Source organism: Bacillus sp. FJAT-28004 (assembly GCF_001280845.1).
Lineage (GTDB): Bacteria > Bacillota > Bacilli > Paenibacillales > Paenibacillaceae > Pristimantibacillus.
Genome location: NZ_LGHP01000001.1, coordinates 2022618 through 2137960, shown reverse-complemented (window position 1 = coordinate 2137960; position 115343 = coordinate 2022618). Strand labels below are relative to the sequence as shown.

The 115343-nt window shown below is 43.4% G+C and carries 97 protein-coding genes and 6 pseudogenes (1 of these 103 only partly in view); 23 read left to right on the top strand and 80 right to left on the bottom strand.

Features of this window, described 5'->3' with window-relative positions; genetic code table 11:
• From AC787_RS09055 to AC787_RS09035, 6 genes and pseudogenes are all read right to left on the bottom strand, one after another.
• Positions 1–671 carry the beginning of a hypothetical protein gene (locus tag AC787_RS09055; RefSeq protein WP_054024473.1) on the bottom strand. 1783 nt of this gene lie to the left of the window's left edge, so the window shows 671 of its 2454 coding nt (coding positions 1–671); the start codon lies at positions 669–671; its stop codon lies beyond the left edge, outside the window.
• 55 nt (positions 672–726) lie between these two features.
• Positions 727–873, bottom strand: a pseudogene (locus tag AC787_RS33740) (ABC transporter permease subunit); the annotation flags it as partial.
• A 645-nt stretch (positions 874–1518) separates the two neighbouring features.
• Entirely contained in the window at positions 1519–1902 is a 384-nt protein-coding gene (locus AC787_RS09050; RefSeq protein ID WP_200930706.1) for a VOC family protein, read from the bottom strand.
• Between the two features lie 522 nt (positions 1903–2424).
• Positions 2425–3165: an S-layer homology domain-containing protein gene (locus AC787_RS09045; RefSeq protein ID WP_063847504.1), complete on the bottom strand. Its 741-nt coding sequence runs from the start codon at positions 3163–3165 to the stop codon at positions 2425–2427.
• Between the two features lie 458 nt (positions 3166–3623).
• On the bottom strand, positions 3624–4244 hold the full coding sequence (locus AC787_RS09040) for a hypothetical protein (protein ID WP_054024472.1): 621 nt from the start codon (positions 4242–4244) through the stop codon (positions 3624–3626).
• 54 nt (positions 4245–4298) lie between these two features.
• On the bottom strand, positions 4299–4670 hold the full coding sequence (locus tag AC787_RS09035) for a glyoxalase superfamily protein (protein WP_235560935.1): 372 nt from the start codon (positions 4668–4670) through the stop codon (positions 4299–4301).
• Between the two features lie 632 nt (positions 4671–5302).
• Here AC787_RS09035 and AC787_RS09030 point away from each other — a divergent pair.
• The 3 genes from AC787_RS09030 (at position 5303) to AC787_RS09020 (ending at position 6425) form a co-directional block, all read left to right on the top strand.
• Positions 5303–5548 (top strand): hypothetical protein, encoded by a 246-nt coding sequence (locus AC787_RS09030; protein ID WP_054024471.1) that lies wholly within the window; start codon positions 5303–5305, stop codon positions 5546–5548.
• A 294-nt stretch (positions 5549–5842) separates the two neighbouring features.
• Positions 5843–6127 carry a hypothetical protein gene (locus AC787_RS09025; protein WP_054024470.1) on the top strand — a complete coding sequence of 95 codons (285 nt, stop codon included), beginning with the start codon at positions 5843–5845 and terminating at the stop codon, positions 6125–6127.
• Positions 6108–6425, top strand: coding sequence for a hypothetical protein (locus tag AC787_RS09020; protein ID WP_235560934.1), 318 nt, complete (start codon positions 6108–6110; stop codon positions 6423–6425). Before AC787_RS09025 ends, AC787_RS09020 begins: the two co-directional genes overlap by 20 nt.
• 238 nt (positions 6426–6663) lie before the next feature.
• Here the strand turns inward: AC787_RS09020 and AC787_RS09015 are convergent, their stop codons facing one another.
• From AC787_RS09015 to AC787_RS09005, 3 genes and pseudogenes are all read right to left on the bottom strand, one after another.
• Complete coding sequence (locus AC787_RS09015) at positions 6664–6903, bottom strand: hypothetical protein (protein ID WP_054024468.1); 240 nt, start codon at positions 6901–6903, stop codon at positions 6664–6666.
• Positions 6904–6945: 42 nt separating this feature from the next.
• Positions 6946–7608: a nucleotidyltransferase domain-containing protein gene (locus AC787_RS09010; RefSeq protein ID WP_054024467.1), complete on the bottom strand. Its 663-nt coding sequence runs from the start codon at positions 7606–7608 to the stop codon at positions 6946–6948.
• 157 nt (positions 7609–7765) lie between these two features.
• A pseudogene (locus AC787_RS09005) lies at positions 7766–8050 on the bottom strand (penicillin-binding transpeptidase domain-containing protein); the annotation flags it as partial.
• 330 nt (positions 8051–8380) lie between these two features.
• Here AC787_RS09005 and AC787_RS09000 point away from each other — a divergent pair.
• The gene (locus AC787_RS09000; protein ID WP_054024465.1) at positions 8381–8797 is read left to right on the top strand and encodes a hypothetical protein; all 417 of its coding nucleotides are present in this window, start codon (positions 8381–8383) and stop codon (positions 8795–8797) included.
• Between the two features lie 146 nt (positions 8798–8943).
• Here the strand turns inward: AC787_RS09000 and AC787_RS08995 are convergent, their stop codons facing one another.
• Together AC787_RS08995 and AC787_RS08990 are read right to left on the bottom strand one after the other, a co-directional pair.
• Complete coding sequence (locus AC787_RS08995) at positions 8944–9447, bottom strand: GNAT family N-acetyltransferase (protein WP_054024464.1); 504 nt, start codon at positions 9445–9447, stop codon at positions 8944–8946.
• 190 nt (positions 9448–9637) lie between these two features.
• Positions 9638–10126 (bottom strand): NUDIX hydrolase, encoded by a 489-nt coding sequence (locus tag AC787_RS08990; RefSeq protein ID WP_054024463.1) that lies wholly within the window; start codon positions 10124–10126, stop codon positions 9638–9640.
• Positions 10127–10376: 250 nt separating this feature from the next.
• Between AC787_RS08990 and AC787_RS08985 the strand changes: the two genes are divergently transcribed.
• The 4 genes from AC787_RS08985 (at position 10377) to AC787_RS08975 (ending at position 11964) form a co-directional block, all read left to right on the top strand.
• A complete protein-coding gene (locus AC787_RS08985) occupies positions 10377–10715 on the top strand; it encodes a YrdB family protein (protein ID WP_054024462.1) in 339 nt (112 codons plus the stop codon).
• A gap of 45 nt (positions 10716–10760) precedes the next feature.
• Entirely contained in the window at positions 10761–11267 is a 507-nt protein-coding gene (locus tag AC787_RS08980) for a metallophosphoesterase family protein (RefSeq protein ID WP_054024461.1), read from the top strand.
• Positions 11268–11439: 172 nt separating this feature from the next.
• The gene (locus AC787_RS35045) at positions 11440–11571 is read left to right on the top strand and encodes a hypothetical protein (RefSeq protein ID WP_268760162.1); all 132 of its coding nucleotides are present in this window, start codon (positions 11440–11442) and stop codon (positions 11569–11571) included.
• 6 nt (positions 11572–11577) lie between these two features.
• Positions 11578–11964, top strand: coding sequence for a hypothetical protein (locus tag AC787_RS08975; RefSeq protein ID WP_054024460.1), 387 nt, complete (start codon positions 11578–11580; stop codon positions 11962–11964).
• A 379-nt stretch (positions 11965–12343) separates the two neighbouring features.
• Here AC787_RS08975 and AC787_RS08970 read toward each other — a convergent pair whose 3' ends face one another.
• The 4 genes from AC787_RS08970 to AC787_RS08955 form a co-directional block, all read right to left on the bottom strand.
• A complete protein-coding gene (locus tag AC787_RS08970; RefSeq protein ID WP_054024459.1) occupies positions 12344–13243 on the bottom strand; it encodes an aminoglycoside phosphotransferase family protein in 900 nt (299 codons plus the stop codon).
• 139 nt (positions 13244–13382) lie between these two features.
• A complete protein-coding gene (locus tag AC787_RS08965; protein ID WP_054024458.1) occupies positions 13383–13742 on the bottom strand; it encodes a hypothetical protein in 360 nt (119 codons plus the stop codon).
• 183 nt (positions 13743–13925) lie between these two features.
• Entirely contained in the window at positions 13926–14468 is a 543-nt protein-coding gene (locus AC787_RS08960; protein ID WP_054024457.1) for a GrpB family protein, read from the bottom strand.
• Between the two features lie 573 nt (positions 14469–15041).
• The gene (locus AC787_RS08955) at positions 15042–16139 is read right to left on the bottom strand and encodes an alpha/beta hydrolase (protein WP_054026987.1); all 1098 of its coding nucleotides are present in this window, start codon (positions 16137–16139) and stop codon (positions 15042–15044) included.
• A 242-nt stretch (positions 16140–16381) separates the two neighbouring features.
• Between AC787_RS08955 and AC787_RS08950 the strand changes: the two genes are divergently transcribed.
• Positions 16382–17161: an IclR family transcriptional regulator gene (locus AC787_RS08950; protein ID WP_054024456.1), complete on the top strand. Its 780-nt coding sequence runs from the start codon at positions 16382–16384 to the stop codon at positions 17159–17161.
• Between the two features lie 61 nt (positions 17162–17222).
• Here AC787_RS08950 and AC787_RS08945 read toward each other — a convergent pair whose 3' ends face one another.
• The 3 genes from AC787_RS08945 to AC787_RS08935 form a co-directional block, all read right to left on the bottom strand.
• A complete protein-coding gene (locus AC787_RS08945; protein ID WP_054024455.1) occupies positions 17223–17570 on the bottom strand; it encodes a c-type cytochrome in 348 nt (115 codons plus the stop codon).
• A 318-nt stretch (positions 17571–17888) separates the two neighbouring features.
• The gene (locus AC787_RS08940; protein ID WP_054024454.1) at positions 17889–18731 is read right to left on the bottom strand and encodes a sugar phosphate isomerase/epimerase family protein; all 843 of its coding nucleotides are present in this window, start codon (positions 18729–18731) and stop codon (positions 17889–17891) included.
• A 77-nt stretch (positions 18732–18808) separates the two neighbouring features.
• Entirely contained in the window at positions 18809–19666 is an 858-nt protein-coding gene (locus AC787_RS08935; protein WP_054024453.1) for a sugar phosphate isomerase/epimerase family protein, read from the bottom strand.
• Positions 19667–19928: 262 nt separating this feature from the next.
• Between AC787_RS08935 and AC787_RS08930 the strand changes: the two genes are divergently transcribed.
• A complete protein-coding gene (locus AC787_RS08930; protein ID WP_054024452.1) occupies positions 19929–21755 on the top strand; it encodes an APC family permease in 1827 nt (608 codons plus the stop codon).
• A 107-nt stretch (positions 21756–21862) separates the two neighbouring features.
• Here AC787_RS08930 and AC787_RS08925 read toward each other — a convergent pair whose 3' ends face one another.
• From AC787_RS08925 to AC787_RS08905, 4 genes are all read right to left on the bottom strand, one after another.
• A complete protein-coding gene (locus tag AC787_RS08925) occupies positions 21863–22162 on the bottom strand; it encodes a hypothetical protein (RefSeq protein ID WP_054024451.1) in 300 nt (99 codons plus the stop codon).
• Positions 22163–22474: 312 nt separating this feature from the next.
• On the bottom strand, positions 22475–23443 hold the full coding sequence (locus tag AC787_RS08920) for an NAD(P)-dependent alcohol dehydrogenase (RefSeq protein ID WP_054024450.1): 969 nt from the start codon (positions 23441–23443) through the stop codon (positions 22475–22477).
• Between the two features lie 426 nt (positions 23444–23869).
• Positions 23870–26584, bottom strand: coding sequence for a LuxR C-terminal-related transcriptional regulator (locus tag AC787_RS08910; RefSeq protein ID WP_054024448.1), 2715 nt, complete (start codon positions 26582–26584; stop codon positions 23870–23872).
• Between the two features lie 148 nt (positions 26585–26732).
• Positions 26733–27260: an NUDIX hydrolase gene (locus tag AC787_RS08905; protein WP_235560933.1), complete on the bottom strand. Its 528-nt coding sequence runs from the start codon at positions 27258–27260 to the stop codon at positions 26733–26735.
• A gap of 294 nt (positions 27261–27554) precedes the next feature.
• Between AC787_RS08905 and AC787_RS08900 the strand changes: the two genes are divergently transcribed.
• From AC787_RS08900 to AC787_RS08890, 3 genes are all read left to right on the top strand, one after another.
• Positions 27555–27764 carry a hypothetical protein gene (locus AC787_RS08900; protein WP_053371871.1) on the top strand — a complete coding sequence of 70 codons (210 nt, stop codon included), beginning with the start codon at positions 27555–27557 and terminating at the stop codon, positions 27762–27764.
• Between the two features lie 304 nt (positions 27765–28068).
• Positions 28069–29286, top strand: coding sequence for an ATP-binding protein (locus tag AC787_RS08895; RefSeq protein WP_321166145.1), 1218 nt, complete (start codon positions 28069–28071; stop codon positions 29284–29286).
• A 436-nt stretch (positions 29287–29722) separates the two neighbouring features.
• Complete coding sequence (locus tag AC787_RS08890) at positions 29723–30634, top strand: ROK family protein (protein WP_321166111.1); 912 nt, start codon at positions 29723–29725, stop codon at positions 30632–30634.
• 28 nt (positions 30635–30662) lie between these two features.
• Here AC787_RS08890 and AC787_RS08885 read toward each other — a convergent pair whose 3' ends face one another.
• The 6 genes from AC787_RS08885 to AC787_RS08860 all read right to left on the bottom strand — a co-directional run bounded on the left by AC787_RS08885 (position 30663) and on the right by AC787_RS08860 (position 38428).
• Positions 30663–31199 (bottom strand): chromate transporter, encoded by a 537-nt coding sequence (locus AC787_RS08885; RefSeq protein WP_321166110.1) that lies wholly within the window; start codon positions 31197–31199, stop codon positions 30663–30665.
• Positions 31200–31210: 11 nt separating this feature from the next.
• Positions 31211–31876 carry a chromate transporter gene (locus AC787_RS08880; protein ID WP_063847502.1) on the bottom strand — a complete coding sequence of 222 codons (666 nt, stop codon included), beginning with the start codon at positions 31874–31876 and terminating at the stop codon, positions 31211–31213.
• Positions 31877–32138: 262 nt separating this feature from the next.
• Positions 32139–32954: a serine/threonine-protein kinase gene (locus tag AC787_RS08875; RefSeq protein ID WP_054024444.1), complete on the bottom strand. Its 816-nt coding sequence runs from the start codon at positions 32952–32954 to the stop codon at positions 32139–32141.
• 575 nt (positions 32955–33529) lie between these two features.
• Positions 33530–35662: a GMC family oxidoreductase gene (locus AC787_RS08870; RefSeq protein WP_054024443.1), complete on the bottom strand. Its 2133-nt coding sequence runs from the start codon at positions 35660–35662 to the stop codon at positions 33530–33532.
• A 359-nt stretch (positions 35663–36021) separates the two neighbouring features.
• Complete coding sequence (gene spoIIP, locus AC787_RS08865) at positions 36022–37272, bottom strand: stage II sporulation protein P (protein ID WP_054024442.1); 1251 nt, start codon at positions 37270–37272, stop codon at positions 36022–36024.
• A gap of 331 nt (positions 37273–37603) precedes the next feature.
• Positions 37604–38428 carry a phytanoyl-CoA dioxygenase family protein gene (locus AC787_RS08860; protein WP_054024441.1) on the bottom strand — a complete coding sequence of 275 codons (825 nt, stop codon included), beginning with the start codon at positions 38426–38428 and terminating at the stop codon, positions 37604–37606.
• Positions 38429–38602: 174 nt separating this feature from the next.
• On the opposite strand from AC787_RS08860, the gene AC787_RS08855 reads away from it, so the two are divergent.
• On the top strand, positions 38603–39406 hold the full coding sequence (locus tag AC787_RS08855; protein ID WP_054024440.1) for an AraC family transcriptional regulator: 804 nt from the start codon (positions 38603–38605) through the stop codon (positions 39404–39406).
• Positions 39407–39443: 37 nt separating this feature from the next.
• On the opposite strand, the gene AC787_RS08850 is transcribed toward AC787_RS08855, so the two are convergent.
• From AC787_RS08850 to AC787_RS08700, 31 genes and pseudogenes are all read right to left on the bottom strand, one after another.
• A complete protein-coding gene (locus AC787_RS08850) occupies positions 39444–40220 on the bottom strand; it encodes a DUF817 domain-containing protein (protein WP_082360680.1) in 777 nt (258 codons plus the stop codon).
• A 360-nt stretch (positions 40221–40580) separates the two neighbouring features.
• Positions 40581–41057, bottom strand: coding sequence for a GNAT family N-acetyltransferase (locus AC787_RS08845; RefSeq protein WP_054024439.1), 477 nt, complete (start codon positions 41055–41057; stop codon positions 40581–40583).
• A 419-nt stretch (positions 41058–41476) separates the two neighbouring features.
• A pseudogene (locus tag AC787_RS08840) lies at positions 41477–42140 on the bottom strand (CatB-related O-acetyltransferase).
• A 537-nt stretch (positions 42141–42677) separates the two neighbouring features.
• A complete protein-coding gene (locus tag AC787_RS08835) occupies positions 42678–43175 on the bottom strand; it encodes a hypothetical protein (RefSeq protein ID WP_054024438.1) in 498 nt (165 codons plus the stop codon).
• 15 nt (positions 43176–43190) lie between these two features.
• Entirely contained in the window at positions 43191–45404 is a 2214-nt protein-coding gene (locus AC787_RS08830) for a PrsW family glutamic-type intramembrane protease (protein WP_235560932.1), read from the bottom strand.
• Between the two features lie 802 nt (positions 45405–46206).
• Positions 46207–46380, bottom strand: a complete 174-nt coding sequence (locus tag AC787_RS34720; RefSeq protein ID WP_235560931.1) for a hypothetical protein — start codon at positions 46378–46380, stop codon at positions 46207–46209.
• A 654-nt stretch (positions 46381–47034) separates the two neighbouring features.
• Entirely contained in the window at positions 47035–47496 is a 462-nt protein-coding gene (locus AC787_RS08825; protein WP_054024437.1) for a hypothetical protein, read from the bottom strand.
• Between the two features lie 412 nt (positions 47497–47908).
• Positions 47909–48721: a 5-deoxy-glucuronate isomerase gene (gene iolB, locus AC787_RS08820; protein WP_054024436.1), complete on the bottom strand. Its 813-nt coding sequence runs from the start codon at positions 48719–48721 to the stop codon at positions 47909–47911.
• A gap of 93 nt (positions 48722–48814) precedes the next feature.
• Entirely contained in the window at positions 48815–50266 is a 1452-nt protein-coding gene (locus tag AC787_RS08815) for a CoA-acylating methylmalonate-semialdehyde dehydrogenase (protein ID WP_414730975.1), read from the bottom strand.
• 30 nt (positions 50267–50296) lie between these two features.
• A complete protein-coding gene (gene iolC / locus AC787_RS08810; RefSeq protein ID WP_054024434.1) occupies positions 50297–51292 on the bottom strand; it encodes a 5-dehydro-2-deoxygluconokinase in 996 nt (331 codons plus the stop codon).
• A gap of 19 nt (positions 51293–51311) precedes the next feature.
• The gene (gene iolD / locus AC787_RS08805) at positions 51312–53177 is read right to left on the bottom strand and encodes a 3D-(3,5/4)-trihydroxycyclohexane-1,2-dione acylhydrolase (decyclizing) (protein ID WP_054024433.1); all 1866 of its coding nucleotides are present in this window, start codon (positions 53175–53177) and stop codon (positions 51312–51314) included.
• Between the two features lie 76 nt (positions 53178–53253).
• Positions 53254–54009, bottom strand: coding sequence for a sugar phosphate isomerase/epimerase family protein (locus AC787_RS08800; RefSeq protein WP_235560930.1), 756 nt, complete (start codon positions 54007–54009; stop codon positions 53254–53256).
• On the bottom strand, positions 54006–54947 hold the full coding sequence (locus AC787_RS08795; protein ID WP_054024432.1) for an aldo/keto reductase: 942 nt from the start codon (positions 54945–54947) through the stop codon (positions 54006–54008). The genes AC787_RS08800 and AC787_RS08795 overlap by 4 nt, the downstream gene beginning before the upstream one ends.
• Before the next feature lie 295 nt (positions 54948–55242).
• Positions 55243–61878 (bottom strand): LamG-like jellyroll fold domain-containing protein, encoded by a 6636-nt coding sequence (locus AC787_RS08790; protein WP_054024431.1) that lies wholly within the window; start codon positions 61876–61878, stop codon positions 55243–55245.
• Between the two features lie 113 nt (positions 61879–61991).
• Positions 61992–63461, bottom strand: coding sequence for a M17 family metallopeptidase (locus tag AC787_RS08785; RefSeq protein WP_054024430.1), 1470 nt, complete (start codon positions 63459–63461; stop codon positions 61992–61994).
• Between the two features lie 13 nt (positions 63462–63474).
• The gene (locus AC787_RS08780; protein WP_054024429.1) at positions 63475–64098 is read right to left on the bottom strand and encodes a glycosyl hydrolase-related protein; all 624 of its coding nucleotides are present in this window, start codon (positions 64096–64098) and stop codon (positions 63475–63477) included.
• Positions 64099–64120: 22 nt separating this feature from the next.
• Entirely contained in the window at positions 64121–64384 is a 264-nt protein-coding gene (locus AC787_RS08775; protein WP_054024428.1) for a hypothetical protein, read from the bottom strand.
• Positions 64350–64682 carry a hypothetical protein gene (locus AC787_RS08770; protein ID WP_054024427.1) on the bottom strand — a complete coding sequence of 111 codons (333 nt, stop codon included), beginning with the start codon at positions 64680–64682 and terminating at the stop codon, positions 64350–64352. Before AC787_RS08770 ends, AC787_RS08775 begins: the two co-directional genes overlap by 35 nt.
• A gap of 144 nt (positions 64683–64826) precedes the next feature.
• Positions 64827–65783, bottom strand: a complete 957-nt coding sequence (locus AC787_RS08765) for a carbohydrate kinase family protein (RefSeq protein ID WP_054024426.1) — start codon at positions 65781–65783, stop codon at positions 64827–64829.
• A 52-nt stretch (positions 65784–65835) separates the two neighbouring features.
• On the bottom strand, positions 65836–66846 hold the full coding sequence (locus AC787_RS08760; protein WP_054024425.1) for a LacI family DNA-binding transcriptional regulator: 1011 nt from the start codon (positions 66844–66846) through the stop codon (positions 65836–65838).
• Positions 66847–66972: 126 nt separating this feature from the next.
• Positions 66973–67860 carry a metallophosphoesterase family protein gene (locus AC787_RS08755; RefSeq protein ID WP_152970606.1) on the bottom strand — a complete coding sequence of 296 codons (888 nt, stop codon included), beginning with the start codon at positions 67858–67860 and terminating at the stop codon, positions 66973–66975.
• A gap of 28 nt (positions 67861–67888) precedes the next feature.
• Positions 67889–68776, bottom strand: coding sequence for a phosphoesterase (locus AC787_RS08750; RefSeq protein WP_054024424.1), 888 nt, complete (start codon positions 68774–68776; stop codon positions 67889–67891).
• 28 nt (positions 68777–68804) lie between these two features.
• Positions 68805–69713 (bottom strand): carbohydrate ABC transporter permease, encoded by a 909-nt coding sequence (locus AC787_RS08745; protein WP_054024423.1) that lies wholly within the window; start codon positions 69711–69713, stop codon positions 68805–68807.
• A gap of 76 nt (positions 69714–69789) precedes the next feature.
• Positions 69790–71526 carry an extracellular solute-binding protein gene (locus AC787_RS08740; RefSeq protein WP_054024422.1) on the bottom strand — a complete coding sequence of 579 codons (1737 nt, stop codon included), beginning with the start codon at positions 71524–71526 and terminating at the stop codon, positions 69790–69792.
• 120 nt (positions 71527–71646) lie between these two features.
• Positions 71647–72594 carry an ABC transporter permease gene (locus AC787_RS08735; protein ID WP_054026981.1) on the bottom strand — a complete coding sequence of 316 codons (948 nt, stop codon included), beginning with the start codon at positions 72592–72594 and terminating at the stop codon, positions 71647–71649.
• 368 nt (positions 72595–72962) lie between these two features.
• Entirely contained in the window at positions 72963–73685 is a 723-nt protein-coding gene (locus AC787_RS08730) for a glycerophosphodiester phosphodiesterase (protein WP_054024421.1), read from the bottom strand.
• A gap of 44 nt (positions 73686–73729) precedes the next feature.
• Entirely contained in the window at positions 73730–74458 is a 729-nt protein-coding gene (locus AC787_RS08725) for an MgtC/SapB family protein (RefSeq protein ID WP_054024420.1), read from the bottom strand.
• A 734-nt stretch (positions 74459–75192) separates the two neighbouring features.
• Positions 75193–77229: a GxGYxYP domain-containing protein gene (locus tag AC787_RS08715; RefSeq protein ID WP_054024418.1), complete on the bottom strand. Its 2037-nt coding sequence runs from the start codon at positions 77227–77229 to the stop codon at positions 75193–75195.
• Between the two features lie 631 nt (positions 77230–77860).
• Entirely contained in the window at positions 77861–79000 is a 1140-nt protein-coding gene (locus AC787_RS08710; protein WP_054024417.1) for a Ger(x)C family spore germination protein, read from the bottom strand.
• The gene (locus AC787_RS08705; RefSeq protein ID WP_054024416.1) at positions 78997–80445 is read right to left on the bottom strand and encodes a spore germination protein; all 1449 of its coding nucleotides are present in this window, start codon (positions 80443–80445) and stop codon (positions 78997–78999) included. Before AC787_RS08705 ends, AC787_RS08710 begins: the two co-directional genes overlap by 4 nt.
• Positions 80446–80450: 5 nt before the next feature.
• Positions 80451–81545, bottom strand: a complete 1095-nt coding sequence (locus AC787_RS08700; RefSeq protein WP_054024415.1) for a GerAB/ArcD/ProY family transporter — start codon at positions 81543–81545, stop codon at positions 80451–80453.
• Positions 81546–81653: 108 nt separating this feature from the next.
• On the opposite strand from AC787_RS08700, the gene AC787_RS08695 reads away from it, so the two are divergent.
• Complete coding sequence (locus AC787_RS08695; protein ID WP_054024414.1) at positions 81654–81863, top strand: hypothetical protein; 210 nt, start codon at positions 81654–81656, stop codon at positions 81861–81863.
• 449 nt (positions 81864–82312) lie between these two features.
• Positions 82313–82654 (top strand): hypothetical protein, encoded by a 342-nt coding sequence (locus AC787_RS08690; protein ID WP_054024413.1) that lies wholly within the window; start codon positions 82313–82315, stop codon positions 82652–82654.
• A 223-nt stretch (positions 82655–82877) separates the two neighbouring features.
• Here AC787_RS08690 and AC787_RS08685 read toward each other — a convergent pair whose 3' ends face one another.
• Complete coding sequence (locus AC787_RS08685; protein ID WP_054024412.1) at positions 82878–83093, bottom strand: hypothetical protein; 216 nt, start codon at positions 83091–83093, stop codon at positions 82878–82880.
• 532 nt (positions 83094–83625) lie between these two features.
• Between AC787_RS08685 and AC787_RS34710 the strand changes: the two are divergent.
• Positions 83626–83842, top strand: a pseudogene (locus tag AC787_RS34710) (ribonuclease J); the annotation flags it as partial.
• Positions 83843–84009: 167 nt separating this feature from the next.
• Positions 84010–84099, top strand: coding sequence for a sporulation protein YjcZ (gene yjcZ, locus AC787_RS35040; RefSeq protein ID WP_152970605.1), 90 nt, complete (start codon positions 84010–84012; stop codon positions 84097–84099).
• 447 nt (positions 84100–84546) lie between these two features.
• Here yjcZ (AC787_RS35040) and AC787_RS08680 read toward each other — a convergent pair whose 3' ends face one another.
• Positions 84547–84777, bottom strand: a complete 231-nt coding sequence (locus AC787_RS08680) for a hypothetical protein (RefSeq protein ID WP_063847500.1) — start codon at positions 84775–84777, stop codon at positions 84547–84549.
• Positions 84778–84955: 178 nt separating this feature from the next.
• Here AC787_RS08680 and yjcZ (AC787_RS35035) point away from each other — a divergent pair, with 178 nt between their 5' ends.
• Positions 84956–85045, top strand: coding sequence for a sporulation protein YjcZ (gene yjcZ / locus AC787_RS35035; protein WP_152970604.1), 90 nt, complete (start codon positions 84956–84958; stop codon positions 85043–85045).
• A gap of 1421 nt (positions 85046–86466) precedes the next feature.
• The gene (locus AC787_RS08675; protein WP_054024411.1) at positions 86467–86847 is read left to right on the top strand and encodes a winged helix-turn-helix transcriptional regulator; all 381 of its coding nucleotides are present in this window, start codon (positions 86467–86469) and stop codon (positions 86845–86847) included.
• A 48-nt stretch (positions 86848–86895) separates the two neighbouring features.
• Here AC787_RS08675 and AC787_RS08670 read toward each other — a convergent pair whose 3' ends face one another.
• The 13 genes and pseudogenes from AC787_RS08670 to AC787_RS34705 all read right to left on the bottom strand — a co-directional run.
• Complete coding sequence (locus tag AC787_RS08670; protein ID WP_414730974.1) at positions 86896–88014, bottom strand: SDR family oxidoreductase; 1119 nt, start codon at positions 88012–88014, stop codon at positions 86896–86898.
• A 494-nt stretch (positions 88015–88508) separates the two neighbouring features.
• Positions 88509–88739: pseudogene (locus tag AC787_RS33135) on the bottom strand (transposase); the annotation flags it as partial.
• Positions 88740–88869: 130 nt separating this feature from the next.
• The gene (locus AC787_RS08665; protein WP_054026979.1) at positions 88870–91125 is read right to left on the bottom strand and encodes a beta-glucosidase; all 2256 of its coding nucleotides are present in this window, start codon (positions 91123–91125) and stop codon (positions 88870–88872) included.
• Between the two features lie 48 nt (positions 91126–91173).
• Positions 91174–93687 carry a glycoside hydrolase family 3 N-terminal domain-containing protein gene (locus AC787_RS08660; protein WP_082360679.1) on the bottom strand — a complete coding sequence of 838 codons (2514 nt, stop codon included), beginning with the start codon at positions 93685–93687 and terminating at the stop codon, positions 91174–91176.
• Positions 93688–93712: 25 nt separating this feature from the next.
• Complete coding sequence (locus tag AC787_RS08655) at positions 93713–95992, bottom strand: beta-glucosidase (protein WP_054024410.1); 2280 nt, start codon at positions 95990–95992, stop codon at positions 93713–93715.
• Positions 95993–96033: 41 nt separating this feature from the next.
• Positions 96034–97017: a formylglycine-generating enzyme family protein gene (locus AC787_RS08650; RefSeq protein ID WP_054024409.1), complete on the bottom strand. Its 984-nt coding sequence runs from the start codon at positions 97015–97017 to the stop codon at positions 96034–96036.
• Positions 97018–97055: 38 nt separating this feature from the next.
• Positions 97056–98516: a sulfatase gene (locus AC787_RS08645; protein WP_054024408.1), complete on the bottom strand. Its 1461-nt coding sequence runs from the start codon at positions 98514–98516 to the stop codon at positions 97056–97058.
• Positions 98517–98531: 15 nt separating this feature from the next.
• The gene (locus tag AC787_RS08640; RefSeq protein WP_054024407.1) at positions 98532–100370 is read right to left on the bottom strand and encodes a sensor histidine kinase; all 1839 of its coding nucleotides are present in this window, start codon (positions 100368–100370) and stop codon (positions 98532–98534) included.
• 4 nt (positions 100371–100374) lie between these two features.
• Positions 100375–101388: a response regulator transcription factor gene (locus tag AC787_RS08635; protein ID WP_054024406.1), complete on the bottom strand. Its 1014-nt coding sequence runs from the start codon at positions 101386–101388 to the stop codon at positions 100375–100377.
• 114 nt (positions 101389–101502) lie between these two features.
• Positions 101503–102372 carry a carbohydrate ABC transporter permease gene (locus AC787_RS08630; protein ID WP_054024405.1) on the bottom strand — a complete coding sequence of 290 codons (870 nt, stop codon included), beginning with the start codon at positions 102370–102372 and terminating at the stop codon, positions 101503–101505.
• Position 102373: 1 nt separating this feature from the next.
• Positions 102374–103279: an ABC transporter permease subunit gene (locus AC787_RS08625; protein WP_054026977.1), complete on the bottom strand. Its 906-nt coding sequence runs from the start codon at positions 103277–103279 to the stop codon at positions 102374–102376.
• A 227-nt stretch (positions 103280–103506) separates the two neighbouring features.
• Positions 103507–105039 (bottom strand): extracellular solute-binding protein, encoded by a 1533-nt coding sequence (locus AC787_RS08620; protein ID WP_054024404.1) that lies wholly within the window; start codon positions 105037–105039, stop codon positions 103507–103509.
• Positions 105040–105412: 373 nt separating this feature from the next.
• Positions 105413–105564: pseudogene (locus AC787_RS34705) on the bottom strand (tyrosine recombinase XerS); the annotation flags it as partial.
• Between the two features lie 178 nt (positions 105565–105742).
• Here AC787_RS34705 and AC787_RS08615 point away from each other — a divergent pair.
• Positions 105743–105970 (top strand): DUF5110 domain-containing protein, encoded by a 228-nt coding sequence (locus AC787_RS08615; RefSeq protein ID WP_054024403.1) that lies wholly within the window; start codon positions 105743–105745, stop codon positions 105968–105970.
• Positions 105971–106058: 88 nt separating this feature from the next.
• Here the strand turns inward: AC787_RS08615 and AC787_RS08610 are convergent, their stop codons facing one another.
• The 5 genes from AC787_RS08610 to AC787_RS08590 form a co-directional block, all read right to left on the bottom strand.
• Positions 106059–106892, bottom strand: a complete 834-nt coding sequence (locus AC787_RS08610) for a carbohydrate ABC transporter permease (RefSeq protein ID WP_054024402.1) — start codon at positions 106890–106892, stop codon at positions 106059–106061.
• Between the two features lie 24 nt (positions 106893–106916).
• Entirely contained in the window at positions 106917–107795 is an 879-nt protein-coding gene (locus tag AC787_RS08605) for a carbohydrate ABC transporter permease (protein WP_054026976.1), read from the bottom strand.
• A gap of 163 nt (positions 107796–107958) precedes the next feature.
• Positions 107959–109299: an ABC transporter substrate-binding protein gene (locus AC787_RS08600; protein WP_054024401.1), complete on the bottom strand. Its 1341-nt coding sequence runs from the start codon at positions 109297–109299 to the stop codon at positions 107959–107961.
• Positions 109300–109437: 138 nt separating this feature from the next.
• Positions 109438–110994: a response regulator gene (locus tag AC787_RS08595; protein WP_054024400.1), complete on the bottom strand. Its 1557-nt coding sequence runs from the start codon at positions 110992–110994 to the stop codon at positions 109438–109440.
• Positions 110972–112744: a sensor histidine kinase gene (locus AC787_RS08590; RefSeq protein ID WP_054024399.1), complete on the bottom strand. Its 1773-nt coding sequence runs from the start codon at positions 112742–112744 to the stop codon at positions 110972–110974. The genes AC787_RS08595 and AC787_RS08590 overlap by 23 nt, the downstream gene beginning before the upstream one ends.
• A 364-nt stretch (positions 112745–113108) precedes the next feature.
• Between AC787_RS08590 and AC787_RS35190 the strand changes: the two genes are divergently transcribed.
• Positions 113109–113330: a transposase gene (locus tag AC787_RS35190; RefSeq protein ID WP_321166144.1), complete on the top strand. Its 222-nt coding sequence runs from the start codon at positions 113109–113111 to the stop codon at positions 113328–113330.
• Positions 113327–113521, top strand: coding sequence for a transposase (locus AC787_RS35185; protein WP_321166143.1), 195 nt, complete (start codon positions 113327–113329; stop codon positions 113519–113521). Before AC787_RS35190 ends, AC787_RS35185 begins: the two co-directional genes overlap by 4 nt.
• Before the next feature lie 268 nt (positions 113522–113789).
• Here the strand turns inward: AC787_RS35185 and AC787_RS08580 are convergent, their stop codons facing one another.
• Entirely contained in the window at positions 113790–115028 is a 1239-nt protein-coding gene (locus AC787_RS08580; protein WP_054024397.1) for a TolB family protein, read from the bottom strand.
• Between the last annotated feature and the right edge of the window lie 315 nt (positions 115029–115343).

The following is a 115343-nucleotide window of genomic DNA, read 5'->3' as shown; positions in this document are numbered from 1 at the left end:
TCGAACGTAATGCCCTTGGTCGTATCGAATTCATCCTTAATCGTATAAGAGCCTCCGATACCAGGAATTAGTCCCAAATCGTTGCCGAAGACGTAATGCTCCCCGTTCCATGTCAGAAGCCTTTCGCCATTTGGCATCTCCCACCAGAAAGGCTGCTGTTTCTTCCAGAGTGGATACATCGAATGATGAGTATGAATGCATGTGATCATGTTTTGAATGCCAGCATTGAGCAGCACCTCGCCATACCCCCAGCTAAAACCCGTAATATCGGCTGTCATGGCAGACTTCACCGGCATTCCGATCGACTCACCGTAAGCGCGGACACGGCCGATCATCGATTCAAGCAGATCTTTGCCGATCAACTCGCTCATATTGAGATAGGTGCCTGAAAGTCCGATATCTCCGCGCCTTACCGCTTCAGCAAACTCCGATTTTTCCTGCTCAGTAGCCTTTTCGAGGAACGCCTCAATCGGCCAAAACGTTTCGCAGACCCATTTAAATCCATTCCATTCCGGGCGACGGCCAGCCTGAATTTCGCGTAAGATATGGAGTGCTTGCCGTATAAAATCGACGTGATATTGCTTTATCTTCTCTTGTCGCTCCGTATACCCCACATCGGTATGCGAGTGATGAATCGCGTAAATTGTCCAAGGTTTAGTTCCAGTCTTCATTTGAAATCTCTCCTTCAATTATTCTTTTACCCCGCCTAAAACCATGCCCTTCACGAATCGAAGGCATCGACAGCGGCATAAATATGCGCCAAAGCGTAGTCCAGTGTGTCGCACCGTCGACAAATGCCGCCTCTTCCAGATCTTTGGGCAGCCCTCTAAAAAAATTCAATAATAAAACGACATTAAATACAGGAACTGGTGAGATGGATGGACAGATCCTGCATACACTAGTTTTATTGTTTCATTTTACAAACGGAATCGTTTCAGGTCTTTGAAAGATAAAGTCTTATTTTTGCAGATTTCGGACAACTAGTTGATATTTACTTTCATTTTTTTAATCCCTACTCCTTTACGCTTCCGATCACAAGACTTTTGACGAAATATTTTTGAGCCTGCCAAATTGTGCCGGATATAACGCTGAACTTGACTCACAGCATCCATCTCCTGATATCCTTGAAATATAAACAAAGCCACTCCCGAATTTATAGGAGCAGCTGCTTATTGTTTACGTATAATGACCGCGCGGTTCTTTACCGCTCCAACGTTCGTCGACCTTTTTCAAGGAAGAGTGATATAAGTGTCAGAGGCCGATGTCATCGCGACTGTGTCATATTAATCATCAATTCATTTTTTCGTATGTATTAACTCTTATACCGCAGCCTATGGCAGACAGGTCAATTCATAAGCAATAAAAAAAGCCACCTGGAAGGGTGGCTTCCACTCAAAAAGAGAGCAAAAGTATAGATAAGAGTGGAGAGTCCTGTTCCTGTAGCTTTTAAGTGTTATATACATTTATATCTTTCTATTTCATATTAGCAAGCGATGACTCCGCCTACAAAATGTACTTTCATGGATTGATTTGAATAACTCCCCACATGTTTCCATTTATATCTATAAATTTAAGAACCCAACCAAACCCTTCATTTTGGTAGAAAGTAATCTCAATACCTAAAGATTTCAAGTTATCATGCAATTTATGTATCTGTTCTGTGTTAAAAAGTAATACTGGCATTAGTTGACCATTATAAGAAAAGTTCGCATTTGTAATTTCCTTTGTTTCCCACAACATTAACATAGGGCCCTCTGGCAAAGTTAAAAATGCATGATGATTTTCTTCTGAATTTCCATCTAATTGAAAACCAAGGTTATTTATGTACCAATGAATTGATTCCTTCAAATCTTTTACTGGAATTTGCATATGTTCTAATTTTTTGAGAATAATTTCTCCCATTCAAAACACTCCATTCATAGGATTTTATCTCTTCGTGGTTTCGTCTAACGTTTCATCTACGAACTTAGAAAAATGTTCCATCCCTAGGGTATTCGTGAAGTCATTTAACTATCCTGCCTTATCGTATTGGCACGCTCTTTTTTCAGTATAACATCATGGGCTTTCTCCATTAAGTTTTAAATATTGAAAAGCTATTAGCTAGAATAGCTCAACAAGTCTGCCATTTTGCCGGCAGCCTCGTCCTAGTATTAAGTTATATTGTCCTTATAGGGCAACAATTTTTAACCTTCTTGATATTAACCAACTTAACACCCTTGCATTCAATAAACCTGTGATTGAATTATTTGATATCCTTACGTTCTTGCTTCGATTTCAAGTTTATTTACCCGACTATTTGACCTTTGATTTCTGCAATCTATGTGACATATTGAAGTAAAAAAATAGGAAACCGTTCCCTTTTAATCCGGAAGACGATCGCCTATTGATCTGGAAATATGCAACTGTTTAGTTAATACAATGTAATTATTTTGTTCCTGGTATTTGTGGACTTGTTGACCATGGTGATCTTTTAGCGTTAGTATCTGACGCCGGATCAGGCTGTGGCGTTGGTGCAGGATGTGCATTAATGTATTCTAGTGCATTGTAGATTTGTACCGCCGCTTCTGCACGAGAGATTTCGGCTTTAGGATGGAAGTTCCCTTGTTCATCTAGTTGCACAACATGATAAGCAAGTGCGCGTTGGATGGATCCTTCATAATCAATGTTTAGATCCGTGTTATCGTTAATCTGGGCGGGAACGAGTTTGATCTGTGGAAGATTGCTGTGCGCTTCAATCGTGCTAATAAGCTGGTGAGTGAACTCTTCACGCGTCCATTTCTTGTTTGGATCTAAATCTACCGGCAGTACGACTCCATTAACACTTGCTGTTATTAAAGCATTCGCATACCACGCATCGTTGTCTGCGTTTTTGAAATAATCCGTCGCTTTAGGTTCTACAAGGAATCTTACTAGATCTAGATTCAGATTCACGGCCTTAACAATAAGTTGAATGCCTTGTGCCGCTGTGACGGTATCATTAGGGGCAAATAATTCGCCAGAAATACCATGGACTAAGCCTTGTTCTTGTAAAGCAATAATTTTATCCTTTGCCGCGACATTAGTTAAATCCGAAAAAGGGGTGATAGCTGCATAGCTTTGTCCTGCAAAGGATAACGTTAATGCGGTTACCGTGGAAAGAGTAATCATTTTGAATTTTGTTTTCATTTCTTTCACCTCGTAGAGTTATTGGTTTGTGTTTTTGGGTTTTTACTTTTAATTCAGCCTGTCTTGAGTAGACTCTTGCATTTTTTGATCGTTGCTCGGATTAACCGGGCTTTCTCATGATTCACCTGATGCCTCCCTTTCACTAGTAATACAATCGAGGAGCCCATTATTTTTCACATTGCAAAAAAAAAGTTTTGGACAACAGCTTATAAACGGAACACTGCGCTTCCTATCCGTATATGTTCGTCTACCAAAACGGCAACTGTCCACGCCCTGAAGCAAACAGCAAGCCCCTTGGAGGCCAAGGGGCTAGTTAGCAAGCGAATGAAGTCCCTTTGCTTTTCCTCCGACATGTCCCAAATTCATTTGCCATTCGGTTTGACCTTAGTGATACAAATTAAAATGCTAATTTCCACGCTATCCTGCCTGTTAGTTGAACCATCCACTGAACTGAACATCTACGCTTGGGTAAAAGGGATGAAGATATTTAATAACTTGTTCAATTGATGGTACTGGTCCCGTTCAATAAGTACGACTAATATTTCATTACCGGTATCCGCGAAGAAGAATCTTTTACTGCTACCGCTCACAGCAAGCAATTCAGAAAAGATCGTGAAGATTTCGAGGCTCAGCCAATCGCCCTGCACGGAAAGTGAATAGTGAAAGTTCGCGCCGTTAGCTTTAAAGGCGATCCACACCTCACCGGCTTCAATATCCACGTAATCCTGAATATCGGTAACACTTATTGCCGGCTCAACCATAACCGCAATCCGTTTTAAGCCTTGAACATAATCCCCGTGATCCTCGATACATTCGCGATCGAAGCACCAAACGTCGTTAGTCGGGTATAGATAACTGTTAATTTCTACGCTGTCTCGTTCCCTCCCCATACTCATTAGGAGATGAATGTAAGGGCGTTCCTCATAATCTCTGATATTGAAATCTAGTATGTCCCTGATTTCTATATTCCTGTGAAGCGTAATGCCTACTCTACCCAAATTTGTGAGCTGCTCTTCAATCGAAATACGGACTTGCGGAGGCTTAGAAAATTTGTGTTTTCGCTTAAAAAAACTAAACATGCCTTTAATGATTCCCCCTCTTTGCAGATCATAATTCACACCTGTAGTTGAAACTCATGATAATCTGACCCATTGATTTCCATCGGGAACTACGACTGTCATCATACGAAGACCTTCGATTTGCACATGTGGCGGCTCTATACTACCAATCTTTTTGCTCATTAAGCTATCAACATTTGGAACGAATAAATGGATCAAACCGCCAACCTGGCAGTCCCCGTTGCGCTCAGTTAAATACATTGTCATATCATTCTTTGTTATCTGAACGAAAATCGGAAAATGCGTTTCAAATCGATATTCCCGGTCGACTATAAGGTTCATTTCCTCCACATAGAATTCCTTACTTCTTGAATAGTCTGTTATGCGGAACGCTGGAGTCACGGATTGTATATTGAACCTTCCTGATTGTGAGTTAATCCAATTCATTTCAATCTACAAACTTAATTATCCTGCCAGATAGCTCAACGAAGCTGCCATTTCATGTCGGCAGCCTCGTCCTGGTGATTGTTAAGCTAAAGTCTCCATTAATTTAGCACCTAATATTCTAATAAGGATAACGGTTTGGAGAAATACTCATTATGGATTACAGAGGAGGTGAACTATAAAATGAGCACTAAATCCAAACCCTCTAAAAACAACCCAAAGCATAGCCCATCACGATCAAACGACCCGAACGATCAAGGAAGATCTAGAGTACAAAATAATTCGAAGTAAAGCTGTTGGGATAGGACAAGTTGAAGAGCAATTGAAGCAGTAGGCAAATGCAACGGATACCATCCAAGGTGGAAGTAAAACGGATCGTGGAATTGCTAAAGTGGAAAACAGTGATGCACATACCTCGTTAGATAGGAGTATCGATAGTAAAGAACGAGGGGTTTAGTGAACTGCAGGCTGCCGATCTATCGGCAGCCTTGTTATAACAATCTGCTGACGAATACACACTTCCCCACCTGGATTCCAATAGCCTTCTGCTTTTTAAATTAAATCAAATCTTCCCTTGATCATGCAAATTACACAAATGGATAAAGAGGCATGAGACTTTAGGAGGCTAAATCATCATGGATACATTTAATGATACCGAAGACCGTAAAGACGGGGTTAATAAGGATGTTTATGGGGTTCTTAGGGAGGAGACGGAAGTTGATTCCGACGTTAATGAGGACCGCAATCGGGAACAGCAATTGGACGACTCTTTTCAGGAGTGGTATCGCAATATCGAGTATTGGGTTCAGCAAAAAGATGATTTGACCCAGGTGCCGAAGTCCAACGTCTTTGATGATTTACCTGATATAGACACCGAATAAATGTACGATGAATGTGAAAAAGGAAGATGGTTTTTGTGTTATGGGACCAAGTTCTTATGATATGGAACTTGATCCCAAATTTCTCTTAAGCTTATTTATTATTCTCTGACTTGTAATTAGGATTCGCTGATTTAAACCTCGCCGCATCCATTCCATCTATTATGTTCATCTTTATACCTCCTTTGGTTACTGTTATTGTCTCCTTATTTAATTGCAAAATGGGTTCCAAATACTGTTGCGACAGCAATAAATGTTCTGCTTTTGGGTATCATAAGCCCAAGGTGGTGTATCAGAATGTGGATTATAAAGACCGAACATAAAAGAGATGCAGACGGCGGAATTGTAGCGCTAGAACTCGAAACAGAAGATAAGCGTTTTGATGTAAATATTAGATGGGATGGCTGCGCTGAGATCCATGTATATTCAATTACGGAGGGAAATCGTGAAATCAATGACACCTTCCATACATGTGATTTAAAGGGAATTATCGATGTATTGCAGTCACTCAACAGCGTATGTAAAGATTACTTTGGTGAAGGAAGCTATTGGGAGGACACTCATGATGTTGAATTTGTCTGAACTCGGAAATCTTCACGCCGATATCCAAGCCGTTCACGAGATTGTCCGAACACTAAAGGTTATAATCGATGGTAAAGAAATTGAAATTGATATTCTCAGAAATCAGAATGACCATTATTTTTATGAGCTAAGCCATTATTATAAAGACGCGGATAAAACCGATCCTCACGATCCATCGGAAAATAGATATTCATCTGTTGAAGAAGCGGCACGAGGAGCACTCCGCTGCGCTACGATGTTTTACCGGAGTACGGATGAAGGTGGAGCTTGGGTGAGAAATGAGTCTTTCACTCCATAGAAAAATACAGCTGCCGAATATCACGAGACACCATAATAGGTGTCTTATTTACGCGTCAGGACGCAAACAGGCTATTTTGAATTCGTTCATACGCATTCCTATTTTTCAGTTGTACGTCCGCAAACTGCTCCTTGCTCAACTGTAGTTTCTCGTTAGGAGGGGTGCTACGCGACCCCCTTTCGTCGGTGTTTCAACTATCGTAATAAAATCAGCAAAGATCGAGATTCAAAGATCAACTTTATTGGTTCTCATACAATTCCATTGTCTTGATGGTTGTGCCGAGTGAGGTTAATCGATACAGACCAAAAACAACTGGATTAGCTTGTACCAATCCTTCACGCAAAAGGTCTTTTAGTAACTGATTTACGTCAGATGGATTCTCCGATGCATTTGGAAGCTGACCAGAAATCTGCACCGGTGACTGCCATTCTGTGGTTAATGCCAATAATACCGATTGTTGAAGTAGAGTCAAGTTCATGCTTTTATCCTCCTTTTAATATTGTTACGCTATATTTACCCATTAGATCAGCCTTTGTAACCAGGCGTGTCCGCTAGGATATTCCTTTTCAAGGGATTGGCTTAGCCATTGTTTTTGCTCTGCTCTAAGAACCGGTATGGAAAGGATAAGGTCTTGATTATGATCAATTGCATCAGAACCTTCTAAGTAACTCGATTTGTAAAAAAGTACAATTTCAGGGGCTAAATATGGTACTTCATTTGAAGCTAGTATTGCTTTATTTAGCTGGCGTTTAATATTTGCTTCCCCAGGTATATAAAAAAATTCATCATCACGCTTGTTGAAAAGAAGCTCTACATAAGTAAAATCATTTTGCTCCTTCTTTTCCAGTCCGAATCGATACCTGCCTTCTCCAATGGGATCTAAACTAACTCGACACTCATTTGTTGTGAAACAAAACAAATTTCGCTTTTCAAAAGATCTCTCGTGTCCTTCAACCAACTCACGAACTACTCCACCACCACATGCTTCGAACACCCTCCAGCCCGAACTTAACATTAATTCAATAATTGAATTTCTATCTTCCCAAAATACAGCAATATCTAAGTCTTTATGAACTCTAGTTTTTTTACCTAGAAATAAATCAATTGCTGTACCACCGCAAATAGACCAATCAAACCCACGATTATTAAACAATTTACGAGCTTGCGAAATTATTTTTTCCACAGTATTCAACTCCCCGAAAAGCTATCGTCAGTTTCTGCTAGTTTGATTTTACAATATATGGGGTGTTGTTGCTATATTGATGTATTAACGTAAACTGTCCGATAGCCTAAGGCAGTTCGAAGCTTGCGCTCGAACATGCCTTTTGGAATTATCGTACTTATTCATTCGTATCATTCGTACCTTTCACAGCGACAGCAGCATCCGTCGTCGCGGCCTGCTTCTTCTTAGGCTTACCTGTCAAACCTACTTCCACATCGTATGCATCAAAAATTTGCCGGGCGATAGGCGATGCACCATAACCCCCAAAGCCGCCATCCGGTACAATGACTGCTACTGCGAGCTTGGGATTTTCTGTAGGTGCATAAGCAATGAAGACGGCATTTTCCGCTGTGCGCTTCGCCACGTCCTGCTCCGATGTACCCGTCTTCCGTCTGTAGGTATAATCAACGCCTTTAAAGCCTTCTGATGTTTGTTTCTATCATTTGATCATTCTTTGCGAAGTTTTCATATTCGAGGTATCCGTAAAGTTAATTAAACTATCCTCTCGTAAAAGCAATGAAAAAGCAGCCGTTCGAGTTAGTCGGCTGCCTCATGTGCTTATTCACCTATCGTCTCCCGTTAATTGAATAACACACCGAAATCCAGAAATGAGTTACTTCTTTATCACTTGCATAGTGACTAAAAAAAGCTCCTTCTAACGAACAGTATTATATAGAACCAGAATGGTAACAGCTCTTTATAAAACTATCCCGTTATTAGGAGGGAAAAATCTATGACTATCCAACTCGCTGAACGTATTAATCACTCAGCTCAAAATAATCAAAATATAATTTCTATTATGTCCGAAATGATCGCAACTATGGAGAATGACGCCAAACTCAAAAAAGAAATTCTTTTTAAAGTTGATGAAATCAGTATGGAGATTTCCAAAAAAGACAAACTCTGTTATGACGTAGTGAATGCTACTCGTAATAACGGTGACTATTACAAAGCTAAGATGGTATGGAAACAATTTAGAAATAGAGTAGAGCATGCTCTTGGAGAGCTGAATAAGCGAATTCAATGGACAAGATACCCTGACGAGTGGAGCGAGACATATGAACTCCTAAAGCGTCGAGCAGCTTTACATGATGATGAGGTGGAAAGATTAGACAGGCAAGAGTTATTGAGCGTATCACATAACATTTAGATTCTCTCCAAAATTGGCTGCAGTTTTGTCATCAACACTTATAATACCACATATTGGAACTGTCCTGCCCGTTAGCTTAACCGAAGAGAGGAGCAGCTGCCGCAGCAAACTGCTCCTTATTTGTACAACTATCACTTCCCGTTAGTTCAATCACTGACATTATGATTTTCGTTTGAAAATGTTTGTATAGGACCATCCCAATCATCTTCTCTAACCTCTTGGAATTTGTTATTTGTATAGCTTTCAATTACCTTTCTCCAAAATATTTGAGATGGTTTATTAGTCTCTATTTGAGCAACTTTCCAAATGCCACTGAATCGATTAAATATTTCATTAGAAGCGATTAGACCTACTCCAAGTTTTCTATATTTTTTCATTATAAAAAACTCAGCCTCCGAGTAAATTGTTTGGCCATGATCATTTGTTCCCATCATTCTTACTAGCGCAAATCCAGCTAGTTTTCCATGTACACGTATAAAAAATGGATGTCTACCTTCCTCTGTCCAATAATGATCCAGATACATATAGTCATATAAGCCATTTTCATTTACATCTTCAGGGTCAAACTCACTAAAATCATATTTATAAAGCTCTAGGAGATTTCTTAAAGTCGATTTTTGATCATATTCGATCTTTTGAATAGTTACCATTCGTTTTTCCCCATTTCCACTCACGTCAGAGTTCGGTAACATTTAGACTGATTCCACATTTTGTTAAACTATCCTGCCCGTTAGTTTAATACAAAGAGCAGGCTACCGTAGAGCCTGCTCAACAATATGCGTTATTCAATTATCGTTCCTCATTAGTTCAAAGATTTTTAAAACACGAGCCCTCGTACAACTAAACACGCCTTTGAAGCTTGACATTACATTCTGACGTTGTTGCGGTGATGTATTCCATATAATTCACAGAGCCGTTAAAGTTCAAATAAGCTTCATAACGCATGCGGATTGCGGGTAAAGTAATCAAATCCAGAACATTTTCCTTTGGAACCCACCTGCACTCGCTCGTTTCATCAGAAGTAGCTAACTCTCCACCCACCGCTTTGCACACGAAATCAAACATGACCTTCGTAGGAACATCAGTCACACCGTCATACCACTTATGGATCGCTGTATTCGAAACAACACTAATTAAATGGCTAACAGTGGCGTCTATTCCACTTTCCTCTTTGATTTCACGAATCACGCCATCAATCAGGTTTTCTCCAACTTCAGTTATCCCACCAGGATACACCCAACCATCGTCATGGGCTTTTACTAATAGGATATTTCCATTTCCATCTTCTACAATTCCGCCTGCCGATACAATATGTGTCGGAAACGCCATTTTACGACCTCCTAATACGGTAAAGTTGTATATTTATTCCACATGATTCCTGTACTTTCCTGCTTTCTTGAATTTATATGCTTGAAGGTACTCACGAGTTCAGTCTCTCATTACCCGGAATGAATAACACATAGGATAACTTACGAAGTCACTGAAGAATACAAGAATATTTTCATACCCCTTGCCAAAACTAACGACATTAGTTAAACTAAAACTAATGATATTAGTTTTTTCGTGAGGGGGAACAAAGTTGATCATATTTCAATCTATCGTGCTATTAATCTTATTTTTAATTGAGTTAGCCGCTCTCTTTTCATTAGGATATTGGGGTTTCCATTTTAATCGCGGTTGGATCGTCAGATTCGCGCTGGGAATTGGAGCACCACTTGTCATTGCGGTGTTCTGGGGACTCTTCGTAGCACCCAAAGCAACCTACCCCGTTACTATTCCTGTTCGTCACCTGCTTCAGATAGCAGTTTTCTCTTTGGCTAGTTTAGCACTTTACGCATCTGGACAGAAAACAATAGCAGTCGGTTTTTTCATTGTTGCATTGGTAGTTGTCTTATTGGTCTATTTAATGAAAATATGAAATACGAATGAAGAATATGAAGAAAAAGAATCGAGGTCGGTGAGGATGAAAATCGTCGTCGTATCTGATACGCATATGCCCAGAATGAACAAGAAACTGCCGGATCGATTGCTTCGCGAGCTAAAAACGGCAAAAGCTATCATTCATGCAGGGGATTGGACGAACCTTTCCGTGTATGAGGCTTTGGTAGCATTCGCCCCGATCTACGGTGTCGCAGGTAATAATGATAGAGCAGACATTATCCGCAAGTTTGGATTGCAGAGGCAATTAGAGTTCGAGGGTGTAAGAATGGGTATCGTTCACGGACATGGTGATGGGAAAAGAATAAATACGGAAGCACGTGCGTTAGAAGCCTTCAAGAATGTTCATTTAGATGTGCTGATCTATGGCCATTCCCATATTCCAGTACTTAAGCGGACTGGTGGCCTGCTGGTATTTAATCCAGGGTCACCTACTGATAAGAGGAGGCAGCCCATGTATTCGTTCGGCATATTGCAACTTGCTGCTGGAAGAGTATCTGCCAAGCATATATTTTACAATGACAAATCGTAGGATTAACCGTTTTTTCCGACAACTACCGTGCAGCGTAGTATTAAAATGTCAAACTTTAAAAAAATGCTTCCCTAAATTAATGTTAAAACCATTTGTATGGCTATTGTCGTACTTAAAGCTTGACGTGCGCGAACTTGGATGTCTACAATCGGAATGAAGGAGCGATAGGGAAATGTTGGTAAAAATAGAACGTGAAGTTTTTGATAGGATGGATGACGGCGCTTTAATTTCTGCCTGCTTTAAACCGCTCATCCAGACATACAAGGAAGTAAGCAGCAGAGGCGGCGATTTGGCCGATTTTTAACGCAAGATGACCTCCGGCCAGCAGGCTTTATTTATTTTTCACACCTATTACAGCCATGTTATAGAGTCGGTACAGGAATTATACTGGTGGAGCGCCTTTTTTCTAGCTCAGAATGCGAGATGGGTTGCGCTTAAAGAGAAGATGCGCGAGCTTGGGGATCTCAAATTCGTTTCATTTTTGCAAGACGTTGAAGGTATGCTCCACACCCGCAATCATCCCATTCTTCTGACCGATCTACCTAGTCTATCCCGTAATGATCTGGATTCGGACACCGAGCTTCGCGTTTTCTTCCAGTCTGCATATGAGCGGCTAACCCAAGTTACCGTAGGAACAATTGAGCTCTTAACTGCATCGATACGCAATTCACCAGACTTCTTCGTGAAGTGGAGCTAGATCGTATAAAACCGCCCTAAACAGGTCGATCTTCTATTAAATATGCTTGATATTATCGACTCATGACTAGCCTACGAGAGCAACAGCGACGGCAAATGAAATATCGTTCACCATAGCGCTTATCCCTCGGTACACTGACGAAGATTGGGTTACACAACTGGCTGGATCAAACATTAGCGATGTCATATTGTTGGACTAATCTGCCCGTTAGCTTAATAAAATGAGCAGGCCACCGCAGCGCCTGCTCATCCATATGTATTATTCAACTATACGAATACAATACATTTGTGTTCTCTTAAATCATGTACCAATCATTTAACACAAACTCCAAGTCGGTAATTTTTATAAATCAAAAATCATAGTCTCTGTTAAACGAAAACTAAAAAATTTTTTGTATTTTCTCTGATGCGTAGTCATCTACTATTATATTTATAATTTTAAATGATTCTTCTGCCACTGCTTTTCTAGTATTTTTATTACCATTGTAGGTTATTAAAGCCTTCCATAAAGCCCATCCTCTTGCTCTGTTCCAAGTTCCTTCATCCATATTTAATACACTTTTGAATATCTTTCTACTCTTTTCATCAAAAAACGTCCATGCCATTGCAGCATCACAAGCAGGATCACCTACGCCCAATATCCCGAAATCAATGACTGCACTGAGATTTCCGTCTTGAATCAATATGTTTCCTGGTGCTATATCACCATGAACCCAAACCGGTTCAGATTCCCATTTAGAATCAAGTGCCAATTCCCAAATTTCATTCAATACCTGTTCATTAAAAGCATCTTTATTATTCTCAATTGCGTATCTCGACTCTTCATCGTATACAGCTATAGATCCGCCTCTATAAAAATTATGCTCCCCTGCTAAAGGACCTTCACTAGCATCAATAGATTGTAATTCCATTAAAAAAGATCCCAAGTCTCTTGCAAATTGATTAAGATCATTTAAATTTTTTCGAGACAAAGTCTCTCCTTCCAACCATTTATAGATTGACCATGGCCATGGAAATTTTTCACTAGGATTCCCCTTAGCTAATGGTGTGGAAATGGGTAAAGAAAGTTTTTTTGATAACATTGGTAGCCACATTTGCTCTTTTTCCACTTGAGGAACATAGCATGCTGCGCTTGGTAATCTTACACTCATATGTTCGCCTAAATGAAACGTTCTATTGTCATTCCCACTAACTTTTACAGGTCTGATATCTAAATCAGACCATTTTGGAAATTGTTCATTTATTAATCCTACTACTATATCGACAGTTATATTTTTCATTAATTACCACTCCAACCAACCGAAATTTTATTAGAATACGAAATACAACTTCTATTTTACCGCTTAAAAGTTTTATTGCGTAAGGTAAATAACAGGTATTTCTTGTTTGTTCAACTATAGGTACCCGTTAGTTCAATAATTAAAAAAATCCAAGAATGTCCATATTATTATCTACAGTTATTATTTTTTCTGTGTATATACAATTTGAAATAAAATGAGGAAGTGAGTTAAGGTTATATTTTTTATTCCACTCTAAGAGGATTTTAATACCTTCCAGAGTCTCCCGCTTTTTACTTGGGACGGCTCCAGATCTACGTTCTTCGTATCTCATCCATATTCTTTCTTCTTGAACTGATAGGGGAGGCATAAGTACAATAATCTTATCCGCAACTGAAAAACTTGGCTCTATCCAACCTCTATAAACGCCTTCAATGATCCATGAATCCTGATTAACAATTTCTCTGAGCTTTTGATCTCTCTGTTCCTCTGGTGCTTTCACTCCATACTCATCCGCTTTATTGTCCCAAAAAATATCATCTAAATCGTAATGAATAATATTGAGCTTTTTACTTAGTAATTTTGAAATATAGGATTTTCCACTTCCCGCCCCGCCAATTATATGTATCCTAATACAAATCCCCCCGATTGTATATTAAGTTGAACGATTCTTCTCATCTTAAGTTTATTTTATAATATTCTTGATTACAGTTGGTGCGAATCCTAAACTGTCCAAAATTGAATTTATAAACTCCGTTTTTTCATCAGAATACAATAGTCTATCTGTTTGGTGTTTCTGGGAGAGTTTCACTTTCAACTCTTGATATTCGTTTAGTGCTGCGTCATTTTTCAATAAATAGTCTCTAAATGCAAGTAGCTTTTCTAGATACAAACTGCCTGTTTGGAACATGTGAATTTGATGAGTTCTTGGCTCACCCTTACTGAAATAATGTCTGCCCGGTAGTATGTTTGTTCCCCTATAAGCATATCCAAGTCTCTCTAAGCCGTGGACACATTGACTCCCAAGTTGAAATTCTTTTAATTCAATTCCAATATCAATAATAGGTTTCGCGGATAAGTTTTTCACAGCCGTACTGCCTATATGGTGGACTGCCAAGATAAGTTCGCCAAGTTCATTTTCTATTTGTGTTTTCTCCCATATAAATTCCTTCTCCCACTCTGCCGTCCAAGCCATAAGAAAGACTTTACCTTTGGGTAATCCTAGCACTCATATCACCTCTGCATCAAATTAATAATTCTATAATTCCAAATTGGTTGAGCATAACTGCCCGTTAGCTTAACAAAGAAAGGGAGCGGTTGATATAGTAAACTGCTTCAAAAAAATCATATCTGAATTACTTTGTTAGCGGTCTTACTTTTCATTAGACATTTTTTCAATAATTCTTTGTAGAGAAATATGAATTGCACGTAAGTAACTTACTATACAGATTAATCCTACAGTTAAAATAACTATGAGCATCTCCATTTCGTCCCTCCTCCTTAAGAAGTTATATGTTGTTTCGAAATAATGCTAGTTATTATTCCAGAAATGAAAAAAAACATAAAAACAGGAAAAAGAAAAGATTAAAACTCCATCTTTAGAAATATACCTATCAAGCTCTATTCTCATTCTAAATAAAATCAACTTGATACTTACACCGCAGCCATGCAAACAGGTCAATTCATGAGCAATTAAAAAAGCCACCTGGAAGGGTGGCTTTCACTCAAAAAGAGTGCAAAAGTATAGATAGGAGTGGAGAGTCCTATCCAAATCCTATAGCTTTTTGATTGGTCTCGTTATTCATGATTCAAACAATTCTTTTAACCCTTTTGCGATTTCATTCATACAGTCTTCCGCTTGCGGGTAAAGCCCGATTTTGTCCATAAAAGCATGGTCTACACCGTTGTATCTGATCATCTTTGTTTTGACTCCTGATCTGATTAATCTTCGGGCATATGCCTCGCCTTCCAATCTCAGATAATCATATTCCGCCTCAACAATAAGTGTTGCTGGCAAGCCGCTTAAATCTTCCGCTAGCAGAGGAGATACATAAGGCTCTGTAACCTTCGTTTTACCTTGCAGATAAATATTCTCAAGACTAGTTGCGCTCCCTAATGCTCGTATGATTCCCTGAATGAGTTCATGGTTATTGTTAACGGTATACTCTTCCATATTCCATTCGAAATCATCGGTAGGAATGCCGCTCATGTTGACCGTAGGGTAGAGCAAAGCCTGGTATTTAATCATCCCGGTTCCTAAATCCCTATCCATCAGTGAGCATACTGCTGATAAATTACCGCCAGCACTATCGCCTGCCACCCCGATTTGTTCAGGGTTCACATTGATTTCAGCTGCGTGCTCATATACCCATTTAACTGCATCAAAACAATCCGTTAGTCCGGCAGGATATGGGTTCTCCGGCGCTAAACGGTAGTCAACGTTAATCACCACGGCACCTGCTTTTTCCGCTAAAGATTTGCATGGGTTTTCAACGCTATCTACAGAACCGCCGATAAACCCACCTCCATGAAAAAATACGATTGCAGGCATAGGTCCACTTTTTATCGGTGAATAGATACGGATTGGAATGGGACCGTCTTGTCCTTCCAAGGATTTATGTTCTGTTGCGATTTCTGTGACAGTGACATCCACGTTCGGCCATCCCATCATAGCTCTGAGTTGATTAATGTTTTCAGCGGCTCCTAAGTCAAAATCCATCTTAGGTTTGGAAGCCATAGCTTTGACCATTTCCAAAGCAACCTCCATGACTCTTGGGTCCAGATCCCCCTCGACATCGGAGTCTGGAATTCTCTTAATAACGATATCCAGCCCTTTTTGCTGTTTGACTAAAACCCGTTCTTCCATCAAAGAAACTAGTTTTTTGTACTCTTCATTCATTACCATAATCAGAGCATCTCCCTTTTATCATACATTTGAATCCTTCAAATAAATACAGCGCTTACATATCGCGAATTGCTAAGTCTCGCTTAATTCCTTCATGAATTGTTTATCAATAACATGATTGGATAAGAGCTCTTATGTATGTATAATAATAGGCAAAGTCGACGTAAACAATGTATTTGTTCCTCTATACGGAACGAAAAATTAAAAAATAATCGGAGATTAGGGGTTATCCACTCGTGCCGAATACAAATCCGCAGACGCTCACTTCTGTTAAAAATGCCTTACGCCTATTAAAATTGTTTTCTGTGAAAACACCTGATAAAAGACTGACAGAGCTGGCCAATGAATTAGGTCTTGGTAAAAGCACGACCAGCCGCTTGCTGTCTACCTTATTGAGCGAGGGGTTTGTTTTCCAAGATCCTGTCACCCATAAATACAGGCTTGGCCAGCGAATCGTATCGTTGTATAGCGGTATGGTCATGTCTTTTGAAGACTTAGCGGAAGCAGCAAGCCCCTTCATTGAGCGTCTCTCACATGAAACATCCGAAGCACTCCGAATAGCTGTTTTAGAAGAAAACGAGGTAGCATACATTTACGAGAAAGAGGGCTCAATAAAAGAAAATATCGGTTCTCACGTGGGTGGTAGAAGTCCCCTCCATTGTACGAGTTCCGGTAAAATGCTCTTAGCCGTTCAAAACGAGCATGAAATGAACAAAATGTTGAACAAACCTCTGTTCAAATATACATCGAGAACCATTACGGACTCCTCCGAGTTGAAAGAACAGCTTAAACTTATTCGAAAACAAGATTATTGCATCTCGATTGGGGAATTCATAGATAACCTGATTTCCATCTCATCTCCCATTCGGGACTCGAACGGTCAGGTAATATCCGCACTGACTTTAATTTGTCCAACGCATCGTATGGACGATAGTCGAATCAACTCCTATACAAATAAAGTCATGAAGACGGCGAAAGAGATATCGCGACAGTTCGGTTTTCTGACTAATAAATAGCAACGACCCTTGTTTTTCTTCGCCAGTAGTTGCTTCCATTGTTCAACGGTTCGCTTGGAAATTATTTATGCTCAGCTAGCCATGCAGCCAGACTTTGAATTTCTTCAGTCGATAGGCTTTTCTCGAACTTTGGCATGCCCTTACGACCATTCGAAAGAATATCAAATATTTGCTCTACCGAAAGTTTGGCTCCAACCTTCTGCAGATTAGGGCCGGCTCGTCCCTGCAGCTCAGTACCATGACACGAAATACACCTTTTCTTATACAGGGCCACGGCCTCACTGCTCTCCATGCCTTCGCTGCTGTTGTCCTTATTTGGTATTTTTCCAGATGCACCTCCACCGCAAGCGGTTAATAACAGAACGAACGCAATCGCTCCCCATACCGAAAACTGTTTTAAGCTACCCATTTTTTTATAGCCTCCACACTTTTTATGTCGTGTTTTATCATTAAAATGTGATAATATTCCCGTTCAAAGGCATATCTGGAGAGTTACAGAATCAATGACCTCCTTATGTGATTAACGAGAGCTTCGTTAGATTTAATATCATTGTCTCTTAATCTTGCTTGCTTACACATGACTCGATAGAGCTAATTGCTGAAAAAATTCATTTCTTCGTAAAAAAGTTAAAGATATATAACTGGAAACAGAAATACCAATTACCTAATAAAAAAACCACCTTTAAAGGTGGTTCATACTAATTTAGTCCATTCGATGTTATTTCAACTAGTCACCAAGCTTTGAAAATACCCGGTCAAAGCCGACCTTCGAGCGAAGGATCGCCTCTTCCATCGAGGCTTGAGCGCCATCGCCATAAGGCATCAACACCTCTTGCGCAACAACGCCCGAATAGCCAATATTTCGCAAACTGTGCAAAAAACCGCTTAAATCTATGACGCCCTCTCCCGGATAAAGCCGATCATGATCCAATAATTGTTCAACCGGCATCGCCTTGGCATCGTTAATATGAACGTACACGATTTGATTAGCCGACAATCGCTCCAGATCCCCAGTAGTTAAGCCATTCGTGTGCCAATGATAGGAATCCAGCAGCAAGCCGATATTTGGTCTATCACTCGCAGCAATGAACGCTAAAGTATCCTCCATCGTATGGATGAAAGGATACTTGAACTCCGTTCGCCAATGATGCGGACCGACGAATTCAAGGCCAAGCCTCATACCGTATGCACTTAATATATCTGCACATTTTCTAAGCCGGCTAACCGCATGTACGGCAAGCACTGCGGGTGAAATGGCTGTCGATGGCAATATATATGTGCAGCAAATTTTGCTTCCCAGCAGAGCTGCCGCTTTGGAACGAGCTTCCAAAAAAGCCAAACTTCCCTGAAAATCTTCCTCACCGCTGCGCCAATCCACGCCTAAATCGAAGGCACCCATCGCCATACCATTCGAATTTAGTAATTCCCTAGCAACTTCCAACCCGTAAGTCTCAATCAAGGATGTTGCTTCAATTTCTACGGCCTGAAATCCATTCTCCGCCGCTAGTTCAATCAACCGCTTTTCGTCTCTAATCTCGCCGAGTCCAGCTCGGGTCAATCCTCTCAACATATTATTCAGCTCCATCAGAAATAATAGAATATAGTGCAATAACCTAAATTATGAAGCTTACTCGATACGTACAAGGGTTAAATATTAACCGGTATCCCCAGCCGCTGCTCCACGAAGTCTCTGCAAATTTCCAAACTCCGATAAGGAGTGCTAGTAGACCGATCGATCTCTACTGTCATCCATCCCTGATATTGAATAGCGTTCAAAGCATCAAGAATAGGGTCGAAGTCGATTTTCCCGAGGCCCAGTTCGCAAAATATCGGCACTTCGTTTCCGTCAAGCAACGGAAAATCTTTTGCAACTGCTCCGTCTTTCGTAACATCCTTCAGATGCACGTAAGCGACTCTATCTTTATAGCGGCGAATCAACTCAGCGGGATTCATTCCAGCTCCGGTCAATTGGGCGGTATCCGGAGCAAAGAAAACGACATCAGGATCAGTTAGCTCCATTATGGCATCCAACTCATTCTCGTCCTGCACCTCGGTCCATAAATGCGGATGAAGGCAGGCTTTGACGCCAAGCTCAAAGGTTCGCTTCGCTGTTTCATTTATGGTCGCAGCCGCCGTCTTCAACTCTTCCAAGCTGGTCGGCTTATGCCGTGGACCACCTGGACCCAGCACCAAATGCTCCGCTCCGCATTGAGAAAGAATTTTGGCCAATCGCAGGTTATAATCCATAATATCCTGACGTTTAGATGGATCAGCAAATGTACTGGAAGCTCCTCCGGTTACACCTCCGTAAAGTGCCGCCAATTCCAAATTGTACTGCGCCAGCAATTCTCTAAACTGCGAAATATGGTGTTCAAATTGAAGCGCAAAAGAAGGCCATGGCTCAATTGCCCGATAATTGAGTTTGGAAGCTTCCTCAAGCGCCTGCTGATGGTTGTCGCCCCAGGTAATTGCGTGAACCGCTATCTTTCCTTTAAAAGCATTCATCCTGTTTCACCCTCTTAACAAAATAAAAAAAAGATACAACCCGATTATAAGGGTTGTATCCGGATGTAATCTTTAGCTTAAACTATTATTTTTTATCTAAAACACAGTGAAGGACGTTCTCGATCCCATGATTGATAAATAGACATAAGCGGAACAAAAATTTTTGTAGATATAAACAATTTTGTATGTTTAAATCACTCCGTTTAGTTTTTTCTTTTACAGGGTAATATACACAATAAAAAAAGCGAAGTGAGGCTAATTAATGTTATCTTCTCTAAAAAGGTTTTTAATCGGACGACCATTAAAATCAAATGAATTAGGCGAGCAAAAACTGAATAAAACGAAAGCTCTTGCCATTCTTTCTTCAGATGCCTTATCTTCTGTAGCATATGGTCCAGAGCAAATATTGTTAGTCTTAATAACAGTTAGTGCTACAGCTTTTTGGTATTCGATACCGATTGCCATTGGAGTATTGATTTTATTATTAGCACTTATTTTATCCTATAGGCAAATTATCTTTGCGTATCCTCACGGCGGAGGAGCTTATGTAGTCTCAAAGAAAAATCTGGGTGTATACTCAGGGTTAGTAGCAGGAGGCTCACTGTTAGTAGATTATATCTTAACGGTGGCGGTGAGTGTATCAGCCGGCACAGATGCCATTACGTCTGCTTTTCCAAGTTTACATTCTTATAACGTTATTATTGCTATTATATTTGTACTGTTTATTACAATCTTGAACTTAAGAGGTGTAACGGAGTCCGCATCAATACTAGCCTATCCGGTTTACTTATTTGTTCTTGCCTTATTCATTTTAATCGCTGTTGGCATTTACAACATTTTATCAGGTAATGTATCACCAGATTTACATACTCCAATCGGAACTCCAGTGGCGGGAATCAGTTTATTTCTGCTCCTAAAAGCTTTTTCCTCAGGAAGTTCTGCATTAACGGGTGTTGAAGCTATTTCGAACGCAATACCCAACTTTAAAAGCCCTTCTCCTAATAATGCTTCCAAAACGTTAATTGCGATGGGATCATTACTTGCTTTATTATTTTCTGGAATCGTATTTTTAGCGTATTACTATGGAATTAGCCCTCGAGAAGAGGTCACCGTTGTCTCAGAAATTGCTGAACAAACGTTTGGACGGAACTTTATGTATTACTTTATTCAAGGAACAACAGCATTGATTTTAATCCTTGCTGCTAATACGGGGTATTCTGCTTTCCCTTTGCTTGCAGTGAATCTAGCCAATGATAAATTCATACCAAGGATGTTTACGATTCGAGGAGATAGGTTAGGTTATTCCAATGGCATTATTATTCTTGGAATTTTCTCAATCCTTTTGATTGTGGCATTTGAAGGCCGGACCGAGCATCTTATCCCCCTCTATGCTGTTGGTGTTTTTATCCCCTTTACGCTCTCACAGACGGGCATGACAGTAAAATGGATTCGCGAAAAACCGAAAGGCTGGATATCAAAGCTAATTATTAACTCGACTGGCGCAGTTATAAGCTTTATCGTCACAATGATGTTTTTTTTAACCAAATTCACACAGGTATGGTCCGTTTTAGTTTTTTTACCTCTGATCATATTGCTCTTTCACCGAATTAGAAAGCACTATGAAGCTGTAGCAAATCAACTAAGAATTACAACTTGTGAGGCAGCTGTACCCATTGAAGGGAATGTCATAATTGTTCCTGTGGCTGGCATCACGCATGTAGTGGAGAACTCGTTGAATTATGCCAAATCACTTTCAGCTCACCAAATCATTGCCGTTCATATTCCTTTTGAAAGAGAGGATGAGTCGGCATTTGAAGAAAAATGGAAATTGTGGCAGCCTGATGTGAGACTGGTAACATTACATTCTCCTTATAGAAGCATCATTCAACCACTCACTAAATTTATTGATACTGTACAGTACAAGGCGAGTGAATCTAATTACAAAGTTACAGTTATTATCCCACAATTCATTCCAAAGAAAGGCTGGCACAACATCCTGCATAACCAATCCAGTTTACTCATTCGTGCACACTTGTTATATCGGAGAAATGTGATTGTCACTACTGTACCGTACCACTTAAAAAAATAGCTTAAATAAGGTTTGCATTTACAAAGCCCCAGCCGTTTTCATAAAAGAAACAAAAAAAGTTGAGTGGAAGCAATACTTCCTCTCAACTTTTTTATGCGACAAATGAACTACTCCACACCGTCCTTGAAGTTCTTGTTATAGTTTTTATCCCCTTTATGCTCAAGGTCGTTCACCGTCTTCTCCAGCGTAGACACAATCTCTTCTTTAGCTTGTGTCAGCGTTTCGTAGAACAAAACCTCTTCCGTACCAACGATTTTGACGCCGCTAATCGCTTGCATGGATTGAAAGCGCCTGTGCTGGTCAGCGAGATCGTCAATGGCTTTCAGGGTGTGTATGGTTTGCAGAAACAAGTCCTTATGATGCTGGTTGGAAAGTCGGTCCTCAAGTTGTTTCATTCGTGTGTTCATCAGCACTCTTCCCTTCTTTTACGATATCAGGCAGGCTACTTCAAGCAGCTCCTTACACCCATTGTATAATTTTCCCACTGTCAAAAACAACTTTTGTACCATCCGCGTAAAATGAATCTCCTGATTCCAAGCATTCAGTAAACGGTCAGTCCCGCTTCGTATGTGCATCACGTTCTAAGATCACAATAACAATATCCAGAAGGGATCAGGTATCGCATTTAATGATCATGACATACAAAGGGCTGTCAAGACTTCTTGACAGCCTAGCCGTGATTACACGGTTTGGACAAGAACTTGATAAAGCGCATCCTATCAACTTTGCCGAACGGTTAAAACCACGTTGCCTTTCTTATGGCCCTGCTCAACATAGCGATGGGCCTCCGCAGCTTGCTCCAGCGGATAACGGCGGTCGATTACCGCACGCAGCTTGCCGGTCTCGATCAGTTCCTTAAGATAATTCAAATCTTCTGCATTTTCTTTCATTGTTCCGCCGACAACCTTCATGTCGCTCGTCAAGTTGATCACTAACCCTCGAACGATCAGCAAAGGGCTCACATGGAGCGCTCGCAGGTAGAAACCGTTCGGTGTCAGACGCTTGACGCAAACCTTGAATGGACTCTTCCCTACCGTATCGAAAATAATATCGTAGGCCGGTCCACCATCAGCGAATTGCTCCTTCGTATAATCGATCACTCGGTCGGCACCCAGTGATCTCACCAACTCCACATTCGACGTGCTGCATACTCCGGTCACTTCCGCGCCGAAATGCTTTGCTAGCTGCACTGCATACGTCCCAACACTGCCTGAAGCGCCATAGACGAGAACGCGTATGCCGTGCATGATATTGCCCTTCCGGAGAAATTGCAAGGCAGTATAGGCGCCAACCGGAACCGCTGCTGCCTCCTCGAACGTCATGTTCACCGGCTTTAGTGCGACGCTGCCGGTCTCAGGCAGGCATTTGTATTCGGCATACGCGCCGAAACCGGTTCCACAAGCGGCATAGACGGAATCGCCGGGCTTGAAGCGAGTAACGCCGCTGCCCGTCGATTCAACCACGCCGGCCAGTTCGAATCCGAGAATCCTAATGCGTTTCGGTCTCCACAAACCGTTGAACAGCCGCGCCAGGAAAGGATCTGCCTTGCGTAAGCGCCAATCCCCCGCTGCAGCGGTTGCTGCATAGACCTTAATCAATATCTCGTCGTCTTTAGGTACCGGTTTGGCGACCTCCTGCAGCTGTAGTACATTCGGCGGCCCATAACGCTCATATACGATCGCTTTCATCCATTTTTCCTCCAATCACTTTCCTAATCCTTCGCTCCTGTACGCCTTACAGCAAAAACATCGACACGACTCACTCATCGCGCTCCTCAATCATTCCCTTCTTAGAACGAAGCTCTGTCGCGCTGAAGACCTGAGAGATGATTCCCAATCGCCGGTGGTGACTGACGAAAGATTTCCAGGTGGATGGATCGGCTGAATGACGATGAAAAGGATCCCTGACAACATAGCTGCTAAACCTGCCCAACGGATGAGGATCGAGGTGGTTATCTTTCTTAATTTGAAGATACACATTCATGTGGTGAGACGGCATCACCTCATGTGGTGATTGATGTGGTGATTTGTCATTCGTGAGGCTGTGCGGGAGAAAAAAAGCCCCGGCACTGGTTCACTAACCTGCCATGGCCGGGAGTGGTGGTTGAGAGATCGCTAGAACAAATCAAGTTCCTCAGCCCGGCGAATTGCTGCCCGTCGGTTGTTTACCACAAGCTTGTCATAAATGTTCTTGTTGTGGGTCCGCAGGGTGTTCAGGGACACACTGAGTTCGCGGGCAATGTCCGGGCCACTCAAGTCGGTTCTGAGCAGCCGAAGCACCTCACGTTCTCGTTCGCTCAGCGGCTCGCTCACAACCCGTTTGGCAGTCGTTCTACCCTCAGCCTTGCCAAAAGCTGTCAGGAGGCGACGGACATAGACCAGGGCGATCCCCTGTTTCGCGGCCGCGTCCAGCAGGACAGCCATGGGTCGACCTTCCTCCACAAAGATGCGGACGTAGCCGTCAGGCTCAGCCAGAGCCAGGACGCGCTCCAGTGGTACAAGTGCAGCAGGGATGTCGCCTTGTATATGGTGAGCAAGTGCCTGCACGACCAGGATTTCGATCACGCTTCCCATCCTCTCTCCTTCTTCCGCTGCTTGGAGGAGGCGCTTCAGGAGCCCCATTACCTCAAGCATGGTGCGGTCTGCACGGTCGCTCATATACCGGGCCAGGAGCACCCTGGCCAGAGTGATGTGCTCGAATTCGCGCAGGTAGCATAGGTCGTCCTGTGCTGATAAGCCCTGCTCCTGTACCCAGTCGAGGGCTTCACCCAACCTACCCTGTGCGACCCACACTCGTGTCTTCAACGCCGCTACAGGACGTACATTTGGGAAAAAATCACTCACATACAGGTGTTCTGCCTCGTGGAGCAGGCCTAGCGCACCACCCAGATCTCCTTGCGCCTCCCGTATTCGAGCCATTGCGACGCACCATCGATACCGGTTTTGCGGTAACCCAAAGCGCTTGCCCAGCTCCTTGCTTCTTAGAAGGTGCTGCGTGGCGGCATGCAGATCGTCATGCTCACGGTAGAGCTCACTCATTCCCACGTACATGTCTGCCGTTCCCCGCAATAAAGGCTCGCCATGCTCTGTCGCAAGCTGTAATCCCCGCTCATAGGTATGCATAGCCTGGCGGAGTCGACCTTGCGCAATCCGTATTTCAGCCAGTGCGATTGCGCCCCCGATTGCGTCAGAAATGTTCCCGGCTAGCTGCACACTAACCATACCATCGGCAAACATCCGGTGCGCTGCCTTGAGATCCCCGCTCGTCCAGGAGGCGAGTCCCATGAGCGCAGCTGCCGCACCGCGACGGAGATGGTCCTCCTCAGGTACAAGGTCGAGCACCTGCCTGGCGTATTTCATGGTGGCGGGTACATCACCCAGCGCCTGGGCATGTGCGGCACGGTAACCGGCGATCGTACCCGGGAGAAGGCGAAATTCCTCTTCGTCCATCACGACCATCTCTCCCAATGGGGCTTCCGTGCGCTGACACATGTCTGCCGTCGTTTCCAGCCACCGTTCGGCGTCTCGCAGTTGGTCCTCAACGGTTTCTAACTCGCCGCCAGCCAGTAACGCCCAGGCATACCCAACGCTAAGCACAGGCCTGTAGTGGACCAGCTCGTCAGGGAGCGCCTTCAACCAGCCCAACACCGCAACCTCCTGTCTACTCCTGCGCAGGGCTGGCAATGCAAGCTCGACCAGGTCCGCCGCTCGGGCGAAATCCTCGGCGGCCAGCGCATGGCGAATCGCATCGGCGGCCGAGCCATGCTGCTGGTACCACGTACTCGCGCGCCGATGCAGCGCATATACCTGATCGGGCTGGTCCGCCCTCAAATGCGAAGAGAGAACCTCGGCAAAGAGGTGATGATAGCGATACCAGTGGCGCCTGTCATCCAGTGGAACGACAAAGAAGTTGCCTCGCTCCAGTGCCTCCAACCGGGCGTTACCTTCCTCCTGGCCGGTAACGGCATCGCACAGCGGGCCATGCAACCGGTCGAGAATGGAGGTCCGAAGTAAGAAGCTCCGGACATGGTCAGGCTGACGCTGCAGGACCTCTTCGACCAGATAGTCCACAATGTATCGATTGTCTCCAGTGAATGCCCGAATGAATGCATGAATGTCCTCGCGCCCCTGCATCGAGAGTCCCGCCAGCTGGAGCCCTGCAATCCAGCCTTCGGTACGGGTCTCCAGCATAGTAATTTCGTCAGCTGAGAGACCCAAGCCCATCACCTGATTGAGAAACGTGGCCGCTTCGCCGGGAGTAAAGCGCAGGTCGGTGGCACGCAACTCGGTCAAATGGCCCCGGGCTCGTAACCGGCCCAAGGGAAGCTGTGGATTTTCACGGGTGGCGATGACCAGATGCATCTGTGGCGGGAGATGCTCGAGTAGGAAGATGAGGGTATCGTCGATCCGTTTGGTACCAATAACATGGTAGTCGTCAAGGACGAGTACGAATTTGAACGAGAGGGCTGTGATTTCATTGAGCAGGATCGTTAGAATCGTTTCGGTTGACGGTGTCTGTGGAGATTGGATCGCACTAACTACGCCTCCCCCAATATTTTCCGCAATCGACTGGATAGCAGCGACAAGGTGAGTCAGGAAGCGTGTAGAGTCGTTATCCCCTTCGTCTAGTGACAGCCATGCGACAGGTCGATCACAACCGGTTACCCATTCGCTGACCAGTGTAGTCTTGCCAAAGCCGGCGGAGGCGGAGATTAGGGTCAGCTTGCGGTCCAGGCCTTCGTTCAGCCGCTCGATCAGGCTCGGTCGGAGGACAACTTTAATCCGTGGCAGGGGGATATACAATTTAGTAGCTAAGATTGGAATAATCATAGATTAATACTCACACGAAAATGACTTCCGCCCACATCTTTCAACATAATTGATTACCCCATTCTATGACTTCATATCAATCATGATATCTACAATTAAAGCCTTTCACCACTGAGTTAACGTCTGTTCAACTATGCCTGTTATTTAACTATCGTTCTAATTTCAAATTTTTTATGTAAAATAAAATTCCAGCTCGGTCTACATCAGAAAATTGTAGAGGATCCTCATGCATTAATCGCTTTAGCTCATCTACTTTAATCCATCTTGCATTTTTAGCCTCATCACCTGATTTCAATAATTCCCCCTCTGCTTTGCAACGGAAGTACACTCCCACAGAATCAAAAGGGCCTTTGATGGTCTGATACGCTCCAAATGGTTTTATACATTCCACTTCAAAATTCGGATCGATACCTACTGTATCAACTCTTGTATCTTCACCTTCAATTCCTACTACATCTAACCCTGTTTCCTCCTTAACTTCCCTTATAAGAGCTGTTATTAATGATTCATACTGCTCTATTCTCCCACCTGGAAGCTCAATCCGTTGAGGCCCATCTGGCTTATTTCGTGTCTGCACTATAATTTCGACTGTATCCTTTATAGTTCGTTCAATTATTGCACGAGAATTGAATAAGAACATTGATTTCACTGCACCCTTCTTTTTTGTTTCACGCATATTTATTAATCACGAACCAGATACTATACAAGCCAATAATCGCCATCCTTAATGTTGAATACTTTCGGCATTTAGCAAATAATTCCTCTTTAAATTCACAGCTTTACCTGATTTCCCGTCACGCGTTGTACAGACGATCAAATCGACGAGTTCGTCATCGATGATCGGCAAGTCACCCATAACTAATAGATAAATTCAAACTCACCTCATCTAATATTTGCATTGTATAAAGACATTAGTGTATTATTTGACCTTAGCATAAAAAACAAAAAGAACCGTGGAGGGCGTGTTTAAATGCAAGCAAAAATTAAACTTCAAGAAGGTCAAAGACTAATTACGAACAAAGATTTTGAAGTAGCGATTGCTGAAAAGGCAATAATCAAACCAATGCAGAACGGTATGCAGATTAGGCCAGCCTCTACAATTATTGGATATAACGATGATTCCGTACGTATGTCTGACGGAAGTATTATCCATAGAGCAGCAAATTCGTTTTTCGTCTAAAAAAGAGTTTCTAAAAAGACCGATATAAAAATCGGTTTTTTTTTGTATAAGAAGGCTGCCGCGTAAAAATACGTCGGCAGCCTTCTGTGTTGTTCTTAAGCAGTGCCGTACGCAATCGATGCCATGTTTGACCCTATTTTAACTTAATAATCCAATCAGTGACCTGTTAAATATATCATATTCATTGTATAATAATGTCTATTTAATTGACGCTAGTAACAGATAAATAGTGACCATTACCCAAATGGCGGAAAGGTGAATTCTTTTGAGCATAATTAGGGATTTCTTGCTACAGTTCTCATTAGTGATTGTGCCTTTCGGCATTTATATTGCTTATTTGTTTGGTCATCTACGGATAAAAAAACACATTCACATTTTCTTGTTGGCCCTATGGGGAAGTTCGATTATACTTTGCATCTCATTTCCGGTGAGTTACGGTAACAGCATGAATCATGATTTCAGAATCGTCCCCTTACTGATAGGGACTCTGTATGGTGGTCGGAAAACCGGCGTAATCTTAGCCGCAGTGGTTATTCTATATCGTTTATATTTTTATGGAGTGAATGTTGGCTCTATTACTTCCTTTTTGGCCATCATCATTGGATTTTCGCCCATTCTGTATTTTCAGAAGAAATTCGAAAAATCATCAAAAGGAAACCGTATTAAAATTGCCATTATGCTTGCAGGGTTCTATTGCCTCGTGGGTGCATCACTAGTTGGCTTTTTCCGAGGAGTCTCAGCAGAGAGCATTATAGTGCAAATCGCCCACTTCGGAGTGGCTGCAGGTTTTGCCTGGTTGATGATCGTTTTAATTGAGAACTTGGCTGAGATCTATACCATGCGTAAAGAGATGCACAACGCCGAAAGGTTACGACTCATTGGAGACTTAACTGGCGTATTTGCTCACGAAATTCGTAATCCAATGCAGGTAGCACGGGGGTTTCTTCAATTGCTCGATACACCAGATCTGCCGGCTTCAACAAAGAAGCAGTATATTAAGTTATCTATTGAAGAACTGGACCAGGCAAATGATATCATTCGTGAATTTTTACTTTTGGGTAAGCCCCCCACTGAAAGTAACGTAGATGTGAACGTTGGTAATCAACTAGAACGAACTGTGAAACTAATTCAAAACTATGCTTTGAGCAAAAATGTCTCTATCGAAACCAATATCGATGTTGATTGTATGATTAACGGAAATAGGCAGAGATTGAACCAGTTTTTGCTCAATATCATGAAGAACGCAATCGAATCCATGCCTGACGGAGGAACAATGGTTGCCTCATGTTATTTTGTCGATGATTCACATATTGAAATCCGTATCAAAGATGAGGGTATTGGGATGTCGAAACATGAAGTTGAGCGACTTGGATCTCCCTATTACTCTTTGAAGGAAAGCGGTACTGGGCTGGGCATGATGGTTAGCTTCCAGATCATCGAATCATTTGCTGGAAAACTCCACGTATTCAGTGAAAAAAATAATGGAACTGAAGTAGTAGCTATAATTCCAGTCGTAAGATGATCTAATCTAATAGGATAATCAATCCAGGCGCAGCTCGAAACCTATACCTTGTTTTTTCTTATTGACCGAAAAGGGAATGGATCGTTGATTATAGCTACTCGCAAAGATTTAGGTTATGATAATTAAGACTTCATTAATACCTTAAATCGAACTGGAGAAGTAGGGATATTTGTTGACTTCAAAAAAAATAGTTTATCATCGCATAGCGGAACAAGGTGTCGTCTCGAAGGCCGATCTTATGTCCTCTTTTAACATAAAAACAAGTACCATGAATCGTATACTTGAAGAATTGGTTAGCGAAAAACTCATAGAAGATTGTGGTTTTGGACCTTCAAAAGGCGGGCGAAAACCCATTCTGTTTCAAATTTCCTCCTCATACGGTTACTTTTTCGGATTGGAGATTTCACGATTTTATTCCTCATTAGGATTATTTGACATGCAAATGAACCCCAAATCCTTTATTAGATGGAGAATGGATGAGGATATGAACCCGGAACGGTTTGTTCAGCATGTTTCGGAACAGGTTCGTGCACTTCTTAATGATCATAGAATAGAGTCGAAGCAGCTAATTGGTATCGGGGTTGGAGCGGTAGGTCCTCTAGATAGGGATAAAGGAATCATTTTGGAACCTCTCTACTTTTCCGCCAAAGGCTGGAGGAATGTGCCCATCTGTCGCCTCTTAACAAAAGCAACAGGTATTCCAGCCTTTTTAGACAACGGGGCCAACACTGCACTATTAGGAGAGCATTGGGCGTTGCGTCAAGACCAAATGCAGCATATGTTCTATGTGCATGCTGGAGTCAGTCTGAGATCAGCCATGATAACATATGGGCAAATTGTCCACGGTACGGTAGATATGGAGGGCTCTATCGGTCAAATGATCATACAGACAGACGGTCCAAGATTGTATGATAATGGAAATTACGGCGCATTGGAAGCTTATGTTTCCGTACCGGCGCTGGAGAAACAAGCTCGCATGGACGCGAAGATGGGGAGAGACGATCTGACATCACGTTACCATGTAGACCCTGAGAAAATACAATACGATATGCTGCTTAGGGAACTTTCCCAGGATAATCCTTACGTATCGGATTTATTTTACCGTGCTGCCAAACACTTAGGAATTGGACTGGCTAACTTAATTAATTTATTCCATCCTCAAATGATAATCCTTGGTGGAACTCTGGTCAGTTCGCACGATCGTTTCCTCCAGACTACCATCGAGATTGCTCAAAAGAATACTTATTACTATCCTAAGTACAAGCCCGTATTTTCAAAGGGAGTTCTTAAAGAAGATGCTGTTGCTACTGGAGCAGCCTTAATGGTATGGAAACAAATGGATATCTAGCTCGCAAGCTGATTATGAAGAGCAAGGGTCAAAAGAAGACAATGCCCAATAACCCTGAAAGCAATATAACGATAACAGGATGCAACTTATATCTCAGAATACCGAACACTGTGCCAGCGCATAGTAGAAGAGTTGCTATTATTGTCCATCCGGATTGTTTTATATCGATATCGGAGAGGCCAAAATGAATTGCAGCATACATAATTAGCCCAAATATAATGGGTCGCAGACCATAGAAGAAGGATTTGACCCATTTATTTTGGTGAATGCGGTAAAACAACACGGCAAGCACGATAATAACGATTAAGGATGGCAAGATGATACCTAAAACACTGGCAATCGCCCCCCAAATCCCAAAAGCATGATATCCGATTAAAGCAGCCAGATTAGTGGCAATGGGCCCTGGAGCCATTCCTGCTAGAGATACGGCTTCTTGAAGTGCAGCACTAAGCATCCACTGTTCTTGTTCAACTTTGTATTGTATTAAAGGAATAACCGCATAACCCCCTCCGAATGAAACAAAACCTATCTTTAGAAAGGTGATAAACAACTCCCATATCAGCATGATTGCCCTCCTTAAATATAATATTCTGGATACTTCATTTCTAAATTTCCACGTATCAATGGGCTTCCCACTATGTTCGCTTTTATACCAAGCCACTGCTTTACATTCACAATTATTATGCCATTAAACAAACCGGCAAGAATAATGAATGTAGGATCAATATTTGTAAAACACAAGATCGTTAGTGTTGCGGCAGCAATCCCGATTGTTGTTTTATCAACCAATGAAGTTTTGGCTATCTTAAACGCAGCGACTATAATCAAACCGATAACCGCACCATGAATGCCCTTAAGAGCCGCTATAACTTTGGGATATTCATCAAACCAGTCATAGGCAAAGCTAAGCATGAAAACAATCACAAATGTCGGTAAAGTAATTCCCGTTACGGCAACTGCGGCTCCCGGTACTCCACCCATACGGTAACCGATAAAAGCTGCTGCATTGACGCCTACGCCGCCAGGTGCAGACCCCGCAATAGAAATGAGATCGCTCATTTCCGAGCTGTTTAACCAACCTCGCTTACCGACTACCTCCCTTTCAATTATAGAAATCATTGCATAACCGCCACCAAAAGTAACCGGCCCCACGCAAAAAAATACCCAAAATAATTCCAGCATCTTTCTCGCAAACCCTCTACCCTTTTTGATTATAAAAACCACCCTTCTTACATATTTCATTATAATTATAACACCTTTTTTCCATTTTGGAATTATGTTTTTCTAATTTCCATGATAAGCATTTATTATATGTTTAATAATCTATTTATTAATTCCAAATCGAAAATAAGTCTCCATCTGCTTTATCCAAGGCTCAAGAGGATATCAAATAGCCCGACCTAATTGGTCGGGCTTGATACCGTTATTTATGCGGCATAACCATCAATTTTCAACCGCAGCTGTTCAGACTAACTTATTTTAAAACTACTTCGATTGGTGTTCTTCAAGCGTTGTTCCATGCTTCGTAATACTCATCAATTGTTTGATAGCGATCGCCTTTTTCATTATTGATAGCCTTTAATGCAATCAAAAAAAGTTTTTCATCAGCTTCCCATTTTTCCAAACTACGTTCGCTTCCACACCCAAATAACTGGAATGCGGTAGCTCCCATTAAAAAAACATTTGACCTTTCATCAATTTCTGCGCCTAGTTGGAATTCTTCAGGCGACATATATCGACTTGATCCCCACATACGTCCCAGAGTATTCATTACCGGTTTTTTACTGTAAAACTCTATATCGCAAATCATGGTTTGTTGTGTAATAAAATTATACATAATACAACCATCATAAAAATCAATAGCGATATATTTATGCTTGTTAACGTGTAGATGAAATAAAAGTATATCCTTATATAGGCTCAATTTTTCCTCAAATGGCATAGTTATGAATTTATCAAAAGAATCATATTGTTTACCCATACATTCGCCTTCAAACCACTCAAAAACAGTAAGATATCCCTCTTTGATATCCTTGTGTTCAATGATTTCAATGAGCTTAGGATGACGTAAATCTTCGTAAATAGATATGGTTGATTTAAGTCGAGTTATTGCAACATCAATACTTACATTGCTTCTAATCGTTGCTGCTCCCGCCATCTTCAAGAATAGCTTTTTATTTTCGTTTTGAATACCAAAGCATAAATATCCAGAATCCTGCTTGTCGAATACAGTAAAGACTTTCCCATATTCGGATAGAAAATCAAAATCAAAATCCTCTTTCAGTTCAAATGATATCCCATCGATTATTTTTGTGATCATTTCAACCTCCAAAAAGATAAAATTAGTTGATATCAAAACTAGTTCCATATGATACCATACAAACCTATATGATGATATTCATTCTGGAGAGGGTACCATGTCATGCTGGGACTTTCTGCACTCTCTTTCCCATTAATTTGTATGGTATATTGTTTTCGAATTTGATGTTATTTCTATTTTTTGGAAATAGAGGAATGAGGTGATCACGATTCAAACCGTTCGAAAGAATACATTGTATCTATCGAGATTCCTTCTACTCTTTTGAAATGGTCGAAAGTGAACGGAGACGACAAGGTAACTGTCCTTTCGAATGGTACTTTATCTATTCCTAATCAAATAGCAAGCGGCTCTGCTGTGATTCAATTTTCCAGAAGAAAGTATCATTAGTTAACGGCGGCGGAAATTAACGTTGGCTATTTAGATTAACAAAAAAAATGGCGTACAAATTGATATCCAATTTGATGCGCCATTTTCATTTAATAGGGTTTTATGATATACGGATTAGCTTCTATCGTTTCTGCTTTTGCAAAGCTTAATCTTCTAAGGTCATTAATACTATGATTTCCATCATTTCACTACCCTTGTTTCACAAGGTTTTCTGCTGTGCGGAAAGCCAAGGCAAGAATCGTCAAGACCGGGTTAACCCCGCCATTGGTCACGTGCACAGAGCCGTCGCTCACCCAGAGATTGTCGTATCCATGTACGCGACCTAAAGGATCCGTGACGGATGTCGATGGGTTATCTCCCATGCGCAGTGTACCCGCCTGATGCTGCCCGGCACTAAGTCCGCCACCTGGCCGAGTTCGCCACACCTCACGTGCTCCAGCGGCCCAAAGCCACTTCTCCGCTTGCTCTGCCAGCATGGCTGAAGCTCGAAGAGACTCAGGATGGACACTTCCGGAGAGTTGAGCTACCGGCATGCCAAAGCGATCTTTGACCGCACTCGATAGCCGCACCCTGGACTCGGCGCTCGGGATCTCTTGAATCGGTCCCTGAATTTGGCTGGTGCGCAAGTAACTCTCGCGCATCGTTTCCTTGCCTGCGCTTCCCCATCGCGCCGCATCCGGCGCAAGCGCTCGATCCCAGTGAATGAGCGGCAACCGAGTGAACTCATTAGCAAGCAACCCACCCCCGATAATTCCGCCTTCGTTACTATGGTCAAAGCGGAAGGTGGCAATGCTCACCCCCGGCCCAAAACCATCTTGAACCTGTTCATCGAAGAGGCCGTAAGCACCAGAATAAACATGGCCTTGAAGGTTCCTTCCAACTTGTCCGTTCCGATTGCCTATTCCATGCGGTTCCGAATCACTTGCCGAGTTGAGAAGTAGGCGTGCGCTTTCAATGGCTCCTGCGGCAACTACAATGTGCCCAGCCCGCACTTGCCGTCGCTGGATTGTGCCCTCCAATTGCTGCACAAGACGAACCCCGGTGGCATGCCTTCCTCCCTCGGTATCGATGCGCTCCACCGTGGTATCGCAGATCAGATCGCAGTTACCGGTAGCGATAGCTCTCACTAACATCGTATTGTGCCCGCCATTCTTACTGTTGGTCGGGCAGGCAAATCCGACACACTGGCCGCACCGTCCACAAGCAGGTCGACCGTCCCGATCGATGGAGTTGATGAGGAGAGGCACCGGCCCAACTTCCCAACCCAACTTTTCTGCCGCAAGGGCCAGGCGTTCTGCTTCCAGCGTACGCGGCAGCGCTGGCATTGGATAAGTGCGTTGTCGCTTCCCGCGTCCAGAATGGGCATTCCCATCACCGGAGACGCCGACTTCCCACTCGGCCCTCACGTAATAAGGTTCGAGTTCCTCATAACGAATCGGCCAATCGCTTAGTGAACTGCCGTCTGGTATCCCATATCGACTCGCCATACGGAAGTCATCCGGATGAAATCGCCATGCCTGCGCCCCATAGATCCGTGTTCCTCCACCCAACGTCATTGCGTTATTATGATAGTCACCTTCAAAAGGTGCGGTGATCCGCTCCTCTCCGCCCGCCAATAGAATCGTACGTGGGTTACCTACCAATCCTGGTCCTGTGTTATGGCCATATTTGCTAAAACGATGGTTACGCAAATGATCGCTGCCTATCTGATTGAATCGAAGCCAGCTACCGCGCTCAACGACGAGAACGTGAAGTCCAGATTCAGCCAATACAGCCGCCGCTACCGAGCCACCAGCCCCAGCTCCTACGATGATAACATCATACCGGTCTCGAAGTTGATCGAATTGTCTTTGCGGTAAATCGGTTTCTGGGGCCGGCTCATGGCTTTCGGATACAGGGCCCGGACGAAATCCGATCATGTCCCATGACCTGCCTTCATTATTCCCGCCCGCCTCAGGACTTCCATAGTAACCTTCGATGACCAGACACAATAAAGTGTCAAAGAAGCGTTTAGACGAAATAGGCCAGTCCCGAAAAGAATCATGCTCGACGTCTTGCAGCAGTCTATCTTTCTCATGAGCGGACAGTTCCGAAAATGGTTGATCATGGAGAGTTAATGCTTCTGCATCCAGTGCGCGAAGTCCAGGTTCTATCACATCCGTCCATGTAGCGACATCCTGAGCGGCATAACGTTTCAGGTATGTCAGGACTCCTCCATCGGTCCCCGACGGCCATGCATCTTCCGGAACCATCCGGTCGGTAACCGCTTCCAAAATCAGATAGACCTCGCTCGGAAAATACTTCTGATCGCCAATCCTCATCTATGAACGCCCCTCCTTTTATTTGTCCAAACGGTACCGTACCAACATTCTGTGTGATGAGCCTATGTTCTTCATTCTCCACTAACCTTACTTTCATAGGCTAGCGTACGCAGGTAGCCTTTCGAGGTCAAACTATTAAATCAATGTAAATATACCTTGATATCCATATTATACTTTTCTCCGAGTTGTTCAAGTACTCGATTTGATTTTACGATTTCGGTTCAAATAATTAAAACAGCAACGTTCACAGATACTCAAGCCCATTTTGGCTTACCGCAGAGTATACAACAAAAAAAGCAAGGATACTTCCCTTGCTTTTTTTACTATATTCATTTTAAAGATAAATAAGAGTATTCCATTCACTTCATTGATTTATAATACTCCGCAAACACATCAGCGAAAGCTTCTGCTGTTTGAAGATTCTCTTCCAGCGAATTGTTTACTCCCCCGAATTCCAGCAGCAGGCTTCCGTTAGAGACGGACTGGTTGTATTCGGCATTCCCTTGATGGGCGCTTTTTAACAGAACGCCCCTCGATATGCCCGGATACTTCTTGTTCAACAAAGCGTTCAACGCTTCGGCGAACTTTTTGTTTTCCTTATGGGTGGAATAAGCGTCTCCAATGACGAACATAATGCGCGCATACGTTTTACCGTTAATTACAACCGTTGTTTTGTTGCGCGGAACATCTGCATCCCGATGAATATCGAAGAAATAAGACAGGGAAGCATGAGACTTCATCGCCTTGTTTACCGCTTTGCGCGATTCGGAATAGGCTTTCGTGTAGCTTAGTTTCTGTTCATTTAGCCTTTCAGTAAAGTCGGTCTCTTCAACCATTGAAGAGATCCCTTTTTTCTCAAGTTTCTCTGCGAGCTTCTTGCCTACAAGTGTAATGTTCACTTTCGGATCATCGAAGGAGATCCCATTTGAGTTGCCTGATACATTTTTCCAAGACTCACGATTATGCGTATGATAGATGTACACTTTGTTGTCGCTTTGTTTGGCAACCCCGGTGTTCACGACCCAATTGGCAACGTAAGCGGTTCCTCCGCTTGGCAGTGATACTTGATACCAATCTCCTTTTAATCCAACAACTGGAAATGATTCGCCTGCCCTCGCCTTGGTAACGATCTCATAATCTAGTCCCGGCCCTTTGCGCAAATTAGTGGTATCCACAATGTTTACTATGGCTTCTTTGTCTTGATCGCTGCTCGGTTGATTACCATTTTCCGGCTTTTGTCCACTATTCGTATTAGACTGGCTGCTATTGCTTTCAACGGTCTCCACTACCCAATTCGCAACATAAGCCGTGCCGCCGCTAGAGAGAGATAATTTATACCAATCCCCTTTCGAGCCAACGATCGGATAAGATGCGCCAGCCTTCGCCTTGGCAACAACCTCATATTCAAGCCCCGGTCCTTTGCGCAAATTGGTAATATCCAAAATTTTAGCAATTGTTTCTTTATTTTGAGCGGATGTATACTGTTGAGCTCCCACGCTCAGCTTTTTTCCTGTCGACAAGTTCTGAATAGACGCGTAAGCAGAATCAGATCCCCCGGATAATAAAGAAAGAATGATTGTTCCGCCCAATATTTGATTTCGTAATCTCAAAGCTAGATTTCCCCCATTTCAAAGACTTGTTCTACGAATTTCGACAGCAATGGAGGAAAATCCTTCTAAACTACATTCTAAAGCGCGAAAATAAGAGTAAATCCCTAGTTGAGTAAGTAGAATGACATGGCTTTACCGCTCAAGACAGTCCAATTTACTTATATAAATTATCAATCATTTCGAAGCATAATCGTTAACATCCTCTAAAAGCCAAATCATTTACACAAAAAAAACCACCCCGAAAGGTGGTCTGCACTCATAAATCTGAAATTCGCCTTGATCGTCTGCCGTGGTTCAATCTATTCATTTTATTTATCCTAACCGCCTGCGCTTATTTAAAATGACCCTTCGGCTTTTTGCCGCTCCATCTTTCATCAACCTTCTCGTAGGCCGACTGGTATCTCGCATCGACACTGAGCCGGTATTGGTTGGTTGTATTCTCAAGCGAGCAATGCATCAAAAACATGCCGAAGATGAGTACATCACCTGCCTGAAATTGTGTTGTCGCCCACTGCCCACCGAACTTCTCCGTTATAACAAGCGGATCATTCGTATAGTGTCCGAAACCGTCACGATCCGAATCTTTGGATCCATAAGATTGCTTCAACGTTTCGAATCGGTGCGAACCCAAGCAAATCGCCAGCCCCCCCATCTCATACGAGACGTCTCCTAAAGGAGACCATACGGTATAGACATTCTGGGTGCCTCTTCCCATATAAACAATGTCGTAGTGTGCACCTGTAAAATCTCCCTTGCCTACAGCACGAAGCCACTTGTAATGATACGTCAGTGACTGCTCCCCGAGGAATGAATCGAAAAAACTCATGATGTGCTCTCCATTTAAAACATTAAGCAGCGCAGGAAGATCTTCGTTCGTACCTCCAAAGAAAATCGTTTTGCTGCCGTCAGCCATGACGCCATCTTCTAATTGCGTATCCCGATCCAGCTTTCCCATCCGGTCCATTTTCTCCAAAATACCTGTTCGGGCCTGCAACACCTTGTCACGGTCATGAAACCCGCGGATCAGTAAATATCCGTCTTCCTCCATCCGATCGCGCAACGCCTGACTATCATGCAATATATCATTCGAGCTTCTGAGCTCTGTGAGTTGCTTCCCATCCATTTCTAATTCGCGGCTTCCAACTTTGACCTTCATTTCTAATACACTCCTCTACTCTTGGTATTTGTTCTAAGTGTAGAGGAAATTCACGTATTCATCCATGGATGCATGTATCTGTTTCATGTATAATTGTACAGATCATATGTATTATTCACTACAATCATTGCAAAAAAAATGTATCTTAGAACATTTCTAAGGGGTTGGGTAGATATGTCTTATATGAATATTCCTTATGTACTGGGGAAAGCCCCCATCACTTTCCCACAATTTATTTCGATTTGGAAAGTGCAGGCGAACGATGCCTACAACATTACGAACAGAGAAGGATTCGTTGTTCCCGGACTTTTTATTACGTATGAAGGTAAAGGCATTTTATCCCAAGGGAATAACCGCCATGAGTTACAAGCAGGCACCTTCTTTTTCGTTCAGGAGGCTATCGTCACTGAATACAGATGTCAGGATGATAACTGGAAGTTTTATTATCTTGATTTCAGTTCCCTGGATATGATTCGAAATCTTCAACTGCCTGTAAGCACGGTCGAGACAACCGGAAAAGTTGCAGAGGCGGTTCTGCTGTGCGAGCGTATGATTGACACCCTGATTGCAGAGTCCTTCGGCTACGCCTATTCGGCCAATATCATCTTGCAGCAATTACTGGTTCTCTTAGCGAGAGAGCATGAGTCCTCACCGACCTCGCGCCAAACAGAGCTCGACAATATTTTAATCTATATTCATCGAAACATGGACAAAGGTATTCGGGTCGAAGAGCTCATCGAACGAAGTGGCTTGTCGCGGACTGCTTTTTTTTCCCGATTCCGCGCGTTAACCGGTCAATCCCCCAGCGAATACATGCTAAATCTAAAGCTCGAATCGGCCAAAGTATCGCTGGAGACGACAAGCCTGACTGTGAAAGAAATAGCGTCCCATCTGCAATTTTATGATGAGTTTCACTTCTCGAAGCTATTTAAGCGAAAGTACGGACAGTCTCCGAGCACATGGCGGTCATCCAGGTAATCGTCTCCAATTTCCCGTATGTTATATCTTAGCTTGGTCATGAATCGTTTTTTGTCCGATTCGCTTTAACATGTTTAAGCTGGGCAACGATGATGACACTAATGATTACCAGAAGGAACCATGAACTAATCTTACTGAAACTAACCAGCTGCCAGGTTTGATGCTGGTCAGGGTATTTCCAAGCATCAAAAAATGTGGCTATATTTTCAGCTAACCAGATAAAAAAGCCTACAATAATAAAAGCGAGTGTTAGAGGCATTCGATAATTTATAGTCCGAACCCGATATATGATCCGTGTTTTCCAGAATATAATAAATACAATCGCCGTCAGCCACCAACGAAAATCAGGAATAAAATGATGTGTGAAAAAGTTGAAATAGATGGCTCCACCTATCAGCGCCGACGATGTAAGCCCGGGCCAGCCGGTCATGTCCATCCGCAGTCTCCGCCAAATCTGACACATAAAGCTTGCTACACTTGCATACATAAATCCGCTATAGAGCGGGACTCCGAGCAATTTCGTATACCCCGGCTCTGGGTATGACCAAGAGCCCATCCTTACTTTATATAACTCCAGCAACAAACCAATAATGTGAAATATACAGATTACTTTGATTTCATCACGTGTCTCTAATCCGCTGCGAAACATGAGGTATTGCACGCCAAGCAGAATAAGTAGAATGGCATCATAACGATGAATGAAAGGTACCTCTATTACGTTAGAAAGAGCTAAAGTTCCAAAGATCGCAACAGGAAATATACAGCTCATCGCCTGATGATAACAAAAATGCAGCAGTTGTATGATTGGTTTCAATATGTTTATCTCCTCACCATGCCCAAAGGATAACAAATCAATTATGTTTATTTTTATTGATCATCGAAATGACAGCCACAGGTGCCATTTCTGATTTACCGATGAATCCGAATATTTATTTTTCAACATACATTCTCCTCGATTTTAACCACACTGATAATGCCTTCTGTCTCATGAAAAATCCTCCTCTTAGCTAGCTGAGAAAATAATAACTCCAACCGGAGCGCAAGTCAATATAATTTTATTGTTAATCGATAATTTTATATTGTTTAAATTAGTAATAAAAAAACCACCCCGAAGGGTGGTCCAACTCATGATGAGTGCTATAGCGATTCATATACCTTTGATATAAGCAGCAAATCAGAGTCGCAATACGGTTATTTGCTCGTTTTCGATGATTTCGCCGTTGTTACGGAAGCCGAAGCTTTCATAAAGCTTTTTGGCGGCCACGTTATCTTCCTTATAAGAAATCCAGCAGTAATTTGCAGGCCCTGCCGGAAAGGTGCGGATAAAATCCAGGACTTTTTTCATGGCTTCCCGACCATAACCCCTGTTCTGGTATTGCTTGTCAATCATCAGTCGCAGGATGCAATAGCTGTCGTCAGCGATTGTCGGGAGTTCGTACCCCGTGATTTTATAAGTAATCATAACAAAACCGACCGGCTGTTCATCCGCGTAGATGGCAAACGGAAATGGATGTCCTCCATTGGTTGCAAGGACATAACACGAAGCCACACTTGACAGATTGGACGCAACGAAGCGGCGTTGATCTTCTGAAACTTCCAAGTTAAATATGGCACGTCGGTTTTCCAGCGTGATTTTTCTGAGAGTAATCATGCAAGGTTTCTCCCTTCATTATCTTTAGTAAATTACTAGAAATGTTATCGCTTTTAGCTGTGTCGTTTCTCTTTGAATTAATTCCCACACTCCATTTTACCATCCCAACAATATGGCTCCATGTTTAATCTCCTTTATCATTTTTACGCCGCGGTCGCTTAATAAACATACAATTTATACAAAAAAAGTAATAGACTTATATTGAATTTTTTTATAGAATATTATGTATCCATGGCTTTTTTAGGGTTCATCCTTTTTTGGCATTATTGATTAACCGGCACATAATTGTGCCGGTTTTATTTTTTTGTTAAAGTAAACTGCTCGTTAGCTTCATAAGAATTAACTCTTATACTGCAGCATTTGGCAGGCAGATCAATTCATGAGCAAAAAAAAATACTCCGACTCCATTCTCGTTTGTTCTAATATATATGTTTTATTTCCCTTTGATAAAAGTCATATAATTGGTTAATGGAAGAACTTGAGAAGATATGACTGGCTTGTTCAATTTTCTCACGTTCCCAATCGAACCAACGCATTTCCTTTAACTTTTGGATTTCTTTATCTGTAAAGCGTTTCTTTATCTCTTTAGCAGGGTTACCGCCAACTATCGTATATGGTGGGACATCTTTTACAACAACCGAACCTGCAGCAACAATGGCACCTTCACCTATTTTCACACCGGGCATAATCATTGCATTCATGCCAATCCAAGCATCACTTTCGATGATTGTATCCCCTTTTTGGTTCGTAAGAGGTTTCAATCTGCTCCACAAACGGATACACAGTAATCCATTCAGGATGATGATTGTGATTTCCACCCATTAAAATAATTACACCACTTGCAATGCATACGTAATTTCCTATTATCAATTTATCTAAATGCCAACCATAGTCTTCGATGGGGTTAAATAGCTTTCTTGATTTTTCATCTCCCCAAAGGTATCTTACGCTCCCATCTTCAAAATCATGATTATCGTAATAACCAGAGTAGTAGGAGTATTCTCCAACTTCAATCATAGGGTTGGTGACAATATCCTTTAGATACTTAATTTCAGACCAGTGATTAAACCGATGTTGTTTCATTCTTTTCCCTCGCTTCTAAGTATTATGAATCTCACTTAGAAGCTTAATGCAGTAGCAACATTCTTAAACCGTTTCAAACGACGAACCATCGTTCTCATCCTTTTCCTATTTGATGAGGAAATTGTAACAAACGAATCATTTGTTCGTCAATTTATACCTGACTGTCCGAACTAACCATGACATAAAAAACCAACTAATCCGCACAAACTTCTTAGTAATTGACATCAACCCTTGTATATCAAGGGTTTTTATAGTTTCGCTATCTTTTGATACGACCATCCCTCTTCAACATGTAAGCGGATTGCCTCCACTTTCGTTGTATCTTCATAATCCTTAAATTTTTACCTTTTAACCGCAACAAAAATACACCCCCTAGAATTTCATCGGAATAACCCGGGGGTTTTTCCAATGTCTATTCTAAGGGGTGCACTACAGAATCTTTTATTTGCTCTTCATGCAACGGTATCCAATTTTTTGTAAGATGCGTTCAATCCATGCATTAGCCGCACCCCAAATCTCGTAGAATGCACCCCATTACTAAAGTTTGTCTTCATAGGATTCCTGAAACCACTCATAATTCTCAAGAATAAGTATCTTGTCAGCATCACTCAATTCTGAATATCTGTCTACAATTGAATGTAGAAACCCTGATGAAAGCGACTTTCCAAATGGTTGTAAACTATCCGTGGACAAGTTGTCCATTATTGCCCCTAATAATGCGGCAGGAGCACTTAATACATTTTTGTTAACGATCTTCATAGCTTGTTCATGGTCACCTTCATAAAGCAAATTAAATGCAACCGCTTGGAGAAACTCATCCCCCAAGTGTTCTTCCAGTATTTTAGCGCAGAAAGGCGTTGCTTTTCCCATATCCCTTATTGATAGTTCCGTTAAAGCAGTAACGACTTCTTCAAAATCCTCTAAACTGTTTACAATCGCAATTAATTGGTCATTATTCATACTGGAAATATATATCTCATAATTAACAATTCTATCCAAGGCTGTTGCTTTTGCTATTTCCTTATCGTTTTCCATCATACACCTCCATAACTAAATTGTTGTTGGGATTAACTTTATCGTTGATAAATATGGATTCCCATCAACCATCTTCCAGGTTGTTAGTACCTTGAGTTTTCCATTAGGACCTTCTAGTACACTTGGGAAATCCAACGTATTTTCAGGCTTTATCTGTTTACCAACTTCTAATAAATGTTTTGCAATGGACTGGTTATTCTCTAATGTATCACGAAGTCCAACCGACTCGAGCTTTTGTCTCATATCATCCGAACGGTCAAAATTATGCTTCATTTTTTCAAGTTTTTTCATTCGTTCGGCGTTTTGACTGTCTGCATCAAATACCTTTCTTTGGGTCTGCTTTAATTGCTTTAATTCTCGAAGTTCTTTTGTCACTTCATGAATATTAACGTTGACCTTGCCTCGCAAATATTTCTCAATTTTGTCAACGGGTATTATCGTATTTCCATCTGTATAAACCTTAATTGCTTTACCACTCTGTGGAGCAATAACCTCTTCGGTTTTAAGTTCTCCCGTCCCCTCATCGGCTTTATCCTTATTGGGCGTATCGTCATCCGGTTTCTTAGGTTCGTCCGAATGCTTGCCCGGACTTTTGCCGTCATTCTTCGGAGGTTTCGGTTTAACCGGAATGTCGACATCGGGCTTCCGGGAACCGAGTTTATCCAGAAGCTTGCGCACATAGCCGCGCCCTTTCTTCCCCACCCAAATTAGCGCTTTGCCGAACGGGATTCGGTTTAGTACAATGCCTACAGCCACGCCAAGCGCATTTTCGGGAGTCAGCAGCTTCTTCGGATTGCGGATATAACCAGCAATCTCATGTCCGCTCCCGGCAATTCCCATCGTCGTCATCGCGAAGCCGAAAGCCGGCCAGAATCCGACGAAGAGCAGTGACAGGGCAAGGGCCCCGAGCACGATCGCGCCCTGTTCATACCATTCCAGCCGATCCCACCAATCTTGCAGCGAATCGAACATGCAGGCGAAACATGCCGTTTCCCCTCCGCCCGTATGAGCCCCGATACCTGCGAACAGACCGGCAGTAAGCAGAATAACTGCGAGTCCGGTCAGCGCCTGGCAAAGAGCTTTCACCCGAGCCTGGATAGGCTCCTTCCGATCAGCCGCTTCCTCGTTCCCGTAGAGCAAATGAAATCCAAGCTCCTTGCGCTCCCGGTAAAAGCCAATCCAATATATAAATTTCCCCCGGTCGAGGCAAAAAGAGTGGATTATATTCCACAGTTCGGTAAACGGATTAAAAAGCGGCTCGTTCGGCAGCGACGTAAGGCGGTTTCGTATTTTGTTCAGCGACCAGTAATCGGCAATGAGCGATGCGGCCAGCATCAACAGGAAGACTGGCTGAGTTTTATAACCGCTGCCGGTCCACTCATGAAGCCGGAACACCCAACCCGGCAGCTTGTGCTGGCCGTTATAAGCCGCGTGATCCAAGATGGACCACAGCAACATGATTGCCGGGAACAGAAAAACCCATTTCGTCAGTCTTGTCCTCAGCCGGTAGGCTATTCCGCACGCAAGCGCAATCATGGCGGTATGTACGGGATGACCGACTGTCATTAGCGTCGGAAAAAAACTTTCTTCGAAACGCCCTGGAAACAGCGAGAAAAAATCCCAGTGTATTGTTTCGCCGCCCAGCATCGTAAAGCTATAGCCATACTTTTCCGCAAGAATACCGGAACTAAGCCATCTTCGGGACAATTCTTCCATCAGTTGGAAGCCGACGCCCGTCGCCGCGCCGATAAGCGTGTAATCGCTCAAGCTCAAAGCGGAAGCTCGACGCGAGAACAACAGGAATATGCCTAGCGGAAGCAGCTTCCACAACTCTTCGAAAATCGGCGTGATCACGGCAACAGACCAAGTGTCTGACGTTTTTCCGCCGAAAAGCTCGTGGAAAGCATTGACCGTAAGCGTCGTGAATGGTACGACAAGAAACACGCCTGCCAGTACGAACAGAACAATCGGCTTCCACGGCATCGTTTTGCTTCGGCACAGAAACCAAAATTGCAGCAGCACATAAAACGACCATAAATATTGAACCATCATGGTACGCGATTCTTTAACGAAAAACAAGCTTAAAACAAACATGATTAGCGACAACCAGGAAAAAATCGCATACATCGTTTTAATAAACGGATATTTCTCAATCCATGCTTGGCTAGTTCGGTGGATGGCCTCAAGGAAATCCCGAATTCCGGTTCGAATGGACCAGATCGTATTCACAGCTGTCGCCTCCTTTGAATGCCGACCCCCGTGCAGCGGGACGTCTCCCTTGACTACGGTCCGGCCATGAGTTAATAAATGAATTCATGAAAATCATGGTCATCGATCGATCGGAGCGGAGGTTTATAGAGTAACACCCGCAAATTCAACCTAACCTATTACTCACGGGATACTAGTATTATATACATTCATTGTAAAATGTGGCAAAAGGCGCTGGTCTCAAATCTAGATGTATTACGCCGCATCCGCTAATTATTTTTCTTATTAGTCAATTCATCGATAATCTTATTTCCTTCACCCGTTATATTGTTATAAACCTTATTTCCACTTTTTGAAACTTCGTCATACAAACGCTTTCCTGTATCACGAGCATAACCCCATGCGAAATTTTTGCGTTCCGTAATCGTTGTAAAGAGTTCACTCTTTGGGAGAGCATCTCTTTTTTTTGTTTCCAGATACTTAAGGGCTGCTAGCTGATTAGAATGTTCTTTGACCGTTTTTGTTCTTTTTGTATATTTGCCTCACCTGCTCCTTTTTCTTTCCATCTCGTCCACTCGCCTCGTAATTTATCATACGTTTTGTTCAGATATTTTTAATCCTTCTTCATTCACAACGGTCTTAACCTTCGATTGGTTAAGCTCTTTTGCAATCTGTGCGGGATTGCCTCCACAGGTTTCAATTCCATCACTTACCACATAGACGATCGAATCCGTAGTTTCAGGATTAATATCTTGTTTTACGGATTCTAGGGCATTCGCAATTGGTGTCCATCCAGCTGGTTCTACATCTTGAAGTACTGTTTTTATTTGTATGGTCTGCTCACCTTGACCATGAAAGATTTCTTCTGTACTGCTACAGGATACTTTTTTATCTTTCTGACTTCTTGTTCCTTATGTCCATAAACCCGCAAAGATACCTCTGCATTTTTTGGCAACTTATCCCCGAAACTTTGAATTGCTTCTTTTGCAGAATCCATTTTTGATTTCCCATTAATCTGTGCCCTCTTGCTGCCGCTGGCATCAAGTAAGATTGAAATATGCAGCTTCCTGCTTGTGGGTAATGTAACCTTTTCATTAGGTCTGGATTATTCACTGTAACTTCGGAATAAAAATTAATAAAAGTGTACATGTAAGGGCGATAGTCTTCAAATAGATCTTCGCATCATCAACTTACCTCCAAATAATCTTATTATTTAATTTAGATCCCGGCTTGTAGCAACCTTCTTGGAATGGGCATTTCTTAGAACTTATTATAGAAAAAATCATACCAAACAGAACCACGCACATTCACTTTAGATGGGGTGAAATACAAGAAATTAACGATACAAAATCTTCTTATAGAAATAATGAGGTTCTTTTTTTCTAAAAAAAAAAACCACCCCGAAGGGTGGTCCGTACTCATGATGATCACTATAGGGTTTAGATAGGAGTTGAGAGTCCTATCCCACACCTGTAGCTTTTTAGTGTTAAAACCCAACAAAAAAGAAACTACCGTACGGCTTCATATTAGTGCTGTCTGTAACGGCAAGATTTAAGGCCATCCTTTTGCGGGATGACCCTTTCTTTGATCTCGCATCTTTTTTGCAAATAGAAAAAGCGGATGAATTCTTCCAATTGCTCTTTTGCTTACTTTAATATTCTCCTTTAATTACAAAAAACGAACCCCGAATTGTTCCAGCTAGTTTAGACTTCTGCCTAGCAAACTTAAACTTCCCTTCTAATTCCTTTGGTATCTCCATTCCCTCAGAAAGCTTAAAACCAACGGCCCGCTTCTTAGGGTCATCAACCGTGTACATGACGTTGACCTCAAGACCATCCTCATAAAAGACGTAAGCAAATTTAATATTTTCCACTTGAAAACGTGACGTTTCTAATGGTTTGGCTGCAAACTCAATATCACGATCTTTCAAAATTCGGTTCACATAATCAAGGGTCTCCTGACTTTCACTAGCTGATACAACCATAAATTCATGCTTGTATTTGTTCATAAAGTAACGGGCTTCATTAGCACGCAAACCAGCAAGCGCTTCTACTACAGGTGAAGACTCTAAACCAACCGTAGACACCTTATTAAAATCAACGATATGGGACATTTCCATCTCTCCTTTTATCTCATTATTTCCAAAAAACTTGTCCTTATTTGTAATACGATTCAGCGTATCACTCTTACGGCGAAATTTAAGGGGCAGCCTTTTGGGGCCACTGCTGCTTTTCCTTTATCCATGTTCCGGACAGCAAGGATAACTGTTGCCCCTCTTTCAGCCAATGCCAAGTTGTTCCAAACCCTAAACCACTGTTCGCTCCTGTAACATATTTTATTGGTAAGTTATATGTAAGTAAAGTTTATTCGAGGCTGATTAGCCACTATTGGTGAAATTAGCGACACGTGTGCTGCTCATTTCTTCTGACCATGCTGAGCGCACCAGAAAAAAGAGCTATGCCTTCATTATAAATGGCTTAGCTCTCTTTCAATAGTAGCATCTTAATTCTTGATTTATTTATATCTTATCGTGGCTTCGGCATCAACCAAGCGTGATCCGGATCGTTATAGAACTTCCAAATACGAACTGGGCCCGCCATTACGTTCAAATAATATACATCATAACCTGGAGGGGCAGATACCGGGTGGTAACCCTTTGGTACAAGTACAACTTCACCGTTACCCACAGTCAACGTCTCGTCCAATGAACGATCGTCTGTGTAGACACGCTGTACCGCAAAACCTTGTTCTGGCTGAACTTGATAATAATACGTTTCTTCTAAGAGTGATTCCTCGGGCAGATTATCACGGTCATGCTTGTGCGGAGGGAAGCTGGACCAATGACCGGCAGGCGTAAACACTTCTACGACGAGCAGACTGTCAGCATCTGCGGTTTCCGGCAAAATATTATGAACGAGCCGCTGCGTACTGCCCTCTCCACGATTTTCAACCCCAACATGACCAGATTCGATCAATCTTGCTGCGTGTGTACCGCTGCTGGGTGCCCAGCATACAGCAATTTGCAGGTCAGTTAGCGCGGTAATGGTGAACGTATCATCAGAAGGAACGTACACGGAATAGGGAGGAATTTTCTCAAAAACATGCATGCGGCGGCCGATGTTCTTCCATTCCGACTTCGCAGTGGAAACGTCAGCCTTTCCTCTAAGCAGGACAACGCAAGCTTCCCGTTCCTCTGTCCGACGGCTCAGTGATTGTCCGGAATCTAGCGTAAACACTTCAAAACCAACATATTCCCACCCCGCAGATTCTGGAGTAATCCGGAGAGTATTACCTTCCTGGTCGGGAGTTTGGTTCGGTTTTACAATCAGTTCATTCATTTTCCAAATGCCTCCCTTCTAGTATTTCGATTCATTGTCCTAGCATTTTAACAGGAGGATCAGAATCATCCGATCCTCCTGCTAACCAATCGCTTACCAGCGGGAGGTGACCATTTTCTTTCTCGTAAAAAACTCGACACCGTCTGAACCGTTAGCATGCAAATCACCGTAGAACGATTTCTTCCAACCAGAGAAAGGGAAAAACGCCATTGGGGCAGGTACACCCAAATTTACGCCAAGCATACCCGCGTCGATAGTTTCACGGAATTGACGAACATTACTGCCATTTTGAGTGAAAATGCACGCTCCGTTCGCCAGTTCTGAACGATTGGCAAGTTCAATCGCCTCTTCCAGTGTATCCACCCGGACAACCGATAGCACGGGAGCAAATATTTCGTCCTTCCAAATCTTCATCTCACATGTTACATGATCAAAAATCGTCGGGCCGACGAAATACCCTCCGCCATTTGATGCCGCATCAGTACGTCCGTCGCGAAGCAGTAGTGCTCCCTCTTCTATGCCTGTCGCAATATAGCCCAGCGTACGCTCCTTGTGCGGACCGCGGATAACCGGCCCTAGAAAAACATCTTTATCCATGCCATTACCAATGATTAATTTGTCAGCTGCAGCGACCAGTTTATCAATCAAAGTTTCGGACGTTTTGCCAACGGAAACGACGACAGCACATGCCATACAGCGCTCACCCGCAGAGCCAAATGCCGCGTTAATGATCTGTGTCACCGCTGCGTCCATGTCGGCATCCGGCATGACGATCGTATGGTTCTTGGCGCCGGCAAGCGCCTGAACCCGTTTCCCTTGCGCGGTTGCGGTCTTATACACATATTCCGCGACCGGCTGGGAGCCAACAAACGAAATCGCAATGACGTCCGGATGCTCTAGCAGACCATTTACGACATCGTGCGAACCATGTACCAGATTCAGCACGCCATCCGGCAAACCCGCTTCCTTAAACAGCTCCACCAGTCGATTCGCAAGAAGCGGCGTCCGCTCGGAGGGCTTCAGGACAAACGTATTGCCGCACGCGATTGCAAGCGGGAACATCCAGCAGGGTACCATCATTGGGAAGTTAAAAGGTGTAATTCCGCCCACAACCCCGATCGGATACCGGTACATGCCCGACTCCACATTCGTGGCGATGTCTGGAAGCTGTTTGCCCATCATGAGAGTTGGCGCCCCGGCAGCGAATTCAACGCATTCAATGCCGCGCATTACTTCCCCATGAGCATCTTGATAGTTTTTTCCGTTCTCCAATGTAATGATCTGCGCAAGCTCTTCCCAATGTTCGACTAACAGCTGTTGATATTTGAAAAGAATTCGAGCTCGGCGTGGTACCGGTGTCTTACTCCATGTTTTAAACGTTTCTTTCGCATTTCGGACAGCTAGATCAACTTCATCCTTGGACGACAGCGGAACGTAAGCCAAAATTTCTTCGGTCGCTGGATTGAACACTGGTTCCGTCTTGCCTGAAGTGGATGCGATCCATTCGCCTCCAATAAAATTCGATAATGGCATAAATGCTTTCATTTGGGTCATAATTGTTGTTCTCCTCTTCAACTAAGCTTGTTTGGAAGAAAGCATATATTGTTCAACCTGCATGACTGTCGGCATGGCGTCCGAGCAGCTATGACTAGAAATAACAATGGAAGCTGACGCGCTGCCAAATGTCATACTGCGGCTGACATCCCATCCTTGCATAAGTCCATAAATGAAACCTGCCGCATACGAGTCGCCTGCTCCGAATGTTTTGATAACCTTAGCCGGGAAAATAGAACCCCGCTGTGAGCTGCCGTTTTTGCCATAAGCGATCGATCCTTCTTTGCCGTGCTTGATGACGACGATTTCAGCGTGGTAACCGAACCATTGCGCGGCAGTTATTTCGTCGCTGCGTTCAGGGTTGCCGTCGAACTGCTCCAACATATCGAATTCCTCACGCGTGCCGATAATAATATCGCTTTTTTCTGCTGCCATATGATAATAAATGGCCGTTTCCTCGGGGGATGCCCACGTATATGGACGGTAATCGATATCGAATATCACCTTCGTACCGTGTTTACGAGCGTAACGGAGAGCAAGAAGAACCGCCTCGCGGGATGGGCTTTGTGCCAGCGCCGTACCGGATACGAGCAGCACCTTGCTTCGATTGATCAACGATTCGTCTACTTCTTCAGGCGCAAGCAATAAATCTGCCACATTGCTGCGGTACATCAGTATACTGCATTCCTCTGGGCTTTTGATTTCTGTAAAAGCAAGTCCGGTAACCGCGCCGGTTCGATCCGTGGTGATACCTGAAGTGTCTATACCGTTATTACGCAGGTATTGACCGATGAATCGACCCATCTGATCATCAGCAACCTTACCGATAAACGCTGTTTTCATGCCCATTCGCGACATACCGATGCAGATGTTGGCCGGTGACCCACCGACGTATTTGGTGAATGTCATCGTTTCTTCCATAGGACGATTGATTTCATTAGCGTTCAAATCAATACATAGACGACCGATCGCTACAAAATCCAAATCCTTATCGTCCGCAAAAGTAATCGTATCCATCGTATCCCCTTCTTTCCATCTAATAAGGACGCGCCGCACTGATGTTTTGCTGCATCCGCTCATGCGCCTTCCATACTTTGTCGCTCACAGAAACCTCAGGTACGCCGACGTTCCACCATGAGTCATAACCATCCGTATTCGTTCCCGGAAGCACCTTAATTTCCACCAGCACAGGTCCTTGCTCCGCTTTTGCGTCATGCAGCGCTTGCTCCAGTTCCTTCGCAGAGGAAGCTTTATAAGAGGCTGCCCCCAAACCGCGGGCAAGTAAAGTGAAGTCGATCGGCATATAAGGTCCATCTAACCGTCCTGTCTCTTTGGATCGGAAGCGGAATTCATTGCCGAAGCCGTCACTGCCGTGACCGCGCTGCAAGTTATGAATGCATTGAAACCCGTTGTTATCGAATAGTAGAATGGTCAGCTTCACGCCCTCTTGGATTGCCGTAATCAGCTCTGAGTGCAGCATGAGGTAACTCCCATCACCAACTAACGCATACACTTCACGCTCCGGTTCCGCAAGTGCAACGCCAAAAGCGCCGCTTATCTCATACCCCATGCATGAAAAGCCATATTCCAAGTGATAAGTGTTCGGTTCAGTCACACGCCAGACACGATGCAGATCGCCCGGAAGGCTGCCAGCAGCGCCAACGACAACGTCCTTCGACTCGATGAATCCATTGATGATACCGAGCGCTCTTGTCTGTGTTAACCCATCGACACTCTCCAAGGAGTAGAGACGATCAACTTCACCGTCCCACTCCGCTTTCAACTCGTGGATATAACCGTCAGCATAACTGGAGCTGAATCTACGATCCGTTAATTCCATCTGCAATGCGACAAGCGCCACCTTCGCGTCCGCGGTGACCGACTCCGCCTCCATCTTGACCGCATCAAATGAACTCACGTTCAAGTTCAGAAATGTGGCATCTGGACTACGAAAAGCGGATTTGGATGCAGTCGTGAAATCAGAAAATCGTGTACCGACGCCGATGATCAAGTCTGCTTCGGCAGCTACCCGGTTCGCCGCCAGTGTGCCGGTAGTACCAACTCCGCCAAGGCCAAGTGGATGATTCCACGGAACCGCGCTTTTGCCCGACTGCGTCTCAGCTATCGGAATGCCGAATGCTTCTGCAAAATCAAGAAGCTCTTTCGTCGCATCCGCGTAGTGAACGCCTCCCCCTGCGATGATCAAAGGCTTTTTCTTGCACATGATCAAATCTGCCGCACGTAAAATGGCATCCTGCTCCGCTGGACGGCGCTGCAGGAAATGGATACGCTTCTCAAAGAAGCGTGCAGGATAATCATAGGCTTCCGCTTGAACGTCCTGCGGCAGCGCTAACGTAACCGCTCCGGTTTCTACTGGATCGGTCAGAACACGCATCGCTTGTAGAAGCGACGACATCAGCTGTTCCGGGCGGACGATGCGATCCCAAAACTTGCTGACCGCCTTGAACGGATCGTTCGCCGATATGGAGTAATCACTCGGAACCTCCAATTGCTGTAGCACGGGGTCAGGCTGGCGGGAAGCAAAGTTATCGCCAGGCAGTAACAGCACAGGTATACGGTTAACCGTTGCGGTTGCGGCGCCAGTCATCATATTGAGTGCTCCCGGACCGATTGAGGTCGTGCAGGCAAAGATCTGACGGCGGTTCTTCTGTTTAGCGAAAGCTGTAGCAGCATGAACCATACCTTGTTCGTTCTTGCCCTGCACGAACAATAACTCAGTGGTTTCTCGCTCAAGGGCTTCGCCGATGCCTGTGACATTACCATGTCCGAAGATGCCCATAACACCACGAACGAACTTAATTTCTTCACCATCTACAGACAAATACTGTTGATCCAGAAATCGCAGCAAAGCCTGCGCCATAGTCAAGCGAATCGTTTTCATCAGCAAAACCTCGGTTCATTATAGAATGGATAAGAAAAAGCCCGCTGTTCCGATTATTCAGATGCGGGCTTCAAGCTTAATCGAGCGTTTTTTCCAAATTCAATAAGTATTCCAAGCTAGTAGCCAGACTGTCCATCGGACTTCCCGAGCAGTAATCCTGCTCTACTGCAAACCACTCAACGCCGCTTCGCAATCCCCACTGGAGGATCGGAGAAAAATCAATGACCCCTGATCCGATCTCAGCGAATGTCTGTCTGCTGTCCGCAGTCATATCCTTCAGATGAAGGATCGGCATACGATTCGCATAATTCTGGATGAAGGACAAAGGATCTTGACCAGCTTTGCGAACCCAGTACGTATCAATCTCAGCGTAAATGGCCGGATCATCGAGCAAGTATTCAAGCGCAAATTTACCATCTATGGATGTATGAAATTCAAAATCATGATTATGATAGCCAACGCGATATTCCGTGCCCTCAACTTTAGCAGCGACTTCAAGCAAGTCTTTCTTCACGCTTGCATACCCTTCTGGATTTTGCAGCCCATCCGGCAGTGAGTGACAGATGAAGTCTTTCGTATCGAACAAGCGAGCCTCTTCCAGCACAGTTTCTAAATCAAACTTCATTCGTTCCAGCCCTACATGCATGCCAGCGGTTCGTAATCCGAGTTCCTTCATCACCGCAGCAATTTCTCGTGCTTCATATCCGTGCAGCCCGTCGATCTGAACGGCCGCCCAGCCCATTTCACTCAATTGCTTCAATACCGCTGGAAAATCCTTCTTCACTTCGTTTCTTAAGGTGTAGAGCTGAGCCGCCAATTGATGTTTGATCATTCCGTTATCTCCTCCTTTTTCAAATCCAGCCATTCGACTTCCCCAGAAGTTAATGGTAGATTCATAGCCATAACTGAGTCATGAAGCTCATCAAGGTTGCGCGGTCCGATGATCGCACATGTCGGGAAAGGTTGATGAAGAACATAAGATAATGAGATTTGAATCGGTGTTACCTGCTTCAGCTCCGCTAGCTTCACCGCACGTCGGTATCGCTCCCAGTTGTTGTCGTTGTAATATACTCTCACCATTTCCGAATTTGAGAGATTGTCTGGCGTGAAATGGCCTGAGAAAAACCCGCCTGCCTGAGAGGACCATGACAATAGTGGCAGTTGGTTACGCTCATGATAATTGCAGGTTTCCTCATCAGCAGACACACAGCCCTCCCACCTTGCCTCTTTCGCCTTGGCAAGACTCAGGTTCGTACTGCTAAACGTGAATCCCACTAATTGATGCGCCGCCGCGTATTCATTCGCTTCCTGAATGCGCTGATATGACCAATTCGATGCTCCAATCGCGCGAATCTTCTTCGTCTCAAGCTGCTCGTTCAATTCTTCCATGATCGGTCCAACCTCGACGGTCGGATCATCTCTATGAAGTGCGTATAGATCGATATAATCTGTTCCCAGTCTCTCCAAGCTCTCGGCCAGATCCTTCCGGATGGCTTGTGGATTTACCCGTGGCCCTGGACTCCCATCATCGTGATGGGCTCCTTTGTTCATAATCACTACTTTTTCCCTGATCTTCTTCTCCGCCAGCCACTGTCCCAAAATCTGCTCTTTCCCTCTGTACTGATGGGCGGTATCAAACATATTGCCGCCGGCTTCAATGTAAGCATCAAGCATCAACCGCTTCGCATCGTCCAATATTCTTAGATCTCCCGTTCCCATAACCAACCGGGACATCGGCTTGTTCACACCTTGGATCTCCATCATTTCCATATAAACACTCCTTTCATGTTGCAATTATCCTGTAGCTCATCAATTTTGTTCTGTAATCCGTATGGTAGCGATACCATAAAAGGACAAAGGCGTTTTCTGGTATCGCTACCATACTGTAATTGAAGTCAGTATAATAGATTCTAACCCGTTTTACAATAGCCGCTAAAAATTACTTTCCTCAACTAAATCGAAAATGTTGAAAACCCTTTCATTATACATTCATCACCATTCACATTCAGTCATTGCAAAAAAAGAAGAGCCGCCCTGTTCAACGCGAGCGGCACTCCTTCATTTATTATTTATTGATCATGTTATACAAAATTACAGCCGATTCTGCTCTAGATAGAGGAGCCAGCGGAAGAATGGAATTCCCATTTCCTTTGACGATTCCATTTTCAACCATCACCGTCAAGCTTTCCATCGCATAACTCGCAACCTTCGTTTTGTCGATAAAACGATCCAGCTCAGCTGACGTGCCCGCGTTCAACTTCATACCGGAAACCTGCATAGATTTATGCAGTAGAACGAACGCGTCCTGTCTAGTAATCGGTTGAAGCGGATTAAATTTATTGTCTCCGCTGCCATTAGTAATGCCAAGCTTTTTGGCGATCATCACTTCATTATAATAATAGGAAGAAGAACTTACGTCGTCGAAATTCGTATCGATTGGAGCTGTTAAAGCAAGCGCCTTAACAAGTAGGACAATAAAGTCCGCCCTTGTTATTGTAGCTGACGGATTGTACTTTGTTACAGACGTGCCATTGATAATCCCTTTGGATGCCAGCACTTCGATTTGCTTTTTAGCCCATTTTACGTTCTCGAGATCATCGAATGTTTTGTGAATAAACATTATTGCGTACTTGCTGAAATGAGTCGTCGTAAAAGTAACCGTTTTTGTAGATGGCTCATATTTGCTGTTAGGTACAGCGTTCGCGTTATCCATGTTATTAATGTACCCTGCTACAATATGCTCCGAATCGGCCAACTCGGCATCTGACGCTGTATAAGGTACTGAAATTTTCACTCGAGCCTGTGGATTATTCCAAGTAACCTTAGCTCCATCGATATACAAATCAACTTCAATGATCGGTCTATCGCCAATCTGTTCCTGTAAAGCTCGATCAAGCGATGTTTTATCTACGTTGGCAATAACCAGCGCTACCGTCTTCGCTCCGGACAAATCCTGTCTCTTTAGCATGTTGGCAGGTACAGTTATTGTTCCAAATGCAGTCGTAATCTCTATCAAATGAGTTGCTTGATCAGAAGTAAGTGCTGCTTTCGGAAGCTCAACTACATACGCTTTTGCTTTATCCGCTTTCGGCACTTCGACTTTAACGGTTTTCACACCATTATCATCAGTTGAAGATGTACTAAGCGCTTTATTCCAGTCTCTCTCTTCTACCACTGCCTTGGCTTTTCCTGTTATAGGATCAACGTTCGGCACAGGTAATTTAATTGAACCTTTGACGTTTGTCATGTCAGGTATTACATCAATGATATCATTTTTTGCAAAATTAAATCTGCTGCTGAAATTGAATGGAATGGTGTACATATCTCCGGGACCTGTCAGGAACTTCGTGTCAAGGTATGAACGCTCATCTACCGGAATGCTGTCTACATATGGCGAGAACGTCTTCACACGAATCTCCTTTGACTTTTCATCAAATTCAAAAAAAGATGTCCAACCGTTTCCACCAGCGATATCCGATTGATAATCAGTTAACACTTGCAACACTTCTTTTCCATTGGCCTTCTTTTTCACATTCAGACCAGCACCGCTAATATGTCCGCCTACCATCATGAATACTTGATCATAATTCTCGACAAGGTCTCTCCAGAATAAGCCGCCCTGACCGCCTTCGCTCACTTGACCATTGTCATCGATAGTCATAATATTATGCGAGAAAATGACGGTTGGGATTTTCGGGTTCTCATTAAGCACCATTTTTGCCCAGTTTCTTTCTGCCGTATTACTCGAATTGTTCCCCACTGAGTCTACCGCAAGGAACATATACTGGTAGCTGCCGGCGGTTATGATCGAGTAGGTACTTAATCCTGAAGGCGAAGCGCCCTTGAAGTGTTCAGTGCCGGCAAATCTTTTGGGACCCATAGTGTCTACATAACCAGTACCATTCAAATCGTGGTTACCGCGAGTAACAATATAAGGTACTTTGGCATTATCAAAAATCTTAAATGCTTTATCAGCGGAAGCCCATTCTTTAGCCGTGCTGCTTTGGGTCGTGTCGCCAACATTCACCGTCATGGCGATATTCTTGCTTTGATAATTGTCTGCAATAAATTGTAGTTGTTTCTCAAGAATTTCCGGTTTGGATTGCACCACATACTGTGGATCTGGGATGATCGCAAACGTATACGTATCTTGCGCAAACATCGGAAGATCATTGTTCGTCCCATAGTTTACCGTATAATTGAACTCCGTTTTAATGAATTGGTCCTTCTCCAATGCTTTATTGGATATCCGGATATGTTTGATTTTCCCTAAAAAGAGGCTGTCAGGCGCTCTATCCCATTCATAAGCTCCAACATTCCACCCCTTGCCCGCTTCCGCTGCAATCCCATTAATGATTTCGTCAGTCTGAGGATTGCGAATGGATTCTACACCATTTACGAATAAAATTGTCTTCGAGCCATCATTCACGATCGCAACGTGTGTGTATTCATCTGACTGAGCCCATGCTTTAATAGCTGAAAGTGAGTTCGACCAGTTCGATTGGAGTACATTCGAGCTCGAGTTCCCATGCGTACTCGCCCATTGAACCTCTCGAACGTTTGAAATAGATAGCGTTGATAGCGGCTCCTGTTCCCCAGGATCAAAAGTGTTATTCCCTTGACGGGTCAATATCCCCATCCAGTTATTAATACTGGAGCCAAGCTTAAATTCTGCTTCAATCGTAAAACCTTTATCAAAAGTTAGCGTATTGATTGGGGCGCCTTCTACTGTAGTCAAATATTGGCCATCTTTTTTCTCATTTGCAAAATCAAGAGCACCGTCATCAGTAAATGACAGTCTATTGTCTCTCGGAGTTCCAGCAACGGCCATTTTAAGATCATTGCCCTTGCCGCTCCTATCTTTAATAACCAAATTGCCTGCTTCGATAGATGTTCCAGACTGCACATTTGCTTCTGAAAATACCCAATCAGCAACTACTGAATTCTCAGGATCAGTGCCAGGTATTTCGCCTAAAGTCAGTTCAACAGGCTCCGTTGCATCTTGCTCATTGTACAGTTCAAACTCGCTGATGGCATATTTATGATCGGTATTTAAATTTGCTGCCCACAGCAGCAAATAGAATCCTTTCAACCCTTTATAACCTTCACCGTAATATTCCTTATAATTCGGCAGATCAATGGTTACACTCTCGTAAATGTCAGGGCTGTCTGTTTGCCATGTCGGTTTGTAGGCTTTAGAATTAAGCTCCTGCCATGAGGTTCCATCTACGGATGTTTGAGTATCCATGACGGTTAAACCTTGCTGCTGTGCTTTATTGACGACCAGAACCAGCTTATTAAAATCTTGAAGATTATCATCGTTCCATTGCAGCATAATCCGATGCGCTGGACTAAACTCACCTTTGGGGTTTAGGTTTGTATTCGCTACACTTTGGAAATACGTCTCCACATCCCCGTCAGCAAACTTTAGCGGAGGATGCTCACTTGAGTTATCATAATCGTTTCTTAGTTTGGTAGGTTCCTCTCCATCTTTATTCAAATATGTCGCACTTACAACCGTAGCTTCAAGCGCTACATTTTTGTTTCGTTTTACCGTTAGCGTATAGGTTTTTGTTGTAATTCCATCCGCTGCTTTGGCCACGATAACGATCTTACTATTTCCCATCGGCAGCTTCGCTGTAACCAGCTGTCCACTAATGACTGGAATATCGTTTACTGTCATCGTGCCTTTTTTGTTTTTCAGTCGTGGCTGAATCGTAATTTCATCATCTTTTGTATTGATCTTTGTTGTATAATCGTATATCTCACTATTGAAAACAAAATCCTCTTTTCCTCCACTAACGACTAACGCTGACAATGACGCTTCGCTGTTTGCATCCAACACCGTAATTGTGCTTTTAGCGTAAAATAGTCCATCTGATGTTTTGGCCGTAATCTCAGCCGAGCCCGGTAACTTCGCAAAGACTTTACCACTTTGATCCACGGCAGCTACATCAACGTTGTTGCTGGACCAATCGTATGTTTTGTTCGTTGCATTGTTCGGTAAGATCTCAGCCGTCAACTTCATCGTATCATTCGTGTAGAGCGTTCCAGTGGATGGGGTAACTTTAATTCCAGTTACAGGAACAATATCACTAGAAACCGTGATGTTAGTGGTTGCCTTTTTGTTTCCATCGACACTAATTGCCGTAATAACTGCTTTCCCTCCAGCTATCGCAGTTACATTTCCATTACTGTCTACTGTCGCGATCTGTTCATTCGATGTGTACCAATCCACACTTTTCTCGGTCGCTCCTGCTGGTAAAACAACTGCTTCTATTGCTTTCATTTCTCCTGCATTCAGTATGAGTGTCTCAGGAAGACTTATAGAATCCGCAGCAATGTAGTCAAGATTTACTTTTGTTTTATCCAATTGGAACAAATCCGCTACTCCCCCGTTAAGGACGACTTCTAATTGATAAAGGCTTCCACCAATTGGCGTCAATTCAACGGGTTCAAGATTTCCTGTAAGTCTGCTTACTCTCTTAATAGCATCCTTACTGTATTTTGCTAGATTTAATTGTACTTTGATCGTCTGTTCCGTCTCCGCACCTTCACCGTGCTGCTCTACCGTTTTACCGTTACCTGAGTTCAGTCCATTCATGACCATAAAATATTCCATGTCTGTGGAGTTGAAAAAGGACTCCGTACCTGGCAGTGGTTCAAAAAAACCAAGCAGAACATCACCATTAAGTCCGCCTTGAACGCTGGTGTTTTTCGAAACTACGCTCCTTAAATAAGGATGCTTCGACTGGGTACTCTTATCGAATATTGGTGTTTCTCTCGGCGTTAGATTTTTGACTACATTTCCGTTTGAATCCTTATGTTGTCCCGGTAAAATAGAGACATCTGTGCTATTCAGCCGTACGAGATGTGGTCCAAGATTGTTTATTTGCCTTGCCATTTCGGCATATTGCGCATATTGCTTTGTAGGTTTACCATCCTTGTCAAAAAACAAGAAAGTGTTGCTATCATATTCCCAACGGAACATGCTGAGCCATTTGCCGCCCATCGTCAATGTGGCGAACGGAACGCCATATATTTGAGATTCAGTGATAATATATGGACCTACATCTGCAGGAATCTCGCCTGTCTTGAAGCCAAGTAAATATTGCCCGAAAGCGATCGGACTTTGCCCGGTTCCGTCATAGCCCTTCAGTGCAATCGTTCTTTGGTCATTAATGTTATTGACGATTGTTGTAAATAGATTATTGTCCGAACCTCTAGTTGAGAATAAATAATCGTCGAAAGTGAGCAGGTCCGGTTCGGCCGTACGAATATACGTTTCATAATCGTCCCTTTGCCATTGACGCGATTGCTGGTTGCTGTGAGCAAGGACATTCGGATAAAGTGTGTGGCTCAGTTTGAACCATTCCGTAAAGGTTTCCAAGATCTCTTCGCTGTAGCTTTCTTCATCTCCAAAAGATATCGTAATCAGCTTATTTACATTAGCTTTTTGCGCATCACTCAGAAAGCCCTTCATATCATTGTCATTCGGACCGCCCTTCAAGCCATCCCCGAATGCCCCTTTTACATACGACCATTGGGCTTCTGGCACATTGTTATGGAACGCTTGGTTATAGCCCGGATATTCGTAATAGGTAGCTGTGGTAAAATGACTGTTTTTCCATTCCTCTGCACTAGCGTATTTCCGACCTGATTGATCCGTTGTCATCCACGTCTGCATTTGCAGCCCTTTTTCGATCAATACTCTGCTAGCGCGAGATAACGTTTTTGGTGGAATAACAGTTACAGTCCGCACTTTGGTAACCAAATCTCCTGCTTGGTTAGATACCGTATAGTTCACTTTGTAGATGCCGCCTTTACTCGTATCGACAAGACCAGTCGTTTGAATATCGGCCGTAATATCTCCGTCCTTTGAATCGGTTGCCTGTGCTCCGCTCTCCACATAGGTATCGTTCAAAGATAAACTCATTTCCGAATTACCGTTTAACGAAATAATAGGCCAATTAAAACCCGGAACCTGTTTCATTTCCTCATCTGTCAGAGCTTTGTCATAAATCTTGAATTCGTCGATGAGCCCCGGCCACGCATTTGTCACTTCCGGCTCTCGGTCAGCTCCAATCCGAAAGTCACCACTATTCGATACTAATAACGTATCGTCCGAAGCAGTTTCGAACGCACCGTTGACATAAAGCTTAACCTGATCACCCTCTCTGCTAAGGGCAACATGGTACCACTTTTTAGGCTCAATTAATGTCGCTCCGATAGTCGTTTTTCCGCCAAGAGAGGATTGTAATCTACCATCAGCTCGACGTAACAGCAGCGTTTCTCCGCCCTCACCTTGCTGCTGAACAATGACAACGTCTCTGTTTGTATAGGGTGAATTGAAATTGACAAGCAAGCTCATGGAGAAATCGCTGCCTGTATTTATTAAATTCTGATTCGGTACTGTAGCATAACTAAGATAACCATTTAACAATAAGGCTTTACCTACCTTGCCGCTTCCTATTGCAGCGTCGGTAAGGTTAGCATTATTCCGCTTCAACGTGTCCGGAGATATGCCATCCATCGACACTTCGTCAAATTTCCATTCACCAACTAAACCGGATTCCGTAGCAGGTTGACTGCTATCGTCAGCATAAGTAATAACATTAGGAAAACCGATACTGATACCGCTAATCCACAAACTCATAATCAAGATCATGCTAACCAATCTCTTATTTCTCATACTTAACATAAATAACCTCCTGCATGAATTTGATAAAATATTCGATACAACGCTCACCCACTTGTTGTTTTATGTTATATATGTATTTGTTTGCGTTTACAAAAAAATAATAAAGAGGAGTATTACCCTCCTTTTTCTCTCGACATTACAAAGGTAGCCAGCATCCTCGCGCCGAAGCCTGTCGCTCCGATAGCCTGCTGGCCTCTGGCGGAGGATGAATCTTTTGGACCGTTCATGTCGATATGTGCCCATTTCAATGAAGGATGAACAAACTTGCGTAAGAACAACGCCGCTGTAATTGCACCTGCGCCATCACCGCTGCTGATATTACAGACATCGGCATATGTGCTATCCAAGTACGATTCGTATTCATCTACCAATGGCAGCTGCCACACTTTCTCGCCGAATGGCTCACCTGCATTTTTACACATACCCACCAGCTCGTCATCGCCGAAAATACCCGCAATCTTAGTTCCAAGTGCGCCGACGACGGCATAAGTTAACGTCGCCATATCGATCGCTTCCGCTGCTCCAATACGATGGGCATGGATCAACGCGTCAGCGAGAACGAGTCGGCCTTCCGAATCGGTATTGCCTACTTGAACGGTAAGGCCGTTCGCATATTGGATCACATCGCTTGGCAGCAAGCAGTTCCCTGATATAACGTTCTCCGCAGTCGGCACTAACACCGCTATATTGGCGGACGCACCACTCTTAACGACGATATCCAGCGCTCCAAGCACACCTGCTGCTCCGGCCATATCCATCCTCATACTGCTAATATCATGATCACGTTTAAGGCTGATTCCCCCGGTGTCGAACGAAATTCCTTTGCCAATCAGCGCCGTAAGCGGCTTTGATTCATCCGTACAATAACGAAGCTCGATAAATGCAGGCGAATATGTGCTTCCTTTACCAACCGCTATTACGCCGGCAAAGCCTTGTCTCTCCAACTCCTCGCCAGTGAACACATTAATCTCTACACCAGTACCGGCAAAACGATCCATCACTTTGTCCGCTAATACTAACGGGCGCAAATAGTTGGCTGGTTCATTCGCAAGATCGCGTGCCCATATCGTGCCCTCAGCATGAATTTCACCTCGGCGAATGGCCTCTTGGATCTGCAAGCTCAACTGTCCATCGAAAGAAAGGATCGGGATTTCTTGCTTCTCTGACTTCGTCTTATATTTATCGAAGGAATAAGTTCCCAGTTTCCAACCTTCCACCCATGCCGATATCGCTTCTGCTTCTTGACCGGATGTTGTATTTCCATCCCATAGCGCTTGGAAAGAAACATGCACACTACTACACTTCTCCTTAGCCGCTGCTCTTCCTGTGTTGCCGGCTGCTTCCCTAATCCGAACAGGGTGAATAAGCGCAGCCTCACCCATACCTACGATAACAACATCCGGTTGTCCGAGGCGACCATAGAACCACGTTATTGCATCTTTGGCGCCCATATGTGGTCGCAATACAGACGAATCGAACAGCTGCCCGACTTGCGGCAGATCCAAGATCCGCTCTACATTTTGTTCATAAACCGGATAAATTAAGGTTTGCGCAGTCTTATCTGCTTGTTGACCGATACTCATCGGACAACCCTCCTTATTTTTCAAATTCAATACAAAGGCTCGCAACACCAAATGCCATAACTTCAAAGCCTATTTGTGAATCATGAATGAACCCCCCCCCCTCACCTACAGGACGTTCTAATGTATCGACAAAATAAGCTTTGCTCACCGTGCGGAATAGCTCCAGCTTTACCGATGCTGTCTTTCCTTCAGTTTCATATACCCGAATAATCCATTGCTTTACAGCTTGATTGTCCTCAGGCATCTTGATCGCAGCTATTGCAATGGTTCCTTCAATCAATTGGAAGAAGCTTTGTGTTGTCGGCCAATCTCCATTACTCGCAGCCACTGAGATGTATTGGAGCGGAAGATGGTAATGAGAGGATTGTTCAATCAATGGCTGATTTCTGGATGCATCAACTACACAAATACTTAAACGAATTCGATGAACCCCTGTGTTCGGATAAGCATCAGGGCCATAAGAGCCCCGCAGCAGTGTGACGTAAAGTGCTCGATTCGTACCTCGGAATCCATATTTGCAATCTGATAGAAGCATAAGTGCTCTACCAATTTCATGGTTAACAGGAACGCCAAGTGCCCAACTGTTCGCGGGTACGTCTAAATCTAGTGAAGGACGTTCAATCGTACCAAAAGCCATATTGTATCGATAGGAATCGCTTTCATACTTGCAATTTCGATATTCGAAACGAGACGCTGAACGTAATGGATTGCCTCAGCAGCTTACTGCCTAAGTCACTGCTTTCGATTTTGATGCCTTCAGTGAGCTCTTCGATTTTGCGATATCGGCCTACCAGCCATGCATTACCACCTCCTTGAAAAGTATCCTCCTCTATGAATCGGAATACGCCTGCGGGTCGGCTGTTATCGATGAGCTGCTGTCCGTTCTCCTTATTGATTAATGAGATAATCGTAGATTCGCACATCAAGAACCGCTTTTAGCAGCTCGTTTTCCAATACAAACGTATACAGTTCCACAGGCGGCAGGTTTTGACAAGTGAGATAGAAATCATTTGCCGTAAGAGACGACATATCCCCCGCTTTTTCCGTCATGATATAGGTGCTGTATCCCAATGCTGGAACGTTCACTGGCAGTAATACACACAAGAAAAAGTGCACAATATGATAGGCAGCTGCTTGAGAATGGGAAACGTGGAAATCAGGATACTCCTGCAGCAGATCCAGCATCGTCCGGAATGTGATTAGCATATTCCAATTCCGCAACGATGCGTTTGCCCCAATGCCCTTCCGTCACACCACTTTTTAGCTTTACGAGATTCGCGTTCAGTTCCACTACCTGTATGATGTCCACTCTCCTAAAACCCGCTTATCGTCTCATAAATAATCCATCACTATGAATCATTAGATTCATAGTGTGGTTTCCAGCGTTGCATTTGTTTCACCAATTCTATCCGCGATAAATTTCTCTAGCAGTTGTATGTTTGTCGTCCCTGTATTTCCACCATATTCACTTACAGACAGCGCCCCGCAAGCATTTCCATATATCAAACATTCCTCTGGATTTTTTCCTGCCAAATATCCGTAAATGTAACCGGCATTAAAAGAATCACCCGCTCCAGTCGTGTCGACGACTCGGACGGAGAAGCTCGAACGATAGGCCTGCTGCCCGCCTACCGATGTCACCGCACCTTTCGAACCCAATTTGAGCACGATATGGCTGCTGTATTTGGAAAGAACGCTGAGGCTTTCCTCTACCGTTGAACAACCGGTGTAGTGCATAGCTTCGGTTTCGTTCATGAAGAAGACGTCGATATCCTTCATTAATTCAAAAATGCCAGGATACCATTCCCCGGTGTCATCCCACCCCATATCAATAGAGGTCGTAACGTTAAGTGCTTTAAGTTTTTTTACTGTTTCCAAGAATTCAGCATGATTGCGACTTCCCTTATAACAAGTTAAATGAACGTGACGTCCTAATAAAACACTATTCATGTCCAACTGCTGTAAACTAAGCTCGGCGTTTGAACCTGCATACGTAATAAAAGAACGATCATTTTCTGGGTTAATTGCAATGGAAATGCCTGTATTGCTGCTGCTCTTTTTTATATATCTGGTATCGATTCCATATTGAGAAAACTGATCTTTTATAAGCTGACCAAATCCGTCGTCACCTAGTACCCCGTTAAAGGCAACCTTCAATCCTAGCTTGGCTGTCGCCAAACTAAACAAAGCTGCCCCTCCGCCGACGTGGATGGTCATATTTTGAACAAATACCTCTTGTCCAGGTGCTGGCAGTTCGTTGCAGCCCTCAACTACTAAATCAATATTCGCGTCTCCAATCACGATGACATCGTAATTTTTCAATGGTGTCTCATCTCCATCTATTCCCGATATACACTGATGTGCTCTCTATTCCTTATGAATCTCTTCTTATACAGCTTTCACGGACAACTAGTTTATGATCCATGATGATATCCTCGGTTGACGTTTCCTTATTCGTAATTTGTTTCAGCAGCGCTGCCATCGTCACTTTGCCCATGTCTTGTATAGGCTGCTCCATCGAGGTTAACCTCGGACGTGCAAGCTCGGTCAGTTGACTTCCGTCAAAGCCCATAATGGAAATATCCTCCGGAACTCGAAGGTTATGATCCCAGATGCAGTTCATCGCTCCAACAGCCATATCATCACTTACAGCAAAAACAGCCGTAGGCGTTTGTTTATTACGAAGAATATCTTTCATTTGCTCGTATCCACTTGTCACTTTATAATCACCGAACCGGATATTTTCATATATGATTTTAATGGAATGGTCTGACAATGCATTTCGATATCCGCTATACCGGTTTTGTCCCGATGTAATATCACGCATGTCACCGCCGATAAACCCTATTTCCTCATGACCAAGTTCAATCAAATATTTCGTCGCATCGTAAGCAGCTTTGTAGTCATCAATAATGACAGAAGCAAATTCTTGGTCCATCGGTTTGACACTAGAAAAAATAACGGGAATGTTCATTTTATGAATCAAAGCACGGATTTCCTCATTGATTTTCTCATGCATAATAATGATGCCTTCTACCCGCATTTCCTGAAACACATTAATATACTTTAATTCTTTATCTATATCCTCGATGATATTGCATACCAACAGGTTATAATCATTAGAGCTAGCCGCTTCTTCGATGCTGCTTAAAATTGTCGAATAGAAGCTTGAGGTAAGGTCTGGCACAATAACCCCAATGAGATTCGTTTTGTTGCGTACCAAGCTTCGGGCGATCTGGCTCGGAGCGTATCCCAATTGATCGATGGCTTGATTCACCTTTTCTTTGAGATCGTCTTTCACATACCTCTCGCCATTCAGCACTCTGGACACAGTTGTAACCGAAACTCCCGCTACTCGGGCCACATCTTTGATTTTTGGTTGCACAGTATTCACCCTTCGTGGAAGTATATTTCGTTCATATATTAGAATTATATAAGATATACTTCGACTTCGACAAACTTTCTCATCATTTCTTTTAAGTCGTGAGGATTAATCCTCATCAACTCATTTCTATTTCGCTATTTCTATCCTCGTATCGAACTCCCGCTTTCCTTCGAATAAGGTGATGATTCTTGCTCCGCGCTCAAGCTCTCCGTAAGTGTCGATTCCGGTAACACGTCCATAACATAATCGAATCCCATGAAGTTCTCCTACGTAATCATTATCATGATCATGTCCGACAAAGGTTCCCATGACATCCCCCTGCTCAAGCATGGACGTGAACAAACCGCTATTCAGCTTGGGACAGCAGACCTCCTCGCCTTTATTGCCTATACTTTTGCCTTCCTGCCAGACTTGCTCATATTCTGGTATTGGAATATGGAAAAAGGCGAGCCCTGGCAATGCACTGCCATTCTTCTGTGCAAGTTTATTCGATTCCCTGCAGTACCAATGAACTTGATCCGGATGTATCCATTCGTATCCACCAACGGACTCAGGTGCTGAATCTCCCGAATCAAAAAAGTACAGAACAGCCGTATCTTCTTCACTCGCAGAACCAGCAACGGTGAGAACATAATTCCCTACTCCATGGATGTCATTAGGACCGTCCTCAGAAATGTTATTATCATATTCCTTTAAAATCTCATTCAATCGTTGACGCGTAATGCCTTTCTCTGAGTCGTGATTTCCATAAATGACAGCGAACGGAATGGCAGTCTGGACAACACCCGAAATCGCGCGGCGGAATGCTCCTTCTTGATCCTCCGTATCATAACTAGATATGACATCGCCAGTAAGGACGATCAAATCCGGCTTTTGTGACGTAATCAATTGCTGAATAATAGCTAACGTTTGAGCATCCTTTTCAGGCTCAATTCCATCTTTGATATGCATATCGGTAAATTGAATGATCGTAAAAGTCCCATCTGATCGGAATCTTAACTTGTTGTGCTTCACCTTAACTCCTCCTTGGCCGAAAACCTTATTAATCTTCAATAAATAATGGCTGAGAAAACGCGGAATACCCGCCTTCCAAATAAACGGCTATACGGACGTATTTTTCGTCGCCATTACACTCATACACTGCTTGTTTGATTCGCCCTGTTGTTTCTTTCAGCACCTGTCCGTCTTTGCCGAAGAACGTGACGTATTTGTACATTTTATCAAGCAAATCATTAGATCGAAGATCAACAACAACCTTGGTGCCTTCTACTCTGATCGCATCAAACCCATACCCTGTTGATACATAAAAGTTGCCTTCTTTGATCGCGTCAATAATAGCTTCGTTCGTATTTTCTTTAGCTCTGACCACGTTCCAAGCGCGTTTCTCTTGTCCATATACATGCGAGTCATCATTTCCGAACCCCCACACTTTACGCCCGGCGGATAAAACAGCATCCCACTTGTCGAACGCGATATCGTACTCCGGATTGCCGTCCCCGTTATAGACTTCAATCCCAAGATAACGATCCATCTTAAGCATATCTTCTAGTTCCCAAAAATTCGAGAAATAACGATTCGGATGCACGAGCACTGCAAATCCGTCGTTCGTCGTCGTTAGGTCCACAAAACGCTGGTAATTCTCAATCGTAAACTCACTGTTGTAGTTTTCCATAATCTCTTGCGGCGGCTTCACTAGCAGCATATGTGTTTGCCGACTGCTGACTTCTATAGCTTCAAAAACAGTCGGAATCTCTCTTTCACCTTCGTGTTTCGTAATTTTATCATGGTCAGAAATACCGAGAAAATCGTATCCACCGTACATTTTGTAAACCGTTTCGAGCGAAAACCAACCATCGCTGTTCGTCGTGTGGTTATGAAAGCTTCCTTTTAACCAAGTCCCCGACTCTACGTAAGGATTCACTATTTTCATTTATTTTCCCATCCTCTCCTAGGCTAATTTACTCTTTAATCGATCCGATCATAATACCCTTGGCGAAATAGCGCTGCACAAATGGATAGATAAGAATAATCGGCGTGACGACGATAATTATCGTTGCCATTTTAAGCGAGTTTCCTGTAACTTGCATTTTTTCGATCAAATCGTATCTAAGGCCGGCAGCTTGATTGAGCGTATCCCGCATCGCTTCCGCACTCATCAGCATTTCTTGTAAAAGTGTGGATAGCGGACGCAAAGACGATTTTCGAATGTAAAATGCACCGGTGAACCAATCGTTCCAATGACCAACGGCGTTAAACAAACCAATGACCGCTATAACCGGCCGGCTGAGCGGCATAATAACGTGCAAGAAGATCGAAAAGTCGTTATATCCGTCAATCCGTGCTGATTCTTCCAAACTCGGATGAATTTGTTGAAAAAATGTTCGCATAATGATTATGTTCCATACGCTATATAGGCTTGGAATGACATAAACCCAAATATTATTCGTCAAATGAATCGACTTAAGCAGCATGTAATAGGGAATAATTCCCCCTCCAAACAACATCGTGAAAAAAATAATCATCATGATATACTTCCCGCCAGGCAGCGTTTTGCTCTTTAACGCATAAGCTGCTGCCGCAGTCAGGAAAACGCTTGTGATTGTACCTACAACTGTGCGAAAGAGTGAAATCCCAAAAGCAGTTGTAATATTGGACGTTTCAAACGCCTTATGGAAGTTTTCCAAGGACCAAATCCTCGGCCAGAAGTAAATGCCGCCTCTTTCCGCGTCTTTACCGGGATTAAAAGCAAGCGCAAAAATATTAAAAAAAGGTAGAATGATCGATAAACACAGCGCGATAAGAAGCAAATAATTTATGATCCTGAATACTCTTTCGCCGACGCTAAGTTTATAAAATTCGTTTCCCACTTTCTCCCTCCTCCTTTGAAGGAAAGGCGGTTTCACCCAAAGCGGATAAAATCGCCTAACCGTCAACTATTTGTTTTTAATTGCCGTCGCTTAGCTTTACATGCGTTTTCGGATCGGCATCTTTATCTGCAAGAAGCTTTAAATAGTCGTCCAATCCAGCTGCTTTCAGTTGCTTCAAGCTGCTATCCAACATTTTTTTTGCTTCTTCGATGCTCTTGCCGTAGTACGCGCGGATCAATGTCTCATTGTAACCGTCCAACGCCGCTTTCAGATCTGCCGCTCTGTCAAACTCACCGAGAAAAGCAGTAGGTACATAACCGTCGACGATTTTCGCATTTTTAAACTTTTCGTCAAAGCTCCAATATTCGCTTATTTTTTTAGCGCCCTGATTTTCTTCTTTTTTCATTTTGTCGCCATATTGCATTTCACCGAAATCAGCCATGTGGTCGAGGTCGGTACTGCCGAGTAAATCTCCCCATGCGTTGCCAACGCCTTTAAAGCCGAGCTTCTTCGCTTCGTTCGGGTCTTTTTCTTTCAGATCCATCACTTCTTGTTTTACAAGCGGGAAGCCATCTGCGCCGAGCGTGTAATCGCGACCTTCCAAACCGTAATTCCAGATAAGTTTACCTTCTTTGCTAGCTAAGTAGTCGGCAAATTTAACGATATCTTCCGGCTTTTTCGTTGTAGCAGGGATTGCCCATGCGCTGTAGCCGGACTTAAAATCGACTTCCATTTTGGCTGGACCGTCTACAGTGTCAATGGGTCCGAGTGGGAGGTAATGCATGTCTTGATTGAATTCTTGATAGTTATGCGCATCTCCGATAATCGCCCATGTGCCGTTCAATGCGCCTTCCGTTGCGCGACTTTCGTCCATCGTGAAGTACTCCGGATGAAGAAGCTTTTCATTAAGCATCTTATGGAAAAACTCTACTTTCTTCATAGGATATTCCGTTTCTGCTTCATGAAGGATTTTACCGTCTTTCGATCTTTTGATGCGTTGGTCGTCTCCACCCCACTGCAAATCTTTGAAAGCAGCTCCACCGTCTTTGCCGCCCCAGAAGGATGGACCGATTGGGATAACTGGACTGCCGTTGCTATCTTTGAAACCACCGGCTTTGATTTTTTTAGCCAATTCATATACTTGATCAGACGTATGGATCGTACGCGGGTCGATTCCCAGCGACTCAGCGATGTCTTTACGGATATAAGGACCGCCTACAAATTTGTTAGATATATAACCGCCTTGGCGATTGATATTCATATGAACGAAGTAGGAAGAGCCGTTAAATTCCGGACGGAACATTACGCCGTACTTCGTATCCAGCGGCAAGTAGTCATCCTGCAAATATTTGCTATACACTTTTGTATCTTTTATAAGCGGTGTCAGATCAGTGAACATCCCTTCGCGTGCCGCTTTCAAGACAACCGGCATTTCCGGTCTACCGCTGTTATTGAGGTAGAAAACAACGAAATCCGGCAAGTCGTTCGCCGCGATACCTGCAATCAATCCATCGATGGATCTTTCGGCTTTCATGATTTCGATTTCAAACTCGATACCCGTCTGCTCCTTTATCTTCGCTTTAATTTCCGGGTTCATATCTTCTGTGTAATCGTCGGTACCCATGAATACAAGACCTTTCATCTTACGATCAGCAATCCATGTAGCCGGTTTCCCTTCAGTTCCAGGTGCAACCTCTTCTGTGCCGCCAGGAGCAGGAGTTTCAGTATTGTTCTTGTTACCATTAGAGCAGCCTGCGATCAGCATTGCTGCCACCATAGGTATTGCAAAATACTTTGCCCATTTCTTACTCATGCGATTTTTCCCCTTTTCTAAAATGGTTTTTATGAAACACGCCAGAAGACGTCTTCCACCAATTGGATGGTCATGTAAACCTTTTCGCATAGCAACTATGGTAACGATATCAGGATAACGCTACCATAAGGATGTTTCAGAGACCTTACGGGAAACTCGATTCGCGAAAATAACCAAGATCAACCCAATTAATCCTTGCAGCATGCCGACGGCTGTCGCGTATCCGTACTGACCGCCTTGCAAGCCCACTCGGATAATATAAGTGTCCAAGATATCAGAGAGCGGTGCATTACCCGGTGTTTTGAGCAAATAAATCTGGTCGAACCCGGCGGACAATATACTGCCCAGAGACAATATAAAGAGGATTACAATTGTCGGTGTGATGGATGGCAGCGTAATATTCCAAACTTCTCGAAATTTACTTGCTCCATCAATTTTAGCCGCTTCGTACATTTCGGGATTAATTCCTGAAATCGCTGCGACATAGATGATCGAATCCCAACCAATAGACTTCCACATATGGCTTCCGAACATAATCTGGTAGAAGTAAGCCGAATCCATCATAAAGAATGTACTTCCGTCGCCGCCCATATTCGTTATTACCTGATTCAACAAGCCGGTATCGGGAGCGAGTATACGTTGAACTAAACCAATAACGACAACCCACGAGAGGAAATGCGGCAAGTAAAGTATGCTCTGAGAAACATTCTTGAACCATTTAGAGCGAACTTCATTAAACATAAGTGCCAGAATGATCGGAAACGGCAGGTATAGAAACAATTTCATACAACTTATGATGAGTGTGTTTTTAATCAATTCTCCGCTTTGATACGAATTAAAGAATTGTTTGAAATAATCTAGGCCAACCCAAGGGCTTCCTAAAATTCCCTCATTGAACTTGTATTCCTTAAAGGCTAACATCAATCCAGCCATCGGAATATAGCTAAAAATGATGAAGAATACAACACAAGGCAACACCATGATGTACAAATAACGGTGAGCCAAAATTTTCCTCCATAAAACGATACCACTTTTTTTTCGCTTCATTGGTACTGTCATTTGCTTCATAAGTTGAAAGTCACCTTCTTTCTGATTACTATCTGGAAGCGATACCATAGAGAGAGCATTATTCAAATAAGTTCTAACCTATCACCCTCTTATCAGAATATTGATTTTGTATTCTAAAACGATTGTATTAAGAAAATCTTGCTTATTAAACCATTATTTGTTATCAGAATGTAAATGTTTTGTTAAGATTCATTCACTCACTGGCATCATGGTAAACGAAAAAATTCACCCTCTTCCATATTAACTATGTGCGTTATTAAACAGATACACTCATTTCTGGAAGCGATACCATGATGAATAAAATAAAGTGCGCTTATCAAAGTAAGCGCTTTCTATGAACGGATTATATCAAACTTTTTTCCAATTGGCTACAGTTTATTTAATTCATTTTTAAGTGCTATTAGATCATTGGGTTCTCGGGTAGTAATGGCATCTACATGCATCCTAAGAAACCATTCCATAGCCGGCCGAAAGTTTACTGTATAAACCCATACCATCAAACCCGCAGCGTGCGCCCGAATCACTATAGGCGGAAGACAAGTAAAGCCATTCATGTTGAGCCCTACGTACCCTCCTTGCAGAGCTTCACTACATATAGCCTCCGCGAAGTCACCATATCGCTCCATTTGTTCCATTGATAAATCGTCTGGCGTATTCAGCATGACTTGAATATCCGGATATCGTACCGTAATGTTATCTGAACATCCCGTAATAAAAACCCGTTTTTGCGCTTCAAACTGGTAAATAAGTCTAACTGTCGGATCAATGGCATCTACCGATTTTATATCCAAATTCAATTTGATTCCAAGCGAATCCGAAAATTGGAGAACTTGTTCCAATGTCGCAATTTCATGATCTCTGTACATCGGATCGATCAGCGACCGGATGACCGGATTATTTAGTTGTTCGAAGGTATGAGTGTGAAGATAAGGTGAATCGTCATGCAGGAGGATGGCAATACCATCTCGGGATACGCGCACATCGACTTCTACGATATCTGCTCCCAATTGAATGCCTTCATCAAATGATGCCATGGTGTTATCAGGATAAACTCCACAACCCGTATGAGCCGCTACCAACGTGTTACACATACAATGTCTCCTCTTTCCATTCTTAAAATGAATCCGCTTTCAAATCACGCTGAAACGCCTTCGGTTTCCAAGCTGAGTACCCCATCCATATGAGCTAATGCTGCGATTGATACCTCATAGTTTTGTAATTTCTTTAATTTCAACTGAATGCGAATAGTTAAATGTCGATTGCTTTGTTGTTCCCCTTCTTCATCATTGTTTATCGTGAGCTTCTTGATTTGCATTCCGCTTTGATTCAAGTGCATCAAAACAAGATTAAGACCAGATGATGTTTTATCCATTTTTATTAACAACTCGCGTACTTTTTTCGTTCGAGAGAAAAGCTTCTCAACCTTGTTCAATAGAAACAAACTCACCACCACCAAGAAGGTCGCTATGACAGCGCCATAGTAAAATCCCGCCCCCGCAGAAAGACCAATTGCTGCCGATACCCACAAAGAGGCTGCCGTAGTCAATCCGGAAACACCAAATCCATTTCGCATGATGGTACCCGCACCGAGAAAACCGACGCCACTGATAACTTGCGCTGCCAACCGAGCCGGATCTAAACGAACATTCGGTTCTGCGGCGAAATCAGCAAATCCGTACATAGATAACAATACAATGACAGCAGAACCAAGACAAACCAAAATGTGAGTCCGGAAACCGGCGGAATGTCCGCCAAGCTCTCGTTCTAGACCAATCAAACCGCCAAGTACTAAAGCCAATAATAGTCTTAGCGTCATCTCAGTTAAACTAATTTGCCATACAGTCGGATCAAATTGGAGATCCATCGTGTTTCACTTCACCTCCTATGCACTGGTTTCGATACTAATTTTGAATAGCGACATATTATCCGATTGCTGGATAAATTGTATAACTTACACTACAAGATTTCTATATTTTTCACAACTGATTTTTCTCAAACGATCAGAAGCGTTTGAAATTCTGTTTCCTTCAGACGAACGATCTCGGTCAGCTATTCGGGGGAAGGTCGAAAATGATCTTCTTCTCAATCGACACTTTGAGAAAAAAGGCCACCTCAAGAGGCAGCCCGAACTCACGATGAGTCTGCATACGAATGAATGCCGCATTGGCCGAAACGTATTTACTTAATTACAATACGTCTTGCAGACAAAATTATGTCCAAGATTTTGTATACAAATTACATAATCAGTCAAGATTGCAGATTTATTCCGGCAGCCTTGTCCTTTTTATTGTTACGCTATAGTGTCCCGTTAGGGAAATGATTCAACAGAGTTTCTTACTTTTTTCTTCAATTTCAACGATGATATTAACGACAGATGCATCGTGATTTTTAATGCGGAGTGGTGCATAATAAAGCCTGACATAAAGGTAGCAGTTTGGCTTTCAGTTGGTTTTGATTTATCCATTTTGTAAATTTGATAAGCAAGATAGAGCATATAAAAATCATCCTACGATTATTGCTTAAAGGGCTGCCCCAAAGGTCTATAACCTTTTGTGACAGCCCTCACTATTTACTAAGAACATTAATTATTTCTCAAACTTATTTGGACAATCCATAGGCTTTTCTGACGAGTGAGAAATATTCATCAGCCTTAACGATTTGGTATTCTGGCCCAAGAGATTCAGTGATAGCTAAAACATCCGATGGTGTCATACTCCAAGCGTTGATCCCAATTGAAATAAACTTTGAAGATTTGCCATCCCAGTCTTTCTTTGCATCAGTCAATAAATTTTTACCGTCCTGAACAGTTGAGATGCCTCGCATCATAGATACCGGAAGGCTCCCATTCATGATTTTAATATTTTCTTTCTCTTCCCCTGCCAAGAAAAGACCTGGTAGTTTATAATTTTTCTCATACGCAGCTGCCGTCAAATCGCTAAGCGGAATGTCTTTTCCAAGTTCCCGATTCAACACATAAGGGTACGACATGCCGGTTTTCTTAAGATACGAATAAGATTGTTTCAGGTATTCCGTAAATGTCTCTTTCGGCCAGACATGCGGATTGAAGTAGCTCGCTCCAGATGGTCCTGCGACAAGCAGATCATTTTTCGTTGCAGTTGAACGGTAATGATTCAGAATGGCAGGAGCTGCATCATACAGCAGCGGGCTTGCGGTCCAGTTAATTGGCACTTTGCCTCGAGCGGGATCATCCCATAAGTTACGCATATGATTCTGGTCATATTGCAAGTTGTCACCTTCGCCAAAGGTATAGGTCACGTAAATTTTATTCTCCAGCTTAGAATCAACTCGTTTTGGTGTCGGTTCTTGTTTTACTTTTGTTCCTGAAAATACGCTCATGTTATGAAACCAGTCAGAAGGTAAAACATAAACACTATGACGAGACGTTAGTTCGAGACCAGCTACCTCCCCTTCGAAATCATTGTCGAACCACCCCAAATAAGGTGTCCCTGGCTTTACATCGGATAGAATCTTCTCGAAAAGCGCCTTTTCCTCCGGTACACTTGTTGACAGCCAGAAGACCATCGCTTTGTTTGCTACGGCATAATCTCGTAGAAAACCAAAAGGTTCCTTCTCCTCAGATGAAACTGGTTTAATATTGCTTGCAGATACTTTGTATTGGTTCCACATTTCAATAGATACTGTTAATTGCTTCGTATTTGCTGTAGGTTTAAATTCGTATACAAAGTAATTGCCGTGATCTACGAAGCGGTGATCGCTTCCAGGTAAAAATTTGGAGTTATGTCGGTCATAGAGAAAAGGTTCTTCCTCGGAGGTACCCGTTTTAAAATCTGAGATGACCTGTCCGTCTGCCTTCACAGTCACTTGATGAACTGCAGGCCCCCAGCCATCCTGAGGAAAGGCATCATCGAAGCGGAGATAGACAGCCTCTTTTCCCAAATATGAAGACAAATCAAATTCATATGTTTTCCGATTACTTGCATCACGAACTTGTTCCTTTTCGATAGCAATCGTTTGGAACAATTCAGAATTTCCTGGCGGGATCGGGATGGATGTGTTCGGACTCAATCCGACCAACATTCTTTGAGTCGTTTGGCTCCAGAGATTCTCATATTGCCAATTGTACGCATCCATACGATTCTTAAATTTGCCTTGTAAGTCTTCAAGTACCATCAGGTGATACGGTGCAGCAGTTAATTGTTGTGCAAGTTCAGGACTGGCGACAACGGCATCTTTTAGTCCTGCAAGTGTAGTTGCCACATTAATCGAATCCGGTATATTAGGATCATATACAATAATGCCTTTAATCTCTTTTGCATATTTCTTGAAAACATCCATTGCATTGTCATGTTGCTTATAAGGAACCTTTAAATCCTTAAGCCAAGGGTCAACTTTATTCTGAAGCACATAAATTCGTGGTTGTTTCCTGTTTATTATTCCTTCAAGGGTTGTCAAAAGCAATTTGATATCCCCTGATGCCTCATATACATTGGCAACATCCAAATGTTTAGCTTTACCGAAGTTTGGAAGCGCTTGCTTTTCAGGCCATTTTAAAGAATTATCTTCCGTTGAAGCATCATTAGCAGCAAATGCGCTGACTGATAACGCTATTGTACAGACTATGGTAATACACAAAACTGCTAACCTACGAATCATAATTTTCATTTCTCCTTTTAATTGTGATGTGATGTAACGGAACAATCAACGTTCTCTTCTCTTTCACTCCCTCCTTCATAAACATGTAAAACATGATTTATTTATATATTAAATATATTGTATATAAACTTCAATACCTTTGACAAACGTTCCTTGAATACGACATTTAATTACAATAAAACGACATTTTTTTCGAGATGACGATTGTTTTGTTGGTTTCCAATTTGAGATTGTTTCATTTTCGAATTCTAAATATGAAATCACACTATTTTCAAAAAAATATATTGAATATGATTATTTTGATTTATTTATAATTTTTTAGCGTCAGCCTCATGCAGTATGTGAAATAGTAATTCAAAACTCCAGCATCTTTCCATACCTCCTCCAGAAATAAGACTTGGCATTGGACGATTCGTTACAATATTTATGAAATTTTCCCTATTAAAAAATCCCCTCCAACGTACACATTCGCTCAAACGGTGAAGAGAAAAAGAGCTACCGACCATTGCGTTAACCTATAAATATAGACGATTCAATTAAACTAATAGTTCATTTTAACGAATCACTAGCATTGCTTATAAAGTAAAAAAGGCCGAAAGCACCTTAATGGGACTTCCAGCCTTTTTGACCATCAAGAAGTGAAATTCGTATGATCTATTCTCGTATGCACCTGCACGTCAAATTTGACTTCCGGATAGTACTCCTCCCAATTATCCTTCATTTTACGCCAATATTTTGGCTGCTTACGATGAATCATTTCTCCAATCCCAAGCATGTCAACCTTATTTTTCTTAGAAAATTGGATAAACCGATCGATCTCATGGGTAATACTTTCATTGAGCGATTTCTCCCAATCGGCTACCTCTTCCGGATCGATCTTCGTATCTGTGCATTGTACACTTGTTAAATTCAGATCCGCATAAATTTCTATTTTGACAACCGCTTTGAGCTGCTGGTCCACATGCGCATGTGTGACGCTGCGGTTATTAATGTTTTCAAATGTCAGCATCTCCTGCTTTGGCCCACACCCTACCACTTCGGATGAACCGTTCATATGGCCTGAAGCACGAAGGAAACCTTTCGTTTCCTTTACACCCAAGAAACCGACGAGACGATCGCCTTTAAAAGCAAAAAGTCCCTTCGTCTGAAGCAGTTGAAGTTTTTTGTCGACCTGATCGCTAACAATCTCTATCGACGGAATGCTGATGTCTTTGTACTGGTTAATTAATTCTTGATAGACATCAATGAAAGTAGTTTTATGGGTTAAGGCCGTCGTGTTCCCTCCTTCGGATAATCCCAATAGTGCTTGAGAAGAAATGGATACGTTTGGCATAGATACTTTTAACGCGTCATAGGCACTACCTTCCTTTATGTATACCAAAGTTGAATTGCGAAATTGTCTTAACCGCCGGATATCCTCTAACTGCTTATCAATTCCGCGCTTGGCTAGGTCTGCACTAAATATAATGGCCGACGTGTGGCCCCAAAGCAGCGTTCGGTCCGATTTCGATCTCATGAGACGGGCGGCCTCGAATAAGCTTCTGCCCTCCGTGGATAAAAAAAACGTTCGCTCCTGCATCCCCTTCGGCTGTTGCCCGCCAGTCGTCAGCCTCGCGATTTCAGCCGTTAATCTAATTGCTTCGTTCTCCCCTTCGTCAATCGCAATGGAATGGACGATATGGAGCTCGTTAAGCTCCATGCTGCCCTTGCAGCCCGTATTGACGAAGCAAACAACAATTACCGCGGCAGCAAGCCATTTTCTTACTTTCATCGTTGCTTGCCCGAGAATCGCCTGTTGTGGATCGAACGAAACAAGCCGGGCCGTTTATTGTTCATTGAATGCGGCCTGCGAACGATAATGTCCGTTAATTCTTCGAACTTAAATGGTGAAGCAGGCCCCAAATAAGGAATGCCGAAAGAGCGGAGCGAAGCGAGGTACGTCAAGAGCATAATGATCCCAACCATCATTCCGACATAACCTAGCAAGGATGCAAGCAGCGTCATTCCGAACTGAAGCATACGAATGACATAGTTAATGGCGGTAGGAGGCAGTGTGAACGTGCAAATTCCCGTTAAAGCAGCGACGATAACCATAATGGGAGATATGATTCCAGCTGCTACGGCTGCTTGCCCCAATATGAGGGCGCCCACGATGCTGACGGCTTGTCCGACCTGCTTCGGCATGCGGATGCCCGCTTCGCGCATTATTTCGAAAGCGATCATCATCATAAAGCTTTCCATCACCGCTGGAAAAGGAACAGGCTCTTTCGCCGATGCTATGCTCTGCAGCAACGTCGTCGGAACCAGCTCATGGTGAAACGTAACCGTAGCTACGTAAAAGGCAGGAAGGAGCATGCCAATCATTGCGCTGAAAAATCGAATTAGCCGCATCATAGAGCCGATATAGTAGTTCCAGGCATAGTCCTCGCTCACTTGGAACGCTTGCAAAAAAACGAAAGGCAGTAGCAGCACAAAAGGCGTTCCTTGCATAATGACCGCGATTCTGCCGTCAAGCAGTGCCCCGATAACCCGATCAGGCCTCTCCGTCGATTCAATTAGCGGAAACAAGGTCCCGCGGTTATCGGTAATCCACTCCTCCACGTAGTTGCTTTCCAGTATCATATCCGTCGGAATTTCACTGATTCTTAAGTGGACTTCCTTTAAAATTTCCGGATTTGTAATTCCGCCAACGGACAGAATGATGAGGTTTGTTTTACTCAATTGACCTACCTTGCGGTATTCAACCTTTAAGATGGGAGACGGAAAATGATAGCGGACCAAAGCGAGATTATTGGTCAAAGACTCTGTAAATCCGCTTCTTGGACCTTTCACTACCGCTTCCGATACCGGTTCATCCACGCTTCGCAGCTGGATTCCGAGCGTATTGATGGGTATGCCATATTCTTTTTCATCAAATAGCAGTACCGACATGCCAGCCGCAAGACAATCCGCAGCGTCCTCGATCGTGTAGACCTTCTCGTCCAATCGGAAAGCAGTCAGCAGATTGTCATCTTCTTTATATTGTACCAGCATAAGATCAAGCTTCCTGGTATCTGTCATTTCATTTAGATAACAGACCGTAACGGACTGGTTCTGGCTATAGGAGGAATGGACCATAACCAGGTCATCCGTCGCTTGCATGTATTCCTTTAGCAATCGTTTGTTATCGGAAACGCTGCCCGTGAGCTTTGTTTTGTTGTTACTGTTGTTGTCCATAGCATTCACCTGCTTTTTGTCATATTCTCTTTGATTAACGCGATAAACAGCAGCAAGGTTGGAATGCACAGCTGAAACATAACAAAATACCAAGCCTGGCTGTCATAAAAGGCAGATAGCTCGATCAATCCCCATACTTTGAACTTGGAGACGATAACAAAACCAACGGCTAGCGGAATAATGAACATGTGAGGCTTGCGGAGCCGCAGCAATTCCGAAAGACCGCGGTGCGCGGACCAGAAGTATACTGTTATTTTGATAAACGAGCTCATCACCCAAACGACTACGAGCGCGGCATCAAACCGTTCAATGTTGCGGAACAGCTTTATATTTTGAATGAGGCTTATGCTCGGGTAAGTAAAGGTTGCCGTCGTCTGGCCGCCAAACAGCATCGTGCACGACAAGACCGACATCAAGAGCAGCAGCAAGGTAATACCCACGGCGCTCATGGCATAAGCAGTTGTGTGCTTCGTCTTGCGAACATGCTGCAGGACCATGGATATGAACATCAAATCACCAAACCAGGACATGGAGAGCATAAGCCCCCTGAGCGGCTGAGTCAGACCGTTCTCCAGGACTGGAAGCAAATATTCGGGGTGAAATTGGTTGATTAGCAACACGTAGATCAACAAGAAGGTGGTCACCGTAACAAAAAATATAATTTCCGATACGCGCGCAAACACTTCAAGGCCATGATAAACCGCGTACGCACACATGATAGCGCCGGCAGACAAATACCAGATCTGCGGAATGACAGGATTTAAAGCGATAATAAAAAACTGGGAAAACTCGCGCAAAACCCAAGATGTTGCGTCAATGAAATAGCAGATAAATAAAAAGGCCAGACCGCTTCCAATCCAAGGACCGAGCAGATGCGTACAGATCGAAATGATATTTTTATTCGGGTAAATTTGATTGAGCTTCAAAAAAACGAACAAATTAATGAGCCCCATTATTCCTCCCACAACTGCCAAGTACCAGGAGTTTCGATCAGCATAACGGGCAAAGGTTGCAGGGGCGTAAAGACTTGAGGTTCCGATCGTTGAAATGACGATTAAGGCCATCATTTGAAAGTTGCTTATCATGATACGGCGTTCCATATTGTACCTCCCTTACCGATTCATTCATTATGCGCAGCAATTGGCAATCTATGCGTGGCATAATCGGGTCTCGCATAAGGAATAATAGCTCAGGAGGTGAGATATCGATTGAAAGCTTATATCATCGCATCTACTTTTTCAGCCATATGGCTCATTATGGTGTATATGTTCTTGTCAGACTACTATTGGTACCAAAGGATAGCGGCCGGGACATGGGGATTTATACTTGTGAATTCCATTACGCTGTTTCCCGTACTGCTCTGTTTGTTTATTGCTGATCGGCTTCAACCTGTCGCGAAACCGGTAGATTCGCAATAAATTGATGTTATACGTTATTCGTTATCAAGCAAATCTCTCAGCACCTCTTCATTCAAACTAAACTGCTCCCCTTACGGTAGACAGGTGAAATAATAAAACCTGCAACTGTAAGGGGAGCTTTTCATGTCTAGAGTAAAACATAGTTCTTTGGAGAAACTCACTATTTTCGAAGAAGTAACAAGAGGACAAATTGGGTTTATGGTTGCAGCGAAGACCATTCTTTAGCACTTGTTTCAAAATAAAACTGATCTTGATTTGTATATCGTTGTTTTCCAAACGACTGCACCGTTGTATGTACAAAAGGAAACCAAGTAATTGTCATGGGTTCTCCCGAACGAAATGGAGTTCAAGTCTTGACCGTTAAAACAGTTGCACTTCAGACAAGTGTTAGTGTATTTTCTTTTGTTATTAGGTAACCATTTAATTAAATTCAACTAAGAGGTGATGGTATGAAAGTTAAGTTGCTTAAGTTAGTGTTACTCTGTTCATGCTTAGTTTTAATTTCAACAGGATTCAGTTATAAAGATGATGTTGATAAACATCAAAAATTAAATAAAACAATGGGTTCCTTGCAAGAGTATGTTACTGTAATCTTAAACAATGAAATAAACTCTGCCATAAATAATAAATATGGTACAGATTTTTTATTTCATCCGGAAATGGTTTGTGAAACTAGAGGGAAAGAAATTGCAATATCAGGAATTCTTAATCAAAATAATGAAAGTAAAAGAATAAAAATTACATTAGTTAAAAAAGATTCTTTGTATGAAGTAAAAAATATTTTGGAATAAATCATCGTGTCGAATCATTGAGACGATCTTCCTTGTGTTAAGGAAAATACCTGCTCATCAAGTTAAAATTTTCGAATACCCCCAAAACGAAAAATGCTATTCTTTATTAACCAAAAAATATCTTTTTTTCGTTTTGGGAACTGATAACATACACTGTTGTTTTAGTGATGAAATTACCTCGAACAACTGCCGAAGTTATCCTAAATCGATTTCATCCCTTGTTTCACTCATTAGTATCCCCTTCTATATGCCTCGCCAAGAACCCGTCCAGAATCTCTGCCATTGGCCCGTTTTCCAATGGTCCTTTTAGCTCGTTCCTAACCAGCAGCAAAGCAGCTGCAGGAGGCATATGAATCTTCCGTAGCGCTTCGATCAGAGTATTCTCTTCATCACTTAGTCGTTTTATGTACTGTAGCTCTATCGGTTCAGGTATGATCACCAGTTTCACTCACTTTCAAGGGGTGGTATTTGTCCTTCCAAGCACACGCCGTCATCAAATACTAAATTATCCCGTTTGGGCCATATTCTTGTCACTCGTCCTGGCAAATTACAAGGAATTGCTGTCATACATTCCCCTTCATCCAATAGAATGTAGCCGGTATCTTCAGTATTAGCTAATGTGATCGCTATTAACCTAAGCGGACGTTGAAGAATGGTTGGCCCGCGTTCAATTGAGCATCAACATGGAGAGTTATCGATTCCATAGAATTCTGAAATAACTCGTCTAAAAAATCTGAAACCGTTATTTATTTTTCACTTCTTATTTGAGCAAGCCCCAATATGTCCGTTTTGACAAAGGCAGTCCGCTGTTTAGTATTGATTGTTATTAGCTTATTTGAATTTATCATGATGTTTTCGGCTATTCCTGTATCTGCAGAGAGTTTTGATCGTTCGAATAACAGAATTGACCCTCTCTTCAGATCCTTTTCGCTACGTACATAAAACCCTGTATTACTTGTATACAGGGTTTTATTTATTACGCTGACGATATTATCGTCATAGATTGCGGTTCGAAATTTCCTGATGAAAGCCTTTTAGGGATAGATCTTATTGTCCCAGACATTTCCCATTTATTGGACGCGTTTGACTCTAGGCTTAATTAAAGGAAAATTGAAAGAACACCGCCTCAAAAATACCATCCTTCATGAAATTCAGTCAGACTCTTCCATCGATTTCGGAAATCTGAAGCCCATGTAATTAAATATTCATTCAACATTGTCTCAGTAAATCATTCACACTTATTGTCCTATCCTTTTATATAAGGCTAGTATCATACCGGAACAAACATCCAATCACTAAATTCTATCAATTCATACTCTACATGGTAGTCAAAACACAGGGAGGTGAATTGAATAATGCACAATAACCTTGGTACGATTCTGGTGCTTTTCATTTTATTAGTGATTATCGCTTGTAGTTGCAACCGTGACCGTAGCAATTACTAGCCTATAGATGTAATCTGTGTACGCCAACTTTTATAATTCTCTAAGACTTAAAGAGGTAAATTGAATAATGTCCAATAACCTTGGTACGATTCTGGTGCTTTTCACTCTATTAGTAATCATCGCTTGTAGTTGTGGCATCTTCGGCCGCGACGAGAGACGCGATGTGAGACGGGAAGATAGACGCGAAGAAAGACGAGAAGAAATACACTTTATACTACCCTTTTTTATTTAATTGCGTAACCTCAGTTCGTTAATTCCTAAAATAACATTAATGAGAAGGCCCATTCTATGGGCCTTCTTTTTCCAATGAAACTTAATATTCGAAGATGTCCGTCCCTGGATTAACTGCGATTCAAGCTCTCGAAGTAATCGTTCGGCATCCGTAGATGTGCCTTCCCCGTTAAGAACTCTATAGCGAAACTCGTCGTCTACCGGATCCCACAAGGTCTATTCTCCATTTCTATATTCGTTGCAATACCCCTCGTTAAAAGCGAGAGCGGGGATACAAAACGTTTCATCGTCTCCGTTTGATTTAATAATTTCATCCGTTACCCCAACAGCATTGAGTTTCGAACGTTTTTCATCGTTGTTCGCCACGAGAATATAGCAGTCTTCCCCACCCTGACTTTCGACCACCTCAAGGTTGTTTTGCACATTCAAAACCTCTTGTTTCTTCATTAATAATTCCTCCCATGTATTTCTGTATTCATTCAACATTGTCTCAGTAAATCGTTCGCACTTATTGTCCTATCCTTTTATATAAGGCTAGTATCATACCAGAACAAACATCCAATCACTAAATACTATCAATACATATTCTACATGGTAGTTAAAACACGGGGAGGTGAATTGAATAATGCACAATAACATTGGTACGATTCTGGTGCTTTTCATTTTATTAGTGATTATCGCTTGTAGTTGCAACCGCGACCGTAGCAATTACTAGTCTATAGACGTAATCTGTGTACGCCAACTTTTATAATTCTCTATGACTTAAAGAGGTAAATTGAATAATGCACAATAACCTTGGTACGATTCTGGTGCTTTTCATTCTATTAGTAATCATCGCTTGTAGTTGTGGCTTCTTCGGCCGCGACGAGAGACGTGACGAGAAAAGCTGCTTCCACAGCATCAACAATCTCTATTAATTGCGTAACCTCCTTTCGTTAACTCATAAAATCGCATAAATGAGAAGGCCCATTCTATGGGCTTTCTTTTTATTCAAGAATATTTCTTAACGACCATCGAGCATAATATCCCTCGGAGGTGAGCTACGCCATGAAATGTGTATATTGTGAACACTTGAAGCAATTAAAAGGAAGAAAACATAATTGATACATATGTTCTATCGTTAAAGCCCGTTAACAGTTTATAAAAAAACAATTTAAATTCAGAGGAGCCATTACTAAAATAACCGTACACAACCATATCCCTCCCATGTTGTTGAATATTCAGCTAATTTTGTTAATCGCTCGCCCTTACCGCAAGTCATTTATAAAACCCTATAGCTACCAATTAGTAGCATTACTTACAACACTATAGGACGAATGCACAGGCAAGATACCTTCCTTAGACATAAAATAATCTAATATCATAAATTTCAGGAGGTCTTGACGTTTATCATGAAGAAGAAATCAAAGAAATTAAAATCATACATTCCCTTGCATGGTAATCTTATTAATAGCTCATTTAATGAGCTTGAGCTTCTGGAAACCCATCCAAATAAGAAATTAAAGTCTTTGCTCCACCAGATGTATTCTTACTTACCATCTGAATCCTCTATAAAAAAATGACATGATCTTCAATGTTTAACTTACCTGAATAAAACGATCACCGGACATAATATCCCAGGAGGTGATCTCCCTATAAAATGTGTATATTGTGAAAACTTGAAGCAAGTAAAAGGAAGAAAACATAAATGCTACATTTGCACCATTCTTAAGGTCCGTTAACAGGTTATCAAATAACAATTTTAACTATCGGACCTGTGCCTAAAAATATAGGTCCTGTTGTAATTCAATCTTCAGTCGGTGTTCAGAATAAGGATTGTGTGCCCGTCTTCTTTATCGCTCGTACAGCGTGTCCATGATAATCTGCATATCATTTGTTTCTTGGTTACTAAAATACCCCTTCTATTTGAGTGCTTCTGATGAGAAAATCATCTTGTAACTATTGAACTAACCGGTAACGTTAGTTGAACAAAAAGGGAGCAGCGTGGCAGCTGCTCTCTTTTTTTATTATGCTAACCTGCAGGATAGCATAATATTTTGGTTGTAGTTATAATGTTTAATAGGGTCATTTAATTGCTCAAATTCATCAGGAGTTACCAATGACCGGTGTCGAAATATTCGAAATGGGGCAAGTTGTGTGAAAAAGAGTGAAAAAATTTACAATACTGCAGTAGAGGCAACTTTAGAGGTAATTGGTGGCAAATGGAAACCTGTTATTCTCTTTCATCTGACATTTGGTAAGAAACGTAATAATGAATTTAAGAGCTTGATTCCCGCAATTACTCAAAAGATGTTAACGCAGCACCTTCGGGAGCTTGAAGAAGAGGGCGTCATCTTACGTATTTCCTATAATCAGGTACCACCTAGAGTTGAGTATGAGTTGACAGACTACGGCTGGAGTCTAAAGGAACTCCTACATCTGATGTGCCGTTGGGGGGATTCGCATATAGAGAGAAAGTACGAGGGAAATGCTACCGTTCTGGTTAATCCAATGCTTACAGACATAAATAACAGTTAAGAAACCGACCCAATATACAAGGTCGGCTTTCTTATTTTATATGGTAGTTTACGGGATGACTTTACGCTTGCGGAAGTCGTTGAAGATGTTCATAAACATTAGTTCGGTATCGACGAATTCGTGAAAGCCTAAACGACGAGCCTTAGTTCCATCGGCAAAAAAATCGTAATCCCATGCAAACACGAAATCGCCGAATTGCCAAGACGATACATCTTTATAGGAATTCCGAGCGAGCCCATGCTTCTCAACCATTTTGTTCCAAAGTTGCTCCTTGTCCGCCATGACAACGTCCAGAGACATCTGCAATGGAGGCGCTGTTTCCATGTCAAAGTATTGAGCGATCTTCGGCCATAACTCATTCCAACGGAACAGATCGCCGTTCGTAATGTTGAATGCCTGATTCGCACAGCGCTCGTCGGTCGCCGCCCATACTGTTGCCTTTGCGAGAAGCCCAGCGTCTGTCATCTCCAAGAGGCTGTTGTATGCTCCCGACTTACCTGGAAACCGCAAAGGTATTCCAAGTTCCTTCGAAATTGAAGCGTAAATTGCTATGACCATTGCGAGGTTCATCGGATTTCCAAGCGAGAAGCCGCAGACTACAGAAGGACGGAGTGCCGACCAAGTCCAAGCCTTACCTTTTTGCCGTTGTTCTAAGAAATTTTGCTGATCAATATTGAACTCAGGTGGCATGTGGTTGGCGTCTGTCTCACGAGCAGGAGTTTTGAACGGGCCGAGATGTGCGCCGTATACCTTGTATCCCTGCATCAGACTGACATGTTTCAAGTCCGTCGCGATTGGTTCGATCACTTCTATGATGTTCACTAACATGGCGAGATTCGGTGGAACAAGTTCAGCCCAAGTTGGACGGTCTTGGTACGCAGCATAAAAAATGTGTGTTACCTCTTTTAAATCGCTTAACTTCTCGTGAAGCTCGTTTATATTGAGTAGATCCGCAGCCACATATCGAACATGTTTGCTAGATTCTCCACCGCGACGCGATACGCCGATCACGTCCCAATCAGGGAGAGTGATGAGGTGATCGATGAGGTTGCGACCTATAACACCATTTGCACCCACGACTAAGGCAACTTTGCGTGTTGTAGTAGATTCAATATTCAAGTGTTTCAGCTCCTTCTGTACTATTCTTTGTATAACATTATTTTGCATCAAATAACCATACATAGGAAGTACGCACTTTAATGTGACATAAGCACTTTAAAGTAATCAAGGTATATTCAGACGAAAAGAATTGAGGTAAATACGAGTTTTATGATGCGATCGACAAATTCGCTATTGTTTATCAAAGCGTGCACTGTTGGTGTAGTAAAGGAACCGTCACTTATAGAAATTATGGAGGACAATCCGATAAACGTATCATGACAGAACTTATTATAGAATAATAATCCCAAACAGAATCACACAAATTCACTTTAGTTGGGGTGAAATACAAGAAATTAACAACAAAAAATCATCTTATAAGAATAATGAGGTTCTATTTTTCTAAAAAAAACCACCCCGAAGGGTGGTCCGTACTAATGATGAGCACTATAGGATTTGGATAGGAGTGGAGAGTCCTGTCCTAAACCTGTAGCTTTTAGAGTAACGTACTTTCATACCGTGCCTGATGCCAACCGTGCCGCTTTCAACAGCATTCAAAACCACTATTTCTTCATAGGAATGCTCCCTCTATGAAGAATCAGTTTATTACATAATGCAATGAGGGTTTGCATCTTTTTCAATGGATTTACCAGTCTTTTCGTGTATTAATCGTGCAGAGTTCGAAAGGCCTCATTTTTAGCGACTAATGGCATTATTACTCTAAAGAGTAAGGCACGAAGTCGTTTACGGCCTCGCTTGGTTATCTTCGACTGTCCGGTATATGTGCCAGATGATTTAGTGTTTTTCATGCGATATCTGCAGGCTTGGCTTTTAAAACTCTGCTTTTACCTCTTTATTTGTTGGAAACAACATACCAACTATCCCGAGCAATTAATGTTTAGTTCCAGATCATTATTCAATAATTTAAGCTTGATTGATCTTCTGCAATAGTTCTTCCAAATGCTGCTCAGAGAATAATCCCTGACTAAACCAGACTAATCCACGTGCAGGCGCACCTTTGAGCAAACTCATCACATACTCTGCACTTCTTCCTTTCACTACGTTTTCTAGCGGATTTCGCTCTATGATTTCAGCCAATAATGCTTTACCTTTAGGATCGTCGAGTATATTACCAAGGGTCGTATCACGGGTAAAGAGCCGCTTCCATGTCGATGTGGAGGTGACGTGAACAGTCCCCTGAAGGACCAATTCCTGCGACGATTTACCAATCAAAATTTCGAATTGTCCCGTTTCAACGTGCCAATCCTTCAACTCTACATTGTAATACGCGAAAGAGCGCTTATCGAGCTCAAAACGAACTGTTATTCCCTCACCAGGCTCTAGATGAACCTTGTCAAAACCCTTTAGTTCTTTATCTGGACGAATAATGGAACTAACCGTATCACGAACATAAAGCTGGATGATTTCTTGGCCTCCGCGATCACCTGTATTTTTCACCTTCACGCTCACATGCAGCTTCTCGTTGTCCAGCATTTCGCTCTTCGAAAGGATTAAATCCGAGTAGCCGAAAGTCGTATAGCTCAGCCCGTAGCCGAATGGGAAGAGCGGGGCAATATCCTTCGTATCGTAGTAGCGATAACCGACCATAAGCCCTTCCTTATATTCTACGCGGTCTCCTTCGCCTGGGAAGTTCGGATGGGATGGGTTTTGCTTCAAGCTCATCGGGAAGGTCTCAGCCAGCTTTCCGCTCGGATTGGCATCGCCGAACAATAAGTCCGACACCGCTCCACCAATCGCCTGTCCGCCCAAATAGGCTTCCAGTACTGCTTTTACGTTGCTAAGCCAAGGCATTTCTATTGGTGCTCCGTTGCTCAATACGACGATGATATTCTGCTGAACTTCCGAAATAGCCTTGATCAACGCCTCTTGGTTAGAAGGCATACGCAAATGCGTACGATCATAGCTTTCCGACTCGTAGCTATCAGGGAGCCCTACGAATAGGATTGCGGCTTTTGCACCGATCGCAGCGGCCTTCGCTTGTTCAACCAAATCTGCATCGATTTCGTCTTCAGTACCCTTATATCCCTGCGCGTAGACAATCTCTACTTTGTTGCCAGCCGACTTCGCGATTTCCTCGCTGATATCTTCGATACGCGTTGGATTGACATTAGAGCTACCCGCGCCTTGGAATCTAGGCGATTGTGCCATTTCTCCGATTACTGCAAACTTGCCTTCCTTTATCAGAGGGAGAATGCCGCCTTCATTCTTGAGTAATACCATACTTTCACAAGCAATTTCTCTAGCTAGACGATGATGGGCTTCTGTATCATAGGCTGCGCTTGACTGCTTGTTGTCCGCTACCTTGAAAATGATGTTCAACAGACGCTCAACAGACTCATTCAGCTTGTCCTCCGAAAGTCGGCCGCTTTTCACAGCGTCTAAGATCGCAGGAGTGCCTCTGTCGTAAGGCATTTCGAGTTCCAAACCGGCTTCAACGCCTTTGTCGCGCTGATTCACAGCTCCCCAGTCCGAAACGACGAACCCTTTATGGCCCCATTCTTTCTTCAAAATATCGGTAAGCAAATATTCGTGTTCCGAGGCATACTCGCCATTCACTTTGTTATATGCGCACATTACCGTCCATGGCTGCGATTTCTTAACAGCAAGTTCGAAGCTGGCTAAATAAATTTCTCGCAGCGTCCGTTCATCGACGATCGTATCCACGCTCATCCGATGGTGCTCCTGATTATTGGCCGCAAAATGTTTCAGTGAAGTGCCCACTCCTTGGCTTTGCACGCCTTGAATATAATGCGCAGCCATTTCAGATGATAACAAAGGATCCTCAGAAAAATATTCAAAGTTTCTTCCGCACAACGGAGATCGCTTGATGTTCACACCAGGACCTAACAAAATGCCAACGTCCTCCGCTTGACACTCTTCGCCAAGCGCAACCCCCATTCTTTCAATTAACTTCCGATTCCATGAGCTTGCCAGGCCGGCTGCCGTCGGGAAGCAAGTAGCTGGCACACTCTTATTCAAACCAAGATGGTCTACTCCCTCCCTCTGAACGCGTAAACCATGCGGGCCGTCCGACATCCATATGGAAGGTATGCCCAGCCGTTCGATTGCTTTCGTAGTAAAGAAATCCGCACCACCTAATAAGCTTACCTTTTCCTCAAGAGTCATTTGAGCGATGAGTTGTGTGATATTACGTTGCAATGCAAACATCTCATTTTTCCTCCAAATTAGTTCAATGTTATTCTCCACCTATAAAAGCTCAAAATTAGCTTCGTTCACCACTCGAGAGCTCGGTCCCACATAGACCTTGAAGCCACCTGCTTCGGCTTCATAAAGGCGGTTTGACGTGTAGAACTTCAAATCCACTTCCGTAATGGCAAACCGGACTTCCCGGCTTTCTCCCGGCTTCAAATCGATTTTCTCAAAGCGCTTCAGCTCTTTCACAGGCCGCACAGTGCTTCCATACAGATCCTGGATGTAAAGCTGAACGATTTCTTCGCCAGCATAATCCCCTGTGTTGGTCACGATGACGCTTATGTTCAGCTTTTCAGTCCGAGATAATTGAACTTTGTCCAGTTGGATATCTGAATAGGTGAAGGTTGTATAGCTAAGTCCATATCCGAAAGGATATAGGGGTTCATTGGGCGTATCTAAATATTTTGAAACGAATTTCCGTTCTTGATTGACTTCGTTAAGAGGCCTTCCTGTGTTGAAGTGATTGTAATACAGAGGTGCCTGACCCACCCTATAAGGGAAGCACATGGTCAGCTTTCCGGATGGGTTGTAATCACCGAGCAATACGTCCGCAATGGCGTTGCCCGCTTGTGAACCTAAGAACCAAGATTCGACGATCGCGTCCACATGACGATCAAACCAATCCAAGACAAGCGGTCTGCCGTTGGTGAGCACCACAATCGTAGGTTTGCCCAGTGTCACGATCGCTTCGGCCAGTTGCTGCTGAATATCAGGAAGCGTAATATCCGCGCGTGAAGCCGCTTCCCCGGACATATGGCTGTCCTCGCCTAGAGCGAGTATAACCACATCAGCATGCTGCGCTAAAGCAACTGCTCTATCCATACCGCCTTCTATGATGCTATTTACCCCGCACCCTTCAGTGTACAATAAATTCCCCGGATCGATTCCTTTGTCCATAAGGCCTTGCAGCAGCGTAACTGTATCATTGCCGTACCTAGAAAATTGCCAAGGTCCAAGCAAATCTTTACTGCCGGCAAACGGTCCGATGACGGCTATTTTCTTCTTCCCTGTGAGCGGAAGCACACCGTTATTTTTCAAAAGCACAATGGATTTCTGGGCAAGCTCACGGCTCTTTTTCAAGTGATCTGTATGGAAATGATATTCAATTTCTTTTTCCGGTCTAATGTAGCGGTAAGGATCATCCATGATGCCGATTTTGAATTTATAAGTTAAAATACGCCGAACAGCATCATCCAATTGTGCTTCCTTCACGACACCTTCCTCGATAAGCCGAGGGAGCCGATCGTAGTACAGTCTCGTTACCATCTCAATGTCCATCGTAGCGTCAATGGCCATTTTGGCGGCCGCCGAGTGATCCTTAGCGACGCCATGAATATGGATTTCGTCGATCGAGCCATAGTCGGAGATAAGCATGCCATCAAAGCCCAGCTCATCCCTTAATAAATCTTTCAGTAAATGAGAACTACCAGCCACCGGAACTCCTTGATAAGTGTTGAATGCATTCATCACCGATCCAGCACCTGCCTCTAGTCCTGCTAGAAATGGAGGCAAATATACGTTGCGTAAGGTGCCTTCAGAAATATCAACCGTATTGTAATCTCTCCCGCCCTCAGCTGCCCCATATGCGATGAAATGCTTCAAACAAGCGATCAACGTCTCTTCACTGAATAAGGTGTCACCCTGAAATCCTTCGACTTGGGCTTTTGCGATGAGCGAGCCTAGATAAGGATCTTCACCCGCTCCTTCCACCACTCGTCCCCAGCGGGCATCCCGGGTCACATCCACCATCGGACCGTGATTATAGGTGATTCCGGAAGCGGTCGCTTCTTTGGCTGCAATGGAACATGCGTTTTTGATCGCTTCTAGATCCCAACTGCAGGACCATCCGAGCGGTACCGGAAATATTGTCTGATGACCGTGAATAATATCAGCGTTAAATAACAGTGGAATCTTGTGCGGTGATTGTTCAACAGCAATTTTTTGCAGCGCGAACACTCGGCTGCTGTCAAAAGCACCTAGGATCGAGCCAACCTTTCCTTCAGCCACCAACTGCTCGGGAGGCGCAGACTCTACATACGCGCCGAACGAGAAGTTCGAAGCGGTGCGTTGACTCATTTGGCCGAGTTTATCCTGAATACTCATTTTTCCAAGTAAGAGTTCGATTTCCTCATGAATTTCTTCATCGGTTCGAGGTAGAATACCTTCTTTCCGATACGGCGCAACGATTGCTATCAATTCTTCCGTGAAGGTGGATCCCCTTCCTCTTTCACCTTGAACTTCCTTTTCCCCAAAGAAAGGCAGCTTCAACTTTCCAGTAAACGTATCTTCTGCAAACAACAGCTCTATGATGATCGGTTCCGGAGAGAATTTAGTCTTTCCAACCGCTCTCAGACGATCTCCTTCAGCTTTAACTTCAACGATATCAATAGGCACTGAATACGGCGCTATACTCATGGCGAGTGTAAGGCCATCTTTCTCTTCCACATAAAAAACGATTTTCAAATTTAATTGATCCGTGATCACATTACAGTTCCATATGCCAATCATTTCATTGTCCTCCCCAAGTATCCACTCAAATCTCCGAAGCTCTCACGGCATTATTGCACTGTTCAAGCAGCATAGAAAACATGTCTTCCGTTATCGCTCCTCTGGTAAGAGGTAGCAAAGCACGCAATGGTGCATTACGAATCATGGCCATTCTCATTTCGGATGAAATAGCATCCGATGGGGCCGATTGCGGCAATGTACTTTGCACGTGCTGTACAATCGGTAGCGTTTTGGGATTGTCCATGAGTTCCCCTACCGTCGTATTCCGATGAAATACTGGCGTGATTTCCGTCGTGGACGAGAGAATCAAGGAAGAGCGGAGCTCGATGTCTCTGGACGACTTCCCAATCAGAACCTCGTACTCGCCCGACTCCACGTGCCAGTCCTTCAATTCCACGTTATAGTAAGCAAAACTACGTTTATCCAAGATGAACATAACCGTTTGCTCCTCTCCAGGCTGAAGGGCAACTTTGGCAAACCCTTTCAGCTCTTTTTCGGGACGGATCACGCTTGGTTCGACATCTCGGACATATAGCTGGACGACTTCTTTGCCGAATCGGTTGCCTGTATTTTTCACTTTCAAGCTGATCTGCACGGTTTCCCGATCTGTCGCATGCGTCTTATCGAAATTCAAGTTGGAATACTCGAAGGTCGTATAACTAAGCCCATAGCCAAATGGAAAGAGCGGTTCGATGTCCTTGGCTTCAAAAAAGCGATACCCCACAAAGATCCCTTCCCGATATTCGACACGGTCGCCTTCGCCTGGAAAAAACGGATGGGACGCATTTTGCTTCAAACTTTTCGGGAACGTTTCGGCCAGTTTCCCGCACGGGTTCGCATCTCCGAATAGAAGATCGGCGATTGCGCCGCCTACCGCTTGTCCACCAAGGTAAGCTTCCAGAACGGCTTTGGCATGTCCCAGCCAAGGCATGACAACCGGCGCACCGTTGCTCAAAACCACGATTACATTCGGTTGAACTGATGCGATTTCCTCGATCAAATGAATTTGGTTAAGCGGCAAGTTTAGATGAGACCGGTCATATCCCTCCGACTCATATCGGTCTGGCAATCCCACAAAAAGAACGGCTACATCGGCTGCCAACGCTTTTTGCTTAGCTTCTTCCACTAAGGAGTGAATCGTGTCATCGCCATCGAGATCATAACCTTGCGCATATCCGATCTCAGCTCGGCTGCCGACCGACTTTATGATTTCTTCTCGAATGCTGTCCAGTTGGGTAGGCTTGATATGGGAGCTGCCGCCGCCTTGAAATCTGATTTTTTCGACAAACGCGCCGATAATCGCTACTTTACCGTCTTTTGCCAAAGGTAGAATCCCATCCTCATTTTTGAGAAGCACCATGGTTTCCCGCGCTACCTCTCTGGCAAGATGGTGATGTTCTTCTTTATCGTAAACAGCGCCAGTCTTTTTATTGTCGACTGCTTTAAAGACAATGGATAACAGACGCTCTACCGCCTGATTAAGCAATGGCTCCGACAGCATGCCGTTTTTTACTGCTTCTACAATTTTGCCTTGTCCGATACCGTGACTGGATGGCATCTCCAGTTCCATGCCGCTTGCCACACTCGCAACCGCTTCGTTTACAGCACCCCAATCGGATACGACAAACCCTTCGTGACCCCACTCGTCCTTCAGAATATCCTTAAGCAAAAACTCATTCTCGGAGCAATAGGCGCCATTCAGTTTGTTATAGGCAGACATCACCGTCCAAGGCTGTGCTTGCTTAACAGCACCTTCAAATCCAGCTAAATAGATTTCTCTCAAAGTTCGCTCGTCAACAATGGCATCCGTCGTCATGCGGCGATGCTCTTGATTATTGACGGCAAAATGCTTAAGGGAAGTTCCGACACCTTCGCTTTGCACGCCTGCAATATGTGAAGCAGCCATCTGGCCTGTAAGATGAGGATCCTCTGAGAAATATTCGAAATTTCTACCGCAGAGCGGCGAACGCTTAATATTCGCGCCTGGCCCAAGAAGAATAGACACATCCTCAGCTTGACATTCTTTGCCTAATGCGCTGCCGACTCGAAATATTAATTCTCGATCCCACGAGCTTGCCAAGCCTGCTGCCGATGGGAAGCAAGTCGACGGAAGACTTTCATTAAGTCCCAAATGGTCTGCTTCTCCTGCTTGTTTTCTAAGGCCATGCGGACCGTCCTGCATCAGAATGGAAGGAATACCAAGCCTTTCGATTCCCTTCGTTCTCCAAAAATCTAAACCTGAGCATAGTCCCGCTTTCTCTTCTAACGTCATTTGTTCAATCAATTGTTTTATATCTCTTTTCATTTTGATTTCTCCTTTTTGTCTCATAACTATAAAATCATAGCTTATGCATCGGCGGCACAGCGGAAGCCCATATTGCCCGTGGAACTGTCCGGTGTATTCTGGCTGCGGGCAGCTACACGGTAGCGGTTACAGTAGGATTTATGACATAAATAGGATCCACCTCGCATCACACGGCTTGTTCCACTTGACGGACCGATTGGGTTCACCCGTGACCTATTCACATGAAAGATTGGGCTGAACCAGTCCGCGCACCACTCCCATACATTACCAGCTATGTGGTACAGGCCATATCCGTTCGGCTCAAAGGCTTGTACGGGCGCCGTCCCGACGAATCCGTCACTAGCGTTGTTTTTCGTCGGGAATTTCCCCTGCCATATGTTGCACATGTGCTTACCGCCGGGTTTGATCTCATCTCCCCATGGATATCGTTTCTGAACGAGGCCTCCCCGGGCTGCAAACTCCCATTCCGCCTCCGTAGGCAACCGTTTGCCTACCCATCTGCAGTAAGCTTCCGCATCGTTCCAAGTGGTATGAATAACTGGGTGGTCTAGCCTATCTTCGATTACGGAGCCGGGTCCTTCCGGAGCGCGCCAACTGGCGCCTTCGACGGCAAGCCACCACGGGGATTGTCTAGTAGAACCTAGAATCTTGACTCCGAATTCGGGTACAAACAGATGAAAGACATACGACCATCCGAACTTCTCCGCTTCCGTTATATACCCGGTTGCGTCTACAAACATCTTGAATTCCAAATTCGTTACCGTATACGGATCGATATAGAATGGAGCCACAGTGACGGCCCGCACCGGTCCCTCTCCATCGGAAGGAAAACCTTCTCGATCGTCAGTACCCATCAAAAACTCCCCGCCTGACAAGTAAATCAAATTCTGTTTGTCAGGTTGTGTGAATATAGCTCCCGGATTCGTTTCATTTGTTGTGTCCCTTCTGTCAACAATGGACGTCAAGGAAGCCTGAGTTCGGGAAACGGAGCAGCAAGAAGGCTTTAACGGATCTGTCATATTCATGCCCTCACTTTCTAATAGCAGAATCGTCGTGTATTTCCCTATATGCCTAGTCGGACATACTGCTCAGGTGGAGCTTCATTTTCTTCCATAAGCTGCTTAAGCATTCCGAGCATGTTGGTCTCGACATTCTGATCTTGAATAGGATGTTGCTGAAAAGGATCCTCGTTTACGTCAAATAGCAATGTCCCTAAGGAATGAAAATGGCTATACCCGGCTGCCCTTATCTTCAACGTCTGTGTCCCCTTCGTAAAGGAGAATGGCTTTTGTAAACTGATCTCCTGCAGCTCCTTCAATGAAAACCTGCTGCGCATATGAGTTGGCATCAGCGTGTAGTTGTATAGTGGAGTATTATCCTTAGAAACCGGAGCACGCATATAGACGTAGCGGCCATCCGTCACATTCACATGTGCGCCGTGCAATCCATATAGAGCGGCCTCGCGTACTGAAAGGTCACTGGCTATCGTTTCCTTAAGAACCTTCCCCTGCATATCCGCCGGAATGTCCAGTCCAAAAAAATCAAGCAAAGTTGGAGCTAAATCAATGGTCTGCACCAAGCTGTTCCTGCGTTCATTGGATCTAGCGCTTCGCGGGTCCCATATGAAAAGTGGCATATGGGCGATCTCATTGTAGAACGGCATGATCGTTTTGGCCCACCAATCATGTTCCCCTAGCAAATACCCATGGTCCGTATTTACAATTAACATCGTGTCTTTCCACAGGTCCAATTCATCCATCGTATCAAGCACTTTGCCGAGATAGTGGTCGCACATGCTGAGCAAAGCCGCATATTCAAGCCGGACATGTTCGATTTCTTCCTTCGTTTCTTTGACTTGGCCGTAAGGAGGCCAATCAAAATGTTTTCCCTCGTACTTATGCGGATATAAATCGCGGTATTTTTGCGGAGCATAGAAAGGCTCGTGTGGGTCAAATGTTTCTATCTGGACGAACCATCGGTCCTCTCTTTGGTTCTTTCGTATAAACTCCAAGCCCTTCTCCATCGTTTGCGCTTGCGGAAAATCTTGCTCTTCCCGAATATAATTACGGTTCACCCAATCTTGCCGGATCAACGGGTTCATTTGCTTCACACCGACCATCTCCGGCATCTGCGGATCAGCTACCTCTCCCTTCCATGGATCGCCTTCCTGCCCACGAATCAGCTCATATGAGCTGTATCGGGTGTGATAGGTGCCGCCGCCGTCTTCCCAGTAGTGCTGATGATCGGTCACCAGATGCGAGTAAACACCATTCTTCTTCAGCAACTCCGGCATGGAGTCGTCGAAAGGTTCTATCGGGCCCCAACTGCGGTGAAGAAAGTTATATCGCCCCGTGTGAAGCTCCCGCCGCGCAGGCATACACGGCATACTTCCCACATAGGCCTGATCGAAAACGACAGTTTTCTCAGCCAGTCTTTTAAAATTCGGGGCTTTAATCCAATCACATCCGTAAGGAGGAAGCATGTGTCTATTTAACGTGTCAAACATAAGCATAATGGCTTTCATTTTATACCCTCACCTTCAAGAATTATCTGTTTTGTCCGAATGATTCTGGAGCATATTTAATGGCAAGCGAATAGAGACGACCGTGCCCCGGCCTTCGAAAGAATCCATGCACACTCCGTATCGATTTCCATACTGCAAAACAATCCGTGCGTGTACATTAGCAATACCTAATGACTGTTGTCTCCCATACTCATGCTGGGCATTTTCGGATAACTGCATCAGCATACGGTTGATCTCCATTAGACGGTCAGGACGAATACCCGGTCCGGTATCCGCTACTTCAATCACCAAATCGGTTCGATCATCAAATGCATTGACAATAATACTCCCTTTGCCCTCTTTGGGCTCTATTGCATATTTCACTGCATTCTCAACAAGTGGCTGGATGATTAATTTAGGGATCAAGCAATCCATAAATTTATCATTTACGCTGAATTGACTACGGAATGTTCCTGGAAATCGAACATGAATAATCGATAAATAATACTTTAACTGAGTTAACTCGTCTTCCAACTTCACCATCGAATCCGTATCTTTAGCTGTATATCTGTAAAAGTCTGCCAAGCTGCGGGCCATCTTAACGATTTCCGGCATATCCTCCAAATAAGCCATACTTTTGATAATATCTAGCGAGTTGTACAAAAAATGTGGATTAATTTGGGCTTGCAGTGCTTTGACCATCGCTTCCTTTTCCCTAAGCTGAAGACTGACTTCCTTATACTTCAGGGTACTGACGGTTTCGAGCAGTTCTTGAATTTGATCAAGCATGATATTGAAGCCTCGATTTAAATACTGAAGTTCATCCTGGCCAGACACGTAGACTGCGCGAACGTCCAAATTCCCTCGCTCCACATCGCCCATGACTTTTCGCAGACGAAGAATGGGCCTTACGTACATAGATGACAAGATTGGAACGATCAACACTATCCCCAAGGCAATAATCAGAAATGCGGCTATCATCGCGTTAGGCGTATTTTTGGTAGCTGACGCCATCTCGTCAAAGGGAACGGTCGATACAAAGCTCCAGCCGGTTGATTCCGATTTCGTCACAGCTACCAAGGTTTTCCGTCCTTCCCATTCTTGAACGGAAGCGCTTTCGTTATCTGAAAGATCCAGCTTCCCCAACTCTGTCAACTTGCGATCTACGCCAAGCCAGCTGTATTCCGAATGATAAACAATTGAATCCTCATCGGATACGATAAAAAACCGACCCTTTGGAGATAGATCTGCCTTTTCGAACGTGCGGTTGAATTCATCCAAATAAAAATCGATGACCAATTTCCCGAGAAAATCCATGTTTTCTATACTATAGATGGGCAACTCCAAGGAGAGCACACGCACGTCGCCGGTTATGTATTTCACCGTATGCGTGGGGATCACCACGGTCTTCTCCTGAAAGCCGCTTTGGCTCCAGGGCTCATCGTTAAAAACATCATCTGAAATCAATGACAGATTCGACATCGCCAACGTGCGTCCATCTGTAGTTAGCAGAAACATACCGACAATTTCCGGATAGTTGAGCGCCACATTTCTTCTCAGGACGTTCTGTACGTCTACTTGTTCCTTTAAGGAATAGGATTGGCCTTGCTCCATCCACTGTTGAATGAGCTCGTCTTTCATTACAGATGACGTCGACTTCCCCAACTGGTAAATGTAAAAATCGATATGGTGATTCAGCCGGAGAGAGGCTTCCTGAGAAATTCTGTAAAAGTCCCTTTTGATCCCGCTGCTATAGTAAGAATAGGAAAGATAACCCATCAACATGATGGTCAGCAAGCCTACGAAAAGAAAAGCAATCGTTAACTTCGCCTTGATCGAGAAACGAAAATAGATGTCAGCAACTTTTTTTCTCATTCGCTTAAACGCCCATCGATTTTCTATATTCATTAGGAGATTGTCCTGTGTTCTGCTTGAATACACGGTTGAAGTGTGGCAGAGAATTAAAGCCGACAGATTCGGCAATTTCATAAATCTTCCGATTGTCTTCGAGCAAGAGTAGCTTGGCCTGCTGGATCCGAAGCGTAGTTAAATAGTTGATAAAGGATTGCCCCGTATATTTTTTAAACAGTAGGCTGAATTGGGAAACGCTGATGTGATATCGGTTGGTCATTTCCGTAATGGACAAGTCTTCGGCGTAACAGGTCTTCAGAAATTCGCACGCTTTACGGACGAGCTGACGCATTTCCCTGTTAAATAACAAGTTATAATACTTAATCCAGTGCTGCGTCAAAGTAAGAAAGTGCTGGGTTGCTTGCTCCTCATCCGGCTGAGAAATTTCCATACGGGAGAAAAACGGTTCCATACCTTGGATTAAGTCATTGAATTTTCCAGAGAACATTTTGAGTAATAAGATTTTCTCGCTTTCCTGCAAGTTAGAAGAACCGTAAATGTGCTTAACAATATGAGCTTGTTCCTTAAACACCGTCTGCGGATCCATATCGGTTATTTTGTCAAAAAACTGCTGAATGCTCAGGAAATATTCTCTCAGATTAATAATTTGAGGTATTTTCTCCGTCGCGTTCTGCAACGCTTTGCCCAGCTCGTCCTCCATCACGGGCTTCAGCAAAAAATCACTGACGTTATAACGCAACGCTTGCCGCGCATATTCGAATTCATTGTACCCCGTCACAATAACCGTAATAATTGGCAATCGTCTCTCGTGAATTTCACGAACCAGCCAGAGACCGTCCTGAACAGGCATCATGATATCGGTGATAACAATAGAGGGCCACACCGTATTAATCATCTGCAGCGCCTCTTCCCCATTTCCTGCCTCCGCCACCACTTCGTACGCGCTTCCCATCTGCTCCACCATTTTGGCGATGGCACTGCGTATCCAATGATCATCCTCAACAATCATGACCTGATTCATATACGAACACCCCTATCATTTAATAATGAATCTACTCCTTCGTCCCAAGGAGATCGACATAAATCCTTCATTATACCATGGGGGTCCCAGAATGCATGCGGTACGAAATGTGATTCACCCTTTTACCGACCCCACAAGCATTCCCTGATCAAAATGCTTTTGAAAATACGGAAACATGATAAGCATCGGGAGCGCGGCCATGACCACGACGGCCATTTGCACGGGAGGTCCATACTCAAACCCGTTGGATGATACTTCCATCGAATTGCTCGATCCCAACATAATTTGCTTTAAGAACACCTGCAAAGGCAATTTCTGCGAATCGCTAATAAACAGAACGGCTTGAAAATAAGAACTCCAGTAAAACACTGCATAAAACATGATGAAGGTAGCGACCGAGGTTTTGGATAAAGGCAGAATGATCCGCGCAAACAAAGTCCACTCCCCGCAGCCGTCAATCCGAGCCGCTTCCTCAAGTTCCTTGGGCGTATTCTGAAAAAAACTTCTCATCACGATCAGGTTAAACGGAAGGACAGCATTATTCAAAATTAGCGACCAATAACTATTAAGTAAGCCAAGCTGACTTGTCAGCAAATACATAGGAATAATGCCGCCGCTGAAGATGAGTGTAAATAAGACCATTATATTTATTACTTTTCTGCCCTTGAGCCAAGTTCTGGATAAACCATAGGCCATCAAAGTTGTAACCGTTATGCTAAACGCAGTCCCTCCCACTGTAATTTTCAACGCATTCCAATAGGAGGTAAGAAAGTTATGGTTGCTGAATAAATAGCCGTAGGCGTCTAATGACCACACTTTGGGAATCAGGAAAAAACCCCGTGACAGCATTTCTTGTTTCGTCGAAAAAGAGCTAAAAAGCACATAAATACAAGGGAAAATGATTAGCAACAGGATCACAGAGAGCGACAAATAGATGAACGTATCGAATATTGAAAATCGTTTCGTGATGGCCTTATATTTCATCCTAATATACCCCTTCCTCTCCTATTTTCCGGGATGCCTTGTTGGCCAAGTAGACAAGCACTAATCCTACCACTGCTTTGAACAGACCGACCGCGGTTGTATAGCTGAATTCCCCCTGGATAATTCCAACCCTAAATACATAAGTGTCAAACACCTCGGAAATATCAATATTCAACGAATTTTGCAATAGTAGAATATGTTCGAAACCTGAATCCATCACGTGGCCCAATCTCAAAATGAATAAAATGATGATGGTCGCCCGTAGAGCAGGTAAGTTAATATGCCAAATTTGTCTCCAGCGGCTCGCACCGTCAACCCGAGCTGCCTCATAAAGTGTAGGGTCTACAGAAGCAAGAGCCGCAAGAAAAATGATCGCGCTCCATCCGGCTTCCTTCCAAACTACCTGAAACAAATAAAGACTCCGGAAGTAACTGGGGTCAGTCATCAGTTCAATACGCTCAAAACCCCAATTAGAAAGCAGAACATTAATCCCCCCGTCTTGAGAGGAGAATAATAAGACAGTAATACTCATGATGACTACCCAGCTTAAGAAATGTGGAACATACAGCAATGTTTGCGCCCATTTCTTATACCATCCGACGCGAACCTCGTTCAGAAAAAGAGATAGGATAATCGGCACAGGAAAAAATAAAAATAAGTTCAAAGCGCTAATCACTAGGGTGTTCCTAAAGATCCCCCAAAAATTCGGGTCATGGAACAGCCGCTGGAAGTTATTGAATCCTACCCACTCGCTTTGAAGAAAACCTTCGAACGGATCATAGTTTTGGAAGGCGATGATAATGCCACCCATGGGAATATATTTGAAGATGATAAAAAACAACAAGCCCGGCAAAATCATCAAATAAATTGGGATTCCGCGCTTCCATTCATGCCTTCTGCGACGCATGCTCTTGCTGTTTACCCTAGTAGATTCTGTTACCGTAGTACTCACAACCGCAACCTCCCTTTCTCAATTTAGCGAGGATAAACAGCTACGCCGTCCTTTCAAGACGAGTGTGTTTATCCAGAAATATAAGCATCTTATCGTGTGAAACATATTAATTCTTATATTTTATTAGAGCCTGAATGAACGGATCGATCATTCAGGCTTTTCATGTCTGACAGCCAATTTAATTATTTCGTTTTCAGATATTCGTCGTTCATTTCCTTAATAATGGAATCTCCTCCGCCGACCTTCCATTCGGCAATCGCTTTATCTATGGACTCCATCGGTTCATGACCAACAATAACCTTGACCATGGTATCCATCCATTTTTGATCTATTTTCGATCCAACTTTGATTTCTGTTTGCGAAATAAGGCCAGAAGCAGCGTTATTCACTTTAAGTTTCTCATTGTTATCGAAATATGATTTGATAGTTGCAACCTCTTTAGGATCACTCCATTTGTATACCAGAAACATCGGGTCGAATCGTTTAAAGAACCAGCCAAGTAACAAGAACTGTCTGTCCTTTACCGATGCTTCAAGCTGCTCATATTTATCATCCGATATCTTCTTGTAATGGACACCTTCGATCCCGTGTTTCACCAGATCATAACCTTCGTCAGAAAGCATATAATCCATTAGCTTCAGGATGCGTTGTTGTTTCTTAGCTTCAATTTTTGAATTGATCACGATCTTTACACCCGTTGGCGTGCCCGGTACTCCACGTAATCCTGTAGGACCAGCCGGAGGCTGCAGTTGGACAAGCTCCGCTTTCGGTTCCAACTTGGTTAATGGAGGCAGCGTTTCGACATAAAGCTGCTGCGGATTGACATCGGCAATACCGGACTTTCCGGCCTCCATCTTATTAAGCGAATCACGCGACTTCAGGATCGGGAAATCTTTGTCCAATACTCCCTCGGCGTAGGCCTTTCTCATAAATCCGATAAAATCCTTCAGCTCTTTACTTTGGGTTTGGAAAGGAACCAGCTTGTCTCCCTCCAATTTCCACCTGTTCGCGAGCCCGAAACTGGAAGTCAGGAATTGTGCGCCTCCCCCGAATCCGAAAGAGCCACCAGGGTTAATTTGCATCGAAAAGCCCACCGTATCCTGCTTGCCATTGCCATCAGGGTCTTTGAAAGCAAACGCTTTGGCGACGTTATAAAATTCATCGATCGTCTGAGGTACTTGGAGCCCCAGCTTATCGAGCCAGTCCTTGCGAATAGCCAGTGAATCTCTCGCTTCCTGATAGTAGAACGGTATACCGAAATATTTGTCTTTTGGGTTATAATGTTTCAGCGACTGTTCCGGAATGTACTTCACAATGTTCGGATACTTGCTTAGCTCTGGCTTCACATCCATAAAAATATTTTTGCCCTGCCACTTTATGTACTCTGTGTTCAACATATAATAGACATCTGGGAAGTTGTTGGACGCAGCCATGACGTTCAGTTTCTCTTGATAGTTTGCAGCGGGAACCCATTCAATCTTAAGGTCGATATTCAGCTTTTTGTTCAGTTCCTCGATGATGAGATGATTGGGTGGCCACCCACCACCTGCGTAACTTCGTGTCATGAGGTTAATCGTTATTTTTTCGCTCAGATCGTCTGCTGCAGCATTGCCCTTTCCAGACTCATTCTTCCCTGTCGCGGGACCTCCGGTACAACCTGTAAGCAATGTAGTCAACATCACAGCGCTTAACGAGAACGTTATTATTTTTTTCATTCTTCCAAAGACCCCCCTGAATTTATTTCTTCATGAATAAGAAGTTAGTTCAACTTTATCAAATATCCCAACCAAGGTCGTTAACCTATTGTCCGATTTCTTTGCATTTTCTCCGAAACCAATCTTTAATGTTTATCCCTCGAATCTCTCCGGACGCCAACGTCGTGCCAGAGCGGCAACCTGCACCCGTGCGTCCATCTCTTCTCTCCCTGGCATCAGCTTTACTGTCGGAACATTTGGCGGGCAGCCCGCGCTTGCATCTTGACCGGAAAAGTCCTCACTCCGTCGGGAATGGGATAACGTTCTTGTCAAAATCGGGATGAAGCAAAAGTGGTTGCAAATCATACAGTCAGTTTCAGTTATGAGATTATAATTATCTAACCATATCCATCTTGTCTACAGATTGCTTTAATTCATCATTAGTTAGATGTGTATATATCATGGTTGTTTGAATTGCTGAATGCCCGAGTTAGTTTCTAAGTTAGGTACATCATTGTTCTCTTGATGATATCTTGTTGCAAAATTAATATCAGATATACAAGTGTTATCGAATAGCTTTATCTCATGGGCACACACCAAAAAGCACTTAGTCGTTGACCGACAAAGTGCCTCTTTTCAACAAACATGCTATTTAACAATAATCGAAAATACAACCTTATTTTTCCCGACAAGAAGCTGGAGAACTTGATTTCTCGATACTTACTTGAATGAAAAAGCAAGCTATAGCTTCTACGAGGACGATGTAAAAACATTAGATCACAAACAAGGCGATTACAATGTTACCGAATTCCATTTGGAAAAGAAAGATAACCTTGTAGCGTTCGAACAAGACAAAAAATCTCAAAACTATAAATCTGATATTGAGTCTTACACGATTAAACTGCATTATGCCGAAGAGCTGAAAAAAGTAAAAGCCGCTAATAACAAATAATTCAATAATACGGGGTTCGCGGGCATCGCTGTACGATAAGGAAACGGATGGAGGTCTCTTAGGTCTCAACCCGTTTTTTATGATCGGTTTATCCTTTTATGCCGGACAGTGTTACCCCTTCAATAATATAACGCTGTCCGATCATGTAAACGACCAATACCGGGAGCAGAGCGATTGAAGCACCAGCCATCATCAGCGTCCAGTCCGTCGCATACATGCCGCGGTATAGATTCAGCATCATTGGTACCGTAAATTGCTCCGGGCTGTTGAGAAAGATAAGCGGATAAAAGAAATTGTTCCACATGCCCAGAAACGTGAATATGCCGAGCGCTGAAAGCGCAGGCTTGACAAGCGGAAGCATGATGCGCGTATAGATCGTAAAGCGATTGGCACCATCCACAATGGCTGCTTCTTCCATTTCCTTCGGGATGCCTCTAAAAAATTGGCGTAGCAGAAAAACGCCAAAGGCATTTAATAAGGCAGCAGGCACGATGATCGACTGATGCGTATCGAGCCAACCGAAATTTTTCATCATTAAGTACAGCGGGATGATTGTCACTTGTCCGGGCACCATCATCGTTGCCAGAAACAATATGAACAGCGGTTCCCGAAATGGGAACCGGATTTTGGCGAAAGCGTATGCAGCCATCGAGCATGTTATCAGCTGCGCGAATACGACAATGACATTAATATAGAAGCTGTTAAAGTAAGCTCGCCCGAAAGGCAAGGCCGTCAACGAATCTTTGAAATTGGACCATACGAACGGTTCTGGAATCCATTTAGGCGGAACGACGAACACTTGGGACAAATCTTTTAGTGCGCTGAGTATCATCCATAGGAATGGCAGCCCCATGACGCAGGCCCCAATGATCAGCACGACATGAAGCAACATCGTAGAGAGGTGAAGCCTTTTCGTATTCATGAGCTTTTCTCCTTCGCGTCATCCTTATTCTTCGTAATGAACCCAACGTTTGGATATTTTCATTTGCAGCAAGGTCAGCGTCAAAATCATCGCAAACAGCGTGACAGCGGCAGATGTGCTTGTACCGAAGGTAAAATCAACAAATGCCGAGTCATAAATGTGGTATACAAGTGTATAACTGGCTTTGGCCGGTCCACCCGAGGTCATAACAAAGGATTGATCAAACACCTGGAAAGATCCGATCACGGACATGATGGTGACAAAAAATGTAGTCGATGACAACAAAGGAATCGTAATATGCCGCAGCTGCTGCCATTTGCTGGCGCCGTCAATTTGTGCAGCCTCGTAATATGTCGCGGATATTCCCTGTAATCCGGCAAGGAAAAGCACCATACTGCCTCCAAGTCCCATCCATATGCTAAGCAGCGCAATAGAAGGCATTACGAACCTCGTGTCTGTCAGCCAACGGGGACCTTCAATGCCGAACCAATCTTTTAAGTATAAATTAATCAACCCAAAATCCGCGTTAAAGAGCCACATGAAAACGACTGCTACCGCTACGGACATCGTAATATTAGGCATAAAATAAATGAGCCGGTAAAGGATCTTTCCTTTTACTTTATTTAAGCCAATAGCAACAAGCATCGCCAGAATGATGCCGGTCGGTACGGTGAGAACGGTATAATACAGCGTGTTAACAAGCGCGATCCTGAAATCGGGATCTTTAAACTGCCCCACGAAATTGTCCAGTCCGACAAAGGTCCGTTCACCGAAGCCGTCCCAGCTCATTAGACTGATGGCGAAAGCCAATATAAGCGGAATCAATGAAAAGATAACCAAACCGACCATTTGCGGAAAGATGAAAAAATATCCCCAAAGGCTGTCCACCGTCTTCGTCCTCATGAAGTGACGTTTCGTATCTGTTGGGTCTATTGACGGAGAGGGCCCATTATTAACGGCCGTTTTCATATCGATGTAAGCCACCTTTCTTCTATTATAGTAAGAAGGAAGGGTTCCGAATGTTCGGAAGCCCCTTCCATTTCATTGTGAAAGGACTGCTGGCTGCTTATTTTTTCCCTTTGTATTCCTCAATCTTCTTGTTCGCCAATTCCTCGATTTCCTTCATTGCTGTATCCAAATCCTCATTTTTCAGCCAAAGCGCCTCAAAACGGGAATTAATATCACTACTTAGACCGGGAATACCCGCTTCAAACGGAGTTAATGCATAACCGACTTCACGAGCATCCAGGAAAAACTGCGCATGCTCGGGAAGGTTCCCTTCAAGCACCACTTCGTCTGCTCCCGATACCGAAGGAACGGCATTGCCGCCTCCTTGAAGACGATAGGTTTGACCTTCCTTATTGACGAATTCCGACAAGAAGGTGTACGCCGCCTCTTTATGCTTGCTTGTCTTATTCAGTACCATATAGGCTGTCGGGATACCTGCGGGCTCGATTTTATTGCCGGTATTTGTCGGCCAGGTGACGATATCGTACTCGAGGCCATCGTTTTTCTTGAACAGCGGCAAATACCAGCGCCCTGCGCCGACAAAGCCAACCTGATTGGACATAAACATCGCATCGCCGCCTTGTCCTTTTGGAAGCGTGCCGGCAAATGTAATGTTTTTAGTCTGGATGTTATCATATAAGAATCGGAATGCTTCGACTGCTTTCGGATCCGTGTAGCCGATATATTTGCCGTTGTCGTCATAAACCTTTCCACCGTTAGAGGTTACCCAACTGTGTGTGCTGTTCCATGAATTATCAAGTACGTAACCATATTTGCCGCTTTCGCGGATTTTATCGGTCATTTCCTTAAAGGCATCCCAGCTCCACTTACCCTGTTCCTGCAAATCGGCTGGCATTTCAGTAATGCCTGCGTCCTTTAACACCTTCTTGTTATACCAAAGCACCATCGGGTTATTGTCTACCGTAGCCCCGTATATTTTACCGTCGCGCTGAGCGGCTCCCCATAGGCCCGGGAAGAAATCCTCTTTCTTAACCGCGCTTCTTGCATCATCCATTAACGGTGTGAGTTCCTCGATGCTGCCGTTTTCAATCAGTTTAACAATAAATGCGTCACCGGCATAAAAAATGTCAGGGGCCGTTCCGCCACTCAATTGCGTTAAGATTTTTTGATCGTACTCCCCCGGGATCGGGATTAACTCCGCTTCGATTTCAGGATGCTTCTTGTTAAAATCTTTTGTGAAATCTTGAAATCTTGTTAATTCACCTGGATTTCCCCATGTAGCCCACTTGATTTTTACTTTCCCCTCTTTTGGACCGTTTGTTCCGGCTTCTTCTCCATTAGACACCCCGTTGTTGCCACCATTGCTCGTTCCGCAGGCTTGAATCAAAGCAGACACAGCAATAATCATGATGAGTAGAGACCATTTGAGCTTTTTCATTCTCTTTTTCCTCCCTCAAGATATCTAATTTTCATTCAAAAATATTTTGTAAGCGCTTTAATTATAGTTCATTGTCAAAGTGGGTTTGAACGGTTTATGTTCCGAAAGAGTGTCTTGTTTTCCGCAATTAGCATTATTTTATTTTCGCAACAAACCTTGAAATTCGACTGGAGATACTCCTACGATCTTTTTAAATTGCTTGCTAAAATATTTTACGTCGTTAAAACCGGACTGCTCGGCTACCTCATACACCTTGAGCGATGATCCTTGCAGCAGCTCCTTCGCTTTCTTTACGCGCAAGGCGATCAGGTGGTCGATGAAGTTCTCTCCTGTCACACGTTTGAACATTTCGCTGAAATAATTCCTGCTTACATTTACCGCATCAGCCACTTCCTGCAGGGAGATCGATTCCCTATAATGGCTCTTGATATAAGCAGCGGCCTCCATTACAATCCTTTGGTGCAATGTTTTATCCGGCAGCGGAGAGTCTTCACCGCCTACGATTGTTTGGTAGCCATCTTTCACATGTTGAATGACCTCAGTGACATAACCAAGCCTGCCGAGCTCCCGAATTTTCCGGATGATGGAAGAATCCGTGTCCTTGAATACGGCAAACAGGCTAAGCAATTCCTCTGCTTCCTGCAGCACTTCCTCTTTCGATCGATATTGCGGTAACCAATGCTTCATGATTTCATTTATCATTTGTTCCGATCTAGAATGAAAGCCCATCGTTAGCGACTCTTTGAGTTCGTGTAATGCTGCCGCAAAAGGATAAGGCGATGCCGAAATGGAGTCCGTTTGCTCCTCAGCAGCAAGCAAGCGGCACGGTCCGCGGAAGAAACCGACCGCGAGCACTTTCACCGCCTCCATGTAGGCATTCTGAAGGTCAAGATAATTCTCATAAACGACGCTGAGTCCTATGGATACGTGCAATAGGTTTGACTCCGTATGCTGCGAAAACTGCTCGATAAGCTCATAAAACATGACATGCGAGTTTGGGTGTACAGGAAGAGCAGTCAAAATCAAGTCCGGACGAAGCATGACCGACACAAAGGAACCAAATGCTTGATAGAGTACCTGTTTGAGTACTTCTCCCAGCTCCGTTAGGAGATCATTCCTTTCAGCATCCGTTTTGCCAAATACGTTGATCCCCAAAGCGGCAATACGGTAGCTTTCTTCCGGGCATTCTGTCTTTATTCGTTCGATAGCAGCCGGGTCACCGCAGAGCGCCTTGCAAAATGTCTTCTCCAGCATTTTCAGCTTATTAGCAAGCTGTTGGTCTTCAAACTGCTGAACGATTTGTCTGTTCTCGCTTTCTTCCTGAAGCTTTTTTTTCATTTGATTCAGAACCGTTGTGAGTGAATCCGAGTTCAGTGTCGGCTTCAAGATGTAATCGCTGGCCCCTAACCGGATTCCTTCCCGTACATATTCAAAATCATTATGACAGCTGAGCAGCAACACCTTGACCCAAGGACATAATTCTTTAGTCTTGCGCGTGAGCTCGAGTCCATCCATTACAGGCATAGCAATGTCGGTGATCAATATATCAATCTCTTTACTCTGAATCCATTTCATTGCATTTTGCCCGTTTGATGCTTCACCAACCAATGTAAATCCATGTCTCTCCCAATCAAAAGTGGTACGAAGCCCGGTTCGCGCTAGCTTCTCGTCATCAACCAATAGCACTCTGTACATAGGTCTCCTCCTTTGGATCGGCAATCGTAATAAGCACCTTTGTCCCTTCGTTTTTGATGCTTGAGATGCTGAGGCCGTATATATTTCCGTAATATAACTGGATGGTCTGATGAACATGATTCAGCCCGATATTGGTCATCCCTTTATAGCTGCGTTCTTTATCGTTCATTTTCAGTTGATGAAGCCTTCCCTCATCTATTCCGATACCGTCGTCTGTTATTTGGATCACGATATTTTGTCCGTGTTGTTCGACTTCGATATCAATCGATCCATCAGCATCCTTTGGAGCGATCCCATGGAAAATAGCGTTCTCGACGATAGGCTGAAGCAGCATTCGTGGAATTTGTATTTTTTTGAGCTCCTCCCGACAATGGATGTTTAAGCTGATTTTGTTATCATAACGGTATTCTTGAATGATCATATATTTTTGGAGCAGTTCAAGCTCCTCCCCGAGCGGAATGAAAACGCCATTCCGTTCAAGACTGCCTTCCAATAATTGAACCAGCGTAGTGACGGCGTTGTCGACATCATTGGTCCGGTTTAATTTAGCCATCCACCTTATCGAGTTCAGCGTATTATAAAGAAAGTGAGGGTTAATCTGATAGCGGAGCGCTCGAACCTCCGCCTTTTTTTTCTCTGATTCCTCCTTGGCGATTCGGGCGATTAACAGATCGATCTGTTTGATCATTTTATTAAAACTGCGGCCCAGCTGCCCAATCTCGTTCCGGCCGACAATTTTGCTCCGGACGGTCAGGTCGCCGTTCTCGCCTTTACGCATCAATCGGCTCAGATTAACTAACGGATTACCGATTTTAAAGGTTACGAAATACCCCATGCCTATTGCAGAAAGGATGCAGCAAAGTGCAATCCACATCGTGAATTTCCGGATACTGGCCGAGTCAGCTGTCAGTTCCTCCAGAGGTACAACCCCAACCACATCCCAGCCGTTATACAGGCGTTCCGGAATGACCAGCGTGCTTTTATTGTCTTTGTTATATTCCGTCGCTTGCGAAGGAAGGATGATCTTGGACTCCTTTCCATACTGATTAGAATCCGGATGATAGAAATAACGGTTCTTGTCATTAGTGACGTAGATGTAACCCGTATCCCCAAATTGAACACGGTTAAGCTCATCGATCAGAACCTCGCCCATAATCTCAAAGAACATCACGCCGATAATGTCGCCGGTTTCCCAGCTTCGTATGGCGCGGCCAAGGCCGAATACAGGAAACCCCATTTCCGTTTTCTTTAAATAAGAGCTTTGAGAGAGTCCGAACCAAACGGCATTACCATTCGCTTCCAATATTGCTTTATACCAGTCGGAATCCCATTGATCCAGAGACACCAAGGAGTCCGAGCTTAAAACCGAATTGTTGCGGTTCACATCGAATATGTAGATATCGAGAATTTCTGATGAATTGATCATGATGGATGTTAGAATGTCTTGTCCATCTTGAATCTTGAGTGTGGTTTCATACAACTTCTCTTTCGATTGTTCCTTCAAAATATTGTGGATGACCTTACTGTTTAACACCATCATGGACGAATCATCAAGCTTTTTGAAATAAAGGTTCAGCTTGTCACTCACCTGTGTAATAGTAAGCGAGGCTACCTTACTGACTTGTTCCTCTACGATAGAGGACGATTTATGATAAGACAAAAAACCCATGACCAGAACGGGGAGCGTCATGCCGATAAAGCAGAACCAAAAGAGTTGGACTACAATGGAATGAAAATGACGGAAACGCATGGTCGTTCCTCCTTTATATTCAACATTAGTTAGCTGAACCTCTATATTACTTAAACTATAACAGCGCTTACAATAGTTCATATTAAAAATATATTATCTTCTACTCTTTCTCTTTTTTTATGAAGGAGCATTTTGCAATAATCAAAGCCCTCGAACCATAAGGTTTTCTGAGCATAATAAAGAGACTTCACCCTGACTTGGAGAAGTTTTCAAGTAACCAACCCGAAAACGAGCCAAGCAAGTGAAATCACTTGTATATTCTCCAAGAAAGCCTATTTTCCTTTATCAAACTGTAAAAACTTGAATCCAAAGAACGACTGCCTATCTTCTTCAGCGCCTGTAACTTGCATCCTTTTGCCAAAGAATTGAGTGCAACTCATACCGAGGTGCTGATGGACATCGCAGACAAGGGATTCTTCTCGCCTTACTTGCAGCACCGCTTGAGAACATCGATACATTTACCGGCCTGCATCGCCGTTTGGACGTGGATCTTCGCTTCAATTACCAATGCAGGCTTCGGCTTGATCGGGAAGCTCCTTCGGTAGCGACGTTAATCCGCGTCTTCGCCGAGATGACAATGAACTGACTGGAAATGCCAACTGGGGTGCGAAGTTCGACTCCTTCCGCAACAAAGTCAAGTGGTTCGGCTACAAGCTTCATCTTGACATTGATACCACAAGAGAGCTACCTATGGCGCTATCGATTACACCGGCTCATGTTAATGACGGCGATATGGCCCCTGCTCTGATAAAAGATACCGTTACCGAAAACCGATAATAAATATGGCAGTTTTGACGATCTTCTTAACCAACTGGCAATCGCATTTGAAATTGGATTAGAACCTCTGGACAAAAGAATAATGACAGAACTCATAATTGAAAAAAATAATTCCCAATAAAGTTACAGAGATACATTTCAAATGGGGGGAAATAGCGGGGTGGCCCGCACTCATAACACAAACATAATGAGCTTTTTAAAAAATCCCCAATAAATGTCGGGGATCTGATTACGTTTATTTTTATGTCGTCTGAAAACCAACCTCACATTAAAGCTTCGGCGAATAAATTACCGGTGAATCGGCATTTTTCAGCCATAGGCTTGCTTCACTTCCGTCAGGATTGGCAAGCCAGATATTAGCGTCTTTATAATAATATTTTCGTCGTATCCAAATCATTTTATCGGCGGAACGGATGTAATTGGGACTGTAATCAGCATATCCTTCCGGAGGACCCGTAATTTGGCTTTGCTTACCCGAGACTGTGTCTATAACAAATAAAACCGGAAGAGGATGCATAGAAAAGTCATTCGACCATTCCGCTTCTTTAATTCGGGAGACAAAGATCGTATTGTCATCCTTCCATGCGAAATCCAAGTCGGCATAGTTCTCGGGCGTATAGGTTGCGAATGCAGGGAATTCCTTCGTTTTTAAATCTTTATCCTTAAATCCGAACACCAGTCTTCCTCCCCCTGCAATATACGCTAAATTGTCTTTCGATGGCGCCCATTTCGGAAGTCCGACTTCCAGAATGATCTCATCCAATACTTCAAATTGATGGCCGTCCGATGAGATCGCGCAAACCATATTGCTGTCCATAGACCAAGATGCGGTCGGTGATACAACAAAAGAAAGCCAGCGGCCACTCGGTGAAAAAGAAAAATTACTGGGATCGATCGCAATAATCTTTGAACCGTTACTTGATATCTCATTCGGCAGCATAAGGAATTTGTCTACATTCTCCAAATACCCCGCCTCCGCCCAATTCCGTGGAAGAACCTTCCTATAAAGTAACCCTCCCGTCCATCCTTCCGGCGTGAGAGCGCCACTCTTTGATAAGATGAATCCGCTACCGTCAGGAATCCAGATATATTCACCAACTCCAATTGCAGCGTTATTGAATTGCTTGAAGTCGGAAACGTTAAGAACGGTACCGTCTTTATAAGCGAGAATTTCACCGCTGGGAGACCACTTCGGCATATACCCTCTTTTATAGATTTTAATCGTTTTCTTGGCGCTGACATCATAGATATGAACGCTCTGCTGAGGCGGGTCCCCTCCATCTTCTTCTACATAGGAAAGTAACTTTCCATCAACGGACCAAGCCGGGCCCATCGCCCTCCCCGATTTCGATACCTGAATCTCCGTACCATTCACATATACCCATACGTTACCGTCCCGCATAAAAGCAACTTTCGCTAGCACCTTCATCGAGCCATGAATGGATTCAACTGGATGATATACAATGAAAAAGATGGCAATCGCTATGACAATCTTTCGAAAAAACATAAGCACTCACCTACTGGAAATTTAGTTTCCATTAAGAATGCCCTTTATTATGGAAAATCACTCTGTTTAACGCACACATTTCCAATTTATGCAAGAAAAAAGAGGAGCTGCCGAAGCATGCTCCTCCACTATCGTACCCGTTAGCTTAATAAAATGAGCAGGCCACTGTAGCGCCTGCTCATACATGTGTGTTTTTCAACTATCGTTACCCTATAATTGAATAGAAACGGGGGTTCAGGCTTAATATCTTACGTAGTCTGACCCCAGCCATACCTGGTAGATAATACGACTGTTCCGCTTTCCGAGTCGTTTCAG

Excerpts from the sequence above, each read along its gene's own strand:
- AC787_RS09050 (WP_200930706.1), bottom strand. The coding sequence starts at position 1,902 with ATGGGAGAAATTATTCTCAAAAAATTAGAACATATGCAAATTCCAGTA.
- AC787_RS09045 (WP_063847504.1), bottom strand. The coding sequence starts at position 3,165 with ATGAAAACAAAATTCAAAATGATTACTCTTTCCACGGTAACCGCATTA.
- AC787_RS09040 (WP_054024472.1), bottom strand. The coding sequence starts at position 4,244 with ATGTTTAGTTTTTTTAAGCGAAAACACAAATTTTCTAAGCCTCCGCAA.
- AC787_RS09035 (WP_235560935.1), bottom strand. The coding sequence starts at position 4,670 with ATGAATTGGATTAACTCACAATCAGGAAGGTTCAATATACAATCCGTG.
- AC787_RS09030 (WP_054024471.1), top strand. The coding sequence starts at position 5,303 with ATGGATACATTTAATGATACCGAAGACCGTAAAGACGGGGTTAATAAG.
- AC787_RS09025 (WP_054024470.1), top strand. The coding sequence starts at position 5,843 with ATGTGGATTATAAAGACCGAACATAAAAGAGATGCAGACGGCGGAATT.
- AC787_RS09020 (WP_235560934.1), top strand. The coding sequence starts at position 6,108 with ATGATGTTGAATTTGTCTGAACTCGGAAATCTTCACGCCGATATCCAA.
- AC787_RS09015 (WP_054024468.1), bottom strand. The coding sequence starts at position 6,903 with ATGAACTTGACTCTACTTCAACAATCGGTATTATTGGCATTAACCACA.
- AC787_RS09000 (WP_054024465.1), top strand. The coding sequence starts at position 8,381 with ATGACTATCCAACTCGCTGAACGTATTAATCACTCAGCTCAAAATAAT.
- AC787_RS08995 (WP_054024464.1), bottom strand. The coding sequence starts at position 9,447 with ATGGTAACTATTCAAAAGATCGAATATGATCAAAAATCGACTTTAAGA.
- AC787_RS08990 (WP_054024463.1), bottom strand. The coding sequence starts at position 10,126 with ATGGCGTTTCCGACACATATTGTATCGGCAGGCGGAATTGTAGAAGAT.
- AC787_RS08980 (WP_054024461.1), top strand. The coding sequence starts at position 10,761 with ATGAAAATCGTCGTCGTATCTGATACGCATATGCCCAGAATGAACAAG.
- AC787_RS35045 (WP_268760162.1), top strand. The coding sequence starts at position 11,440 with ATGTTGGTAAAAATAGAACGTGAAGTTTTTGATAGGATGGATGACGGC.
- AC787_RS08975 (WP_054024460.1), top strand. The coding sequence starts at position 11,578 with ATGACCTCCGGCCAGCAGGCTTTATTTATTTTTCACACCTATTACAGC.
- AC787_RS08970 (WP_054024459.1), bottom strand. The coding sequence starts at position 13,243 with ATGAAAAATATAACTGTCGATATAGTAGTAGGATTAATAAATGAACAA.
- AC787_RS08955 (WP_054026987.1), bottom strand. The coding sequence starts at position 16,139 with ATGAATGAAGAGTACAAAAAACTAGTTTCTTTGATGGAAGAACGGGTT.
- AC787_RS08945 (WP_054024455.1), bottom strand. The coding sequence starts at position 17,570 with ATGGGTAGCTTAAAACAGTTTTCGGTATGGGGAGCGATTGCGTTCGTT.
- AC787_RS08940 (WP_054024454.1), bottom strand. The coding sequence starts at position 18,731 with ATGTTGAGAGGATTGACCCGAGCTGGACTCGGCGAGATTAGAGACGAA.
- AC787_RS08935 (WP_054024453.1), bottom strand. The coding sequence starts at position 19,666 with ATGAATGCTTTTAAAGGAAAGATAGCGGTTCACGCAATTACCTGGGGC.
- AC787_RS08930 (WP_054024452.1), top strand. The coding sequence starts at position 19,929 with ATGTTATCTTCTCTAAAAAGGTTTTTAATCGGACGACCATTAAAATCA.
- AC787_RS08925 (WP_054024451.1), bottom strand. The coding sequence starts at position 22,162 with ATGAACACACGAATGAAACAACTTGAGGACCGACTTTCCAACCAGCAT.
- AC787_RS08920 (WP_054024450.1), bottom strand. The coding sequence starts at position 23,443 with ATGAAAGCGATCGTATATGAGCGTTATGGGCCGCCGAATGTACTACAG.
- AC787_RS08910 (WP_054024448.1), bottom strand. The coding sequence starts at position 26,584 with ATGATTATTCCAATCTTAGCTACTAAATTGTATATCCCCCTGCCACGG.
- AC787_RS08905 (WP_235560933.1), bottom strand. The coding sequence starts at position 27,260 with ATGCGTGAAACAAAAAAGAAGGGTGCAGTGAAATCAATGTTCTTATTC.
- AC787_RS08900 (WP_053371871.1), top strand. The coding sequence starts at position 27,555 with ATGCAAGCAAAAATTAAACTTCAAGAAGGTCAAAGACTAATTACGAAC.
- AC787_RS08890 (WP_321166111.1), top strand. The coding sequence starts at position 29,723 with ATGCAAATGAACCCCAAATCCTTTATTAGATGGAGAATGGATGAGGAT.
- AC787_RS08885 (WP_321166110.1), bottom strand. The coding sequence starts at position 31,199 with ATGCTGATATGGGAGTTGTTTATCACCTTTCTAAAGATAGGTTTTGTT.
- AC787_RS08880 (WP_063847502.1), bottom strand. The coding sequence starts at position 31,876 with ATGAAATATGTAAGAAGGGTGGTTTTTATAATCAAAAAGGGTAGAGGG.
- AC787_RS08875 (WP_054024444.1), bottom strand. The coding sequence starts at position 32,954 with ATGATCACAAAAATAATCGATGGGATATCATTTGAACTGAAAGAGGAT.
- AC787_RS08870 (WP_054024443.1), bottom strand. The coding sequence starts at position 35,662 with ATGAGGATTGGCGATCAGAAGTATTTTCCGAGCGAGGTCTATCTGATT.
- AC787_RS08860 (WP_054024441.1), bottom strand. The coding sequence starts at position 38,428 with ATGAAGGTCAAAGTTGGAAGCCGCGAATTAGAAATGGATGGGAAGCAA.
- AC787_RS08855 (WP_054024440.1), top strand. The coding sequence starts at position 38,603 with ATGTCTTATATGAATATTCCTTATGTACTGGGGAAAGCCCCCATCACT.
- AC787_RS08845 (WP_054024439.1), bottom strand. The coding sequence starts at position 41,057 with ATGATTACTCTCAGAAAAATCACGCTGGAAAACCGACGTGCCATATTT.
- AC787_RS08835 (WP_054024438.1), bottom strand. The coding sequence starts at position 43,175 with ATGGAAAACGATAAGGAAATAGCAAAAGCAACAGCCTTGGATAGAATT.
- AC787_RS34720 (WP_235560931.1), bottom strand. The coding sequence starts at position 46,380 with ATGGATTCTGCAAAAGAAGCAATTCAAAGTTTCGGGGATAAGTTGCCA.
- AC787_RS08825 (WP_054024437.1), bottom strand. The coding sequence starts at position 47,496 with ATGTCCCATATCGTTGATTTTAATAAGGTGTCTACGGTTGGTTTAGAG.
- iolB (WP_054024436.1), bottom strand. The coding sequence starts at position 48,721 with ATGAATGAACTGATTGTAAAACCGAACCAAACTCCCGACCAGGAAGGT.
- AC787_RS08815 (WP_414730975.1), bottom strand. The coding sequence starts at position 50,266 with ATGAAAGCATTTATGCCATTATCGAATTTTATTGGAGGCGAATGGATC.
- iolC (WP_054024434.1), bottom strand. The coding sequence starts at position 51,292 with ATGGATACGATTACTTTTGCGGACGATAAGGATTTGGATTTTGTAGCG.
- iolD (WP_054024433.1), bottom strand. The coding sequence starts at position 53,177 with ATGAAAACGATTCGCTTGACTATGGCGCAGGCTTTGCTGCGATTTCTG.
- AC787_RS08800 (WP_235560930.1), bottom strand. The coding sequence starts at position 54,009 with ATGATCAAACATCAATTGGCGGCTCAGCTCTACACCTTAAGAAACGAA.
- AC787_RS08795 (WP_054024432.1), bottom strand. The coding sequence starts at position 54,947 with ATGGAAATGATGGAGATCCAAGGTGTGAACAAGCCGATGTCCCGGTTG.
- AC787_RS08790 (WP_054024431.1), bottom strand. The coding sequence starts at position 61,878 with ATGTTAAGTATGAGAAATAAGAGATTGGTTAGCATGATCTTGATTATG.
- AC787_RS08785 (WP_054024430.1), bottom strand. The coding sequence starts at position 63,461 with ATGAGTATCGGTCAACAAGCAGATAAGACTGCGCAAACCTTAATTTAT.
- AC787_RS08780 (WP_054024429.1), bottom strand. The coding sequence starts at position 64,098 with ATGGCTTTTGGTACGATTGAACGTCCTTCACTAGATTTAGACGTACCC.
- AC787_RS08775 (WP_054024428.1), bottom strand. The coding sequence starts at position 64,384 with ATGTGCGAATCTACGATTATCTCATTAATCAATAAGGAGAACGGACAG.
- AC787_RS08750 (WP_054024424.1), bottom strand. The coding sequence starts at position 68,776 with ATGAAAATAGTGAATCCTTACGTAGAGTCGGGGACTTGGTTAAAAGGA.
- AC787_RS08740 (WP_054024422.1), bottom strand. The coding sequence starts at position 71,526 with ATGAGTAAGAAATGGGCAAAGTATTTTGCAATACCTATGGTGGCAGCA.
- AC787_RS08735 (WP_054026981.1), bottom strand. The coding sequence starts at position 72,594 with ATGAAGCAAATGACAGTACCAATGAAGCGAAAAAAAAGTGGTATCGTT.
- AC787_RS08730 (WP_054024421.1), bottom strand. The coding sequence starts at position 73,685 with ATGTGTAACACGTTGGTAGCGGCTCATACGGGTTGTGGAGTTTATCCT.
- AC787_RS08725 (WP_054024420.1), bottom strand. The coding sequence starts at position 74,458 with ATGGATCTCCAATTTGATCCGACTGTATGGCAAATTAGTTTAACTGAG.
- AC787_RS08715 (WP_054024418.1), bottom strand. The coding sequence starts at position 77,229 with ATGATTCGTAGGTTAGCAGTTTTGTGTATTACCATAGTCTGTACAATA.
- AC787_RS08710 (WP_054024417.1), bottom strand. The coding sequence starts at position 79,000 with ATGAAAGTAAGAAAATGGCTTGCTGCCGCGGTAATTGTTGTTTGCTTC.
- AC787_RS08705 (WP_054024416.1), bottom strand. The coding sequence starts at position 80,445 with ATGGACAACAACAGTAACAACAAAACAAAGCTCACGGGCAGCGTTTCC.
- AC787_RS08700 (WP_054024415.1), bottom strand. The coding sequence starts at position 81,545 with ATGGAACGCCGTATCATGATAAGCAACTTTCAAATGATGGCCTTAATC.
- AC787_RS08690 (WP_054024413.1), top strand. The coding sequence starts at position 82,313 with ATGAAAGTTAAGTTGCTTAAGTTAGTGTTACTCTGTTCATGCTTAGTT.
- yjcZ (WP_152970605.1), top strand. The coding sequence starts at position 84,010 with ATGCACAATAACCTTGGTACGATTCTGGTGCTTTTCATTTTATTAGTG.
- AC787_RS08680 (WP_063847500.1), bottom strand. The coding sequence starts at position 84,777 with ATGAAGAAACAAGAGGTTTTGAATGTGCAAAACAACCTTGAGGTGGTC.
- yjcZ (WP_152970604.1), top strand. The coding sequence starts at position 84,956 with ATGCACAATAACATTGGTACGATTCTGGTGCTTTTCATTTTATTAGTG.
- AC787_RS08670 (WP_414730974.1), bottom strand. The coding sequence starts at position 88,014 with ATGCAAAATAATGTTATACAAAGAATAGTACAGAAGGAGCTGAAACAC.
- AC787_RS08660 (WP_082360679.1), bottom strand. The coding sequence starts at position 93,687 with ATGATTGGCATATGGAACTGTAATGTGATCACGGATCAATTAAATTTG.
- AC787_RS08655 (WP_054024410.1), bottom strand. The coding sequence starts at position 95,992 with ATGAAAAGAGATATAAAACAATTGATTGAACAAATGACGTTAGAAGAG.
- AC787_RS08650 (WP_054024409.1), bottom strand. The coding sequence starts at position 97,017 with ATGAATATGACAGATCCGTTAAAGCCTTCTTGCTGCTCCGTTTCCCGA.
- AC787_RS08645 (WP_054024408.1), bottom strand. The coding sequence starts at position 98,516 with ATGAAAGCCATTATGCTTATGTTTGACACGTTAAATAGACACATGCTT.
- AC787_RS08640 (WP_054024407.1), bottom strand. The coding sequence starts at position 100,370 with ATGAGAAAAAAAGTTGCTGACATCTATTTTCGTTTCTCGATCAAGGCG.
- AC787_RS08635 (WP_054024406.1), bottom strand. The coding sequence starts at position 101,388 with ATGAATCAGGTCATGATTGTTGAGGATGATCATTGGATACGCAGTGCC.
- AC787_RS08630 (WP_054024405.1), bottom strand. The coding sequence starts at position 102,372 with ATGAAATATAAGGCCATCACGAAACGATTTTCAATATTCGATACGTTC.
- AC787_RS08625 (WP_054026977.1), bottom strand. The coding sequence starts at position 103,279 with ATGCGTCGCAGAAGGCATGAATGGAAGCGCGGAATCCCAATTTATTTG.
- AC787_RS08620 (WP_054024404.1), bottom strand. The coding sequence starts at position 105,039 with ATGAAAAAAATAATAACGTTCTCGTTAAGCGCTGTGATGTTGACTACA.
- AC787_RS08610 (WP_054024402.1), bottom strand. The coding sequence starts at position 106,892 with ATGAATACGAAAAGGCTTCACCTCTCTACGATGTTGCTTCATGTCGTG.
- AC787_RS08605 (WP_054026976.1), bottom strand. The coding sequence starts at position 107,795 with ATGAGGACGAAGACGGTGGACAGCCTTTGGGGATATTTTTTCATCTTT.
- AC787_RS08600 (WP_054024401.1), bottom strand. The coding sequence starts at position 109,299 with ATGAAAAAGCTCAAATGGTCTCTACTCATCATGATTATTGCTGTGTCT.
- AC787_RS08595 (WP_054024400.1), bottom strand. The coding sequence starts at position 110,994 with ATGTACAGAGTGCTATTGGTTGATGACGAGAAGCTAGCGCGAACCGGG.
- AC787_RS08590 (WP_054024399.1), bottom strand. The coding sequence starts at position 112,744 with ATGCGTTTCCGTCATTTTCATTCCATTGTAGTCCAACTCTTTTGGTTC.
- AC787_RS08580 (WP_054024397.1), bottom strand. The coding sequence starts at position 115,028 with ATGTTTTTTCGAAAGATTGTCATAGCGATTGCCATCTTTTTCATTGTA.